General features: G+C 64.2%; 118 protein-coding genes, 1 pseudogene and 1 riboswitch (1 of these 120 only partly in view). Of the genes and pseudogenes, 41 read left to right on the top strand and 78 right to left on the bottom strand.

Features of this window, described 5'->3' with window-relative positions; all coding sequences use genetic code 11:
- Positions 1-237 carry the start of a calcineurin-like phosphoesterase family protein gene (locus HF684_RS08005; RefSeq protein ID WP_169252072.1) on the bottom strand. Its footprint begins 1,689 nt before the window's first position, so the window shows 237 of its 1,926 coding nt (coding positions 1-237); its start codon is at positions 235-237; its stop codon lies beyond the left edge, outside the window.
- A 216-nt stretch (positions 238-453) separates the two neighbouring features.
- Between HF684_RS08005 and HF684_RS08000 the strand changes: the two genes are divergently transcribed.
- The 3 genes from HF684_RS08000 to HF684_RS07990 all read left to right on the top strand — a co-directional run bounded on the left by HF684_RS08000 (position 454) and on the right by HF684_RS07990 (position 3,469).
- Positions 454-1,728 carry a CBS domain-containing protein gene (locus tag HF684_RS08000; protein WP_169252071.1) on the top strand — a complete coding sequence of 425 codons (1,275 nt, stop codon included), beginning with the start codon at positions 454-456 and terminating at the stop codon, positions 1,726-1,728.
- A gap of 2 nt (positions 1,729-1,730) precedes the next feature.
- Positions 1,731-2,279, top strand: coding sequence for a DUF1003 domain-containing protein (locus HF684_RS07995; RefSeq protein ID WP_169252070.1), 549 nt, complete (start codon positions 1,731-1,733; stop codon positions 2,277-2,279).
- A gap of 68 nt (positions 2,280-2,347) precedes the next feature.
- Positions 2,348-3,469 (top strand): Mrp/NBP35 family ATP-binding protein, encoded by a 1,122-nt coding sequence (locus tag HF684_RS07990; RefSeq protein WP_169252069.1) that lies wholly within the window; start codon positions 2,348-2,350, stop codon positions 3,467-3,469.
- 40 nt (positions 3,470-3,509) lie between these two features.
- Here HF684_RS07990 and HF684_RS07985 read toward each other — a convergent pair whose 3' ends face one another.
- Entirely contained in the window at positions 3,510-3,965 is a 456-nt protein-coding gene (locus HF684_RS07985; protein WP_169252068.1) for a twin-arginine translocase TatA/TatE family subunit, read from the bottom strand.
- Between the two features lie 82 nt (positions 3,966-4,047).
- Between HF684_RS07985 and HF684_RS07980 the strand changes: the two genes are divergently transcribed.
- Positions 4,048-4,380 (top strand): MGMT family protein, encoded by a 333-nt coding sequence (locus HF684_RS07980; protein ID WP_169252067.1) that lies wholly within the window; start codon positions 4,048-4,050, stop codon positions 4,378-4,380.
- Positions 4,381-4,416: 36 nt separating this feature from the next.
- Complete coding sequence (locus HF684_RS07975; protein WP_169252066.1) at positions 4,417-5,052, top strand: class I SAM-dependent methyltransferase; 636 nt, start codon at positions 4,417-4,419, stop codon at positions 5,050-5,052.
- 79 nt (positions 5,053-5,131) lie between these two features.
- On the opposite strand, the gene HF684_RS07970 is transcribed toward HF684_RS07975, so the two are convergent.
- The 6 genes from HF684_RS07970 to dapE all read right to left on the bottom strand — a co-directional run bounded on the left by HF684_RS07970 (position 5,132) and on the right by dapE (position 9,912).
- Positions 5,132-5,302, bottom strand: a complete 171-nt coding sequence (locus tag HF684_RS07970; RefSeq protein ID WP_169252065.1) for a DUF3117 domain-containing protein — start codon at positions 5,300-5,302, stop codon at positions 5,132-5,134.
- A 150-nt stretch (positions 5,303-5,452) separates the two neighbouring features.
- Positions 5,453-6,688, bottom strand: a complete 1,236-nt coding sequence (locus HF684_RS07965; protein WP_169252064.1) for a hypothetical protein — start codon at positions 6,686-6,688, stop codon at positions 5,453-5,455.
- A complete protein-coding gene (locus HF684_RS07960; RefSeq protein ID WP_169252063.1) occupies positions 6,685-6,981 on the bottom strand; it encodes a DivIVA domain-containing protein in 297 nt (98 codons plus the stop codon). The genes HF684_RS07965 and HF684_RS07960 overlap by 4 nt, the downstream gene beginning before the upstream one ends.
- A 35-nt stretch (positions 6,982-7,016) precedes the next feature.
- Positions 7,017-7,838, bottom strand: a complete 822-nt coding sequence (gene folP / locus HF684_RS07955) for a dihydropteroate synthase (RefSeq protein WP_169252062.1) — start codon at positions 7,836-7,838, stop codon at positions 7,017-7,019.
- 74 nt (positions 7,839-7,912) lie between these two features.
- Positions 7,913-8,740 carry a TIGR00730 family Rossman fold protein gene (locus HF684_RS07950; RefSeq protein ID WP_169252061.1) on the bottom strand — a complete coding sequence of 276 codons (828 nt, stop codon included), beginning with the start codon at positions 8,738-8,740 and terminating at the stop codon, positions 7,913-7,915.
- A gap of 5 nt (positions 8,741-8,745) precedes the next feature.
- Positions 8,746-9,912: a succinyl-diaminopimelate desuccinylase gene (gene dapE / locus HF684_RS07945; RefSeq protein WP_169252060.1), complete on the bottom strand. Its 1,167-nt coding sequence runs from the start codon at positions 9,910-9,912 to the stop codon at positions 8,746-8,748.
- A gap of 41 nt (positions 9,913-9,953) precedes the next feature.
- Here dapE and dapD point away from each other — a divergent pair, with 41 nt between their 5' ends.
- Positions 9,954-10,898, top strand: a complete 945-nt coding sequence (gene dapD / locus HF684_RS07940) for a 2,3,4,5-tetrahydropyridine-2,6-dicarboxylate N-succinyltransferase (protein WP_169252059.1) — start codon at positions 9,954-9,956, stop codon at positions 10,896-10,898.
- Between the two features lie 570 nt (positions 10,899-11,468).
- Here the strand turns inward: dapD and HF684_RS07935 are convergent.
- From HF684_RS07935 to fdxA, 3 genes are all read right to left on the bottom strand, one after another.
- On the bottom strand, positions 11,469-12,752 hold the full coding sequence (locus HF684_RS07935; RefSeq protein ID WP_101544913.1) for a citrate synthase: 1,284 nt from the start codon (positions 12,750-12,752) through the stop codon (positions 11,469-11,471).
- 234 nt (positions 12,753-12,986) lie between these two features.
- Entirely contained in the window at positions 12,987-14,108 is a 1,122-nt protein-coding gene (gene dapC / locus HF684_RS07930) for a succinyldiaminopimelate transaminase (protein WP_169252058.1), read from the bottom strand.
- Positions 14,109-14,111: 3 nt separating this feature from the next.
- Positions 14,112-14,438, bottom strand: coding sequence for a ferredoxin (fdxA, locus tag HF684_RS07925; protein WP_025776980.1), 327 nt, complete (start codon positions 14,436-14,438; stop codon positions 14,112-14,114).
- A gap of 190 nt (positions 14,439-14,628) precedes the next feature.
- On the opposite strand from fdxA, the gene HF684_RS07920 reads away from it, so the two are divergent.
- Positions 14,629-15,714: a GNAT family N-acetyltransferase gene (locus tag HF684_RS07920; RefSeq protein ID WP_169252057.1), complete on the top strand. Its 1,086-nt coding sequence runs from the start codon at positions 14,629-14,631 to the stop codon at positions 15,712-15,714.
- Between the two features lie 33 nt (positions 15,715-15,747).
- Here the strand turns inward: HF684_RS07920 and HF684_RS07915 are convergent, their stop codons facing one another.
- The 7 genes from HF684_RS07915 to HF684_RS07885 form a co-directional block, all read right to left on the bottom strand.
- Complete coding sequence (locus HF684_RS07915; protein WP_248279171.1) at positions 15,748-17,508, bottom strand: VanW family protein; 1,761 nt, start codon at positions 17,506-17,508, stop codon at positions 15,748-15,750.
- A 48-nt stretch (positions 17,509-17,556) separates the two neighbouring features.
- Positions 17,557-18,879, bottom strand: coding sequence for a PIG-L family deacetylase (locus tag HF684_RS07910; protein ID WP_169252056.1), 1,323 nt, complete (start codon positions 18,877-18,879; stop codon positions 17,557-17,559).
- Between the two features lie 52 nt (positions 18,880-18,931).
- Positions 18,932-20,842: a translational GTPase TypA gene (gene typA / locus HF684_RS07905; RefSeq protein WP_169252055.1), complete on the bottom strand. Its 1,911-nt coding sequence runs from the start codon at positions 20,840-20,842 to the stop codon at positions 18,932-18,934.
- 106 nt (positions 20,843-20,948) lie between these two features.
- Positions 20,949-22,871, bottom strand: coding sequence for an ABC transporter ATP-binding protein (locus HF684_RS07900; protein WP_169252054.1), 1,923 nt, complete (start codon positions 22,869-22,871; stop codon positions 20,949-20,951).
- On the bottom strand, positions 22,871-23,902 hold the full coding sequence (locus HF684_RS07895) for an ABC transporter permease (protein ID WP_101553887.1): 1,032 nt from the start codon (positions 23,900-23,902) through the stop codon (positions 22,871-22,873). The genes HF684_RS07900 and HF684_RS07895 overlap by 1 nt, the downstream gene beginning before the upstream one ends.
- Positions 23,899-25,443 (bottom strand): ABC transporter permease, encoded by a 1,545-nt coding sequence (locus tag HF684_RS07890; RefSeq protein ID WP_169252053.1) that lies wholly within the window; start codon positions 25,441-25,443, stop codon positions 23,899-23,901. Before HF684_RS07890 ends, HF684_RS07895 begins: the two co-directional genes overlap by 4 nt.
- A 104-nt stretch (positions 25,444-25,547) precedes the next feature.
- Complete coding sequence (locus HF684_RS07885; protein WP_169252052.1) at positions 25,548-27,353, bottom strand: ABC transporter family substrate-binding protein; 1,806 nt, start codon at positions 27,351-27,353, stop codon at positions 25,548-25,550.
- A 259-nt stretch (positions 27,354-27,612) separates the two neighbouring features.
- Between HF684_RS07885 and HF684_RS07880 the strand changes: the two genes are divergently transcribed.
- Positions 27,613-28,197, top strand: a complete 585-nt coding sequence (locus tag HF684_RS07880; protein WP_169252051.1) for a hypothetical protein — start codon at positions 27,613-27,615, stop codon at positions 28,195-28,197.
- A gap of 2 nt (positions 28,198-28,199) precedes the next feature.
- On the opposite strand, the gene HF684_RS07875 is transcribed toward HF684_RS07880, so the two are convergent.
- From HF684_RS07875 to HF684_RS07855, 5 genes are all read right to left on the bottom strand, one after another.
- On the bottom strand, positions 28,200-28,853 hold the full coding sequence (locus HF684_RS07875; RefSeq protein WP_169252050.1) for an MBL fold metallo-hydrolase: 654 nt from the start codon (positions 28,851-28,853) through the stop codon (positions 28,200-28,202).
- Positions 28,854-28,901: 48 nt separating this feature from the next.
- Complete coding sequence (locus HF684_RS07870; RefSeq protein WP_169252049.1) at positions 28,902-29,972, bottom strand: NADH:flavin oxidoreductase/NADH oxidase; 1,071 nt, start codon at positions 29,970-29,972, stop codon at positions 28,902-28,904.
- Between the two features lie 28 nt (positions 29,973-30,000).
- A complete protein-coding gene (locus HF684_RS07865; protein ID WP_169252048.1) occupies positions 30,001-31,626 on the bottom strand; it encodes a DASS family sodium-coupled anion symporter in 1,626 nt (541 codons plus the stop codon).
- 128 nt (positions 31,627-31,754) lie between these two features.
- Positions 31,755-32,534 carry an alpha/beta fold hydrolase gene (locus tag HF684_RS07860; RefSeq protein ID WP_169252047.1) on the bottom strand — a complete coding sequence of 260 codons (780 nt, stop codon included), beginning with the start codon at positions 32,532-32,534 and terminating at the stop codon, positions 31,755-31,757.
- A 95-nt stretch (positions 32,535-32,629) separates the two neighbouring features.
- Entirely contained in the window at positions 32,630-33,271 is a 642-nt protein-coding gene (locus tag HF684_RS07855) for a thymidine kinase (protein WP_025776993.1), read from the bottom strand.
- A gap of 157 nt (positions 33,272-33,428) precedes the next feature.
- Here HF684_RS07855 and HF684_RS07850 point away from each other — a divergent pair, with 157 nt between their 5' ends.
- The 3 genes from HF684_RS07850 to HF684_RS07840 all read left to right on the top strand — a co-directional run bounded on the left by HF684_RS07850 (position 33,429) and on the right by HF684_RS07840 (position 36,917).
- Positions 33,429-35,657: an NADP-dependent isocitrate dehydrogenase gene (locus tag HF684_RS07850; protein WP_169252046.1), complete on the top strand. Its 2,229-nt coding sequence runs from the start codon at positions 33,429-33,431 to the stop codon at positions 35,655-35,657.
- Between the two features lie 153 nt (positions 35,658-35,810).
- Positions 35,811-36,269: a lipopolysaccharide assembly protein LapA domain-containing protein gene (locus tag HF684_RS07845; RefSeq protein ID WP_169252045.1), complete on the top strand. Its 459-nt coding sequence runs from the start codon at positions 35,811-35,813 to the stop codon at positions 36,267-36,269.
- 3 nt (positions 36,270-36,272) lie between these two features.
- Positions 36,273-36,917 carry a 4'-phosphopantetheinyl transferase superfamily protein gene (locus HF684_RS07840; protein WP_169252044.1) on the top strand — a complete coding sequence of 215 codons (645 nt, stop codon included), beginning with the start codon at positions 36,273-36,275 and terminating at the stop codon, positions 36,915-36,917.
- Between the two features lie 40 nt (positions 36,918-36,957).
- Here HF684_RS07840 and HF684_RS07835 read toward each other — a convergent pair whose 3' ends face one another.
- Positions 36,958-37,332: a hypothetical protein gene (locus HF684_RS07835; protein ID WP_169252043.1), complete on the bottom strand. Its 375-nt coding sequence runs from the start codon at positions 37,330-37,332 to the stop codon at positions 36,958-36,960.
- A complete protein-coding gene (locus HF684_RS07830; protein WP_169252042.1) occupies positions 37,329-38,723 on the bottom strand; it encodes a PLP-dependent aminotransferase family protein in 1,395 nt (464 codons plus the stop codon). The genes HF684_RS07835 and HF684_RS07830 overlap by 4 nt, the downstream gene beginning before the upstream one ends.
- 219 nt (positions 38,724-38,942) lie before the next feature.
- On the opposite strand from HF684_RS07830, the gene pdxS reads away from it, so the two are divergent.
- From pdxS to HF684_RS07815, 3 genes are read left to right on the top strand one after another with little or no spacing between them, the layout of a single operon-like run.
- Complete coding sequence (gene pdxS, locus HF684_RS07825) at positions 38,943-39,824, top strand: pyridoxal 5'-phosphate synthase lyase subunit PdxS (protein WP_169252041.1); 882 nt, start codon at positions 38,943-38,945, stop codon at positions 39,822-39,824.
- Positions 39,821-40,402: a pyridoxal 5'-phosphate synthase glutaminase subunit PdxT gene (pdxT, locus tag HF684_RS07820; protein ID WP_348981442.1), complete on the top strand. Its 582-nt coding sequence runs from the start codon at positions 39,821-39,823 to the stop codon at positions 40,400-40,402. Before pdxS ends, pdxT begins: the two co-directional genes overlap by 4 nt.
- A gap of 10 nt (positions 40,403-40,412) precedes the next feature.
- On the top strand, positions 40,413-41,975 hold the full coding sequence (locus HF684_RS07815) for a helicase HerA-like domain-containing protein (protein ID WP_169252040.1): 1,563 nt from the start codon (positions 40,413-40,415) through the stop codon (positions 41,973-41,975).
- On the opposite strand, the gene HF684_RS07810 is transcribed toward HF684_RS07815, so the two are convergent.
- The 6 genes from HF684_RS07810 to HF684_RS07785 all read right to left on the bottom strand — a co-directional run bounded on the left by HF684_RS07810 (position 41,958) and on the right by HF684_RS07785 (position 47,187).
- The gene (locus HF684_RS07810; RefSeq protein WP_169252039.1) at positions 41,958-43,025 is read right to left on the bottom strand and encodes a diacylglycerol kinase family protein; all 1,068 of its coding nucleotides are present in this window, start codon (positions 43,023-43,025) and stop codon (positions 41,958-41,960) included. The two genes, HF684_RS07815 and HF684_RS07810, sit on opposite strands and share 18 nt — an antisense overlap.
- 20 nt (positions 43,026-43,045) lie before the next feature.
- Positions 43,046-44,155: a winged helix DNA-binding domain-containing protein gene (locus HF684_RS07805; RefSeq protein WP_169252038.1), complete on the bottom strand. Its 1,110-nt coding sequence runs from the start codon at positions 44,153-44,155 to the stop codon at positions 43,046-43,048.
- Between the two features lie 89 nt (positions 44,156-44,244).
- A complete protein-coding gene (locus tag HF684_RS07800; protein ID WP_169252037.1) occupies positions 44,245-45,546 on the bottom strand; it encodes a carboxylesterase family protein in 1,302 nt (433 codons plus the stop codon).
- A 9-nt stretch (positions 45,547-45,555) separates the two neighbouring features.
- On the bottom strand, positions 45,556-46,059 hold the full coding sequence (locus tag HF684_RS07795; protein ID WP_025778180.1) for a phosphoribosyltransferase: 504 nt from the start codon (positions 46,057-46,059) through the stop codon (positions 45,556-45,558).
- Positions 46,060-46,118: 59 nt separating this feature from the next.
- Positions 46,119-46,610, bottom strand: a complete 492-nt coding sequence (locus HF684_RS07790) for a DUF2087 domain-containing protein (RefSeq protein WP_169252036.1) — start codon at positions 46,608-46,610, stop codon at positions 46,119-46,121.
- A gap of 193 nt (positions 46,611-46,803) precedes the next feature.
- Entirely contained in the window at positions 46,804-47,187 is a 384-nt protein-coding gene (locus tag HF684_RS07785; protein ID WP_248279170.1) for a YchJ family metal-binding protein, read from the bottom strand.
- Positions 47,188-47,240: 53 nt separating this feature from the next.
- Between HF684_RS07785 and HF684_RS07780 the strand changes: the two genes are divergently transcribed.
- The 4 genes from HF684_RS07780 (at position 47,241) to HF684_RS07765 (ending at position 50,829) form a co-directional block, all read left to right on the top strand.
- A complete protein-coding gene (locus HF684_RS07780; protein WP_169252035.1) occupies positions 47,241-47,828 on the top strand; it encodes an HhH-GPD-type base excision DNA repair protein in 588 nt (195 codons plus the stop codon).
- 161 nt (positions 47,829-47,989) lie between these two features.
- A complete protein-coding gene (locus tag HF684_RS07775) occupies positions 47,990-48,628 on the top strand; it encodes a hypothetical protein (protein ID WP_169252034.1) in 639 nt (212 codons plus the stop codon).
- A 323-nt stretch (positions 48,629-48,951) separates the two neighbouring features.
- A complete protein-coding gene (locus HF684_RS07770) occupies positions 48,952-49,503 on the top strand; it encodes a hypothetical protein (RefSeq protein ID WP_169250774.1) in 552 nt (183 codons plus the stop codon).
- A gap of 90 nt (positions 49,504-49,593) precedes the next feature.
- Positions 49,594-50,829, top strand: coding sequence for an NAD(P)-binding domain-containing protein (locus tag HF684_RS07765; RefSeq protein ID WP_169252033.1), 1,236 nt, complete (start codon positions 49,594-49,596; stop codon positions 50,827-50,829).
- Here HF684_RS07765 and HF684_RS07760 read toward each other — a convergent pair.
- Positions 50,799-51,290, bottom strand: coding sequence for a hypothetical protein (locus HF684_RS07760; RefSeq protein ID WP_169252032.1), 492 nt, complete (start codon positions 51,288-51,290; stop codon positions 50,799-50,801). The genes HF684_RS07765 and HF684_RS07760 overlap by 31 nt on opposite strands.
- Before the next feature lie 275 nt (positions 51,291-51,565).
- On the opposite strand from HF684_RS07760, the gene HF684_RS07755 reads away from it, so the two are divergent.
- On the top strand, positions 51,566-52,282 hold the full coding sequence (locus tag HF684_RS07755) for a PIG-L deacetylase family protein (RefSeq protein ID WP_169252031.1): 717 nt from the start codon (positions 51,566-51,568) through the stop codon (positions 52,280-52,282).
- Between the two features lie 164 nt (positions 52,283-52,446).
- On the opposite strand, the gene tpx is transcribed toward HF684_RS07755, so the two are convergent.
- From tpx to HF684_RS07720, 7 genes are all read right to left on the bottom strand, one after another.
- Positions 52,447-52,947, bottom strand: a complete 501-nt coding sequence (tpx, locus tag HF684_RS07750; RefSeq protein WP_169252030.1) for a thiol peroxidase — start codon at positions 52,945-52,947, stop codon at positions 52,447-52,449.
- Between the two features lie 140 nt (positions 52,948-53,087).
- Complete coding sequence (locus HF684_RS07745; RefSeq protein WP_169252029.1) at positions 53,088-55,271, bottom strand: 5'-nucleotidase C-terminal domain-containing protein; 2,184 nt, start codon at positions 55,269-55,271, stop codon at positions 53,088-53,090.
- 115 nt (positions 55,272-55,386) lie between these two features.
- Positions 55,387-56,394 (bottom strand): DUF368 domain-containing protein, encoded by a 1,008-nt coding sequence (locus HF684_RS07740; protein WP_169252028.1) that lies wholly within the window; start codon positions 56,392-56,394, stop codon positions 55,387-55,389.
- Between the two features lie 44 nt (positions 56,395-56,438).
- Positions 56,439-56,957 carry a DinB family protein gene (locus tag HF684_RS07735; RefSeq protein WP_169252027.1) on the bottom strand — a complete coding sequence of 173 codons (519 nt, stop codon included), beginning with the start codon at positions 56,955-56,957 and terminating at the stop codon, positions 56,439-56,441.
- A gap of 55 nt (positions 56,958-57,012) precedes the next feature.
- The gene (locus HF684_RS07730) at positions 57,013-57,384 is read right to left on the bottom strand and encodes a VOC family protein (RefSeq protein ID WP_101544850.1); all 372 of its coding nucleotides are present in this window, start codon (positions 57,382-57,384) and stop codon (positions 57,013-57,015) included.
- A gap of 107 nt (positions 57,385-57,491) precedes the next feature.
- Positions 57,492-58,310, bottom strand: a complete 819-nt coding sequence (locus HF684_RS07725; RefSeq protein WP_169252026.1) for a thioesterase family protein — start codon at positions 58,308-58,310, stop codon at positions 57,492-57,494.
- Positions 58,311-58,352: 42 nt separating this feature from the next.
- Positions 58,353-58,568, bottom strand: a complete 216-nt coding sequence (locus HF684_RS07720; protein WP_169252025.1) for a hypothetical protein — start codon at positions 58,566-58,568, stop codon at positions 58,353-58,355.
- Between the two features lie 82 nt (positions 58,569-58,650).
- Here HF684_RS07720 and HF684_RS18995 point away from each other — a divergent pair, with 82 nt between their 5' ends.
- The 3 genes and pseudogenes from HF684_RS18995 to HF684_RS07710 all read left to right on the top strand — a co-directional run bounded on the left by HF684_RS18995 (position 58,651) and on the right by HF684_RS07710 (position 59,628).
- Complete coding sequence (locus HF684_RS18995) at positions 58,651-58,809, top strand: hypothetical protein (protein ID WP_348981441.1); 159 nt, start codon at positions 58,651-58,653, stop codon at positions 58,807-58,809.
- A 27-nt stretch (positions 58,810-58,836) separates the two neighbouring features.
- Positions 58,837-59,049: pseudogene (locus HF684_RS18990) on the top strand (GNAT family N-acetyltransferase); the annotation flags it as partial.
- Complete coding sequence (locus HF684_RS07710) at positions 59,032-59,628, top strand: GNAT family N-acetyltransferase (protein ID WP_348981447.1); 597 nt, start codon at positions 59,032-59,034, stop codon at positions 59,626-59,628. The pseudogene HF684_RS18990 and the gene HF684_RS07710, both read left to right, overlap by 18 nt.
- Positions 59,629-59,703: 75 nt before the next feature.
- Here HF684_RS07710 and HF684_RS07705 read toward each other — a convergent pair whose 3' ends face one another.
- Both HF684_RS07705 and HF684_RS07700 read right to left on the bottom strand, forming a co-directional pair.
- Positions 59,704-62,037: a trypsin-like serine protease gene (locus HF684_RS07705; RefSeq protein ID WP_169252024.1), complete on the bottom strand. Its 2,334-nt coding sequence runs from the start codon at positions 62,035-62,037 to the stop codon at positions 59,704-59,706.
- 267 nt (positions 62,038-62,304) lie between these two features.
- A complete protein-coding gene (locus tag HF684_RS07700; protein ID WP_169252023.1) occupies positions 62,305-64,266 on the bottom strand; it encodes a S1 family peptidase in 1,962 nt (653 codons plus the stop codon).
- A gap of 246 nt (positions 64,267-64,512) precedes the next feature.
- Here HF684_RS07700 and HF684_RS07695 point away from each other — a divergent pair, with 246 nt between their 5' ends.
- From HF684_RS07695 to HF684_RS07685, 3 genes are read left to right on the top strand one after another with little or no spacing between them, the layout of a single operon-like run.
- Positions 64,513-64,989 (top strand): META domain-containing protein, encoded by a 477-nt coding sequence (locus HF684_RS07695; protein ID WP_169252022.1) that lies wholly within the window; start codon positions 64,513-64,515, stop codon positions 64,987-64,989.
- Positions 64,989-65,309 (top strand): META domain-containing protein, encoded by a 321-nt coding sequence (locus HF684_RS07690; protein ID WP_169252021.1) that lies wholly within the window; start codon positions 64,989-64,991, stop codon positions 65,307-65,309. Before HF684_RS07695 ends, HF684_RS07690 begins: the two co-directional genes overlap by 1 nt.
- A complete protein-coding gene (locus HF684_RS07685; protein WP_169252020.1) occupies positions 65,310-66,278 on the top strand; it encodes a DUF808 domain-containing protein in 969 nt (322 codons plus the stop codon).
- Here HF684_RS07685 and HF684_RS07680 read toward each other — a convergent pair.
- The 7 genes from HF684_RS07680 to HF684_RS07650 form a co-directional block, all read right to left on the bottom strand.
- Positions 66,269-67,096, bottom strand: a complete 828-nt coding sequence (locus HF684_RS07680; protein WP_169252019.1) for an ABC transporter ATP-binding protein — start codon at positions 67,094-67,096, stop codon at positions 66,269-66,271. The genes HF684_RS07685 and HF684_RS07680 overlap by 10 nt on opposite strands.
- Complete coding sequence (locus HF684_RS07675; RefSeq protein ID WP_248279169.1) at positions 67,093-68,196, bottom strand: iron chelate uptake ABC transporter family permease subunit; 1,104 nt, start codon at positions 68,194-68,196, stop codon at positions 67,093-67,095. The genes HF684_RS07680 and HF684_RS07675 overlap by 4 nt, the downstream gene beginning before the upstream one ends.
- Positions 68,193-69,260 (bottom strand): iron chelate uptake ABC transporter family permease subunit, encoded by a 1,068-nt coding sequence (locus tag HF684_RS07670; protein WP_211168093.1) that lies wholly within the window; start codon positions 69,258-69,260, stop codon positions 68,193-68,195. The genes HF684_RS07675 and HF684_RS07670 overlap by 4 nt, the downstream gene beginning before the upstream one ends.
- 96 nt (positions 69,261-69,356) lie before the next feature.
- On the bottom strand, positions 69,357-69,842 hold the full coding sequence (locus HF684_RS07665) for a SufE family protein (protein WP_169252018.1): 486 nt from the start codon (positions 69,840-69,842) through the stop codon (positions 69,357-69,359).
- Positions 69,842-70,750 (bottom strand): sulfurtransferase, encoded by a 909-nt coding sequence (locus HF684_RS07660; protein ID WP_211168092.1) that lies wholly within the window; start codon positions 70,748-70,750, stop codon positions 69,842-69,844. Before HF684_RS07660 ends, HF684_RS07665 begins: the two co-directional genes overlap by 1 nt.
- Before the next feature lie 72 nt (positions 70,751-70,822).
- Complete coding sequence (locus HF684_RS07655; protein ID WP_169252017.1) at positions 70,823-71,611, bottom strand: alpha/beta fold hydrolase; 789 nt, start codon at positions 71,609-71,611, stop codon at positions 70,823-70,825.
- A 9-nt stretch (positions 71,612-71,620) separates the two neighbouring features.
- Complete coding sequence (locus tag HF684_RS07650; protein WP_169252016.1) at positions 71,621-72,109, bottom strand: SRPBCC family protein; 489 nt, start codon at positions 72,107-72,109, stop codon at positions 71,621-71,623.
- Between the two features lie 91 nt (positions 72,110-72,200).
- Between HF684_RS07650 and HF684_RS07645 the strand changes: the two genes are divergently transcribed.
- A complete protein-coding gene (locus tag HF684_RS07645; RefSeq protein ID WP_169252015.1) occupies positions 72,201-72,659 on the top strand; it encodes an NUDIX domain-containing protein in 459 nt (152 codons plus the stop codon).
- Between the two features lie 36 nt (positions 72,660-72,695).
- Here HF684_RS07645 and HF684_RS07640 read toward each other — a convergent pair whose 3' ends face one another.
- The 3 genes from HF684_RS07640 to HF684_RS07630 form a co-directional block, all read right to left on the bottom strand.
- On the bottom strand, positions 72,696-73,649 hold the full coding sequence (locus tag HF684_RS07640) for an ABC transporter substrate-binding protein (protein WP_169252014.1): 954 nt from the start codon (positions 73,647-73,649) through the stop codon (positions 72,696-72,698).
- 100 nt (positions 73,650-73,749) lie between these two features.
- Positions 73,750-75,228: an amino acid permease gene (locus tag HF684_RS07635; RefSeq protein WP_282433924.1), complete on the bottom strand. Its 1,479-nt coding sequence runs from the start codon at positions 75,226-75,228 to the stop codon at positions 73,750-73,752.
- 106 nt (positions 75,229-75,334) lie between these two features.
- Positions 75,335-76,654: an NAD(P)/FAD-dependent oxidoreductase gene (locus HF684_RS07630; RefSeq protein ID WP_169252013.1), complete on the bottom strand. Its 1,320-nt coding sequence runs from the start codon at positions 76,652-76,654 to the stop codon at positions 75,335-75,337.
- A gap of 120 nt (positions 76,655-76,774) precedes the next feature.
- Between HF684_RS07630 and HF684_RS07625 the strand changes: the two genes are divergently transcribed.
- A complete protein-coding gene (locus HF684_RS07625) occupies positions 76,775-77,383 on the top strand; it encodes a TetR/AcrR family transcriptional regulator (protein ID WP_211168091.1) in 609 nt (202 codons plus the stop codon).
- Between the two features lie 7 nt (positions 77,384-77,390).
- On the opposite strand, the gene HF684_RS07620 is transcribed toward HF684_RS07625, so the two are convergent.
- The 3 genes from HF684_RS07620 to HF684_RS07610 are packed head-to-tail and all read right to left on the bottom strand — an operon-like array spanning position 77,391 to position 80,520.
- Entirely contained in the window at positions 77,391-78,644 is a 1,254-nt protein-coding gene (locus tag HF684_RS07620) for an alpha-hydroxy acid oxidase (protein ID WP_169252012.1), read from the bottom strand.
- Positions 78,641-79,300 (bottom strand): response regulator transcription factor, encoded by a 660-nt coding sequence (locus HF684_RS07615; RefSeq protein WP_169253816.1) that lies wholly within the window; start codon positions 79,298-79,300, stop codon positions 78,641-78,643. The genes HF684_RS07620 and HF684_RS07615 overlap by 4 nt, the downstream gene beginning before the upstream one ends.
- Before the next feature lie 29 nt (positions 79,301-79,329).
- The gene (locus tag HF684_RS07610) at positions 79,330-80,520 is read right to left on the bottom strand and encodes a histidine kinase (protein ID WP_169252011.1); all 1,191 of its coding nucleotides are present in this window, start codon (positions 80,518-80,520) and stop codon (positions 79,330-79,332) included.
- 153 nt (positions 80,521-80,673) lie between these two features.
- On the opposite strand from HF684_RS07610, the gene HF684_RS07605 reads away from it, so the two are divergent.
- Positions 80,674-81,933 (top strand): DedA family protein, encoded by a 1,260-nt coding sequence (locus tag HF684_RS07605; RefSeq protein ID WP_169252010.1) that lies wholly within the window; start codon positions 80,674-80,676, stop codon positions 81,931-81,933.
- Here HF684_RS07605 and HF684_RS07600 read toward each other — a convergent pair.
- On the bottom strand, positions 81,887-82,852 hold the full coding sequence (locus HF684_RS07600) for a 2-dehydropantoate 2-reductase (protein WP_169252009.1): 966 nt from the start codon (positions 82,850-82,852) through the stop codon (positions 81,887-81,889). The genes HF684_RS07605 and HF684_RS07600 overlap by 47 nt on opposite strands.
- Positions 82,849-83,532, bottom strand: a complete 684-nt coding sequence (gene thiE / locus HF684_RS07595) for a thiamine phosphate synthase (protein ID WP_248279168.1) — start codon at positions 83,530-83,532, stop codon at positions 82,849-82,851. Before thiE ends, HF684_RS07600 begins: the two co-directional genes overlap by 4 nt.
- An 11-nt stretch (positions 83,533-83,543) precedes the next feature.
- Positions 83,544-83,648, top strand: a riboswitch (TPP riboswitch).
- Between thiE and thiO the strand changes: the two genes are divergently transcribed.
- The 4 genes from thiO to HF684_RS07575 all read left to right on the top strand — a co-directional run bounded on the left by thiO (position 83,637) and on the right by HF684_RS07575 (position 87,034).
- Positions 83,637-84,797 (top strand): glycine oxidase ThiO, encoded by a 1,161-nt coding sequence (gene thiO, locus HF684_RS07590; RefSeq protein ID WP_169252007.1) that lies wholly within the window; start codon positions 83,637-83,639, stop codon positions 84,795-84,797. (Overlaps the previous riboswitch by 12 nt.)
- On the top strand, positions 84,794-85,051 hold the full coding sequence (gene thiS / locus HF684_RS07585) for a sulfur carrier protein ThiS (RefSeq protein WP_169252006.1): 258 nt from the start codon (positions 84,794-84,796) through the stop codon (positions 85,049-85,051). The genes thiO and thiS overlap by 4 nt, the downstream gene beginning before the upstream one ends.
- 1 nt (position 85,052) lies before the next feature.
- Positions 85,053-85,820, top strand: a complete 768-nt coding sequence (locus tag HF684_RS07580) for a thiazole synthase (protein ID WP_169252005.1) — start codon at positions 85,053-85,055, stop codon at positions 85,818-85,820.
- Entirely contained in the window at positions 85,817-87,034 is a 1,218-nt protein-coding gene (locus tag HF684_RS07575) for a ThiF family adenylyltransferase (RefSeq protein ID WP_169252004.1), read from the top strand. Before HF684_RS07580 ends, HF684_RS07575 begins: the two co-directional genes overlap by 4 nt.
- 33 nt (positions 87,035-87,067) lie before the next feature.
- On the opposite strand, the gene HF684_RS07570 is transcribed toward HF684_RS07575, so the two are convergent.
- On the bottom strand, positions 87,068-87,583 hold the full coding sequence (locus HF684_RS07570; RefSeq protein ID WP_169252003.1) for an SRPBCC family protein: 516 nt from the start codon (positions 87,581-87,583) through the stop codon (positions 87,068-87,070).
- Positions 87,584-87,606: 23 nt separating this feature from the next.
- On the opposite strand from HF684_RS07570, the gene HF684_RS07565 reads away from it, so the two are divergent.
- Positions 87,607-88,251: a mismatch-specific DNA-glycosylase gene (locus tag HF684_RS07565; RefSeq protein ID WP_169252002.1), complete on the top strand. Its 645-nt coding sequence runs from the start codon at positions 87,607-87,609 to the stop codon at positions 88,249-88,251.
- Between the two features lie 34 nt (positions 88,252-88,285).
- Here HF684_RS07565 and HF684_RS07560 read toward each other — a convergent pair whose 3' ends face one another.
- The 5 genes from HF684_RS07560 to HF684_RS07540 all read right to left on the bottom strand — a co-directional run bounded on the left by HF684_RS07560 (position 88,286) and on the right by HF684_RS07540 (position 92,947).
- Positions 88,286-90,076, bottom strand: coding sequence for an HNH endonuclease signature motif containing protein (locus HF684_RS07560; RefSeq protein WP_211168090.1), 1,791 nt, complete (start codon positions 90,074-90,076; stop codon positions 88,286-88,288).
- A 102-nt stretch (positions 90,077-90,178) separates the two neighbouring features.
- Positions 90,179-90,838, bottom strand: coding sequence for a thymidine kinase (locus tag HF684_RS07555; RefSeq protein ID WP_169252001.1), 660 nt, complete (start codon positions 90,836-90,838; stop codon positions 90,179-90,181).
- Positions 90,831-91,511 carry a PepSY domain-containing protein gene (locus tag HF684_RS07550; RefSeq protein WP_169252000.1) on the bottom strand — a complete coding sequence of 227 codons (681 nt, stop codon included), beginning with the start codon at positions 91,509-91,511 and terminating at the stop codon, positions 90,831-90,833. Before HF684_RS07550 ends, HF684_RS07555 begins: the two co-directional genes overlap by 8 nt.
- 132 nt (positions 91,512-91,643) lie before the next feature.
- Positions 91,644-92,102, bottom strand: coding sequence for a VOC family protein (locus HF684_RS07545; RefSeq protein WP_169251999.1), 459 nt, complete (start codon positions 92,100-92,102; stop codon positions 91,644-91,646).
- Between the two features lie 125 nt (positions 92,103-92,227).
- Positions 92,228-92,947, bottom strand: coding sequence for a hypothetical protein (locus HF684_RS07540; protein WP_169251998.1), 720 nt, complete (start codon positions 92,945-92,947; stop codon positions 92,228-92,230).
- 180 nt (positions 92,948-93,127) lie between these two features.
- On the opposite strand from HF684_RS07540, the gene HF684_RS07535 reads away from it, so the two are divergent.
- Positions 93,128-93,418, top strand: a complete 291-nt coding sequence (locus HF684_RS07535) for a YrhK family protein (RefSeq protein ID WP_025778133.1) — start codon at positions 93,128-93,130, stop codon at positions 93,416-93,418.
- On the opposite strand, the gene HF684_RS07530 is transcribed toward HF684_RS07535, so the two are convergent.
- The 6 genes from HF684_RS07530 to HF684_RS07505 form a co-directional block, all read right to left on the bottom strand.
- Entirely contained in the window at positions 93,390-93,887 is a 498-nt protein-coding gene (locus HF684_RS07530) for an HXXEE domain-containing protein (RefSeq protein ID WP_169251997.1), read from the bottom strand. The genes HF684_RS07535 and HF684_RS07530 overlap by 29 nt on opposite strands.
- 86 nt (positions 93,888-93,973) lie before the next feature.
- A complete protein-coding gene (locus HF684_RS07525; protein ID WP_169251996.1) occupies positions 93,974-95,503 on the bottom strand; it encodes an ABC transporter ATP-binding protein in 1,530 nt (509 codons plus the stop codon).
- Between the two features lie 10 nt (positions 95,504-95,513).
- The gene (locus tag HF684_RS07520; protein WP_169251995.1) at positions 95,514-96,368 is read right to left on the bottom strand and encodes an energy-coupling factor transporter transmembrane component T; all 855 of its coding nucleotides are present in this window, start codon (positions 96,366-96,368) and stop codon (positions 95,514-95,516) included.
- Positions 96,365-97,246: a histidine kinase gene (locus tag HF684_RS07515; protein ID WP_169251994.1), complete on the bottom strand. Its 882-nt coding sequence runs from the start codon at positions 97,244-97,246 to the stop codon at positions 96,365-96,367. Before HF684_RS07515 ends, HF684_RS07520 begins: the two co-directional genes overlap by 4 nt.
- Complete coding sequence (locus HF684_RS07510; RefSeq protein ID WP_169251993.1) at positions 97,243-98,403, bottom strand: nucleoside hydrolase; 1,161 nt, start codon at positions 98,401-98,403, stop codon at positions 97,243-97,245. Before HF684_RS07510 ends, HF684_RS07515 begins: the two co-directional genes overlap by 4 nt.
- A gap of 26 nt (positions 98,404-98,429) precedes the next feature.
- On the bottom strand, positions 98,430-98,888 hold the full coding sequence (locus tag HF684_RS07505; RefSeq protein ID WP_169251992.1) for a DUF2695 domain-containing protein: 459 nt from the start codon (positions 98,886-98,888) through the stop codon (positions 98,430-98,432).
- Positions 98,889-99,007: 119 nt separating this feature from the next.
- Here HF684_RS07505 and HF684_RS07500 point away from each other — a divergent pair, with 119 nt between their 5' ends.
- A complete protein-coding gene (locus HF684_RS07500; RefSeq protein WP_169251991.1) occupies positions 99,008-99,928 on the top strand; it encodes a carbohydrate kinase in 921 nt (306 codons plus the stop codon).
- Here HF684_RS07500 and HF684_RS07495 read toward each other — a convergent pair.
- From HF684_RS07495 to HF684_RS07485, 3 genes are all read right to left on the bottom strand, one after another.
- Positions 99,918-100,388, bottom strand: coding sequence for an SRPBCC domain-containing protein (locus HF684_RS07495; protein WP_169251990.1), 471 nt, complete (start codon positions 100,386-100,388; stop codon positions 99,918-99,920). The genes HF684_RS07500 and HF684_RS07495 overlap by 11 nt on opposite strands.
- Positions 100,381-100,713: a VOC family protein gene (locus HF684_RS07490; protein ID WP_169251989.1), complete on the bottom strand. Its 333-nt coding sequence runs from the start codon at positions 100,711-100,713 to the stop codon at positions 100,381-100,383. The genes HF684_RS07495 and HF684_RS07490 overlap by 8 nt, the downstream gene beginning before the upstream one ends.
- 103 nt (positions 100,714-100,816) lie before the next feature.
- Entirely contained in the window at positions 100,817-101,203 is a 387-nt protein-coding gene (locus tag HF684_RS07485) for a DoxX family protein (protein WP_169251988.1), read from the bottom strand.
- Positions 101,204-101,283: 80 nt separating this feature from the next.
- On the opposite strand from HF684_RS07485, the gene HF684_RS07480 reads away from it, so the two are divergent.
- Entirely contained in the window at positions 101,284-102,156 is an 873-nt protein-coding gene (locus HF684_RS07480) for a sigma-70 family RNA polymerase sigma factor (protein ID WP_169253815.1), read from the top strand.
- 1 nt (position 102,157) lies between these two features.
- Here HF684_RS07480 and HF684_RS07475 read toward each other — a convergent pair whose 3' ends face one another.
- Positions 102,158-102,649: a helix-turn-helix domain-containing protein gene (locus tag HF684_RS07475; RefSeq protein ID WP_169251987.1), complete on the bottom strand. Its 492-nt coding sequence runs from the start codon at positions 102,647-102,649 to the stop codon at positions 102,158-102,160.
- 120 nt (positions 102,650-102,769) lie between these two features.
- Between HF684_RS07475 and HF684_RS07470 the strand changes: the two genes are divergently transcribed.
- Positions 102,770-103,408 carry a dihydrofolate reductase family protein gene (locus HF684_RS07470; RefSeq protein WP_169251986.1) on the top strand — a complete coding sequence of 213 codons (639 nt, stop codon included), beginning with the start codon at positions 102,770-102,772 and terminating at the stop codon, positions 103,406-103,408.
- A gap of 137 nt (positions 103,409-103,545) precedes the next feature.
- On the opposite strand, the gene HF684_RS07465 is transcribed toward HF684_RS07470, so the two are convergent.
- Positions 103,546-104,232 carry an SDR family oxidoreductase gene (locus tag HF684_RS07465; RefSeq protein WP_169251985.1) on the bottom strand — a complete coding sequence of 229 codons (687 nt, stop codon included), beginning with the start codon at positions 104,230-104,232 and terminating at the stop codon, positions 103,546-103,548.
- Between the two features lie 201 nt (positions 104,233-104,433).
- Between HF684_RS07465 and HF684_RS07460 the strand changes: the two genes are divergently transcribed.
- From HF684_RS07460 to arfB, 3 genes are read left to right on the top strand one after another with little or no spacing between them, the layout of a single operon-like run.
- A complete protein-coding gene (locus tag HF684_RS07460; protein WP_169251984.1) occupies positions 104,434-105,015 on the top strand; it encodes a hypothetical protein in 582 nt (193 codons plus the stop codon).
- Between the two features lie 33 nt (positions 105,016-105,048).
- Entirely contained in the window at positions 105,049-105,654 is a 606-nt protein-coding gene (locus HF684_RS07455) for a 1-acyl-sn-glycerol-3-phosphate acyltransferase (protein ID WP_169251983.1), read from the top strand.
- A gap of 1 nt (position 105,655) precedes the next feature.
- On the top strand, positions 105,656-106,099 hold the full coding sequence (gene arfB / locus HF684_RS07450; RefSeq protein WP_169253814.1) for an alternative ribosome rescue aminoacyl-tRNA hydrolase ArfB: 444 nt from the start codon (positions 105,656-105,658) through the stop codon (positions 106,097-106,099).
- A gap of 41 nt (positions 106,100-106,140) precedes the next feature.
- Here the strand turns inward: arfB and HF684_RS07445 are convergent, their stop codons facing one another.
- Positions 106,141-106,326 (bottom strand): RNA-binding protein, encoded by a 186-nt coding sequence (locus HF684_RS07445; protein ID WP_169251982.1) that lies wholly within the window; start codon positions 106,324-106,326, stop codon positions 106,141-106,143.
- 101 nt (positions 106,327-106,427) lie between these two features.
- On the opposite strand from HF684_RS07445, the gene HF684_RS07440 reads away from it, so the two are divergent.
- Complete coding sequence (locus HF684_RS07440) at positions 106,428-106,925, top strand: DinB family protein (protein ID WP_169251981.1); 498 nt, start codon at positions 106,428-106,430, stop codon at positions 106,923-106,925.
- A gap of 188 nt (positions 106,926-107,113) precedes the next feature.
- Here HF684_RS07440 and HF684_RS07435 read toward each other — a convergent pair whose 3' ends face one another.
- The 4 genes from HF684_RS07435 to HF684_RS07420 form a co-directional block, all read right to left on the bottom strand.
- Complete coding sequence (locus HF684_RS07435; RefSeq protein ID WP_169251980.1) at positions 107,114-107,488, bottom strand: peptidoglycan-binding domain-containing protein; 375 nt, start codon at positions 107,486-107,488, stop codon at positions 107,114-107,116.
- Between the two features lie 334 nt (positions 107,489-107,822).
- Positions 107,823-108,692 (bottom strand): GNAT family N-acetyltransferase, encoded by an 870-nt coding sequence (locus HF684_RS07430; protein WP_169251979.1) that lies wholly within the window; start codon positions 108,690-108,692, stop codon positions 107,823-107,825.
- The gene (locus HF684_RS07425; RefSeq protein WP_248279166.1) at positions 108,689-109,216 is read right to left on the bottom strand and encodes a GNAT family N-acetyltransferase; all 528 of its coding nucleotides are present in this window, start codon (positions 109,214-109,216) and stop codon (positions 108,689-108,691) included. The genes HF684_RS07430 and HF684_RS07425 overlap by 4 nt, the downstream gene beginning before the upstream one ends.
- Before the next feature lie 26 nt (positions 109,217-109,242).
- The gene (locus HF684_RS07420) at positions 109,243-110,223 is read right to left on the bottom strand and encodes an alpha/beta fold hydrolase (RefSeq protein ID WP_169251978.1); all 981 of its coding nucleotides are present in this window, start codon (positions 110,221-110,223) and stop codon (positions 109,243-109,245) included.
- Positions 110,224-110,251: the final 28 nt, after the last annotated feature.

Raw genomic sequence — 110,251 nt, 5'->3', positions numbered from 1 at the left:
CTCCTCATCACCGTCGAGCTTCGAGTTCTCATTGACGTCGTCGAAGACCTGACCGGTGAACTTCTGCGGGTCGGCGGCCTTGCCGCGGTCGACCTGGACGTGGCCTTCGTAGAGCTCGGCCGGAACGTCTGCTGCGATCGCCTCCGTGGGCGAGAGAAACGGGGCGAAGAGCGCGAGTGCGGCGCAGGCTCCCAGGCCTGCGGCAGCGGTGCGCGGGCGGATTCGTCGTGTCTGCATGGATTTCTCCTGTATTCGACTGTGGCGGGTACTGCCGAGAGATGACCCTAGGGAGGCGGGGCGACAACGAGATGAAGCAGACAAGACGGCTTGATGAATAGGAGAAGAGTCCGGGTGGAACCCGACACCCAGTGCGTCCACCCGCGGCGAATGTGATCTGGATTCAATTCCTGGAAGCGACCACTGAAATCTCCACCCACCACGTAGTCTGAGACCATGAGTGGTCCACCGAAAAGAGTCTTCGTCGCTCGACTCGTCTCCGCCCCCGTGTTCGACCCACTCGGCGATCAGGTCGGCCGTGTCCGCGACGCCGTCCTCGTCTACCGTGCGACGATGCGGCAGTCCCCCCGCGTCATCGGCCTCGTCGTCGAGGTGCCCGGCCGGCGCCGTGTCTTCGTGCCGATGGGCCGGGTCACCGCAATCGATTCCGGTCAGGTCATCACCACCGGTCTGGTGAATATGCGGCGCTTCGAGCAGCGCGAGTCCGAGACTTTGGTGATGAATGATCTGCTCGACCGGCGCCTGCGGCTGCGGGAGGACAACTCACCGGTGCTCATCGAAGACGTCGGCATCGAGCAGCAGGTGAACAAGGACTGGGAGGTCACCCGCCTGTTCGTGCGGCGCGTGCCCGAACGCAGCGCCTTCGCCGCGTTCCGCCGCCGTGGTGAGACCAAGCAGATCGATTGGACGGACGCCGACCATCCGGTGGATTCCGAGGTCGACCAGGAAGCCACCCAGCTCATCGCCGCCTATCAGGACACGAAGCCTGCCGACCTCGCCGATGTGCTCTTCGAGATGAACTCGGCCCGGCGCCTTCAGGTGGCCCGAGCCCTCGATGACGAACGTCTCGCCGATGTGGTCGAGGAGCTGCCGGCCGAAACCCAGATCGAGATCCTCACAGGACTCGACACCGAACGTGCCGTGACCGTGCTCGAAGAAATGGCACCCGATGATGCTGCCGACCTCCTCGGCGAGCTCAGTGATGAACAGGCCGAACGGTTCCTGACGCTGATGGAGCCCGACGAGGCCGAAGATGTGCGGACGCTGCTGGCCTACGATGACGACACCGCGGGCGGCCTGATGACGACCGAGCCCGTGATCCTGACCCCGGAGGCCACGGTCGCGGAGGCGCTGGCCCATGTGCGTCGGGAAGACCTGCCGGCTGCCCTGGCCGCTGCGGTCTTCGTCTGCCGCCAGCCGGTGGAGACCCCGACGGGCAAGTATCTGGGTCTCGTCCACATCCAGGAGATGCTGCGCCATCCGCCGCACGAGGCGGTGGGCATCATGCTCGACACCGAGGTCGAACCGCTGTCGCCCGAGACTCCCCTCGGCGAGGTGGCGAAGCTGCTGGCCGCGTACAATCTGGTGTCGGTGCCGATCACCGATGACAACGATCGCCTCGTCGGTGTGGTCACCGTCGATGACGTCCTCGACGAGCTTCTGCCCGAGGACTGGCGAACCACCGGTCGTGACGATCGCAGCAGGGGGTAGAGATGGCCGTCGATGATTTCGAGATCCCGAGGTCGAGCAAACGCCGACTGCCGAGCTTCACCGTCTCCCCCGAGACCTTCGGCCGCGGAGCCGAAGCCTTTGCCCGGTTCATGGGCACTCCGGCGTTCCTCGTCGGGATGACGGTGTTCTGTGCCGTGTGGCTGCTGTGGAACACCCTGCTGCCCGAGTCGTGGCAGTTCGACCCGAGGTCGCTGAACTTCACTCTGCTGACCCTCATCCTCTCCCTGCAGGCCTCCTACGCAGCTCCGCTGATCCTGCTCGCGGAGAACCGCAGCACCGACCGGGACCGCGTCGAGTTCGAACACGATCGGCAGCGCGCCGAACGCAACCTCGCCGACACCGAGTACCTGGCACGGGAGGTCGCGGCGCTGCGCATCGCCATGCGTGAGGTCGCCACCCGCGACTTCATCCGCTCGGAGCTGAAAGATCTGCTCAAGGAGCTGGAAGAAGAGAAGCAGGACGGCCACCGCGCCGAGGATCTCGACTCCCCAGCCTCGGAACAGCGCCGAGGCGGCCCCCGCGGCGGATGACGAGACGACGGCCGAAAGGTAGGGTTGAAGGCCCGGGAGCACGGATCCGGGAAGGAAAGGACGTAGGTATGGCTGATCCCTCTGTGGACGCTGTGATTCAGGCGCTGACCGGGGTCATCGATCCTGAGATCCGCCGCAGCATCGTCGAACTCGATATGGTCGGATCGATCGACATCGACGACGGCAAGGTCACCGTCACCGTTCTCCTCACGATCGCCGGGTGCCCGCTGAAGGACACGATCACCAAGGACACGGAGGCCGCAGTGGCCCGGGTCGACGGGGTCACCGAGGTCGTTGTCGTGCTGGGCACGATGAGCCCCGAGCAGCGCAAGGCGATGAAGGAGAAGCTGCAGGGCTCCGGCACCCGCGACATCCCGTTCAACCGCCCGGAGTCTCTGACCAAGGTCTATGCCGTTGCGTCCGGAAAGGGCGGAGTCGGAAAATCCTCGGTGACGGCGAATCTCGCGGTGTCTCTGGCGGAGAAGGGGCTGCGCGTCGGCGTCGTCGATGCCGATATCTACGGCTTCTCCATCCCCGGCATGCTCGGACTCTCCGGAAAGCCGACCCGAGTCGATGAGATGATCCTGCCGCAGATCTCCCACGGCGTGAAGGTGATGAGCATCGGCATGTTCGTCCCACCGAATCAGGCCGTCGTCTGGCGCGGTCCGATGCTCCATCGCGCCCTGCAGCAGTTCCTCACGGATGTGTTCTGGGGCGACCTCGACGTGCTCCTGCTCGATCTGCCTCCCGGCACAGGAGATATCGCGATCTCCGTGGCACAGCTGCTTCCCGCATCCGAGCTCCTCGTCGTCACCACACCTCAGTCAGCGGCCGCTCAGGTCGCCGAACGCGCTGGATCCATCGCCACACAGACGAAGCAGGCGTTGGCGGGAGTCATCGAGAACATGTCGTGGATGGAGATGCCCGACGGCACTCGAATTGAGGTGTTCGGATCCGGCGGAGGTGCCAGTGTCGCCGAGAACCTCACCGCCACCGTCGAACACGAGGTTCCGCTGCTCGCTCAGATCCCCTTGGACACCCGTCTGCGGGAAGGATCGGATGCCGGCACCCCGGTCGTGCTCGGCAGCCCCGAGTCTCCTGCGGCTCAGGCCTTCGACGCTCTCGCAGAGTCGCTGCGGCGACGCAGTAGGGGCCTGTCCGGCAGATCTCTGGGCCTGAGCCCGGTGTGAGTCGGCGCCGTCGCCTCGGCGCTGTGAGATGACCCCGGGTTCAGGTGGATTCGGGGTCGAACGGCGCCGCAACCCCGCGATCGCGCAGGGTGACCTGGGCCTGGAACCGTTCGATGGGTGACCGCTCCCGGGTGGGGGCCGCCTCGGTGTCGGTCTGAGTCGACGTTGCAGCGCCTGCGGACTCAGTGGGCGACGATTCCTGAGTTGCACGTTCCTGACGTTTGGATTCGCGGATGGCCGCATCCTCTTCGACGAGGGCCTCACGCACGATCCGGCGCGGATCGTACTGACGCGGGTCGAGCTTCTGCCAGTCCACGTCCTTGAAGTCGTCGCCGAAATCGCGTCGGACGCTGTCCTTCGCGCCTTCGGCCATGCGGCGCATCTGTCGCACGAAATCCCGCAGCTTCTGAGCGTATTCGGGCAGGCGTTTGGGTCCGATCACGACCAAGGCCACAACGACCAGAATCACCATTTCGGTGCCGTTGATACCGAACATGATCTCAAGTCTACCGTGGACGGCGGTAGCATCGACTCATGGTCAGCACAGGTTCGACAATCCGATCCCGCCGGGAGGCCCAGTGGACGAGATAGCCGTCGAACGGGTGCTGCGCATCGTCGAACTCGTTCCCGCCGCTCGTGTCGTCGCCTACGGCACGGTCGGTGCCGTCGCCGACTGCTCACCCCGCTACGTCGGTCGGGTGATGCGGGAATTCGGGTCGAACGTCACGTGGTGGCGAGTCGTCAACGCGGCCGGGATCCTGCCGCCGGAGATCTTCGCCCGAGCCCGCATCCACTGGGATGCTGAGGGCACTGCGCACTCACATGCGCGCGTCGAACGCGAAGCGTTCCTCGACGTCGACGAACTCGATCGGCTGTGGCGCACCCACGGAATCGAACCCGAATGCGGTTAGACTTGGGAGAACTCAGCACCAGAAGGGAGGGGCCGGTTGGCACGCGAAAATGCAGGTGATCTCACCTTCTCGGAACAGTTCAACGGTCCCGATCCGCTGCTCGACGCCGCTCGCACCCATTCACATGAGTTCGGGATCGCGCCGGTCTCCCAGACCACGGCGAAGACCCTGACTCTCCTGGCGCGCCTCCTCACTCCGGTCGCAGCTGTCGAAGTCGGCACCGGAGTCGGAACATCGACCCTGTCGCTGCTGCGCGGAATGCCCACCGCCGGGATACTGACGTCGATCGACACGAATTCCACGACCCAGAGCGCCGCGCGGGATCTCGTCGACATGGCCGGGATCAGACCTGGTCGGCTGCGTCTGATGAGCGGCCGCGCCGAAGAGGTGCTCAAGCGACTCGCCCCGTCGGCCTATGACATGGTCTTCATCGACGTGGAGCCGGGCAGCCTGGAGAGGATGATCGAGCCCTCTCTGCGGCTGCTCGACGCTCAGGGGCTGTTGGTCATCCACAAGACTCTGCTCAAGGGCGCCGTCGCCGATCCCGTCGATCGCAGTCCTCGCACTCAGGCTGCCCGCAGCTTGCTCAATCGCATCGCAGAACAGGAAGGCCTCGAACGGGTGCTGCTGCCCATCGGCGAAGGGCTGCTGCTTCTGCAGAAGGCCCGGTGAATTCGACGACAGCAGAGACTTACAGGTAAGTCTCTGCTGTTCGTGAGTCTCCGCTCGGCCGTATGCTGCGGCCGTCGGCTCAGAGCCCCAGTGTCTTGGCGAGGGTGTCGTGGAGTCCGGTGGCTTCGTCTCTGCTGAGTTCGATCACCAGGCGGCCTCCGCCTTCGACTGGAAGCCGCATCACCATGCTTCGGCCTTCTTCGGTCACTTCCAGAGGTCCGTCGCCGGTGCGGGGTTTCTGGGCTGCCATATGGGCTCTTCCTTCCGTTGTCATGCAAAGACGGTTCACACCAGGTGGACCGAATGATGTACTTAAGATTATTCCATGATCCGCGCGTTCCCGGTAACTCTTCGCAACTCTTCCACCCTGCGGGCAGTCACGGCGCAGATCGGCTGACGGTCACGGAGGCAGGTCGGCGGGCGGAGTGAAGTGCCACAGATAGGCGACCCACACGATCTGAAGCAGGATATAGGCGACCAGCAGCACGGCCCGATAGCCTCGTGAGCGTACCAGCGCCAGTGTCAGCGCCAACGGGAACAGCGGCAGCAGCAGACGCAGGGTGGAGGTCTGCGGATTGAAGAAGATGAGCAGGTACAGCCCGTAGCCGAGGCAGAACAGCTGCAGCGTCCGACCCATATGCGCTCCCGCCGGTGAGAAGATCAAGGCGAGCATTCCGGCGACGACGATGACGAGCAGCACCGGACCGAGCGGACCGATGAGGCTGATCGACCGGGCCACCCACTGGACGACGAAGCTGGTCTCGCCGGTGTGCCAAGCCGCCTCGGTGTCGGTATAGGCAGTCAGCGATCCGGTCGCCCACCACGCATGGATCGGGTGGATGAGTGCCGCCGCGCAGGAGGACACGCCCAGCGTCCAGGACCGGACCACCTCGCCGGTCGGATACGGATCGCTGCGGCGGCGAAGGAAGCGGTCGATGAGGTGGAAGAGCATGAAGAACGAGAACGCGACGCCGATCGGCCGCGACAGATCCATGAAGACGACGACCGGGATCGCGGTGAGATAGCGGCGCTCGACGACGAGGAAGAGCGCCGTCGCCTGCAGCAGAAGAGTCAGAGATTCGGCATAGCCGGTGGAGAAGATCGCGGCGGGCGGGAAGAACATGACGAGGGCCAGCCCCATCAGCGCCTGACCGCCATCGACGTACTTGCGGAAGAGGTGGAGGATGACGATCGAAGCCAGCCCCGCGGCGATCGTGGACACGATCGGCGAGATGACCTCGTAGCTCAGCCCCGTGAGGTCCGAGACAGTGGCCACGATCGAGGGATGCAGCGGATAGAACGCCCATTGGTTCTCCGCGACAGATCCGGATTCGTCGACCGGCAGAACGCGAGGATACCCTTCGTCGGCGACACGCCCGTACCAGCCGCCGTCCCAGAAGTTGAGGAAGTCATTGAGCGTCGTCGTCACCGGTGACGATGACCAGTTCGCCGGGTCCTGACGTTTGAGGACCGCGGCGAAGATCGACATGCTCACGACGCGGGAGACGAAGTACACGGAAACCGCCTGCAGCCACACGGGCAGGCTCATGAACAGAGCGCTGAGGCGGCTGCAGCGCGAGGAATCGAAGACTTCGGGGGCGAGGGTGATTCCGGGCAGATCTGCGGGGCGACTCATCGTGGTCCGGCAGCCGTTTCCGGTCCGTCAGAGGCAGCTGCGGATTCGAGTTCGATCAGGCGTGCGCGTAGCATCGCCATGGCCTCGTCGACGTCGTCCATCCGGTAGCCGCGCAGGGCGGGCCGGAACCGCACCGATTCCAGGTCCTCGCCGGTGAACTCCGCAGGCAGCCCGGTCCAGCGCTCTTCGGCCTCGTCGATGGTTTCGGAAGAGAAGACGTTGAAGGTCGCTGCGACGACGAATACGAGGACGAAGACCGCGGCAGCGACACCGATGACAATCCACAGAGGCATGCCCCCATTTTCGCATAGGCGCCTGCGCGGAATGCTCAGCGCAGGCCGCGCACGGTGTGTTTCGGTGCCGCTTCACCGGTGATTGCCACGGTCACGTCGATCGCGTCGGCAGTGGCTCTCACGTCGTGTGTGCGGATCAGCGCCGCTCCCTTCTCGATGGCCAGCGCGGTTGCGGCGATCGTCCCGTACAGTCGATCCTGTGGACCGACCTCGCCGATGGACTCTCCCACGAAATCCTTCCGTGAGATCGCCAGCAGCACCGGGTAGCCCGTGGCGGTGAACCGTTCGAGTTCGCGCAGCAGCCGCAGCGAATGGTACGTGTTCTTCCCGAAGTCCGGAGTGGGGTCGATGATGATCCGGTCTTCACGCACCCCTGCTGCACGGGCCGCCTCGGCGAGCTCGATGACGCCGGAGACGGTGGAGTCGACGACGTCACCGGCCTGCAGACCATAGCGGTTGCGGTGGGCGTCGGTGCGCGGATCCAAACCGCCTGTGTGGGAGCAGACGATGCCGACGTCATTCCGGGCGGCCACCTCGGCGAGCTTCGGGTCGACCCCTGCCCAGGTGTCATTGAGCAGTCCCGCGCCGGCCCTGCAGGCCGCGTCGGCCACCTCATGGCGCCAGGTGTCGACGCTGATGAGCACGTGCGGGTGGGACCCAGCGACGGCTTCGATGGTCGCGCACACGCGGTCGATCTCCTCGGCCACGGAGATCTCCCGACCGCGGCCGGCGCGCACACCTCCGATATCGACGATCTGGGCACCGGCGGAGGCGGCGGCCCCCACCGCAGCGATCGCCTCGTCGAGGGTGGCGGCAGATTCGTAGAAGGAATCGGTTGTGCGGTTGATCACGGCCATGATAGCCGGGGTTCCGGGCCGGGCCCGGGCCAGCTCGAATCGTTCGGCCTCCGGCTGGCCGGCGGCGTCACCCCTCACGGTCGGCCGTTCGCAGATGACGACACCGCGGAGTCCGTGCCGTGTCCCGGTCCGATCGCGGCAACGACTTCGTCGATGTCGTCGGTGAGGGTGAACATGTTCAGATCCGCTTCGCTGATCGTCCCCGCGGCCAGAAGGGTGTTCTGCATCCAACCGACGAGCCCGCGCCAGTAGTCAGTGCCGACGAGCACGATCGGGAATGACGTGATCTTGCCGGTCTGGACCATGGTGAGGGCTTCGAACAGCTCGTCGAGTGTGCCCAGGCCGCCGGGCATGACGACGAATCCGCGCGAGTACTTGAGGAACATGGTCTTGCGGACGAAGAAGTAGCGGAAGTTCACGCCGAGTTCGACGTGCTCGTTGAGCCCGGTTTCGAAGGGCAGCTCGATGCCCAGCCCGATGGACACTCCCCCGCCCTCACAGGCACCGCGGTTACCGGCTTCCATGATTCCGGGTCCCCCGCCGGTGATGATCGCGTTGCCGTTCTCCGCAATGCGGCGAGCGATCTCTCGGGTGTCCGCATACGCCCGGGTGCCGGCTTTCAGACGGGCGGACCCGAAAATCGACACGGCCGGGCCGATCTCGGCCAGCGAGCCGAATCCTTCGACGAACTCGGCTTGGATGCGCATGACGCGCCACGGGTCCTCATGCACCCAGTCGGTGCCGGACTTCGATTCGAGGAGGCGCTGGTCCGTCGTCGTCTCCGGCACCTGGTCACCGCTCAGCCGCAGTGGGCCCTTGCTGTAGTAACCCGGGTCGCCGGTAGGGTCGTCCGTCGAATCGCCTGCCGGGTCGCCGGTCGAATCGTCTGTCGATCTGGTCATCTCATTCACCGGCCCTGAAGGTAGCTGCGCAGAGTTGCGGTGGCCTGGTCCACCTCGGTGACTTTCACATGCTCATCCGACTTATGGGCGTACAGAGGGTTGCCAGGACCGAAATTCACCGCCGGAACTCCCAGTGCGCTGAATCGGGACACATCGGTCCAGCCGAGCTTCGGGGCCGGGGACAGTCCGAGCGTATCGATGAAGTCCTGGGCGATGGCCCTGTCGAGCCCGGGACGCGCACCCTCGGCGGCATCGGTGACGACGACGTCGAATCCGGTGAAGAACTCGCGTAGGAAGGACTCTGCCTCGGCGGCGGATTTGCTCGGAGCGAAGCGGTAGTTCACGGACACGACGCATTCGTCGGGCACGACATTGCCGGCGACTCCCCCGCGGATGTTCACAGCGGACAGGGATTCGCGGTAGTCGAGGCCGTCGACCGTGACGGTGTCGGTCTCGAATTCGGCGAGCCTGGTGAGCACCTCGGCGGCGGAGTGGATGGCGTTGACGCCCATGAATGCACGTGCCGAGTGGGCGCGGACTCCGGTGGTGGTGACGTCGACGCGGATGGTTCCGTTGCAGCCGCCTTCGACGGAGGCGTTCGAAGGTTCGCCGAGGATCGCGAAGTCACCGGTGAGCCAATCGGGTTGATTGCGGGAGACGCGGCCGAGCCCGTTGAGTGAGGCATCGACCTCTTCGTGGTCGTAGAAGACCCAGCTGACGTCGCGATTCGGTGCGGTCAGCGCGGCCGCCGTGGCCAGCTGCATCGCCACTCCGGCCTTCATGTCGCAGGCGCCCCGACCCCAGATGACCTCATCAGCGGGGTAGTTCTCTCCGGTCATATGGGTGCGCACAGGCGGAAGATTGTCTTCGACGGGAACGGTGTCGAGGTGGCCGGCGACGACGATGCGCTCGGCCAGGCCGAGGTTCGTGCGCGCGATGATGGTGTCTCCGTCGCGGAGGATCTCCAGATCCGGGCCCGGCCCTGCGCTGATCCTCTCCAGCACGTCGACGACGGCATCGGCGAGGACGGTTTCGTTCCCCGACACGGATTCGACGGCGCACAGACGACCGGTGAGTTCGGCCGGGTCACCCAGTGCGGCGAACAGGTATTCACCGAAGTCTCCGGTGGGCGCGAATATGGCATCAGTCTCAGCAGATGGATCGACAGTCATGTCTCTTAGCCTAGTACGGCGCCACCGTCTAGGCTTGAGACATGACAGAACGCATTGTTTCCGCACGCGGACTCGCCACGATCCATTCCGACACCGTCCTCTCCGTCTGGTACCCCGCCTTGAGCACCGGTGATACCCACGACACCGCCGAGGCGGCCGCCACCGCCCGCGCCGCCGACGACGGACTCGACGCGCTCGTGGGCGCCGATGAGGCCCGCGGCACCCGGTCAGAAGTCGTCACCACCACAATCGATCTCGACGCCGGTCCCGCCTCGGCGGCCGATGCCTACCTGCGTCTGCACGCACTGTCCCACCGCGTCGTGACCCCCAACGACGTCAACCTCGACGGCATCTTCGGTCATATCGCCAATGTCGTGTGGACCTCCTTCGGCGCCTGCTCGCCCGAGGGCTTCGAGGCCACTCGCGCCAAACTGCTTGCCCGCGGTCCCGTCGCCGTATACGGACTCGACAAGTTCCCGCGGATGACGGACTTCGTCATCCCCTCCGGTGTGCGCATCGCCGATGCCGACCGTGTCCGTCTCGGCGCCCATCTTGCTCCCGGCACCACCGTCATGCACGAAGGCTTCGTGAACTTCAACGCCGGCACCCTCGGTTCGGCCATGGTCGAGGGCCGCATCTCGCAGGGCGTCGTCGTCGGCGACGGATCGGACATCGGCGGCGGAGCTTCGATCATGGGCACGCTCTCCGGCGGCGGCACTCACCGCATCTCCATCGGCTCGGGCAGCCTCCTCGGAGCGAATGCCGGAGTCGGCATCTCCATCGGCGATGACTGCATCGTCGAAGCCGGTCTCTACATCACTGCAGGCACCCGCGTGACGGTCCCCGGCGAAGGCGATGCCGTGGTCAAGGCCGCCGAGCTCAGCGGGAAGAACAACATCCTCTTCCGACGCAATTCGGTCACCGGCGCCGTTGAGGCGATCGCCCGCGACTCCAAGGGCATCGAGCTCAACCCCGACCTGCACTGAGTCACACGCCGCACTGCAGCAGAGGGCGCGTTCACATCATGTGGACGCGCCCTCAGCGCATTCACTCCTCGCCGAGGCCAGGCATCCCACATGCTTCGCAGCGAGTCACCCTGCTGGCGGCAAATCTCCTCGCGAGTGCCATAACGCCCCGTTCCTACAGGGGGTTGCGGAACGAAAGGTGATGGATGCTCAAGCAGCTGTATGAACAGTCGCCAGCGGTGAGAGTTGCTGCCGGCGGCAGAAGCAGCGTGCCTTCGACGGTTCTTCGCCACGACGCCTGACATCCGCCACCCGTACTGGCATACCACCGTGTTCCTGCAGGGGGTTGTGGCACGGAGGATGATGGATACGTCAGTACCTGTAGGACAAGCCTCCTGCGACGCGAAGTGGCACTACCGGTGCGGGATGGGGAAAGAGCGGCTGTACGAGACCGAGCCATGAATGCGCAACGGCGTCGGACAGATGATTCTGCTCCGACGCCATTGCGTGGGCTCGACGACACATGCGCCGAGGTGGGACTCAGTCGTCCGTTGTCACGTCGCTGACGTGCGGCCGGCTGATCCCCGGGACTCAGCGTTCGCTGATGTCCTTGTAGTTCCGGTTGTATTCGCCCGTGTAGATCTGGCGGGGACGGCCGATCTTCGTCTCGGGGTCCTTGATCATCTCGCGCCACTGAGCGATCCAGCCGGGCAGACGACCGACCGAGAACAGCACAGTGAACATATTCGTCGGGAATCCGAGGGCCTTGTAGATGAGACCCGTGTAGAAGTCGACGTTCGGGTAGAGCTTGCGCTCGACGAAGTAGTCGTCGGCCAGCGCGATCTCTTCGAGCTGCTGAGCCAGCTCGAGCAGCGGGTCGCCGCCGGAACGGGCGAGAACCTCGTCGGCCGTCTTCTTGATGATCTTCGCGCGCGGATCGTAGTTCTTGTACACGCGGTGACCGAAGCCCATGAGACGAACGCCGTCTTCCTTGTTCTTCACGCGCTCCATGAACTTCTTCGGTCCGTCATCGGAAGCCGCGATCTGCTCGAGCATCTCGAGCACAGCGGAGTTCGCGCCGCCGTGCAGCGGTCCGGCCAAGGCGTTGACTCCGGCCGAGATCGACTGGAACACGTTGGCCTGCGATGAGCCGACGAGACGAACCGTCGAGGTCGAGCAGTTCTGCTCGTGATCGGCGTGGAGGATGAACAGCTGATCCATGGCCTTGACTGCCAGCGGATCCGGTTCGTATTCCTCAGCGGGAACGCCGAAGTTCACGCGCAGGAAGTTCTCCACCAGGCTCAGCGAGTTGTCCGGGTGGATGACCGGCAGCCCCATGTTCTTCCGATGCGCAAGAGCTGCGATGGTCGGCATCTTCGCGAGCAGACGGAATGACGACGTGTCGATCTGGTCTTCGTCAAAGACATCGAGGTCATCTTGGTAGAACGTCGACAAAGCCGCGACGGCAGCTGCAACCATAGGCATCGGATGAGCGTCGTACGGGAACGCACGGAAGAAGCGTCGCAGGTCCTCGTGGACGATGGTGTGTCCGCGCAGGCGAGCGTCGAAGGCGTCGTACTGTTCCTGAGTCGGCAGCTCACCATAGATGAGGAGGTAGCAGACTTCGACGAAGTTCGACTGTTCCGCGAGCTGTTCGATCGGGTACCCGCGGTACTGCAGCTCACCGTTGTCACCATCGATGTAGGTGATGGACGACGAGGTGGTTGCAGTGTTGGCAAACCCTGGATCGTATGTGACCGCGCCGGTCTCTTTGAGCAGAGAACCGATACGGTATCCGTTGTTGCCCGCTGTTGCTGACACCTCGGGCAGTGTCAGCTCCGTATCAGCGATCCTGAGGTTCGCCTCCGAAGTCATTCGATCTCCTCACCGTTGACCGACCCCAAGAACTTCCTGAGGTGTTTTGCACAGTTCTTTCAAAGACTACCGACAACTGCGGGAATCAGAAAATCACTGCACGCTTCATATACTGGTCGGTAATACGTCTGACCAGGGAAAATAACAGTTTTTTGGCCTGCATGAAGTCTTAGCGGGAACTTAGCGGACGCTCGGAAACCGGTGGTTTCCGAGCACCCTGCCCCACCCCCGCCATCATTTCGAGGCGGCCCGAAGACGCTCGGCCGCGGCCCGGATCCGTTCGTCGGTGGCGGTCAGCGCAATTCGCACATGGTCGGCAGCCGCGGCTCCGTAGAACTCTCCGGGACCTGCGACGATGCCGAGTTCGGCGAGGTCAGCCAGGGACCTCCAGCAGTTCTTGTCTGCTGTCGACCACAGGTAGAGACCCGCGGTCGAATGATCGATGCGGAATCCGAACTCCTCGAGCCCGGTTCGCAGCTGCTCGCGCCGCGCCCGGTAGGTCTCTTTCTGCGCCAGCACGTGTTCCGTGTCGCGCAGCCCGGCGACCATGGCCTCCTGGATCGGGAAGGGCACGATCATGCCTGCGTGTTTGCGCGAGCGGGTGAGATCCGAGATGAGCTCGGCATCGCCGGCGACGAACGCCGCTCGGTAGCCGGCGAGGTTCGACTGCTTCGACATCGAGTACACACTCAGCACGCCGGCGTTCGACTCCCCCGCGGCCTTGAGCACACTCGGCGCCGGCTCATCGGATTCCCAGTTGAGCAGTCCGTAGCATTCGTCCGACGCCACGACGACTCCGGCGGCGCGAGCACGGCGAACCACCTCGGCGAGGGTGCCGACGTCGAGGACCTCTCCCGTCGGATTGCTCGGGGTGTTGATCCACAGCAGACCGACGCCGTCCAACGAGGCTCCGTCGACGACCTGGGCGGCATCGATGCGGCGGCATTCCACCCCGGCAATGGTCGCCCCCATCTCATAGGTCGGGTACGCGGCGGAGGGGCAGGCGACGGTCAGCCCGCGTTCGCGCAGCCCCAACAGAGTGGGCAGCCAGGCGACGAGCTCTTTCGAGCCGACGGTCGGCAGGATTTCGGCAGCGGGGTCGAGGCTGACCGAATGCCAGTTCTCGTACCACCGAGCGATGGCTTCACGCAGCTGCGCCGTTCCGGCGGTCGTCGGGTAGCCGTGGGCATCCCCTGCCTCCGACAGGGCGCGACGGATCACCTCAGGGGTGGGGTCGACGGGCGTACCGATGGAGAGGTCGCAGACTCCGTCGGGATGCTCGGCGGCCCGGTTGCGGTATTCCGTGAGTCGGTCCCAGGGGTAGTCCGGGAGGTTGAGTCCGAATGCGTTCGTCATCGGTCAGTCGTCGTGGTTCTGGGGAGGCAGGGCGGAGATGATCGGGTGGTCCTTGCCGGTGTTGCCGAGCTTCGCGGCGCCGCCGGGCGAACCGAGGTCGTCGAAGAATTCGACGTTGGCCTTGTAGTACTCTTCCCATTCATCGGGCACATCGTCTTCGTAGAAGATGGCTTCGACGGGGCACACGGGTTCGCAGGCACCGCAGTCGACGCATTCGTCGGGGTGGATGTACAGGCTGCGTTCGCCCTCGTAGATGCAGTCGACGGGACATTCGTCGATGCAGGCCTTGTCCTTGAGGTCGACACAGGGCTGGGCAATGATGTACGTCACTGGGCTGACTCCTCGAAAGACTCACAGATGGTGCGCATGTACCTCCCACAATACGCCTCCGCGGGATTCCCGTGCTCACCGGTCCCAGGTGATTCGCATTGCATCTGACATCGCCGCTCCCGCCTGCGCCCGACCGCGGCGTGCGTGTCATAGGGTGGGAGGGCATCAATTTCGCGGAGGAAGGCCAGACGTGGACGATCTGCAGCCCGGCAGACGAGTGGTCGTGCGGTATTCGCTCGACCCCGGTGACACCCATTCGACGTCCGACGCCCTCGGCGTCGTCACAGCCGTCGACGAGGAGGGGCTCGAGATCGATACCAAGCGCGGTCCCCTGCGCATCGCTCGTGCCCAGATCCTCCTCGTCCACGAGGTGCCCCCGGCTCCGACCAAAGCCGGACGCACCCACGAGATCGTCTCCGCCGTGGATCTGCGGCGCATCTCCGCGGCCGCTTGGCTCCCCCGCGATGTGTCCTGGCTGCACGTGGAGAATCTGCGCAACGAAGGCACCGAGGCGGCCGCCGAGGTCAGCCTGCTGCAGAAGGGCTGGCTGCTGCGCCATTCGGAGTCCGCGACCCGCCGAGCCAATTCGTGTCTGCCCATTTCCGACACCGGTCTCGGGTGGGAGCAGGGGCTCGACGCAGTCGAGGAGTGGTATCGGACCCGAGGCGAGCCCGGTCGCGTCCAGATCTATTCCGCCGATGATTCCACCGCGCTTGCTCCAGAATGCGAGGGGCTCGCTCCCCTGCTCTCGGCCCGCGGCTACACCCCCTCAGAGGCCACCCTGCTGCTCACCGGCGCCACGAGCGAGGCAGCCGGCGGCGTGTCTTCCCCCGCCGAGGCGGCCGCTGCCGGTCTGCTCATCGACGTGAACGATGCACCGTCCTCCGAGCACTTCGCGGCGTGGACGTCGCAGCGCAGCCCCGGAGAGGAACCGGGTTCGGCTGAGGCGTTCAAGACACTCATCGAAGCCGATCAGCCGTGTGAGTTCGTCACCGCCTATGCCGAGCATCCCGACGGCTCCCGATCGATGGTAGCGGCATGCAGAGTGGTCGAGCGCAGCAAATGGGGAGTCATCACCAACCTCATCACCCGTCCCGATCTGCGACGTCGCGGTGCCGGGCGTTCGGTGGCCGCAGCTGCGGCGGCGCTGCTCGCTCAGCGCGGGGTTCGGTCCTACCTCGTCGACATCGAGTCGAGCAATGAGGCATCGTTGAACCTCTTCGCCTCTCTCGGCGCGACTGTCCGCCATCGGTCCTGGTACGCCGAAGCCCGCTGACCGGTCAGCCGGCCGGAATCCTGCTGCGAGGGCTCAGCCCTTGCATTCGACCTTGTTCACCGGCCGGTAGACCGTGGTGAATCCGTCCTTCGTGGTCTGACCCGAACTGATGCCCTTCATGGTCCGGGTGATCCGGATCGACCAGCCGCCCTTGGGCGACTGCGGGGTGCACGACGGTCCGCTTTCGGTGATCGAACCCGGTGAGGTGTGGTTGAACCGATCCGAGGCGCTGGCCGACACATCGTACTTCTTGACGCCGAAGACCTTCGCATGGACCTCTCCGTCCTTGAGGTACATATCGAGAACGACCGGGGTCTTCGAGTTGTTCGTGAACTTCATATCGATCGAGGACCAGTCGAGGGTCGACTCGCGGCCCTCCGGATAACGGGAGATATAGCGCGAATGCGCTTGGTGTTCGTCGAGGTCGAAACCGGCGAAGAACGCGGCATTGAACAGTGTCGTCGACACCTGTGAGACTCCGCCGCCGTAGTCTTTCTTCATCTGACCTTCGGAGATCACGCCGGCAGGTTTGTAGCCGTTCGCCGCTGTGCGCTGGCCCAGAGCTTCGTTGAGGGAGAACTGCTCGCCGGGCTGGAGCACGGTGCCGGAGACCTTCTTCGAGGCCACACGCAGATTGGTATCGCGGTTGGGCTCGGAGTTGTAGCCGGTGGAGAAGTGAGACACGGTGTCGGAGACATCGGCCTTCTTCGCATCCTTCGTCGTGAAATCGGGTTTGACGGAGGCCAGGGTGACGCTCGGTTTGTCGTCCTTGCCGTTGATGGCATCGGTGACAGCGCCGGTCAGCTCCTTGGCCTTGATGCCGATGCCATCGCGGGAAGGCACGACCTCGGGCTTGCCGTCCTTGATCTCGAAACTCGCGTCCTCGGCCGGTCGCCCGATGTCCTTGTTCGCGGCCAGCACGGACTTCTGCAGAGCCTCCTGATCGAAGACGGGCGTGAGCTTCGAGTCCTCGGCTTTGAAGGTCAGAGTCTTCGCAATGGTCTTCGGGGACACGGTGAGGTCACCGCCCTTGACCTCGGAGTCCGCATCCTTCCCAGGCTTCGCCGTGATCGTGAGGTCCTTGCTCACTGCGTCTTTCGCGAACCCGTCGGCCATGTCTTCGGCTTCTGCCGTGGTGATATCGGGTTCGACGCTCGTCGGGCTGACCGGCAGAGCATCCTCGGTGCGCAGCCAATGTTCGTCGACGGCGCTGCGCACGGCGGCGGTGTCGACGGTCTGGCCGTTCTTGCCGTCCGTGACCTTCGGGGTGGTCTTGTCGAACTCGAGTTCGGCGTCTTGCGGTTCGGCGGCCAGTGATTCGGTGACCTTCGCCGTTGCCTTGTCGAACTTCTTCTCGTCCACCTTGATGACAGGGTCGACGTCGTCATCACCGAAGAGCCGGTGCCAGATGACGGTGGGATCGAGGCTGAAGCCGGTGACGCGATCGACGGTGGCTCCGGCGTCGAAGGAGATTCCGGCCTTCTCCGGGTCGAGCTCCGCGGTCGGCTCGCCGGCCTTTAAGACGATTCCCTTCTCTGCGTCGTCGCGCAGATCATTGCGCAGGGTGTTCTCGGCCTCCGTCGCGGACTTGCCGCCGATGTCGATTCCGGCCACGGTCGTGCCCGGTGCCAGCACACGTCCGCTGAAGAAGCCGATCACCACGTAGATGGCGGCGAGCACGAGAACGGTCAGGAGAATGAAGGGCCAGATCTTCTTCTTCCGGGCGTCGCTGCGGGACGGGTCGGGCCCGCCTGCGTTCGAGGTTCCATCGGACAAGGTGTTGGTCGGCATCATTCTCCCGAGGGTGTCGATATCGACTGTGTCGGTGCGGTTCGGACGAGTCTAGCGAGTGCGACCGCGCCCGCGCACGCTGATGAAGGAGAAGACAGCGGCCAGGACCATCGGTCCGAGCAGCCACACAACGGAACGCAGCAGACCGGTGACGATCATATCGGCGCCGGGCAGCCACTTCGGCTGGCCGAAGACGAAGGACAGCACGGCGATGATCACGGCGGCCAGAAGCATCGGGGCGCTGCTGCGGTACATCGTCTTCAGATGCCACAGGCTCGCCGCGGCCAGGGCCAGCGCCAACGCGAGTCCCCACGGCACGATGATCGGGGTGTCGCCGAAATTGACGACAGTGACGTTGAGGTGCTGCATGGTGCCGAGGAAGGCGATGAGCAGTCCGAGCACGGCAGCGTGGAGGTAGGCGAAGATTCCGGGCTTCCGCGGCTCGCGACGACGTCGGGCAGGCGCGGCCGCTGCCGCGTTCTCCTGGTTGTCGACCGCTGCGATGTCGAGTCCGGCGAGCACGTGCGGGGCCGGTCCGGCGGTCAGCATCTCGGACGGGATCGGAGTGCCTGCCCCGATGGAGAAAAATTCGCGATCGCCGATCCTCTGACCGACACCGTTCGACAGGGCGAAGAAGCCGCCGGACACGCTCACCTGGGTGCGATGAGCCTCGAGTGCCGCCCGTTTGGCCGGCAGCACCGAGGCGACGTCCTGGTCGACGACGATCTGACCGACCGGTGGTTTGGCCGGGATCGTCTCGGCGGCAGCGAACCCGGTGTCGGCGAACCCGTCCTGGTTGGGGTCGAACGATCGGCGGGCCACCTCGGTGGGGGTGTCGACGTACAGGAGCCGACCGGTCCGCCATTCGGCGAAGTCGAATGCCGCAGTCGTGGCCTCGTGCACCCGCACGTGGTCGGGGTGACCATAGCCCCCGTTGGCGGCATAGGTGATGATCGCATGCGGTTCGAAGGCATCGATGACGGCAGCGATATGCCGGGCCACGGTCGTGATGTCAGCTGCGCACAGAGCATCGTCGGTCATCGATGACGCCGGTCGGGCATGACCGTCCGGTCCCCATTCCATGCCCGAATCCTCGAAGGTGCGCGTGGTCCCGCCGAGGAAGGTGTGCATGCGCACGCCGAGGGCACGCATCGCTTCGGCGATCTCCTGCTCCCGGGCCCGGGCGAGACCGGCCCGGTCGCCCTCGAGCTGCTTCAGCTCTGCGGGGATGACCTCGCCGCCCTCACCGCGGGTGGCGGTGAGCACCATGACCTCGGCACCCTCGGAGACCAATGCGGCGATCGTGCCGCCCGTCGTGATCGTCTCATCGTCGGGATGAGCGTGCACGAGGAGGACGCGTGGCGTAACAGTCATTGGTTCCTGGGTGCTCGAGGTCATTCGGTGCTGCCGGATCAAGGATTCCGGCTCAGGCGTTCTGGCGGCGCATCTTCGCGTAGAGCTTGGCGCGTTCCTTCTGATCGAGTTCGACCTTGCGGATGCGGATGGCACCCGGGGTGACCTCGACGCACTCGTCCTCACGAGCGAACTCGAGGCTCTCCTCGAGGGTCAGCTTGCGCGGCGGAGTGAGGTTCTCGAAGCTGTCAGCCGATGCCGAACGCATGTTCGTCAGCTTCTTCTCCTTCGTGATGTTGACGTCCATGTCGTCGGCGCGGGAGTTCTCGCCCACGATCTGGCCCTCATAGACCTCGGAGGTCGGTTCGACGAAGAAGGTGCCGCGGTCCTGCAGGTTGATCATCGCGTACGGGGTCACCGTTCCGGCGCGGTCGGCCACGAGAGAGCCGTTGATGCGGAACTCGATATTGCCGGCCCACGGTCCGTATCCGGCCGAGATCGTGTTCGCGATTCCGGTGCCGCGGGTCTCGGTGAGGAACCGAGTGCGGAAGCCGATGAGGCCGCGGGCGGGAACCTTGAACTCCATCCGCACCCAGCCGGTGCCGTGGTTCGTCATCGTCGACATGACGCCCTTGCGTGCAGCCAGCAGCTGAGTCACAGCGCCGAGGTAGTCCTCCGGCACGTCGACCGTGAGCTCTTCGAAGGGCTCGTGGACCTTGCCGTCGACCTGCTTGGTCACGACCTGAGGTTTGCCGACCGTGAGTTCGAATCCTTCACGGCGCATCTGCTCGACGAGGATGGCCAGAGCCAGCTCACCGCGACCTTGGACCTCCCAGGCGTCAGGGCGTTCGGTCGGGACGACCTTGAGTGAGACGTTGCCGACGAGCTCCTGGTCGAGGCGGTCCTTGACCATGCGGGCGGTGACCTTCGTGTTCTTCTCACGGCCGGCCAGCGGGGAGGTGTTGATGCCCACAGTCATCGAGATCGCCGGATCGTCGATGACGATCGCCGGCATCGGCTTCGGATTGTTGATGTCGGTGAGCGTGTCACCGATCATGATGTCGGGAATGCCGGCCACCGCGACGATGTCACCGGCCGAAGCCTCCGTGGCGGGCACTCGGTCGAGGCCCTGGGTCTCGAGCAGTTCGGTGATCTTCACCGAGCTGATCTCGTCACCGCGTGCCCAGGCGACCTGCTGGCCCTTCTTCAGCGTGCCGCCGAAGATGCGCAGCAGCGCCAGACGACCGAGGAACGGCGAGGCGTCGAGGTTCGTGACGTGTGCCTGGAGAATGCCGTCGGAGTTGATCTCCGGTGCCGGGATCGTCTCGAGGATCGTCTTGAACAGCGGTTCGAGGTCGGGGTTGTCCGGGACCGCTCCATCGGCGGGCTGTTCGAGGGAGGCGGCACCTGCCTTCGCGGCGGCGAAGACGACAGGAACGTCGAGAACGGAGTCGACATCGAGGTCGGGGACTTCGTCGGCGAGGTCGGAGGCCAGTCCCAGGAGCAGATCCTGGGCTTCCTCGACGACTCCGTCGATGCGGGCATCGGCACGGTCGGTCTTGTTGATCACGAGGATGACGGGCAGCTTCGCGGCCAGCGTCTTGCGCAGGACGAAACGGGTCTGCGGCAGCGGACCCTCCGATGCGTCGACGAGGAGGACGACGCCGTCGACCATGGACAGCCCGCGTTCGACCTCTCCGCCGAAGTCGGCGTGGCCCGGGGTGTCGATGACATTGATGACAATGGGGTCCTCGCCGGCCGAGGGACCGTTGTAGAGGACGGAGGTGTTCTTCGCGAGAATGGTGATGCCCTTCTCACGTTCGAGGTCGCCTGAATCCATGACGCGTTCGGCGAAGTCGCCGTGTTCGCTGAACACACCGGTCTGCCGGAGCATGGCATCGACCAGCGTGGTCTTGCCGTGGTCGACGTGTGCGACGATTGCTACGTTTCGGCGGTTGTCCCGTCGTGTGATGGCTTCAGTCATCAAGAACCTTTTTGAGATAGAGAGATCGGTCCAGCCCGGACCCAAAAGACAATTGTACGGCCACCCGCACGCTCTCGCGTGCAGGTGGCCGTCAGCCGGGGCGAACTCAGGCGTTCATCGTGGCCTCGAGGACCGCGTCGCGGGCCTCGCGGCGCTTGCGCTGCTCCGTCGGATCCGGAACCGGAACCGCCGACAGCAGACGCTGTGTGTACGGGTGGACGGGGTTCGCCACGACCTGCGAGGACTTGCCGATCTCGACGAGGTAGCCGTGGCGCATCACCGCGATGCGCTCGGCGATGCGTTCGACCACGGCCAGGTCGTGGCTGATGAACAGACACGCGAAGCCGTATTCCTTCTGCAGACCTTCGAACAGGTCGAGGACCTTCGCCTGCACGGACACGTCGAGCGCCGACGTCGGCTCATCGGCGATGAGCAGCTTCGGTCGCAGAGTCAGAGCACGGGCGATGCCGATGCGCTGGCGCTGACCGCCGGAGAGCTCATGCGGATAGCGGTTGCGCATCGAGGTCGGCAGTTCGACTGCGGTCAGCAGCCCCTCGACCCGCTTGCTCAGCTCCGGGCCCTTCAACCCCTCATGGAGATAGAGCGGCTCACCGATCGACTCCCCGACCGGCAGTCGCGGATTGAGCGAGGAGCCGGGATCCTGGAATACGATTCCGACTTCCTTGCGCAGAGGCCTCATCTGCTTATTGCTCAGGCCTTTGATGCTCGTGCCGTTGACGACCATATCGCCTTCGACCGTGGGCAGCAGCCCCAGAGCCGCGCGCCCGATCGTGGTCTTGCCCGAACCGGACTCTCCCACCAGGCCCACGACTTCGCCCGGGGCGATCATGAGGTTGATGTGGTGAGCGGCACGGAAGGCCTTCTTCCGACCGATCGCGGGATACTCGATCGCGGCGTCACGCAGCTGCAGTGCCGAAGGCTTCGAGAAGTCCGCCTGCGAACCGGGATGGTAATACGTGTCCGTGGAGTCCATCTCGATGTCGGGGCGATCCGGTTCGGTCGCCTGGGCACGCGCCTCGGCCACGGCCATATCGGCAGCCCCGGCCTCGGAGAGACCATCTCCGCCCGCGCCGGCCTCCGGCCGCCCCACCGGGTCATCCGCGTGCGAGACCTGGTCGGAGCTGATATCGGACAGAGAGGCTCTGACATCGCCGACGCTGCCGCCGAATACTTCGCCTTCGGTACCCGCGCCGAGGTGGGGCACAGCCTCGAGGAGCTGCTTCGTATACGGATGCTGCGGATGATAGAAGATCTCCTCCGCGGTGCCCGACTCGACCACCTTGCCGGCGCGCATGACGATGATGCGGTCGGCCATATCAGCGACCACGCCCATATCGTGCGTGATGAGGATGATCCCGGCATCGAGCTTCGACTTCAGCTCACGCATGAGCTTGAGGATCTCGGCCTGCACCGTGACGTCGAGCGCCGTGGTCGGCTCATCGGCGATGAGCAGCTTCGGCTGACAGGCCAGAGCCTGCGCGATCATGATGCGCTGACGCTGACCGCCGGAGAGCTGGTGCGGGAACGAATGGAACCGGTCTTCGGGATCCGGGATCTCGACGAGCCGCATGAGCTCGAGGGCTCGTTCCTTGGCTTCCTTGGGTCCGATCTCGAGGTGGACGCGCAGCGTCTCCACGATCTGGTACCCGGCGGTGTAGACCGGGTTGAGCGCCGTCATCGGCTCCTGGAAGATCACGGAGATGTCGTTGCCGCGCACGGCCTGCATCCTCTCCGGCGGCATCCCGATGAGCTCACGTCCGTTGAGCTTCGCTGAGCCGGTCGCGCGGCCGTTGCTCGGCAGGAGGCCGAGCAGGGACATGCTCGACTGCGACTTGCCCGAACCGGACTCGCCGACGATCGCGAGCACTTCACCGGCGTTGACGGTGTAGTCGAGGTGCTCGGCGGCCATCCACCATTCGTCGCTGACCCAGAACTGGACTCCGAGGTCATTGACCTCAAGGATCGGGGAGCCCTTCTTCGGTTGGGTATCTGCTGTCTTCCCGGCCATCACTTCGCCTCCTTCTGTGCCATGCGCTCGGCCTTCTTCATCTTTCTCCAGCTCGGGATCGTCTTCATCCGCGGGTCGAACGCGTCGCGCAGACCGTCGCCGATGAAGTTCACGCACAGAGCGATGACGATGATGAACAGGCCGGGCCACCAGAACAGCCACGGGCGTGTGGCGAAGGAGGTCTGGTATTCGCTGATGAGCTGACCGAGCGAGATGCCGGGCGGTTTGATGCCGAAGCCGAGGTAGCTCAGGGAGGCTTCGAGGACGATCGCCTGGCTCATGATCAGTGTCGTGTTGACGATGATGACGCCCATGGCATTGGGCAGCATGTGCTTGAACATGATTCGGAAGTCGCTGGCCCCGGCCACACGGGCCGAGTCGACGAATTCGCGTTCGCGCAGGGACATGAAGTCACCGCGGACGAGTCGCGCGAGGCCGACCCAGAGGATGCAGCCCAGCGCCACACCGAGCAGAGGGCCGTTCGCTCCGCCGACGAGCACACCGAGGATCGAGCCGACCACGATGACCGGCAGGATGACGAAGCCGTCGGTGATGCGCATGAGCACCGAATCGACCCAACCGCGGTAGTAACCGGCGACCGCGCCGACAACTGTGCCGATGATCAGGCACACGATGCCGATGATGAACATGACGACCAGGGAGATCTGCGTTCCCTTCATCACCCTGGCGAAGTTGTCACGACCGATCTCATCCTGTCCGAACGGATGGTCGCCGAGCGAGAAGAAGTTCGCCAATGACCACGTGGGGGCACCCCCGGGGTTGACCACGGGCCCGGAGGCCGTATGGCTGAACTTCCACCAGCCCGGCACAGCACCGAAGCCCTGTGCGCTGAAGGCGAAGATCGCCACCAGCACGAGGACGACGATCGAGATCATCGCGCCTTTGTGGCGAAGGAACTTGCGCAGGACGATCTTGCCCTGGGAGAGACCTTCGGTCTCCTTCGACTCGATCGCATTGTCCCCGACTTCGTCGAGGGCGAGAGCGTTCTGTTTGTCGTTGTTGGTACTCATGCGTTCACTCGGATTCTCGGGTCGAGGACGGCGTAGAGGAAGTCCGCGACCAGGTTGGCGATGATGGCGAGCAGACCGGTGATGAGGATGTAGGCCATGACCGGATCAAGCTCCGCGTTGTGCAGCGAGTCGATGAAGAGCTTGCCCATGCCGTTCCAGCCGAAGATCGTCTCCGTGATGACGGCACCGCCGATCATCGTGATGATGTCGACAGGGATGACCGAGGCCAGCGGCAGCAGCGCATTGCGCAGAGCGTGGCGCATGATCACCGTACGTTCGTTAAGACCTTTGGCGCGTGCCGTGCGGATGTAGTCCTGTCCCATGACCTCGAGCATCGAACCGCGGGTGTAGCGGGTGTAGGAGGCGAAGGAGATGAGGACCAGCGCGATCGACGGGAGCAGCAGGTGAGTGAACGAGTCGAGGTTCGTGATCCAGAAGTCTCCGTCGATGTTCGGCGCCGACGCGCCGATCGTCGCGATCGGACGATTGTTGATGGCCGGGTCGTCGGAATACTCCTGCCAGCCCTGAAACACTTTGTCGGCGAAGATGAGCACGGCCACGATGATGGCGGTGAAGCTCGTTGTGCGTGCGGTGTCCCAGGGATCCGGACCGCGGAACGCCAGACCGATGCCGATCGCGACGGCGATCGCCACGATGAAGAGCCCGAACATCCACAGCCAGTTCATGTCGACGTAGTAGAAGAGGTTCATCAGCGGCCAGTACAGGAGCGCTCCGACGACGACTGTGGTCAGCGAGGCGTAGAGCACCCGGCGGTTCTTCAGCCCCGTCGACAGATACGTCATGACGATGGCTGCGCCGGCTCCGATGACGATCACACCGAGGAGGCCGATCGACGGGTGCTGCATCCAGCCGCTGGCGAGGATGTAGTAGATGGTGGCGAAGGTGATGAGGGCTGCGGCGAGGAAGGTGATGATGCGACGCTTCGCGCTGCCGCCGAGCGCACCCATCCAGAACAGTCCCATGGCCACACAGCCGATGATGATCGGCCACCAGGATTCCAGGGTCGGATCGTTGATGAAGTTGTTGATGTCGATCGCCCCGTACTGCTTGAGCAGCACCGCCACCCAGAAGACGGGCAGCGAGTAGAGGAGGAACGAGACGAAGGTGATGAAGTAGTCGAAGCCCGAGTACTGGCGGATCGCCGAGATCATGCCCACGGCGATGCCGAGGATGATGGCCACGATCGTCGAGGCGGTGATGAGCTTGATCGTGTTGATGATCGCACCCTGGAGCTGGTCGGTGACCTCCTGGCCCGACTTCCAGGCGATGCCGAAGTCACATTGGCCGATGGCGCAGCCGCCGACGCCGGCCAGCCACTTGAAGTAGCGGACGATCGCGGGGGTGTCGAGGTCGAGGAGCCTGCGACGCGACTCGTAGAGGGCCTCGATGTTCGGTGAGGTGCTCGCACGCAGGTCCCAGAAGAAGTCGAGGGCGACGTTGAGGAGCAGGTAGAGGACGAAGGTGACGACGAGGAGCACGAGTGCCGTCGACAGCAATCGTCGGAGGATGAATCTGATCATAATGGGGGTTCCGTTTCAATCTTCCGAAAACGCCGCTGTGGGGATCACACAGTGATCCCCACAGAAGGCTTGGGTGGAGAAGAACCGATCGCGTCAGTCGCGGATCAGTTGACTTCCCACTCCCAGTAGTTCCAGAACATCGTCGGCGACACAGCGGTCGACTTCACGTTCTTGACGCTGTCACGGTAGATCGTCAGTTCGGGGAACTGGAAGATCGGCGCGCCGAAGGCGTCCTCGGTCAGCTGCTTCTCCATGTCGATGAGCAGATCCTGCTGCTCATCCTCCTTGGACACGAGCAGCTTGTCGAGGATCTTGTCCATCTCCTTGTTCGAGTAGCCGCCGTAGTTGTTCTGAGCACCGGTGCGGAAGTTCGCATCGTTCTCGGTCACGCCGGTGCCCTCCGACTGCCAGCCGAACAGCGAGACATCGTAGGTGCCGTCGCCGAGGCGGGTGCCCCAGTTGACGTCGCCGACGTCCTTGATCTTGAAGCCGGCCTTCTCGGCGGATTCCTTGATCAGCTGGAACTCCTGCTGACGACGCGAGTTCGTGTTGTCGTACATGACCCGCACGGTCGGGGAGTCCACTCCGGCCTCCTCCAGAAGCTTCTTCGCAGCCTCGACGTCACCATCGGCAGCGTCGGCAACGCCGTTGACCTCGGTGATCGCGTCATACATCGGCGAGCCGGGCACCTGCGAGTACGAATCACGGGTGACGGCCTTGTCGTTGAGGGGCTTGATGATCTTGTCGACGATGTCCTCACGCGGCATGGCCTTGAGGAAAGCCTGACGGACCTTCTTCGCCTTCTCCTCGTCGCCGCCGTTGGCAGCAGGATCGAAGGGACCCTTGTTGTCGAAGGTGAAGTCGACGTGCTCGTAGGTCGCACCATCGGCGGCATCGACCGTGACACCGTCGATCTTCTCGGCGGCGGAGAGGACGTCGGCGGTCGCCTGCGGCTGAGTCATGTCGACTTCGCCGTTCTCGATGGCCTGGATCATGGCCATCGGATCGCCGTTGTAGCGGACCGTGACGGTCTTGACCTTCGGCTTCACCGGTCCCGTGTACTTGTCATCGAGTTCGAGGGTGACGTACTGCCCCTCTTCGAACTTCGTCATCTTGTACGGACCGTTGTGGACCAGCAGATCCTCGTCCTCCGGCATCGAGGTGAAGTCGAATCCGGTGTTCCAGGTGTTCGAGATCTTCGAGAGCTGCTCGGTGTCCTTGTCCTTGATGGCCTTGAGGATCGCGTCCTTGCCTTCCTGGGCATCGTCGATGCCCAGGGCCTTCTTCGCCACGATGTGGGCGGGCACGCCGACGCCGTCGGCACCGGTGCCGAATTCGGTCTGCCAGTCAGCATAGGGCTTCGAGTATTCGAGCGTGATCTCTTTGCCGTCGTCGGAGATCTCCGGGAACTTCTTCACCAGAGCCGAACCCGCGGTGGAGGAGTCGAAGTAGACGGTCTTCGCGTCGTTCTTCTTCACCGATCCGTCGTCATTGTTGTTGGCTTCGACGGTGTTGAAGTTCGCCGAGGTGCCTGCCCAGGTCAGCGCCAGGTCCGCGGCGTCGACCGGGGTGCCGTCGGACCACTTGGCATCATCGTTGAAGGTGTACTTGACCTTGAGCGGATCTTCGGAGACCTGCTCGACCTTCCCGAGGGCTCCGTCCTGGACTTCGAGGTCGCCGTCGTAGTACCCGAAGTTGTCATTCATCATGTAGGTGAGAATGGCATTCGAGGTCGCATTGCCGTTGGCGGTCAGTGTGTTCATCGACCGGAAGGATTCGTTCCAACCGATGTTGACGGCGGTGTCCTTCGATGCTTCGTCGTCATCGCCTCCGCCAGGGGGTGTGCAGGCGGTGAGCACCATTGCAGCGGCAGCCACAGAGGCACCAGCCGCGAGGAAGCGCTTGTTCACGTTCTCTCCTTGTTGTTCTAGGGCGAGTCACCCTCGTACTTGCACCCCAAGTCCGGAGTGCATTCCGGTCACAGGCAACGGGTCGGCAGGGGCCGAGACGCATGTGACCGCGTTCATGTTCTTCACATGGAATGCATCAAAGTTAATCCACCGGTGACTGTGACGGAGTCCACATAATGAGCAAATTCGTGAATCGTTACCGTTTCGAGACCAAGACAACAGACAACTTTTGTTCAGTCTCAATGGATAGGATGATCAGGTGGCTGACAGTGAGATAGATCGCAATGACACCGACCCGACCGTCGTGCGGACGACGAGTTCGACGGCCCTGTTCTTCATCGTCGGCGGCCTCTGCGCCGTCGGCGTCCTCTCCATCCTCTTCGGTGATTTCACGCTGCGCGGTCTCGCCGCCGCGGGCATCCCGCTGGCCGTCGGCTCCTTGGTCTTCGTCTTCTACCGGTATCCCCGTGTCGAGCTGCACCGAGAGCAGCTCGTCTTGGTCAATCCCCTGCAGACCGTGACGATTCCGTGGAACCTCGTCGACGGCTTCGAAACCCACTTCGGGCTGAGCGTGCGCACCCATGAGAAGAAGTTCGCCTCATGGCCGCTGGCCGGCAGGGGCAAGAAGTGGGAGAAGGACGAGAACGGTATGCGCCGGCTCGTCGAGGATCCGAGTCCGGCCGTCGATTCCGTGCTCGAACGCTATTCGTCGCTCAGCGACGCAGAACTGGCCAACCCCGGCGGTCAGCGTGTCATCGAGACGCGATGGAACATCGGCATCATCGCCGTCGGTCTGTCAGCCATCGCCTGGGCGCTCATCGGCTTCGCGGCGCTGCCGAGCTGAGGTCACCAGCCCCGTTCGCGCCACTCCCCCAGCTTCGGGCGCTCGTCGCCCAGGGTCGTCGAGTCCCCATGCCCGGGCAGCACACGAGTCTCGTCCGGAAGCTCATCGAAGACCCGGTCCTCGAGGTCGTCCATGAGCGAGGTGAAGTCCTCGGCCGACCAGGTCTTACCCGGCCCGCCCGGGAACAGCGAGTCGCCGGAGAACAGGATCGTCTGGCCCCCGTCGCGCAGAAGCAGAGCGATCGAGCCGGGAGTGTGCCCCCGCAGGGCGATGGCTTGGAGGACGAAACCGCCGAAGTCCCCGACATCGAGGTGATCGACGGAATGCGCGATCTCCACTCCTTCCGCCTCGGTGATGGCAGCCGCATCCGCGGCGCCGGCGATGGTCATCGCTTCCGGATATTCCGCCGAGGTGGCCGGCAGTGCCCGAATATGATCCCAATGCCGGTGGGTGGTGATGATCGCCCGCAGCGTGGGTTCGGCCTCGGTGTCCTGTGCGCTCAAGCCGATGAGCTCGGTGATCGCCTCGGCGTCGTCGGCGGCATCGATGAGCACTTGAGAGCCGGTTTCCTTGGCGGTGAGCAGATAGACGTTGTTGGCCATCTCGGAGACCGCGATAGAGCGGATGACAACGTGTTCGGTCTCGATCGTATTCATTTCCACACTCCTCAATCTGGGCTGATGCTTCCGAGGTTCAGGGACAGGTCACCAGGCTCCGCGGGTGTACTGCGGAGGGTAGGGTCCGGGTTCGACTCCGAGGACGTGGGCGGCACGCTGCGGCCACGAGGGTTCGCGCAGAGCGGCTCGGGCCATGAAGATCGCATCGGCCTGTCCCGTGCCGAGGATGGTCTCGGCCTGCTTCGGATCGGTGATGAGTCCGACGGCACCGGTCGGCACCCCTTCGGCACGAATCGCTGCGGCCAGGGACACCTGGTAGCCGGGACCGATGGGGATCCGCACCGGGTAGTTGCCGCCCGAGGAGACGTCGATGAGGTCGACCCCGACCTCCGACAGTGCACGACTGACCTCGGCGGCTTCGGAGACGTCGAATCCGCCCTCGGTCCATTCGCTGGCCGAGAGGCGCACGAACACCGGCACGTCGTCACCGACTTCGGCTCGCACGGCCGCATAGACCTCGTGAAGCAGACGGGACCGGCCGGCAAGGTCGCCGCCGTATTCGTCGCTGCGCTGGTTCGACAGCGGCGACAGGAAGGAATGGAGCAGGTAGCCGTGGGCGGCGTGGAGTTCGACGAGGTCGAATCCGGCGTCGATCGAACGGCGGGCCGCAGCTGTGAAGGCGGCGACCACCTCGGCGATGTCGTCCTTCGTCATCTCCGCGGGCTCGGCCAGCTGCGGATAGGCGATGGGGCTGGCACCGAATGTGGGCCATCCGCCCTCCGACTCGGGGACGCTGCCCTTCGGTTCTCCTGAGAAAGGTCGATAGGTGCTGGCTTTGCGGCCGGCATGGGCGAGCTGGATGCCGATGACAGAACCCTGCGAATGGACGAAGTCGACGACGGCCGACCATGATTCGGCTTGGTCGTCGTTCCAGATCCCGGCGTCCTGCGGTGAGATTCGGCCTTCGGGGACGACGGCGGAGGCTTCGGTGAGGATGAGCCCGAATCCGCCCTGCGCCCGAGCGCCGAGGTGGACGAGATGCCAGGGGCCGGGCATTCCGTCCTCGGCTTCGCAGGAGTACTGGCACATCGGGGCCAGCCAGATGCGATTGGGAATCTCAGTGCCGCGCAGTGTCAGCGGTTCGAACAGCTCAGTCATGCCATCAGTCTGCCAGTTCCGCGCGAGCTCAGACAGTGATCCCGAATACCGGAACGGCGAGCAGATACACGGTCGCGGTGATGAGGACGATGCCGATGACATTGAGCCACAGGCCGCCCTTGACCATCTGCGCCACGGTGACGTACCCAGAGCCGAATGCCACCGCATTGGGCGGTGTCGCGACCGGCAGCATGAACGCGCACGTTGCGGCCAGTGCGACGGGAATCGTCAGCAACAGCGGGTCGAGGTCGAGTCCCATCGCCACTCCCCCGACGACGGGAACGAACGTCGCTGCCGTCGCAGTGTTCGACGTCAGCTCGGTGAGGAACAGGATGATGACTGCGAAGATGGCGACGACGAGGATCGTCGGCAGAACGCCGAGACCGCTCGTGGTCTCACCGATCCATTCGGTCAGCCCCGAGTCAGAGAACTGAGCGGAGAGCGCGAGTCCGCCCCCGAAGAGCAGAAGGACTCCCCAGGGCAGCTTCTCCGCGGTGTCCCAGTCGAGGAGCCGCACGCCGCGGTTCGCCCCACCGGGGATGAGGAAGAGCAGTAGGCCAACGGCCATGGCGATGCCTTCGTCGCTGATCGGCGGTTCCTCGAAGATCAGCGGCAGCGAGATCCAGCTGACGGCTGCGAGAACGAACATCGCGAGCACGAGCTTCTCACCTGTGGACATAGGGCCCAGTTTGGCCAGTTCCTCACGGATCAGTTCACGTCCGCCGGGAATCCTGTCGATCTCCGGTTTGAACAGCACCTTGACCAGCAGGAACCAGGCGATGGCCATCATCACCACCGACAGCGGCACACCGACGATCATCCACTGGCCGAAGCCGATGGAGATGTCGTGGTTGTCCTTGAGGTAGCCGATGAGGAAGAGGTTGGGAGGAGTGCCGATGATGGTGCCCAACGACCCGATCGATGCTGAATAGGCGATGCCGAGCATGAGGGCGGTGCCGAAGTTCGACTTCACGACCGCGCCGATGCCTGTGTCATCGCCGCCGTCGCTCGGGTTCTCGGCTGCGCCGTCGGTTGCTCGCCCGTCCTTGCTTGGTGCGCCTGCGTCGCCGCCCAGGGCTGTGCCGATGACCTTCGACACGATCATGAGCACCGACATTCCGATCGGCAGCATCATCACCGCAGTCGCCGTATTCGAGACCCACATCGAGATGAACCCGGTGGCGATCATGAATCCGGCGATCATCGGTCCCGGCCTGTCGCCCATGATGCTCAGCGTCACGAGTGCGATGCGGCGGTGCAGATTCCATCGCTGCATGGCAAGGGCGATGAGGAAGCCGCCGAGGAAGAGGAAGATGATCGGGTTGCCGTAGGAGGCGCCGACAGTCTCCATCTCGACGTCCGTGCCGAGCACGGGGAACGCCACGAGCGGGACGAGGGACGTCGCCGCGATCGGCAGCGCTTCTGTCATCCACCAGGCTGCCATGAGCACCGCGACTGCCGCAGTCAGTTTGGCTCCATGACCGACGTCGGCAGGCATGATCGCGTAGATCAGGGTGGAGAAGATGAGGCCGAGCAGGAATCCGGTCCAACGGATTCGGAGGGTGGTGCGGCTGATGCCGGGTTCTTGTTCCCCGGGAGAGCGCAGACCGATCTCGGTGGATGTGAACTCAGCGGAATTCGGGCGCGGGGACATTCTCACTCCTCTTCGAGCAGGTGTGCCTGTGCTTTCGCACAGCCTACGCCAGATGTGATCCCGCTACCGGGAGATTCGACCTTGGCCCGTGTGTGCGGCCGCATCTGTACCCGGAGGCGCGGATGTGCCTAGAGCTGGCCGCAGAACTCCTGGATGTGGTCGACGACGATATCGGGGTGTTCGACCATCAGCAGATGAGCTGCGTCCGGGATCGTGACGAAGTGCGAACTTTCGATCTGGTCGGCCATCTCCGACATCGCCTCCGGCGTGCAGCCGGGATCCTGGGCACCGGCCATGACCAGCGTCGGGGTGGTGATCGATCCGAGCTTCCCGCTCAGATCGTAGGTTGTCAGCGCCGAGGCGGCCGCGATATAGGCCTCATCGTCGACGAGCGCGAGGTCGGACAGGATGAGGTGACCGGTGGCGATGTCCTCGCCGAGGAATCCGGCGGCGAACCACCGATCGGCGGTGTCATCGACGAGGCTCTTGGTTCCGTCGGAGCGGACCTCAGCGATGCGTTCGTCCCAGGATTCCGCGGTGCCGAACTTCTCCGCCGTCGCACAGGCGACGAGTCCGGTGAGTGTTTCGGGATGGTTGAGTGCCAGGGTCAGTCCGACGGCTCCGGAGATCGAGACTCCGCAGTAGGTGAAGGACTCCACCCCGAGTTCGGCGAGGGACTCGACGACACCGGAGGCCAACGCTTCGATCGTCAGCGGGGCGGCCGCCTCGGCGAGGGAATCGTCGGCGGGAAGGGTATGTCCGGGCAGGTCGGTGAGGTAGATCTGGAAATCGTCGGCCAGACGCGCGGCCACGGGCGTCCACAAGGGCATTCTGGTGCCCAGAGCGTTGCCGAAGACGAGGACGGGAGAACCGGGATTGTCGTTGAAGGCACGGACGGCGATGCGCATGGAGGCTCCTTGAGAACTTCAGGTGCGAGAGGATTTCGACTGGTGACGATGGGGTCGACGAGCGGGATTCGACGGGGAAGCTGAGTAGGGATCGGTCAGGAGTCTGTCGTTGACAGCCTACCGCCGGAGTACTCGAGATAACAGCTCGGGCACAGTGACTCATAGGTCACGGAATTGCCGTCGATGGCGACCTGATCGCCGTCGAAGATGAACGCTCCGTCGACGAGGCGGCCGTTGAACATGGCCTTGCGTCCGCAGCGGCAGATCGTCTTGAGCTCTTCGAGGGTGTGTGCGATCTCGAGCAGTCGCGCTGAACCGGGGAACGCCTTCGTCTGGAAGTCCGTGCGGATTCCGTAGCACATCACCGGCACCGAGGAGGCGGTCGCGATGCGCATGAGCGAGTCCACTTGGACGGGGCTGAGGAACTGCGCTTCGTCGATGAGCAGGCACGCGACCGGGATCTTCGGGGCGTCGATGGACTCGATGAGGGCGTCGTGGTCGACGTAGTCGGCGTGTTCGGCATAGATCCGTTCGACGTCACCGTCGGCGGGAATGACGAAGTCGACCTCGCGGGTGACGCCCAATCGGGACACGATCTGCGATGCGCCTTTGGTGTCGATCAGCGGCTTGGCCAGCAGGACGCGCTGGCCGCGTTCCTCGTAGTTGAAAGCCGCCTGCAGAAGAGCGGTCGACTTGCCGGAATTCATCGCCCCGTACCGGAAGTAGAGTTTGGCCACTGTCGTCCTCTTTCTGGTGTCCGTGCCGACACAGAAGACTACCGGGTGCCACCGGCAGATGTGAGCACCGTCATCGGATTGGGCCGCCTACCGAAATGGCCCAGAAGGTAGGATGGAGGGCGATAAACCCCAAGAAGATGCGGAGTGGTCCTTAACTATGGCTAAAATCATTTACACGCGCACGGATGAAGCGCCGCTTCTGGCGACGTATTCGCTCAAGCCGATCATCGAAGCCTTCGCCACGTCGGCCGGTGTCGAGGTTGAGACCAGGGACATCTCTCTCGCCGCACGCGTGCTGGCCCAGTTCAGCGACCGCCTGCCCGAAGACCAGCAGGTCGGCGACGCACTCGCGGAGCTGGGTGATCTCGCCAAGACCGCCGATGCCAACATCATCAAACTGCCCAACATCTCGGCATCCGTCCCGCAGCTGAAGGCGACGATCGCCGAGCTGCAGTCCCAGGGCTACGATCTGCCCGCCTACCCGGAAGAGCCTTCGACCGATGAGGAGAAGGACGTTCGGGCACGCTACGACAAGGTCAAGGGTTCGGCCGTCAACCCGGTGCTGCGTGAGGGCAACTCCGACCGTCGCGCTCCGCAGGCCGTGAAGAACTTCGCCAAAGCTCACCCGCATTCGATGGGCGAATGGTCGAAGGATTCGAAGACCCGCGTCGCCACCATGGGATCGGGAGACTTCCGCGACAACGAGAAGTCTGTGATCATCGAGGCCGATGACACCCTGTCGATCCGCCTGCGGACCGCCGCGGGAGAGACGACGGTCCTCAAGGAGTCCCTGCCCGTCCTGGCCGGCGAGATCGTCGATTCGACGAAGATGAACGCCGCCGCCCTCGACGAGTTCGTCAAGGATCAGATCGCCGCGGCCAAGGCCGACGGCGTCCTCTTCTCCGTCCACCTCAAGGCCACGATGATGAAGGTCTCCGACCCCATCCTCTTCGGCAAGGTCATCGAAGCCTTCTTCCCCGATGTCTTCGCCGAATACGGTGACGTCCTCGCCGAGGCTGGGCTGACCTCCGACAACGGGCTGGCCGCCATCCTCGCCGGACTCGACACCCTGCCTGCCGACGCAGCCGCCGGAGTCAAGGCCGGAATCGAGAAGGGCCTGGCAGACGGCCCCGACCTGGCCATGGTCAACTCGCACAAGGGCATCACGAACCTCCATGTGCCCTCCGACGTCATCGTCGATGCCTCCATGCCCGCGATGATCCGTGTCGGCGGCAAGATGTGGAACAAGGACGACCAGACCCAGGACACCCTGGCCGTCATCCCCGACTCCTCCTACGCCGGCGTCTACCAGACCGTCATCGAGGACTGCCAGGACAAGGGCGCCTTCGACCCGCGGACCATGGGCACCGTGCCCAATGTCGGTCTTATGGCGCAGAAGGCCGAAGAGTACGGCAGCCACGACAAGACCTTCGAGATCCCGGAGGCCGGAACCGTCGAGGTCGTCAACTCCGCCGGCGATGTGCTCATGAGCCACGAGGTCGCCGCCGGTGACATCTGGCGTGCCTGCCAGACGAAGGACATCCCCGTCCGCGACTGGGTCAAGCTCGCCGTCACTCGGGCCCGCCTGTCCGAGACCCCGGCCGTGTTCTGGCTCGATGAGACCCGCGCCCACGACCGCAACATCAAGGCGAAGGTCGAGGAGTACCTGCGTGACCACGACACAGAGGGCCTGGACATCCGCATCATGAACCCGGTGGAGGCCACTCAGTTCTCCATCGACCGCATCCGTGAGGGCAAGGACACCATCTCGGTGACCGGCAACGTGCTCCGCGACTACAACACCGACCTGTTCCCGATCCTCGAACTCGGCACCTCGGCGAAGATGCTCTCCGTGGTCCCGCTGATCGCGGGCGGTGGACTGTTCGAGACCGGTGCCGGCGGCTCGGCTCCGAAGCATGTCGAGCAGCTCGTCGAAGAGAACCACCTGCGGTGGGACTCCCTCGGTGAGTTCCTCGCCCTGGCAGAGTCCTTCCGCCACGAGTTCAACGTCCATGGAAACGAGCGGGCCGGTGTGCTGGCCGACACCCTCGACGCCGCGACCGGCAAGTTCCTCGAGGAGAACAAGTCGCCGTCGCGCAAGGTCGGCGAGATCGACAACCGCGGCAGCCACTTCTACCTCACTCTCTACTGGGCCCAGCAGCTGGCCGAGCAGACCTCGGACGAAGCCCTGGCCGAGGCCATCGCTCCCGTGGCGAAGGCACTGACCGAGAAGGAGGACGCCATCGTGGCCGAGCTCCTCGAGGTGCAGGGCAGCCCCGTCGATCTGGGAGGCTACTACTACCCGAACGACGTGAAGACCGAAACCGCCATGCGTCCTTCGGCCACGCTCAACGAGATCATCTCGTCGCTGAGCAAGACCGTCTGATCGACTGGACGAGTCATCGGGTGATCATCTGATCGTCCGAGAGGAACGACAGAAAGAGTCCCGGCAGTCATCTGCCGGGACTCGTTCTCTGTTCCTGAACTCTCCTTCTCTGTTCCTGACCTCACCTCCCTATCAGCAGTTATGATGGGGCGCATGAGTACTCAAGACCCGCGTGGCGATTCGCAGACGCCCGAAGAGCTCCTGGCCGAAACCGATTCAGTCCTCGGCAGCGATACTCCCGCGACGGGCGAGACCGCTGCGGTGGATAAGACTCGGGAGATGTCACCGCACGAGCAGCATGAACAGACGCAGCCTCCGGCGGGACACACCGGTGAGCTGCCGTCGACGAAGGCGGGGTCAGGAATGTCGGCGGGCATGTGGATCTCCCTCATCCTCGGCGCCGTCATCGTCGTCCTGCTGCTCATCTTCATTCTGCAGAACAACGTCCCGGCCGAGTTCAAGTACTTCGGCTGGCAGTTCGAACTGCCCCTGGGCGTGGCCATGCTCTTCGCTGCGATCGGGGGCATCCTCATCGCCGGGATCATCGGTTCGGTGCGGATCTTCGTCCTGGGCCGCAAACTGAAGAAGATCAACAAGGCCTTGGGCCGCTGATCGATGGCGCACCACCCCAGCTTCACCGAACTGCGCACAGACCTTCCCGTCACCCTCGTCCTCGCCGATACCTCGGCGGAGGCGGCGTGGGCGCGCGATGACGATTCCGTGCTCACCGAGCAGGAACGCAACTATGCGAAGGAATTCGACGCCGAGGCGGCCGCCACCTGGTCTGCCGGTCGTGTCGTCCTCCGCCACGTCCTCGGAGCGCATCTGGATCAGGATCCCGCTGCGATCGAGATCCGCCTCGATTCGGCGGGCAAACCGCGCCACGACGAGTGCGAGTTCTCGGTGTCCCGGTCTCGTCGCCTCGTCCTCGTCGCCGTCTCCGACGATCCGGTCGGACTCGACATCGAACCGATCCCCGAGCGCGGGGTCGCCCTTGAGGCGATGCAGCTGCTTCACGAAAGAGAACGGGCTGAGCTCGACGAGCTGCCCGACGACGACTTCGCTGCCGGCTTCGTCCGCGTGTGGGCGCGGACCGAAGCCTTCCTCAAAGCACTGAGCACCGGCCTGGCTCGCGATCCGGGTCTCGACTACATCGGTGCCGGGCCGCACCCGAACTCACCGCACCCTGATGTCGACATCCACGATCTCGAGGACGGCATTCCGGACGGTCATATCGCGGCCATCGCGTTCAACCGCTGAGCTCGTCACCCTTCGCAACTGGCGGTCAGGGGTTCTGCGGCTATTCTTCGCTGAAGGACGGGCCGTTCTCCCCGGTCGTGAAGACCACGGCGATGCCCAATGAGCCCACACCGACCAAGCCGAAGAGGATCCAGGCACCGGCCGGGTTGCTCGCAGCCGCGAGGATGAGGCCGACGACGACAGCGACGATGAGAAGGGCGTCGAAGACCATCGGGAACTTCAGATAGCGCCTCTCTCCCTTGGTCACGGCATAGGAGATCTGGGTGGCGGCGCTGAGGAAGAGCAGCACCAGAGCGGTGATGACCAGCCAGCGTGGGGCGAGGAAGAAGTCCTCGAGTCCGCCGAGGAAGATGAAGCCGGCCACGGCCAGCAGCAGCTTGATGATGCCGTCGACTGCAAATCCGGAATTCCTCATGACTGAATCCTACTCAAGAGGGTCTTCACCTCTCCCAAGGCCTCCCGCAGCACAGTTGCCTCGACATTCGAATGCGCGATGACCAGACCGTGCCTGACTTCATCGCCGCCGGTCCAGCCGCGGGCCAAAGAGGCGACGAGGATGCCGCGCTCGGCCAGCTCACGCAGCAGTGTCGCGGCCTGTTCCTGAGACGTTTCGATGACGAGCGTGCGACCGTCATGGACCAGACCGGGGATCGGACCGATCTCGGACACGACCTCCTCGGCGGCCCGGAGTCGTCGCCGACCGCGGGAGATGCGGCGGCGCAGCCCACCGGAGCCGAGGTAGGAGGCGATGGCCATCTGCAGAATCGGTGAGAACGCAGGCCCGAGAGCCGCACGCATGCTCATGAGCCGCTCCGAGATCGGTCCGCGAGCGATGACGTACCCGGTCGATACGGCCGAGGTCAGCAGAGCGGAGAAGGTGCCTATGTGGACGACCTGCGCGCTGCTGCCGGTCGATGAGGCGAGATCGAAGAGGGTCGGCAGCACGGTGCGGGTGAACCGTGCCTCACTGTCGTAGTCGTCCTCGATGAGGAGCGCATCACCCCGCGCCGCCCAGTCGAGCAGACGCGCACGCTGGTCGACCGGCATCGGCGTTCCGTGCGGGAACTGATGATTCGGTGTCACGACGGCCGCACCCACATCGGCCGGCGCCGGCGAGGAACCGACCATGTCCAGGGGCACGAGATGCTGGTCGGTCATCGCCTGACGCAGACCGGGGAATCCGGGGTTCTCCACGGCGATGGAGCCGGAGACGCCGACGCTCAGCAGCAGACGCAGACCGTCGCGAGACCCGCTGGTGAGGATGATCTCGTCCGGATCGACGGCCATTCCACGCGTCAGCCGCAGGTAGTCAGCGATCGCCCACCGGGCACGGGGCTGGCCCAAGGGATCGATCGGCCCTGGATCGAGGTCGAGCGATTCCCGCCACGCCCGGCGAAATGCCGGCTCACGCAGAGGATCGTCACCGCCGAATCCCGGACGCAGGTCGACATAGTTGCGCAGGCGCCGCCTCGGCGAGTCCGGGATGCTTCTGCGCTGAGGCACAGGTGTCGAAGCGGCCGGCAGCTCGGGATTGATCCGCGTCGCCGAACGCTCGGCGGCGATGAGGAATCCCTCCACGGCGAGCTGCGCGTACGCTGTCTCCACACTGCCGCGGGAGATCCCCAAGTGTGTGGCCAGACGACGGCTCGACAGCACCGTGTCCCCCGGGTGCAGAGTCCCGTCCGAGATGAGACGACGCAGCTCCTGAGTGAGTTGATCCGGCAGTGGAGTCGGCAGTCGCCTGTCGACGTTCACCGGCAGAGCGATGCCCTCGGCCCGGGTGCCGTGCCGCGATTTCGTGACCATCAGTCGATCATAGAACGATCACCACCATCTGGCCTAAAATACTGGCATATTTCTGGCTCTCTGACTGAGCCACTCTTCGGATTAGGCTGGTCGGGAACGGCCGTTCACCCCGAAGAAATACGATCCCTCCGACGTTGGGCAGCAGACCGAGATCGCTCGGTTCTGTTCGCTTTCGTCGACCCGGATCGACTCCGCGACAGTGAATGGACTTGCACCACAATGACCGAAACACAGACCCTGCTCAACACCGGACTGGCTCAGATGCTCAAGGGCGGCGTCATCATGGACGTCGTCAACGCAGAGCAGGCACGCATCGCCGAGGCGGCGGGAGCCTCCGCCGTGATGGCACTCGAACGCGTCCCCGCCGACATCCGCGCACAGGGTGGAGTCGCTCGGATGAGCGACCCCGACCTCATCGACTCGATCATCGGCGCCGTATCCATCCCGGTGATGGCCAAGGCCCGCATCGGACACTTCGTCGAGGCCCAGATCCTCGAGACCCTCGGTGTCGACTACATCGACGAATCCGAGGTCCTCTCCCCCGCCGACTATGTCAACCACATCGACAAGTCCGTCTTCACAGTGCCGTTCGTCTGTGGTGCGACCAACCTCGGTGAGGCACTGCGCCGCATCCAGGAGGGCGCATCGATGATCCGTTCGAAAGGCGAAGCGGGCACCGGCGACGTCTCGGAGGCGATGCGCCACCTGCGCACCATCAACTCCGAGATCCGTGCGCTGGGGGCGAAGAGCGAAGACGAGCTCTACGTCGCAGCCAAGGAGATCGCCGCTCCGTACCATCTGGTCAAGCAGGTCGCCAGCCTCGGCCGTCTGCCGGTCGTGACCTTCGTCGCCGGCGGCATCGCCACCCCGGCAGATGCGGCGATGATGATGCAGCTCGGTGCCGACGGCGTCTTCGTCGGCTCCGGCATCTTCAAGTCCGGCAACCCGGAGGCCCGTGCGAAGGCCATCGTCGAGGCGACCACGCACTTCGACGACTCGGACGCAGTGGCCAGGGCCTCACGCGGGCTCGGCGATGCGATGGTCGGCATCAACGTCGCCGATGTCCCCGCACCGCACCGCCTGGCCGAGCGCGGCTGGTGAGAGTCGGCGTCCTCGCCCTCCAGGGAGCCTTCCGTGAGCATCTGCTCATGCTCGGCTCCCTGGGGGTCGACACCCTCAAGGTCACCAAGTCCGAACACCTCGCCGGCCTCGATGCGCTGATTCTGCCCGGCGGAGAGTCCACGGCCATGGTGCGCATCGCCGCCGGCACGGATCTCTTCGCGAGACTGCGCGAACGCATGTCAGGCGGTCTGCCGGTCTTCGGCACGTGTGCTGGGCTCATTCTCCTGGCCGACCGGCTCAGCGACGATTCGCTGGGCGGATACGACCGCCTCGGCGGCCTGGATGTCACCGTGGCCCGTAACGCCTACGGTCGACAACGCGAGTCCTTCACCGCTCCGCTGGCAGTACGTGGGCTGGACGAACCGGTCGAGGGCACATTCATTCGGGCCCCGCAGATCCTCGAACTCGGGCCCGGCACCGAGGTGCTCGCTCGTCATGACGATGTGCCCGTCCTCGTTCGGCAGGGTTCGGTGTGGGGAGCCAGCTTCCATCCTGAGCTGGGCACGGACCTGCGGATCCATGCAGAATTCCTCCACCACCTCGGTGCTGCTGTGTAAAGATTGACTCATGACTGAGCAGGCACTGCAGACACTCAAAGACGGATACACCTTCGATGGGGCGACCCTCGACCTGGGGGTCGCCCTCGACGGTGAGGACCCCTCGAAGGAGACTCCGATCTCCATCCCGTTGTCCATGCTCAATCGGCACGGACTGGTCGCCGGGGCCACGGGAACCGGAAAGACCGTGACTCTTCAGGTGCTCGCCGAACAGCTGTCCCGGGCGGGGGTGCCGGTCTTCGCCTCCGATATCAAGGGCGACCTGTCGGGCATCGGCGCTGCCGGTGTCGAATCCGACAAGCTGCGCAAGCGCCTCGATGCCGCCGGTCAGGACTGGCAGCCCAAGGACAATCCGACCGAGTTCTACACTCTCGGGGATTCGGGACTGGGCACTCCGCTGCGGGCGACGGTGACCTCGTTCGGTCCGATCCTGCTGGCCAAGGTGCTCGAACTCAACGACACTCAGGAATCCGTCCTCTCTCTGGTCTTCCACTATGCCGATCAGGCAGGATTGGCGCTGCTCGACCTCTCGGACCTCAAAGCCGTCCTCACCTTCCTCACCTCCGACGAGGGCAAGGCCGATCTCGAAGGCATCGGCGGAGCGTCGAAGGCCACCGTCGGCGTCATCCTGCGCAAGATCTCCGAACTCGCCGCTCAGGGCGGCGACGTGTTCTTCGGAGAACCGGAATTCGACACCGCCGATCTGCTGCGCACCGACGACAACGGTGCCGGAATCGTCTCCGTGCTCGAGCTGCAGAAGCTCAGTCAGTCGCCGGCACTGTTCTCCACGTTCCTCATGTGGCTGCTGGCCGACCTGTTCCAGGACCTGCCGGAGGTCGGCGACCCCGACAAGCCCTCCCTCGTGTTCTTCTTCGACGAGGCGCACCTGCTCTTCGCCGACGCGTCGAAGGCCTTCCTCCAGTCGGTGACGCAGACGGTGCGGCTCATCCGGTCGAAGGGTGTCGGCATCTTCTTCGTCACGCAGACGCCGAAGGATGTTCCAGAAGAGGTGCTCGCACAATTGGGTTCGCGCATTCAGCACCAGCTGCGGGCGCACACACCCAACGATGCCAAGGCACTCAAGGCAACTGTGCAGACCTTCCCGAAGTCCGACTACGACCTCGAAGAGCTGCTCACATCACTGGGCATCGGCGAAGCCGTGGTCACCGTCATGGACCCCGACGGCGCTCCGACTCCGGTGGCGCCGACACGGATGCGGGCTCCGGAGTCGAAGATGGGGCCGATGAGCGAAGACGAGATCAAAGCGGCTGTGGCGGCTTCGCCCCAGCGCGAGAAGTACGGCACCGCGATCGACAACGAATCTGCCCGCGAAATCCTCGCCGAACGCCTCGAAGGCGGTTCAGAAGCTCACGCCGAGGAACAGCAGTCCGCGCCGGCGGACAAGATCGACTTCCCGGAGGAGCCCGGTGCCGGCGGCAAGAAGCCGGCGAAGAACGACGACGAGAACCTGTTCACTCAGGTCGTGAAGTCCTCGGCGTTCAAACAGTTCACAAGGACCGCGGCACGCGAGATCGCGCGCGGAATCTTCGGCACGTCACGCCGTCGGCGCTGAGACCAGCAGTGTCTTCTCACCGGCGCTCACCCGCAGATCCAGGCAGTCGCCGATGAGGTCTCCGTCGAGTTGTACCGGTACCGGTGATTCGACCGCGACTGTCGTCTCGGTCGTACGACGATAGTTCATGAGCCGGTGGGCGTCCGGCTTGCCCCGCAGGCATGCTGCGGCGATTCCTGCCCAGGCTCGACACCGCCCGATGGGTGAGAGCGGGAACGGACCGACGGTGAGCATGGAGAAGGTCTGAGCACCGATCCGCGCCTCGGGGAACACAGCGATGGGTCCTGCAGGCCGGGTCACCTTCGAGACCATCACCGACCACACCTGCCCCGAGGCGGTTGCCTCCCCTGCGCCGGCGGTTCTTTCCCGTGTGCTCGCGGTGTCCCTCATGCTTGCGGTGTCTGCCGTACTCGCGGTGAAGTCCGCGGCGAAGAGGGCTCGCGCGGCTCCCCAGGCGTAGCCGAGCAGTCCGGGAGCGGAGCGGTGGTGGGCCACGGCCCGGGCGTCTCCCCCGATGCCGGCGAGGCTGATGAACTCGGTGCGATGTCGAGCGCCATCGGCCGTCTGGAAATCGGCAGTATTGATCGGAACGTTCCGGAGGTTCGGCGGATCGCCGACACGGATGATCGACGCGATAGTACCCACGCACAGGTCGATTGCATGTCGGGAGGATCGGAAGCCGATATGACGGCTGAGCACGTTCGCGGTCCCGGTCGGAATGAGGAATGTGGGAGTCCCTGCCTCGGCGAGCACCGCCGCCGTCGCCCGGATGGTGCCGTCACCACCGAGGATGATGATGGTGTCGGCTCCCCACGCGATGAGCTGTTCGGCCTGCCACCGACCGGAGCGTTCGACGCTGGTGGTCATGCTTCGGTAGTGTGCGCCGACATTGCGCAGTTCCGGCACGAGCTCGGCATACGCCCGCAGGGTCGCCGGGTGTTTGGGGTTGAGGATGATCCCTACGGCGATGCTCTGCGGCGTCGATCCCGGTCGGTCAGCCGCGGTCATCTGGCCGGCCAACGGTGTGCGTGTCGTGTGGAGTTCGTTCATCGTCGGTCGCGATTGCGTTCTCAGACGAAGGCCGGGTGGGTTGCGCTCACCGTTTCGACGGCCTCGAGGTCAACTCTCTCCCCTGGGAAGGTGTCGACAAGGACTCGCGGACCGGTCTTGCGGGGTGATCGCTTCCACGTGGCGCGCGCACGTGTGCCGGTCAGAACTGTGTTCTTGAACATTCCGTTGCCTCCGGGCACAACGAGTCTTTCGTGGGCAGGGTCGAGAGTGGCGCTGCGATCCTTGTACCCGAGGATGATCTCGTCGAATCCCGGCAGCAACATGGTCTCCTGCGCCGCAGTCTCCCATTCGGCCAGCCGGTCCTCCAGATCCGGTGCGTGCACGTATTCGGTGCCGTCGATGTCGGAGCTCACAATCTCACCGGCAACGATTCCGGCCTGAATGGCCTTTCTCATCCTCGTCTTCGGCAGTCCCGTCCAGCGTGTCGCGTCGTCGACCGTGACCGGGCCGTGGCTGGTGACGAAGCGTCTCACCCATTCGTGGTCGGCCGCCTCGGTGTCCAACTCCGTGGGGGCAGGCACCCAATCTGCGGTGAGCACGTATTTCATATCGTCCTTGCCCTCGATCATGGGGGCTTGGACGATGATGTTCTGCAGTGCCAGGGACGTGATGAGGTACCGGGCGTGGCCGTATTCGTCTCCGGCGCCGATGGGAGCGAATGCGTCGAGCAGTTCGAAGCGCGTCAGCGGTCCCCGTTCCCGGATGGCTGCTGTGGCGAGTTCGGCTGCAGTATCGAGCATGGCGTCGGTGATGCCGAAGTGCTCACGCCGCTTGGCCGTGGATTTCATGGTCCGTGCCCCGGTGAGGCCGAGGATCCATCCGATGTCCTTGGCCGTGGTCAGGTGGATGGTGCCGCGTTGGGTCCAGGAACGCACGATCTCTCCGGAATCGATGGCGGCACGGACGGCAGCCACACCGTCAGTGACATCCGGCCCTGAGCGCAGGGCGATGGAGACCAGTGCTCCGCCGAGGGCTTGGGCTTGGACGCAGCCGAGATGCTCGACGACGGCTCCGGCAGGTGAGAGGTCGGATCCTGTCGGTGACTCAGGTGGAGGTCCGATGAGTCCCTGCGAGATCAGCCGGGCTGCCGAGATCTGATGTGCGTCCATGGTCCAACGGTAGTTCACGCCGGTGACATGGCGGTTGTGAAAAGACGACAGACCGGGGACGCAGGACGGTGATCGCGAAGCCGAACAGGTCAGCCCATGATGTCGATGAGTCCGGGCACCCGCACGCGCGGCAGGCTGCCCGAGGTGGCGAACTCTCCCCAGATCCGGCGCAGCTCGGGACCGGCGATATCAGTGGTCGCACCGTAGTCGAGGAAGGAATCGTGCCAGATCTCGCCGGGGAAGATCAGCGGCAGGTCTCCGGAGTGGGCGGCGTCGAAGAAGCTGCCGTCCCCGCGGGAGACGATGAGCAGGCGTGCGCCCTGACCGCCGGACATCCGGTGGCGGTCGTAGAATTCGCGTCCGGCCCGAGTGTAGACCGCCGACGTGATGCCGGAGATGAGGGATTCGAGCATCGGGGAGGTCAGTGTGCGGTCGTGGAGGCGACGCAGCGCGGGAACGAAGCCGGCGAAGAAGGCCATCTCCCGTTCCGTGCGCGTCATGAGCACGTCGAATTTCGGGGCGACTGTGGCCCAGGCTTCGTCTGCCTTCGTTCGTGATGGCAGCGGGTACCGGCCGTAGCGGACTCCGAAGCACATTCCGGCATGCAGGCCTCCGACGAGGGCGGCCTTGTGCACCTCCTCCTGCGCTCTGAGAATGTCATCGATGCTGGCTGCCGGGTCGATCTTCTGGGCGACTTTCCCCATTGCCCAGTTCATTGCGTCCGTGCCGCCGGCCAGTCCCAAGGGAGCTGAGGCCATGAGCACCCGGCGGAAGAGTCCTGCGGTGCCGTCGGCGATCATGAGGTGAGCGCAGGCGTCGGCCCCGGCGCTCTGTCCGGCGACCGTGACATTGTCCGGGTTGCCTCCGAAGGCGGAGATGTTCCTCTGCACCCAGCGCAGGGCGGAGATCTGATCGAGCACTCCGAGGTTGAGGTGTTCGTCTCGCCCGGTTCCGAGGTATCCGAGGACTCCGAGGCGGTAGGTCACGGAGACGACGATGATGTTCTGTTCGGCGGCCAGGGCGTGCGGATCGTAGATCTCCGCGTCTCCGGCACCGGCGACGTAGGCTCCGCCGTGGATCCAGACGAGGACGGGAAGTCCCGCCTCGGTGGCGGAGCCCTTCGGCATGGTCACGCTCACGCGCAGACAGTCTTCGCTGATGGGAAGCCCACCGAGTTGGTCGAAGGTCATTCCGGCGTTCGGGTCGCGGCGCAGCTGCGGGCTGGCCGGGCCCGGTTGACCGCCGTCGATGACGTCCACCGGAGGTTCATCGACGGGAGGGAGGAAACGACCTGCGCGGGCATAGCGGATGCCTCGTGCCCGGATCACATCCTCGCTGACGTAGGCGCGCACGCGTCCGCACGGGGCCGCGATGTCCCGTGTCTCCTCCATACGGTCAGCTTACTTGCTGGGTTCGACGGGAGGCTCGGCCGACCAGGGGAAGACGATCCACTGATCGGTGCGCTTCCACACGAAGTCCGGGTCGATGATCGATGCGGACTTCGCATAGATGACGGCCGACTGGGCTTCCGCACCGTGTTTGCGCAGCAGTTCGAGGACGAGAGCCAGGGTGCGGCCGGAGTCGGCGACGTCGTCGACGACGAGCAGCTTCTTACCCTTGATCGCTTCGATGTCGAGCATCGGGGCGAGCAGGATCGGGTCGGGCAGGGTCTCGTGGACGTCGGTGTAGAACTCGACGTTGATGGCGTCGGAGAGCTTGAGCCCGAGGGCGTAGGCCAGTGCTCCGGCAGGCAGCAGTCCACCGCGGGCCACGGCGATGACGATCTCGGGATCGTAGTCGGAATCCGCGATGGTCTGCGCCATTTCCCGCGCCGACCGGCCGAACATGTCCCAGCTGAGAATCTCTTTTTCGTCGAGATCGGTCGAATCGGCGTGGTAGGCCATGGATGCTCCTCGTGTCTGCCTGTTTGTGGTTCGAGCTTCAAGGATACGCCGTCGCCGGTTCAGCGCAGAAATACCTCGAGCCCGGCCATTTCCTGGGCTTGTGAGCCTGTATGAGTCGGCGGGTTCGGGTTGACCCAGTATTCGCCGGTGTGGGCATTGCGTTCGAGCAGCCGATAGTCGATGAGTTCACGCCGCAGCAGGGCGAAGTCCGGGTGGAAATCACTGAGGATGGCGCCCAGCCGTTTCTCGCTGTAGACCCGGTCTGGTTCTATGGCGGCGAGGACTTCGATGAGGACGAGTACGAGGGCACGGCGTTTCGTCGGAATGGCGACGAGGCGGCCGTCGGGCATGAATGTTCTCAGTGTCTTCGCCCGAAACCGTGCGATCTCCGAGTCGATGGTGGCTCCGCGGCCGGTAGTCGACCGGGGCACTGCACTCTGGTTCGCGTTCTGTTTCGCGGCGATCAGCGCGGTGCGGGCCGTGGTGAAGTTCTCACCGGTTTCGGTCATCCGCGTGCGAACGAGTTTCTTGAAATCGTTGTCCTTGGTCATGGTGTCACTTCCTGTGGCGACCAAGTCTCCCCCAGCACGAAACCTGGTCAGGAAATCACCGTGCCGGTTTCGTCCGAGGATTTTCTCCCCTTCGCCATGCGGTCGGTGTGCTGGGAACACGACCTCGGCTGGGCGTTGGATGCGCCGACCACCAGTATAGGCATAGCCGTCGTCGGATCTCGAAGTGGTTGGGTCAGCTTTCGAGGGCTTCGAGGTACATCCACCGGCCGGCTCTGCGGACGAAGGAGGAGTTCTCTTCGAGAACATGATCGCCGAGGTGGTCCCGGAATCGCGCGCGGAAGTGCACAGTGCCGGTGGAATCGTCGACTCCCCCGCCAGTGGTTGCCTCGATTTCGAGACCGAGCCACGTGGTGGCGTCATCGACGCCGACATCGTCGGGTCGGGTCTTGGCGTGCCAGGTGCGGAAGAGGTGGTCTTCGTTGCCGCAGACGAAGGCGGTGTAGCGGGAGCGCATGAGCGCCTCGGCGGTGGTGGGCCACGTTTCGCCGTCGAGGGCTGGACGGCAGCAGTCGTCGTAGTCGGTACCCGGAGGCATTCCGGAGCAGGGGCAGGTCATCTGTCGATGATACCGGGCGTGGACAGCAGGGGCAGGCGTGCGAAGATGGGGACATGACTTCACTGTTCCTGTCTGGAGACCCGAAGGCCGATGCGCTGTTGGCCGAAGACCGCTTCGCCCTGCTCGTCGGAATGCTGCTTGATCAGCAGGTGACCATGGAGAGTGCCTTCGCGGGTCCGGCCAAGCTCGCTGAACGACTGGGCAATCTCGACATCGACGAGATCGCAGAGATGAATCCGGATGATTTCCTCGACATCTTCGCGCAGACTCCCGCGGTGCACCGGTTTCCGAAGTCGATGGCCGGACGCGTGCAGAAGCTCGCGGCAGCCATCATCGACGACTACGACGGGAATCCCGAGGCGATCTGGACTGAGGGTGATCCCAGCGGCGCTGAGGTGCTCAAACGTCTGAAGAAGCTGCCCGGTTTCGGTGATCAGAAGGCCAAGATCTTCCTGGCCCTGCTCGGCAAGCAGTTCGAACTTCGGGCCGAGGGCTGGCAGAAGGCCGCTGGTGACTACGGAGACCCAGATGCCCGCCGTTCGATCGCCGATGTCCGCGATGACGTCACTCTGCAAGAGGTGCGTGCCTTCAAGAAGCAGCAGAAGGCTGCGGCCAAGGCGGCAAAGGCTGCAAACATATAGTGGGGTAGTCGCCGAAAGACACATGCGTCCACGCACTCGGACGTGAGTTATCCACAGATTCGACTTCGCCTGTTCTAAAAAGCGTGCCTGTCGAATAATGTAGGGAATCCGGGTGTCGACCGACCGGGTCGCGCCGCAGTTGCAGACCACAGAGGCGTGGAATGAGAACTGGATCGTCCCGACCGTATCGTCGACCTGCCCAAGTATTCGTTGCCGTATTCTCCGCGCTGAGTTTGGTCTCGGTCGTCGGCTGCGCCGATAATTCCCCGGTAGCCGCACCGACGTCGACCTTGCCTGCGCAGCAGTCGGACGGAGGGGCGACTGATGACCCCACCGAGGTGGCCATCCCCGACTACGAAACCGACCTCGACCTCGATCAAGAGGAGAAGAAGGCCGTCGAGGGCGCGTTGGTGGCGTTCGTCGGGTACTTTCAGACAGTCAATAAGGCCTATTCAGGGGATTTCGCCGCCGCAGATGAATTTCCAGAATACGCCGATGGTGAAGCGCTGAAATCCGTCAACGGAGATGTTGAGGTCATCAAAGATGGATCGTATAGATTCACCGGCGACGTCACCCCCAGCAATATCGAAATAGAGAAAGTTGAGTCCGAGGCGGGATCTGTTTCACCCACTGCTGTCACAGTCCACTTCTGTTTCGACCTTTCGAAGTGGTCATTGCTGCCAAAGGACGAATCGCAAACACCCAATAGCGATGAGCTGGTGACAATGGAACACAACATCTACAAAGAATCTGGCAACTGGAAAGTCACGGAACAAACCCTTCGAGAACGCAAATGTTGAAGGCGAATGCTCTTTTGGGTGTGTTCCTCGCAGTTGTCCTGGCCCAAGTATTATTTCTGCCGCCACCTGCGTTGGCTTCTCCTACCTGCGATATGCGAAATATCAATAGCTGCTCGGCTGACACCCCAGGCGGCGGGGGCGGCTCTGGCGGTGGCGGTGGCTCTGGCGGTGGCGGTGGCTCCGGAGGTGGCGGCTCTGGCGGAGGCGGCAATGGCGGCGGCTCCGGAGGCGGCGGTAGCGGCGGCGGAGGTGGCGGTAGCGGCGGCGGAGGTGGCGGCGGTGGACTGCCTGACTGTCCGACGGAAGAGGTTGGCTATCTGTGCGTGAGCGAACCCGGCCCCGGCGGTGGAGGCGGTGGCGGAGGCGCTCCGGCTCGGCCCGATCCCCCGACGCACATCCCGGAATCGCAGTTTCAGAACTTCGACATTCCGGCACCCACAATCTACGCCTGGCCAAAGGATTGGGCCGTCGTCGGTAAACCGGCCGCCTTCTGGACGGACACCGATGTCAGCTATATCGACATGACACTGCTGACCTATGCCGTCAAAGTCAAAGTCACCCCAGAGCGCTTCAACTGGGACTTCGGAGACGGATCGGGCACGGCAACCACCGCGAAGGGTGCGAGGCCGCTGCCTGGCGGCGCCCCACAGATCGGACACGAATACCAAGAATCGGGCAAAGTGTCGGCTTCGATGACTGCAACATTCAGCGGAGAATTCTCCGTCGACGGTGGCCCCTGGCTTCCTATCGACGGATTCGCTCACGTCGCCAGCAACGACATCGGCATCGAGGTCTACCGTTATCACCGCTACCTCGTCGACGAAGACTGCTATTCCAATCCCCGCGGGCCAGACTGCGCCAGATCTGCTCGATGATGCCCTAAGAACGTCGGCCGGAATTGATCAGAACATCGCATACGTGTGGGCAGTAAGACCTTGACGACAGTAACCTGGAACAATGGCCACATGGTGTGCCGAATCAACGAGCTCCTGATCGATTCTCATTGGCCGATCGTCATCATCGGCGCGGGCCAAGCCGGACTGTCCGCAGCACATTATCTCTGGCGCGACGGCCTCGCACCGGGCAAAGACTTCATCATCCTCGATGCCGGAGAGGGCCCTGGTGGAGCCTGGCGCGAACGGTGGGACTCCCTGACCTTGGGCACCACCAACCACATCTCCGACCTGCCTGGATTCCCTCTCGGACGTCCCGACCCGAACGTCCCCGCCTCGCAGGTCGTGTCCGACTACTATTCCCGCTTCGAACGCGAGCTCGAACTCTGTGTCATCCGCCCGGCTGAAGTGGAGACCGTTCGGTCCGAAGAACCCGGACAGGGACGGTTCACCATCGTTGCCACCATCGACGGCGGACAGGTGACGCTCTCCACCGACTTTCTCATCAACGCGACCGGCACCTGGACCCAGCCTTACGTCCCCTTCGTCCCTGGCATCGGCGAGTTCGAGGGCCACCAGCTGCATACCGTGAACTTCCGAGACGTCGAAGACTTTCGGGGACTGCGCACACTCGTCGTCGGCGGCGGAATCTCCGCCACCCAGTTTCTTCTCGAACTCGCCGAGGTGACCGACGCTCTCTGGGCCACACGCCGTCCCCCGAACTTCACGTCCAGAGAATTCGACGGCCAGTGGGGCCTCGAAGTCGAACGGGCCGTCCGGGAGCGAACACTGTCCGGTATGGCCCCTGCCAGCGTCGTCCGAACCACCGGACTGCCGATCCGCCGCGAATTCCGAGTCGGAATCGACTCGGGAATTCTGGTCTCTCGCGGCATGTTCGACCGCATCCTTCCGCACGGTGTCCACTTCCCCGGAATCGGCGACTCCGAACCTCCGACCTCGGCGGAGGGTCTCGGTCCTTCAGCCAGCGACCATCTGGCAGTGCCCGAGTCATGGGCTCCATTCGACGAACCACGAGACGAAGAGATCGACGTGATCTTCTGGAATACAGGGTTCCGGGCGGCGCTCAAACACCTTGCACCGCTGCGTCTTCGCACACCGGATGGCGGGATCTCCATGGACACCGAGGTCGCGGTCAAAGACGATCCGCGGCTGTTCCTCGTCGGCTACGGATCAGCCAGTTCTACGGTCGGAGCCACCAGAGCGGGAAGGATTGCGGCCCGGGAACTGCTCAAACGCATGTCCGACGGTCGGCAGGCTCAGCGCAGGTCTGGGGCTTTGAGCACCTGATCGTCGAGGCGAACCGTCGGCAGCATCTGTCTGAACTGGTCCTGCGCCTCGGTGTCATCGGCTTGCGCGAGCATGTCGACGCTGACCTTGAAAAGCCGACCCTCGACGGATATTCCGGCAACGGCACCGAAGATCACGGAATCTTCCTTGTCGACTGCTCGCATATCGTCGGGAGCCAGCGTGCCATGGAAGACCCAGTACTCTCCCCCGCTGAGTGAACCGGTGGACTCGCTGCCCATGGATGATCCCGAAGTGCTGAACATCCGCTCTCGTGCCTTGTCCACCAATGCTTGTGGTGTCGACTCGTCATCATCGAGACAGTTGACCGTGATGATCGCTCCGGAATCGGTTTCATAGAGTCGATATCCGTCGTATCCGGACCCGTCAGCCCAGTCAGCGCTCAAGGCCAAGCTGACTTCGACGGGACACTGTCCACCCAGTTCGACAGTGGTCTCACTCATGCCATCGGGAATCGTCGGACCGGTTGCTGTCGGCGAAGGTGACTGCCCGTCACCGATCCCCACGTTTGCCGGCTTGGATCCCGCATCGTCCGAGCTGCTGACCCGGAACGCCGAACATCCGGTGAGAACCAGCCCCAGGGCCAGAGTCACCGCTACGAGTGGTCTGTTCATCATCGTCTGCCTTCACTCGATCCGTGGGTCATCCATATCGTACCCAATCGCGTACCCGTCCCCGCTCTCTAGCGCAACTGCGAGCTGCCGCCTAGCCTGGAATCATGACTGAGATCCCGCTTTTCGATGACTCTGATATCAACCGTGTGCTCTGCGTGGTCGCGCACCCCGACGATATGGAATACGGCGGTTCGGCGGCAGTGGCAAAATGGACCGATGAAGGCAAGGAGGTCGCCTATCTCTTGCTCACCCGCGGGGAGGCGGGGATCCGGAATATGCCCCCTGAGGAGGTGGCACCGCTGCGCGCGGATGAGCAGCGTCGGGCGTGCAATATGGTCGGCGTCGACGATCTGGAGATCCTCGACTTCCCGGATGGTCTGCTGGAATCCACGCACGAGTTGCGAAAGGCGATTGCGCGGAAAATTCGTGAGTTCCGACCGAACGCGGTCGTCGTGACAACCTTCGACCTCAAGGTTCAGTGGGGACTCAATCATGTCGACCATCGCCATGCCGGCGTCGCCACCGTCGATGCGATCCGCGATGCCGACAATCCCTGGGTCTTCACCGACCTCAAGTACGAGGGACTCGAAGCGTGGAAGGCGGATCGACTGCTCATCAACGGAGGACAGCCCACACACGCCGTGGCGCTCACGGCCGAGCACGTCAATCGTGGTGTGCGCTCCCTCGAGGCGCACAAGGTCTATTTGAACGCGCTCGGCGACCATCCGGCACCGAAGGACATGATTCCCGGAATCACCACGAGCGGTGGAGAACTCGCCGGCGTCGACTATGCCCTGCCGATCACCGTCATCGACATGTGAGCACGTCGGCATGTGCCGGCTATTGGCATGTGCTGCCTGTTGGCAAACAAGGCAACGACTCGTATCGGCACACGTTGCTGACAGAAAGCGAACCGGGCGGGACTCGCGTGAGACCCGCCCGGTTCACTATTCGCAGGGCGAAGTTCCGACCTGCGAAGAGGAGATCAGGCTCCCAGAGCCGCGATTGCCGAATCGTAGTCGGGTTCGGTCGTGATCTCGTCGACGAGCTGCGTGTACGTTACGGTGCCCTTCCCATCGAGGACGACGACGGACCGTGCGAGCAGACCGGCGAGCGGGCCATCGACCATGGTCACGCCGAAGTCCTTGCCGAACGAGCTGCGGAATCCCGATGCCGTGACGACGTTCTCAATGCCTTCGGCACCGCAGAAGCGAGCCTGGGCGAATGGAAGGTCGTTGGACACGCACAGAACGGTGGTGTTCTCCAGACCCGCGGCGAGTTCATTGAATTTGCGCACCGAGGCGGCGCACACGCCCGTATCGAGGCTGGGGAAGATGTTGAGCACGACGCGCTTGCCCGAGTGATCCTGGGAATTCACATCGCCGAGGTCGCTGCCGACGAGGCTGAAGGCCGGAGACTGCTCGCCCTTGGCGGGCAGGTCGCCGACGGTCTTGACCGGAGATCCCTGAAATGCTGTGTTGGCCATGCTTGACTCTCTCCTTCTTCAAAGCTGACTGCTGTCACTCTCACTCTACGTGAGTTGCCGCCGAGGCGAACCCGATCAACATGGACCGGACGCTCGACCGACTTTCTGATCGTTGAGTCCCACCCGCTGCAGCCGGTCGCTCAACGGCGACGGCGGCGTGAGAAGTACACGAGAGCCGTACCGAGTGCGATGATCGCGGCGGCGATGCCGATGCTTGCGGCAAGCTCGAGACCGGTCCGTGGCAGGTCAGCGCCACCGCCTGCGCCGGCTGCCGAGTCGTCAGCTTCGCCGCCTTCAGCATTGCCGTCCGATGCACTGTTCGCCGAGTCGTCGTTCTCGGATGTTGCCTCTCCGGCGTTGTCCTCCCCGTCAGCGCTTCCGGAACTCCCGGAACCCGAGCTGTCGGAGGTCGCACCGGCGTCGGACTCAGCACCATCGGATCCATTCGAATCCGCCTCGGCAGTGACTTCGCCGGAGCTGTCGGAATCTTCGCTGTCAGTGGAATCGTCATCATCTCCGCCGGGTGAACGGCTGCTGGTGACGACCTGCCAGTTCTCGTCGAAGAAGTCGGCAGGGTCGACGATCTGCTTTTCCTCGGCCCAGTCGATGAGGGCCTGGCGCACCTCGACCTGTTCGTTGTAGACCTCCTTGAGTCCGTCGACCGGATAGCCGCCTCCCCCGGACTGTCGGTAGTTGTTGATCGCGAGGATGAACCGGTCGGTGTCTCCGATTTCGCTGCCGTCGGCCTGTTTGAGGTTCTCGATCCTCTCCCCGATCGGTTTGGAGACATTGATGTCGTAGTCGATTCCGGCCAGAGCGTCATAGTTGTAGTCCGGGATCGGAGATTCAGAGACTTCGTCGATCGCGTTGGTGCCGTCGACCGGGTCGAATTCGGCGCCTTCTTCGGTCTGTTTGAAATAGCGTGCCGAGTATTCGAGGTAGTCACGCAGCTGGGCACCGTTGATCTCGACTCCGGCAAGAGTGTTGTCGTAGACGTAGAGTCCGGCCACGTCTCGGATCGTGATGTCGCCGGCCGGGAACTCTGCGGTGCGGCTGAAGGGAGATGCCTGTGAGATGACGGGAAGATCGTCATAGTCCGTTCCTTTCAGTCCTTCTTCCACCGTCTCGGTCTGGACGTGAGAGATGAAGTCGAGGATCGCCGTATCCTCATAGTATGAGGTCTTCGCCGACAGCGTTTCGGTCACCGAGCCGATCTTCGTGTTCACGTAATCGATCGTGGTCCGGTGCTGCTCTTCGACGAGGTCTTTGATCTCCTGATCCTCAGTGACTTCGCCTTGGGCGGCGAGAGCGTCCGCGTGCGGCTCGGCCTCGCCCCAGTCGACGTGGTGGGTGTCGAGGTTGATCGGCAGTCCCACCTCTGAGACCGAACGGGCCCAGTAGTTCGGTTGGGTGATGAGCACCTGGCTGCCGTCGTCGCGGGTCACGACTTGGCTGGGTTCGTTCTGGTGGGTATGGCCGGCGACGAGGACATCGATTCCGGGAACCTGCGCCACTGAAGTGCTGACGTTCTCCTGCAGTCGGTCGGGATCCCAGTTCTGTCCTTTCGGATCTTTGCCGGAGTGGGAGAGCACGACGATGACGTCGGCGCCCTTCTGTTTCATCTCGGGGACATACTTCTGGGCTGTCTCGACGGGATCGTCGAAGTGCACCTTTCCGGACAAGTTGTTCTTGTCCCAGATTCGGCTGCCGGGAGTGGTCACGCCGAGGACGCCGACGGTGATCGTCTCACCATCGACCTGTTTGTCGACCAGCGCGTACGGGTCCAGATGGGTTTGACCGTCTGCGTCGTCGATGACATTGGCGCCGAGAAGCGGGAAGTCGACTTGGTCGCTGTAGGTGGCCAGCAGGTCGAGGCCGTAGTTGAATTCGTGGTTGCCGACCACCTGTGCGTCGTATCCCAGATGGTTGTAGGTCTTGGCCAGCGGGTGTGTTTGGCCGCTGGTCGTGATCGGCTCCTGTTTGGCGTAGTAGTAGGCCAACGGATTGCCTTGGATGGTGTCGCCGTTGTCGACGAGGAGCACGGATTCTGCACCTTTGTCCTCGCGTACTCCCTTGATCAGCGTCGAGGCTCGGGACATGCCCAGCTCCTCCCCTGCCGGGTAGGGCTTGTTCGCAAAGTAGTCCCAGTTGAGGACGTGGCCGTGAACATCCGTCGTCGCCAACAGAGTCAGCTCCCCGGTCTCGGCCACCTGCGAGTCGGTGGGCGCATGGGCACTGCCGAGGCCGGTCGCGGAGGCGGCCGCGGGTCCAGTGATGACCAGAGCGAGGGCGAGCAAGGACGAGGTCAGGGTGCGCAGGCGCATATGTCTCCAGAGAACTGGTCAACGAGGATGGCAGTGATTCAACTCTCTCACCCTAGTGGGCGCTGACCGGTTTCTGAATGGATCTTGAGAGAAATTTGAACAAACTCTATTGCGCTCACGCCACAGAGGAATCAGCGCCGCCGGCCTCATCCTTCGATGATGCAAATTTCGCCTCGACGACGATGAGGATGACGACAACAGCAGCGCCGAGGACGGCGAGCAGAATCGGGCCGAGAACCGGGTCGACGGGAGCCAACAGACCGCCCGCCCCGTGCTCTTCGCCGTCGGCGCCCACCTCGGCAGATGACTGCCAGGGCCAGAGTGCGCGCAGGGACCCGAACATCAGTCCTGCCATGACGATGAGTGTCCACCACCGGTGATTGTGCAGGAAGTATTTGAGGAGATTGACGAAGACCGCCAGGCCGAGGACTGCGCCGAGAAGGAAGATTCCGAGATAACCGAAGTCACGTGAGTCCACGGCGCGAAGTGTGGTCGAGTACATGCCGACTGCCAGCAGGAAGAATGATCCGGACACTCCTGGCACCACAAGTGCGCAGATGGCGATCGAAGCGACGAAGAAGACAGCGATGAGTGGTGGGTTCTCCACGTCTGCCCCGCCGGCCAGACTCGTCATCAAGAATGCGAGAGCGGCAGCGACGATGAAGGCCAGAACGCCGAGGAGCGCCGGTTGCCGCGAGGAACGTGCCGGCAACATGCGCAACGGCACCGCAATGCTGGCGGCGACGAGGCCGAAGAACAGTCCGCGGGAGAGTTCGGGGTTGCCGGTGACGAAGGATTCCAGGACACCGGCGATGGTGAATACGGCCACGGCCATCCCCAACAGAACCGGGATGACGAGGAACCAGTCGGTGCGCCGCAGTTCTGCCAGTGCTCCGCTGACACGCTTGGGGCCGGTCACCAAGGTCTTCGCCGCGGCTACGACGTGCGCTGCGGAATCGATCAGTTGGTCGTAGACTCCGGTGACCAAGGCAATGGTTCCGCCGGAGACCCCGGGGACGAGTTCGGCGCTGCCGATGAGGAATCCGCGGATCAGGTCGAGCGGCAGGAGTGCTTTGGACCGTTTCGGCGCAGTGTCGGTTCCGGTCGATGGGATGTTCGTCATACCTCCCAGCCTATTTGATCCGCCCTCTGCACAGTGCCCACGACTCAGTCGCCGATCTCACCATCGATGTCCTCGCGCAAGATGTCCGCATGGCCCGCGTGCCGGGCATACTCCTCGATGAGATGGATGAGGATCCATCTGACGTTGAATTTCTCGCCGTCACGGTCTCCTCGTGCGGTCAGGGTGTCCAAGTCGGTCACCTCGGCGAGGATTTCGCGGGAGTTCCCACAGGCCTGCTCGTGGTCCGCCAGGAGCTCGTCCGCGGTCATCCCTGACGCAGACTCGAAGTCCCAATCACGGTCGCTGTTCCAGTCGACGCTCGACCACGGCTCCCCCAGTTCTCTGCCCTGCAGCACTTCGACGAACCAGCTCTCTTCGACGAGGGTGAGGTGTCGCAGGATGCCTCCGATCGTCAGCGACGACGACGCCACGGTGTGGTTGAGCTGTTCCGGCGACAGTCCATCGACTTTGCGCCGGACCACCTGTCGGAAATAGTCGAGGAACTCTTCGAGCCCTCGTCGTTCGTTCGGGGAATTGCTCGGATCGGTCAACGTCAGGGTCATGCTGAGCCTCTCTGATCATGCAGACGGCCTGATGTTCGCACCAGGCGTGTGAAGCTCAGTCTAGTTTTCGCCGGCCGATGTCGAAGAGGTTTCCTTCGGGATCTTTCAGTGTCGTCCATTCGATCCCGTACTCGTCGAAGGACGCGAGCTTGTGCGCGCCCAAGGAGACTGCGCGGTCGACGTCCGCCGGATAATGCGGATCGTCGAGGTCGATGTGCAGCGGGTTCTTCCCCTCGGCGCGCTCGTCGACCTTGAGGAAGAGCATTCCCGGAGTCGGTGACTCGCTGTTGTGGACTCCCCCGATGCTCGCAACGAATTCGTTGGCCCCGGGATCGATGTCGGCGCCGAGGAGGTCCGCCCAGAAGATCGATTGAGCTTCCACATCGAGGCAGTCGAAGGTGATGCTCAAAGATGCCAGCGACGCCATGAGCGCGGTCCTTTCGCAGTCGGATAGGTGTTGACCCGACTATAGAGCACCCCACCGACATGGCACATCGAAGGCGTCATCATCGGTTATCCGCCGTCATCGTCACGTCAACCGCGGGGTTGGCGCGCCAACTGCCGCGACTGAGCGACGAGGCGACCGGCCGAGTCCCACAGTTCGCAGTCCTCTTCGAACATGCCGCCGGCAATGTTTCGAGTGGACAGTCGTGCGCTGATCCATCCGGGAGCAGGCAGAGCGCGGACGTGTGCGGTCAGTTCCATCGTCGGCGCCCAGTTGAAACGACCGAGGTCGAACATCACCGGCGGGAACGAGTCGAGGAACGTCAGCAGGGACAGAGGGCCCGGGTCACTCCCGTCGATGAACCGAATCCAGCCTTGGAGCACTCCGCGTCCGCTGGGTTTGCCGACTGCGAATCCTGCGGTGGCCGGGTCGAGTCGCATATCGAACCGTTCGACCAGCGGTGCCGCTTTCTTGAAGTCCTCGCTGGCTTCGGCAACACCGACGCATTCTTCCGGTGGTGGCAGGTGGGGCGGGGTGGCTGTCGTGCCGACATCGTCTGGAAGCTCGCCGAGGTTGCCCATCGTGGCCATCGCAGAGATCGTCGGTGCCCCGTTCTGGACGAGTTCGATGCCGTAGCTAGCCGTCGATCGGCCTTCGCGCAGCGTGCGCGTGGTGATGTCAACCGGCCCCTCTTTGCTGGGCCCGAGGTAGAAGGTCGAGATGACAAGAGGGTCCGGAGTGCTCGGGTTGACGGTGCGTAGGGCTTGTCCGGCGACTCCAAGGAGGTAGCCTCCGTTGACGGCACCGGCGACTTTCCAGCCGGCGTCGAGCTCGGCGGTGAAGTTGTGGTCACCGTGACGGGTGACTGCGATGGCGCGGGAGAATTCACTGACGGTCGATTGACTCATAACGCATACAGTACCAAGAGCTGAACGAACGTCCAGCCAGATTCACTGCCGTCCGGGTTGCCGTTCGTTGCCGTGCCGGTAGTTTCCTGTCGCCCGTGCCAATAGCTGCTGATCGCTCTCGTCGTCTCGGCCGAGCTTGGGGATGAGTGCGGCAGCCTTCTTCCCGCCGAGCTCCATGACGTTTCGGCCGCCTCGGCGGATGAGGAGGACTCCGGATTTGGTGACTTGGTAATCGAATGGATCACCTTCAAGGCTCATGACTGGACTCCTATATCGCGCGCTAAGGCTCTCGAACCACTTCATTGAACCGCGGCGAGAGCGCACCGACTAGTCTATGCGCATGAGTGTGAAGCTGACCCGGGTCGATCCACATGGCTGCGACGATGATCATCTTATTGATTTCTACACCACGGAAGAGTTCCCCTTTCACGCCAAGTTGTCCGTCTGGTCGACGGAAGAAGTGCGTGAACGGATCGCGGATGGCTACTTCATCAGTTAGGAGACCGAATCGTTCTGGCTCGTCCACAGCGAGTTAGGGCGGATCGGCATCGTCCGCCTCGAGGATCTTCACGACGAGACTCCGCTGTTCGACCTCCGATTAGCTTCGCGATTTCGAGGTCGGGGCCTCGGCATTGAAGCGTTGACCGCCATTACCGCTCAAGTCTTCTCCACCACGCGAGCAGTTCGACTGGAGGGTCAGACACGCGAAGACAATCACGCCATGAGGTCGGTTTTCGACCGGGCAGGCTGGACGAAAGAAGCTCACTACCGCCGCTCGTGGCCAGTCATTGGTGGCGATCCGCTGGATTCAGTCGGCTATGCGGTCCTGCGCGAGGAGTGGGAGACAGGCGTCAGGGATGAATTGCACTGGCATGATCGCCGTCATTTTCGTGAGCAGACTCGATCTGGGATCACGTATTCGTCGAATACTCTGCCTTCGCGCAGTGAGCTGCTCAAGCTCTATGACTCGGTGGGTTGGTCTGCCTATACAAGCGACCCGGAACGGCTGGTCTGCAGCGTGCTCAACTCTGCGCACGTCGTCTGTGCTCGCCAGGCAGGGATGCTCGTGGGAATGGCGCGCGTGGTCAGTGACTTCGGAACGCTTGTCTACCTTCAAGACGTCCTCGTCGATCCAGGAAAGCAGCGGCGCGGCATCGGGGGTGAACTCGTCGTTCGCGCCCTCGAACCTTTCGCCGATGTCCGGCAGACCGTCCTGCTCACCGACGCCGATCCCGGACTGACTGTGTTCTACACGTCGCTCGGTTTCAGCGAGGCCGCCCCGTCGGCAGGAGCGACGGTCCGTGCTTTCGTCCGATGAGGTGAAAGTGCCCCTGGCCTTCCGGCCAGGGGCACTTTCTCTCAGTCAGTCAGCGAGTGACTGTCAGAGTGTGTTTCAGTTGTTCTTCTTGCGACGCATGGTCAGAACAACAGCGGCTCCACCGACGAGGAGCAGTCCGGCTCCGGCAGCCAGGCCGGTCAGCTCGGCACCGGTGCGAGGCAGATCAGAACCGCCGTCACCGTTTCCATCATCGTTGCCGTTGTCGTCACCATCGTCGCCGCCGCCGTTGCCGTCTTCGTCGGCAACGACCTGGAAGGAGCCGGTGAGGGCTTCTTCGTCTTCGGTGTCGTTGGCGCCGGTGACCTGGACGTCGTACTTACCGAGGTAGGCCTCGGGGTTCGAGGCGCTGGTGCCGTAGATCGAGAATCCAACGACTCCGTCAGCGTCAGCGGTCTCTTCGAGGGTGATGCCCTCGACGTTTTCAGGACCGCCAACAACTTCGAGGGTCACCTTCTCGCCCTCGTCGAAGCCTTCACCGGTGATCTGAACGCCCTTGTCTTCCTTCACGAAGTCCGAAGCTGCGATCTCCTTCGGCTCGACGGTCAGCTTGCGCTCGGCCTCAGCAGCCTGGACAGTCACCGTGAAGTTCGTGGCCTCCGAGGTCTGTCCGTTGGCGGTAACCGTGGCGGAGTACGCGTATTCGCCAGCCTCAGCAGGAGCCTCGGTGGAGAAGTTTCCGTCAGCATCGGTCGTGACCGTGACGCTGCCCTCAGCCGGTGCGGCCTGAGCCTGAGCGGAACCTGCCTGGGCATCGCCGGCGGCCTTCCAGGTCAGATTCACTTCGGCGTTCGGAGCGGCCTTGCCGGTGATCTTTCCACCTTCGACGACCGTCTGGTCTCCGACCTTGGGAGCGTCAGGCTTCTCGTCACCGTCTGCGTCGGAATCGGCCTTGTCATCCTTGCCGTCTGCAGCGGCGGAAGCGTCTGCGTCGTCGCCGTCGGCAGAAGCGGAGGCGTCTGCATCCTTACCGTCAGCGTCAGCCCCGGCATTCGAATCGGCGCCGTCGGCGTCAGCACCGCCGTCGGAGTCATCCGATGCCTTGACAGTCACTGTGAAGGTGGCGGCTTCTGAAGTCTGACCGTCGACAGTAGCAACGGCCTTCGCATCGTAGTCACCTTCTGCTTCGGGACCCTCGAGAGTGAAGTTTCCGCTGTCATCGGCCTTCGCGGTGGCTTCGCCTTCCGCAGCACCGGTCCAAGTGACCTTCACGTCAGCACCGGCCGCAGCCTTGCCAGTGATCGCGCCCTTGGGCTCGATGGTCTGGTCCTCGACCGTCGGCGCGGCAGGAGCCTCAGGCTCTTCGTTCGGGTCGTCGAAGGAAATCGTCTGTCCGGACTTTTCGAGCGAGTAGTCGAGGTCGGCTACCCAGCTGAAGTCGATCTCTTGGCCGTTCTCGTCCTCTGCAGGACCGCCACCGGAGATGACGCCGACTGCGGTGTCTCCCTGGAAGACGCCGCCACCGGAATCGCCGGGTGCGGAGAACGGCTTGCCGGACGGCGCCTTGACTCCGAAACCGTGGACGAAGCGTCCGCTGACGTTGACGAAGTCGAACTGCTCGTTGTAGGCAGTCCATGTCTCGTTCTCAGTCAGTCCGGTGGTTCGGCCGGCCTTCTGAACGGTACCTTCGCTGTGAGCGCCGACCTTGGTGATATCGGTAGCGAGCTTCGCAGCCAGATCGTCGTCGCCCGCGGTCGACCAGTCAGTCACACCAGTCTTGACGTTGTACTTCGAAGCATCGACATTGATGACCGCGAAGTCGATATCGTCGTCCTTGGGCTGTGCGTCCGAGCCCGGAGGAACCAGTTCTCCGCCGAACTTGTGGTAACCCCAGGTGCCGATGACACCGAGTCCCGTCTGCTTGAATCCTTCTCCGCCGACCGCAGGGGCAGTGGAAGGCTGTTCAGTCTCGTCGACCGTTGTGTCGCCTTCGAACTCCATGGTCTGCTCGTTGATGATCTTCGCGCAGTGACCGGCGGTGAGGACGATCGGCTTTCCATCGGCATCCCAGCCGGAGAATCCGGTCGAGCAGGCTCCGCCACTTTCTCCTGCATTGACAAGGTAGCCCGCGCCGCCGACCAGGTCATTTCCAGCGTAGGCCTTGAGCTCTTTGATTCCCTCAACGACCTTGACGTTTGCGTAATCTTCTTCGAGCTGCTTGGTCTTGTCGTCGGCCTTCTCGACGCCGATGGTCAGCTTGCCGTTCTTGGCGCCGTATGCGTTGACGCCGGACGCCTTGTCCAGAGTCTTCTGCACAGCCGCTTGGCTCTGCACGTTCAGCTTCTGCGGACCGTTGTCTGCGACGGCCGGAGAGGCTGCGAATGCGCCGCCCAGGCCGAGTGCTGTCGCTGCTGCCAGCGCCAGCGAACTCTGCACGAGTTTCTTCTGCATAAGTTGTTGTCTCTCTGTTCTGAGGGATCAATGTCACAAGTTGATGACCTAAGTCACGATAAGGTTACGGGTCGCACTCAGGAACTACCAAAAAAGTACGCCCGAAACTGTGAACTTAATGACCGAAACTTCATCAGATGTACAAAGCGACTTGCCGGTATCATCCACCAGACCCCCACAATGAATACACGACGCCCCCGGTCAGAAGACCGGGGGGCATCGTCTGTGAGTGTTCAGCAGACCGTCAGACGGTCAGTCTCACTGCACTCAGTTGTTGTTCTTGCGACGCATCGTCAGAACGACTGCGGCGCCACCCACGAGGAGCAGTCCGGCTCCGGCAGCGAGGCCGGTCAGCTCGGCACCGGTGCGCGGCAGGTCAGAACCGCCGTCACCGTTTCCGTCATCGTCGTTTCCGTCGCCGGCTCCGCCGTCGGCGTCGCCGTCGTCGTTGTTGCCATCATCGTCGCCGCCGGATCCGCCACCGGAGCCGTCTTCGTCAGCGAGAACCTCGAAGGAACCGGTCAGGGCCGACTCATCCTCGGTGTCGTTGGCACCGATGACCTCGACGTCGTACTTGCCGAGGTAGGCCTCGGGGTTCGACGCACTGGTGCCGTAGATGGAGAATGCGGCAGCACCGTTTTCGTTCGCGGTCTCATCGAGGGTGATGCCCTCGACGCCTTCGGGTCCGTTGGCAACCTCGAGCGTCACCTTCTCGCCCTCGTCGAAGCCCTGGACCGTGATCGTCACGCCCTCGTCTTCTTTCACGAAGTCGGAAGCGGCGATCTGCTTGGGGTCGACGTTGATCTCACGCTCGACGGGAGCGGGAGTCTCGGACTCGTCCTTTTCAACGGTCACGTCGAACTCGGTCGGCTCAGACTTCTCTCCATCGACGATCGCAGTCGCAGTGAAGTGGTAGTCGCCTTCTGCCTTCGGTCCTTCGACGGAGAAGTTTCCGTCCTTGTCAGCCTTGACGGTTTCGGATCCGTCCTCAGCAGCCTGCGCCTTGGCCTTCTGATCGTCAGCAGCGGAAGCGGCTTCCCACTTCACCTCGACCTCAGCGCCGGCCTCGGCCTTGCCCTTGATCTTGCCCTCGGGTTCGATGGTCTGGTCTTCGGCCTTCGGAGCAGCAGGAGCCTCAGGGGTCTCCTCGCCGGGCTTCTCGAGATTGAAGTCCGTGCCGGACTCCTCGAGCGAGTGATCCAGGTCGGCGACCCAAGTGAACGAGGTGTTCGCATCGAGGTCGCCGCCGCCGGAGATGACACCCACAGCGGTATTGCCCTGGTAGACGCCACCGCCGGAATCGCCCGGCTGCGAGAAGGGCTTGTCGATCGGAGCGGTCACGCCGAATCCGTGGACCCAGCGGCCACCGACATTCTGGTAATCGAAGTCGTACGCCTCGCGAGGCAGAACCTTGCCGTCAGTCTTGCCGGTGGTGCGCCCCGACTTGCTGATGGCACCTTCCTTGTGTGCGCCCACCTCGGTGATCTCAGTGGTCGACTTGGCCAGGTCGTCCGAATCGGCGGTCGTCCAGTCGGTGATGCCGTTCTTGACGTTGTACTTCGATTCATCGACATTGATCACGGCGAAGTCGATGTCCGACTCGCTGGGCTCGGGCCACTGGTCCTCATCGGCGCCTTCGAGCAGGTCGCCGCCGAAGTTGTGGAAGCCCCATTTGCCGATGACGCCGCTGCCCGAGGCCTGGAAGCCTTCTCCGCCGTTGGCCTGAGCAATCGAGGGCTTCTCGGTCTGGTCGACAGTGGTGTCGCCGTCGAACTCGTTGGTCTGCTCGTTGATGATCTTCGAGCAGTGTCCGGCGGTGAGGACGACGGGCTTGCCATCTCCATCCCAACCGGAGAAGCCGGTCGAGCAGGCTCCGCCGCTCTCGCCGGCCTTGACGAGGTAGCCGGCACCGCCGACGAGGTCGTTCTTCGCGTAGGGCTTCAGTTCCTTGACGCCCTCGGTGACCTTGATGTTCTGGTACTTCTTTTCGAGCTTCTTGATCTCGTCGGTCTTCTTGGCAACGCCGATGCTGAGCTCGCCGCCGTCGGTGCCGTAGGCGTTGACGCCTTCGATGCCGGACAGTGCCTTCTGGACGTGAGCTTCACTCTGGAGGTCCAGCTTCTGCGGTGCGTTGTCAGCCATCGCCGGCGAGGCGACGAGCGCGCCGCTCAGGCCCAGCGCCGCGGCGGCGCTGATGGCCAGCGAACTCTGCACGAGTTTCTTCTGCATAAGGTTGATTCCCTTGATCGTTGTCGATGCTTCGATTGCCCGACCCCGTCAACAGGCTTCGCCGCGACTCGACGGTTCATGTTTCCGGTGTCAGATTTCCAACCGTGTGAAAGGTTACGGTTTGATCACGACGCAGTGCAAGAACCATCAGAGTCGCAGGTGAACACAACTTACAGAAGTCGGACTACACAAGCTGTCCTGTGTTCTTCCAGGGGCTTCAGAACCGGTGCCGTTATGATCAGGGACATGCCGAACCACACAACCCTTCGCACTCCGGCCCCTGCACGACCCGCTTCGAGGCTCGCGCTCGGACTTGCCGCACTTGCTCTCACTTTGCCCCTGGCAGCGTGCGACACCGGCGTCGACCCACGAAATCCCGATTCCTCCTCCCCCACTGAATCCAGCGAAACTGCGTCGCCCGGCGAAGAAGCCTCTGACCTCGATCCCACCGGCAGGTGGACCTCACCGGAGAAGGGCGACCCGTTCCTCGAATTCGCCGAAGACGGCTCGCTCGAAGGATCGGACGGCTGCAATGCGATCGTCACCAGCTGGAAGGTCGAAGGCGATGAGATCGCCATCGATTCCTTCATGACCACTCAGAAGGCGTGCGCCGGTGTCGACACCTGGCTGAGCAAGGCCTCGACTGCGACCATCGAAGGCGATGTCATGAAGGTCAAGGACAGCAACGGCAAAGTCATCGGCGGACTCGAGAAAGAAGACTAATGACACAGGAACTCGTCGGCCGCTGGGTGGCTGAGTCGAACGAACGGGCCTTCCTCGAGTTCTCCGAGGACGGTTCGCTGCGAGGTAGTGACGGCGCCAACAACCTCGTGACCACTTGGTCGGCCGAACCAGAGGGCCTCATGATCAAGTCCTCGATGACGACGCTCAAGGCCGCTCCCGGAATGCTCACCTGGGTGCCCAAAGCCAGGAGGGTCGAACCCGACGGCGACCGTCTGCGGCTCTTCGACGCTGCGGACAACCACCTCGGCGACCTTCATCGTCAGCCGCCAGGACCCACGCATCAGCTCGGCGGTCGTTAGATGGCCGGGGGCCTGATCGCGCTCCTCGACGACGTCGCCGCACTCGTCAGACTCTCGGCGGCCAGCCTCGACGATGTCGGAGCGGGCGCATCGCGAGCCGGCGCGAAAGCCGCGGGAGTCGTCATCGACGATGCGGCGGTGACCCCGAAGTTCGTCGAGGGGGTGGACCCGAAACGCGAGCTTCCGATCATCCAGCGCATCGCTGTGGGATCGCTGTTCAACAAGCTCATCATCATTCTCCCGATCATTCTGCTGCTCAGCCAGTTCCTGCCCTGGCTCCTCACCCCGCTGCTCATGATCGGCGGCACCTACCTCTGTTATGAGGGCGCCGAGAAGATCTTCGAGAAACTCGGCTGGATCGCCCACCATGAGAAAGAGACCCCGGCCGCCGAACAGTCGACCGATGGCAAGGCGGCAGAGAAGAAGGTCGTCCGGTCGGCCATCACCACCGATTTCGTCCTCAGCTGCGAGATCATGGTCATCGCCCTCAACGAGGTGGCCGCCGAGTCCCTGACCAGCCGTGCCGTCATCCTCGCCATCGTCGGCGTTGCGATCACCCTCGGCGTCTACGGCGTCGTCGCACTCATCGTGAAGATGGATGACATCGGGCTGCATATGGCGAAGAAGGACTCCCCCGGGCAGCAGAAGTTCGGACGGTTCCTCGTCCGGGCCATGCCGAAGCTGCTCGCACTGCTCTCCGTCGTCGGCACCTTCGCCATGCTGTGGGTCGGCGGCCACATCATCCTCGTCGGCACCGACGAGCTCGGGTTCCACGCCCTCTACGGCTTCGTCCACCACCTCGAAGAACCCGTCGCCGCGATCGCAGCCGTCGGCGGCTTCCTGGGCTGGCTGGTCAACACGTTCTTCTCCCTCATCCTCGGCGCGATCTGGGGAGGGACCGTCGTCGCAGTGATCTTCGGCGCCAAGGCCGTGTTCACGGGGAAGAAGAACACGCAGAATCAGCGTTGAGCGAAGGTCTTCTTCGGTGTTCCAGCCACGATCATCGGAGCACCAGTGACCGGATCGTCGATGACCGTGCAGTCGATGCCGAAGACCTCATGGACGAGCTCCGAGGTGATGATCGCCTCCGGCGGCCCCTGAGCGACGATGGCGCCGTTCTTCATGGCGATGATCTCGTCGGCGTACCGACAGGCCTGGTTGAGGTCGTGGAGGACGGCGACCAGCGTATGTCCGTATTCGTGATTGAGCTGCGAGAACAGGTCGAGCAGCTCGATCTGGTAGGCGACGTCGAGGAAGGTCGTCGGTTCGTCGAGCAGCAGGAGGGATGTCTCCTGGGCGAGCACCATGGCCACCCAGACGCGTTGGCGCTGACCACCGGAGAGTTCGTCGACGAGCCGTGAGGACAGCTCTTCGGTGTTCGTCGCCCGCAGCGCCGACAGCACAGCGGCTTCATCGGCGTCGGTCCACTGGCGCAGGAACGACTGGTGAGGGTGCCGTCCACGGGAGACGAGCTCGGCGACCGTGATCCCGTCCGGGGCGATGGATGACTGCGGGAGAAGACCGAGCCGTTGGGCGATCTTCTTCGTCTTCATCTTCTCGATATTGTTCCCGTCGAGAAGCACAGTGCCCTTCGCCGGCGGCAGCAGCCGTGCGAGAGCGCGCAGCAATGTCGACTTGCCGCAGGCATTGGGGCCGACGATGATCGAGAACTTTCCATCGGGAATGCTCACATCGAGATCGCTGACGATCTGGCGCTGGTCATAGGCCAGATCGAGGCTCTCGGCGATCAGCGGGGAGACTGTGCTCGCAGCGTTGGGATTGCTCATGATGCCTTCCGAGCTTCGTGGATGAGGAGCCAGATGAGGTAGATGCCGCCGATGCTCACGGTGATCACGCCGACGGGCAGCTGGATGTCGCCGAACGCATGCTGGGCGACGAGATCGGCGGCGATGAGGAGCAGCGCTCCGACAGCCGCCGACGTCAGCAGGCTGGTGCCTTGTGCCCGAGCGATTCGCCGTCCGATCTGCGGGGCGGCCAGGGCCACGAAGGCGATCGGGCCGGCGGCGGCTGTGACCACGGCGACGAGGGCGACGGCGATGACGATGAGCACGGCACGGATGGGCTCATTGCGCACACCCAATGCCTTCGCCGTATCATCGCCGAGTTCCAAGGTTCCGAGATCTCTGGAGAAGAGTCCGCAGGCCAGTCCGAGGACGATCACGGCCACGGCCGCAGGGACGATCGTCGACCAGCTCATTCCGTTGAGGGTGCCGGCGCCCCAGGTGGCCGCGGCCATCGCGAGCTCGAGATCGGCACGCATGATCAGCCAGGTGTTGAAGGCGTTGAGCATCGCTGTCAGCGCGATTCCGACGATGATGAGCCTGAACCCCTGCACCCCGCCTTTCCAGGTGAGCAGGTAGACGACCACTGCGGTGAGCAGCCCGCCGATGATCGCACCTGCCGCAGTGGAGACGAAGCTCGTGCCGAAGACGATGATCGTGACGATGCCTCCGGTGTAGGCACCTGTGGAGAAGCCGATGATGTCCGGAGAGCCGAGTGGGTTGCGCGTCAGCGATTGGAACACCGCTCCGGAGACTCCGAGTCCGGCGCCCAGGACGATTCCGGCGATGATGCGCGGCGCCCGCCATTCTCCGACGACGGTGTTGACGATGCGCTTGTCTGCTGCACCGAACAGCCCTTGGAAGACTTCGGTCGGAGTCACCGAGAACTTGCCGAGCATGAGACCGGCGAAACCGCAGGCCAGAGCGAGAAGAGTGATGATTCCGGCAGTGATGACGACCCTCATGTCGATGCGGAATCCGAAGACGCGCAGCATGGGACGACCGAAATCGACCCTCTCCCCCGGCAGGGCGTTCGGATGCGCGGTGAGGGTGCGTTCGGGAACCGCGAGGTTGGTGGATCTCACAGACCGCTCGCTTTCTTCCGTCGAACAAGGGCGATGAGCACTGGTGCACCGACGAACGCGGTGACGACTCCGACTTGGAGTTCGCCGGGCTTCATCACGACTCTGCCGATGACGTCCGAGGCCAGGAGCAGAATGGGTGCCAGGACGAGTGAGTAGCCGAGGATCCAGCGCTGGTCGGGACCGACGATCCACCGCGCGATGTGCGGAATCATCAGACCGATGAATCCGATCGGCCCGGCCGCGGCCGTGGCCGCTCCGGCCAGGAGGGTCACGGCGAGGATGGAGAGCACTCGGGTGCGGTTGACCGAGGTGCCGAGACTAGCGGCCAAGTCATCGCCGAGGGCCACGGCGTTGAGTGAGTGGGACAGCGCCAGAGCCAGCACGGTGCCGATGACGATGAACGGCAGGATCGCGGTGATCGTATCGAAATCACGGCCGGCGATCGCACCGACATCCCAGGATCGGAACGCATCGAAGGCGCGTTCGTTGGTCAGCAGGATCGCTTTGGTCAGCCCGGTGAGGACCGCGGCGACGGCGACTCCGGCCAGGGTCAAGCGGATCGGATCGACCGTGCGGCTGCGGCCCGCGGACCCGATGACATAGACCCCGACGGTGGCGACGAGGGCACCGGCGAAGGCGAACCAGATGTATCCGGTGATCGAGGAGATACCGAAGAACGCGACCCCGATCGTGATCGCCAGGGACGCTCCGGCATTGACGCCGAGGATGCCCGGGTCGGCCAGCGGGTTGCGCGTGAGAGCTTGGATGAGTCCACCGGCCAGACCCAGCCCCATGCCGACGAGGATGCCGAGCACTGTGCGCGGCAGGCGCAGTTCGAGGACGACGAGCTGATCGTCGCTGCCGGTGGGGGCGAAGAAGGCTCCGAGGACCTCCGAGATCGGCATGTCCCTGGCGCCGATGGCCAGAGACGCTGCGATCACGAGAATCAGCGCGATGATCGCTGCGACCAGCCCCAGCACTCGCCTGATCCGCAGGCCGCCACCGGCCGGATGACTGGTGTCGGTATGCGGTTTCGCCTCGGCAGAGGTGGCGGAACCGGTCATCGAGGTGGTCCTTTGAGTGAAATGGCGGTCAGGTGACTAAGGGCAGGCTAACCACACTGTAACTCACCGGACCACCTCAGCCAAGCGAGAGAGGTCTCACTCCGCTGTGATCTTGCCGATCCTCTCGGACACCTGTCGCTGGATCCGGGAGAGCATTCCGCTCATTCCGCGCAGCCTCAGCGGGCTGACGACCTCCGACATCGACAGCCGCAGGGGCAGGTCGGCGGGAACCGACAGGATCGCCCCGGCGCTGGCTCCGTCGAGCCCTTCGTGCAGGATTCCGGCGAAGCCTCGTGTCGTCGGCGCTTCCGGAGGAGCGGAGAAGTGCAGGCGAACTTCCGCCTGCTCCCCCGCCTCGGGGTCGGCCACCTCGGTGACGAGGAAGATCGGAGACTGGCACTCGGGCACGGGCTCGAGCAGCTCCGGGTGGTCGGTGTACTTCTCCGGCAGGTCGGGCAGGTCCGTCGCGAACTCCAGCAGCACCTGGAGGCGGTCGTCGGCCGGGGTTTCGGCGAAGTCTGTGACGATCTCTGCCAGCGCCTCCGGCAGGTCGTCGGTCTTGGGTGTCGTCGTCTCCGCCATCAGCGTCCGGGCACCTCTCCGGGTTCGGCTCCGGTGACGATCGGCACGCCGACGACATTGCCCCATTCGGTCCAGGAGCCGTCGTAGTTGCGCACGTTGCTGTATCCGAGGAGGTGCTTGAGGACGAACCAGGTGTGGCTGGAGCGTTCGCCGATCCGGCAGTAGGCGATGACCTCATCGCTGGTGCCCAGTCCCGCCTGTTCGGTGTAGAGCTCCTTGAGTTCGGCTGCGGACTTGAAGGTGCCGTCTTCGTTGGCCGCCTTGCCCCACGGCATCGACTTCGCGCCGGGGATATGGCCGCCGCGCAGTGCGCCTTCCTCCGGGTAGGCGGGCATATGGGTGCGTTCGCCGGTGTATTCCTCCGGGCTGCGCACATCGATGAGCGGCACATCGCCGAGGCTGTTGCGAACCTCGGGCAGGAAGGCCCGGATGACGGAATCGTCGCGGTCGACGACAGGGTATTCGGTGGGTGCGGGCTGCGGCTTCTCCGTGGTCATCTCACGGCCTTCGGCCTGCCATTTCGCACGACCGCCGTCCATGAGCCGGACGTCTTCGTGACCGAAGAGAGTGAAGACCCACAGCGCGTAGGCCGCCCACCAGTTGGACTTGTCGCCGTAGACGACGATGGTGTCATCGCGGGAAATGCCTTTGGCGGACATGAGCGCGGCGAATCCCTCGCCGTCGACGTAGTCACGGGTGACGGGATCGTTGAGTTCCGTGTGCCAATCGACCTTGACCGCTCCCGGAATGTGTCCGGTTTCGTAGAGTAGCACGTCTTCGTCGCTTTCGACGATGACGAGTCCGGGATCGCCTGCATGCTCGGCCACCCAGTCGGTGCTGACCAGTCGGGTTCCGTCCGCGTATTCGGCGAACTTCTGTGCGGGATCGGCCGGGATCGCAGTGCTCACGCATTCCTCCTGAGAATTTGAGTCCAATTGTGCTCGATGTGGCAACGTCGAGCGCGTTCAGCATATTCCTTTTCAGGGTCGGCTGAGGAATGCCGTCAGCGCTGAGACGAACTCCCGCGGTTTCTCCGAATGCACCCAGTGTCCCGAGCCTTTGACCGTGAGGAGTGTGGTGCGTGGGAACAGACTGCGCATCTGCGGCAGGTCGTCACGGTCGACGTAGTCCGATTTCTCACCGGCGACCCAGAGGACGCGATGGTCGAACACGGTCTCGCCCATGTCCGGGAAGTCCCCGATGACATCGAGGCTCGAGTGCAGCAGCGCCAGGTTGGGCTGCCAGGAATACCCCGTCGAGGTGGGGCGCAGGTTCTGCAGCAGGAATCCCCTGATCGCGGCCTCGGGGATCGGGTCCCGAAGTTCCTCATCAGCCTCGGTGCGTGATTCGATCCGGTCGAGATCGAGGGCGGCGAGGCTGGAGAGCAGGTGGTCGAAGACTCCGGTGGACCCGCCGGCGTTGGGGCCGATGTCGACGACGACGAGCCGGTCGACGAGATCCGGGTGTCGCAGGGCGAGCACCATCGCGACCTTTCCGCCCAGGGAATGTCCGACCACGTGCACGGGCTGATCATCGGGGGCGACCGCCTCGGCGATATGGGCCGCCACGGCATCGGCGAGCTCGACGTAGTCGAAGGTCTCGGTCCATTCGGACTCGCCGTGGTTGGGCAGGTCGACCAGCAGGCTGGAGAAATCGGGCTCGATGTCCTTGGCGATGCGGGTGAAGTTCTTGCCTCGGCCGAACAGCCCGTGGAGGAAGACGACCAGGCGCCCGGATTCGCCGACGCGAGTGCTGTTGATGGTGGTCACGATCCCAGCCTAGCCCGTGACGGCACGTTCGAGGCTCTCCAGTGAGGCGTCGAGGAATTCGGCAGGGAACGGAGGGAAGCCGCCGAACTCCTCCCGGGTGGCGTCCGTCGTTGCGGACCAATCATAGGTCAGAGCCACCTCGGTGCCGGAATCGGTCTCGGTGAGGTCGTAGCGCCACCGCCACCCGCCGGGGACGACCCGTCCGGATTCGTCGGCTTGGCCTGGATCCCAGGCGATGGCGTGCGGAGGATCGAAGGCGGTGACGGTGTTGTCGATGCGGTAGGCCCCGCCCACGACGTCGAGATACATGTCCATGGAGAACACCTGACCGATTTCCGTGATGGGGGCGCCGTCGATGGCGCCGCGGACCCAGTCGCCGGGTTCGGTCTCATGGTGGCGTCGCGGATCGGACAGCAGTGTGAAGATCTGGTCGACGGAGGCGGGGATCGTGCGGGTACGGACGAGCCTGTCATTCGGCGTCTGCGGCTGTTCGCTCATATCTTCACACTAAGTATCCGACGTCGGCCGAACAAGACTTCAGTGAGTTCAGCCGACTTCGGCGACCGGCACACGCGGGTAGGGTGAGGTCATGCACTTCTCCGAATACGACACCCGACTTGCCGGTTACGCGGTCATCGTCAATGACGACGACGAAATCCTCCTCAGCTGGTTCAACGGCGGAAAGGACCGCCTGCACGCGATCTGGACGCTGCCCGGAGGCGGAATCGAGTTCGACGAAAGCATCGAAGCGGGCACACTCCGGGAGATCAAAGAGGAGACCGGGTTCGACGCTGAACTGGTCCGCCCCTTGACCACTCATTCCTTCACAGAGCCTCGCCGCAATCCGGCCTTCAGCGATTCGACGGATCGTCCCTTCAAAGGCGTTCGGGTCGTCTACGAGGCGCGGATCATCGGCGGCACCTTGGGCACCCTCGAAGTCGATGGGACGACGGATAGGGCGGAATGGCTGCCGATCACTTCGCTGCCGAACGTCCGGCACGCCCGCATCATCGACATCGGCCTCGATGCGTGGCGTGCCGCCGTGTGAGTTCTGCGCAACGGCGCAGCGGCGTACTGTCGCCGGTCACTTCACCTTGTCGGCGATGAGATCCGGGAGCTTCTCCGCCGTGTACTGTGCCGAGAGGATCGAGTTGAGCGAGAATGCCTTGCGGATGTCGTCGTTCTCGTTGGTCAGAACGAGGTCGTGCCCGTCCTTGACGGCCGGGATGCGCTTGTAGGCGGCATCGCCGGTGACATCGGCGTCCTCGATGTAGATCGGGAATGTCAGAAGCAGGTCCGCGTCGAGCTGATCGAGGTTCTCCTCGGAGATCGGCACGGAGAAGCCCTCGGCCTTCATTCCGGCTATCGTCTCGGACTGCTTGAAGCCGAGCTGCTTCATGACCTGCACGCGACCTGATTCCTCGACGTAGGCGCCCCATCCCTCAGCGGTCTTCGCCGCCACGGTCACGGACTTGTCCTGGAACTCGGGATGAGCTTCGCGCGCATCCGCGTAGGACTTCTCGAGGTCGTCGAGCAGCTTCTTCCCGTCGTCGTCCTTGCCCAGCGCCTGGGAGACGAGTTCGACCTGCTGGTCCATCGTCGTCAGGTAGTTGTCGCCGCCTTCGGGAACTCCGACCGTCGGGGCGATCTCGGAGAGACGGTCGTAGCGCTCCTTCTCACCGGAGCTGTTCGTATCGAGGATGACGTCGGGCTCGAGCGCGGCAATGGCCTCGTAATCGGGTTCCATCGTCGCGATGATCTCCGGCGCCTCATCATAGAGGTCCTCGGCCCACGGACCGACTCCCTTGCCGCCGAATTCGACCCAGTCGGAGGCACCGACGGGCTGGACTCCGAGCGCCAGGGCGGTCTCGGCATCGCCCCACCCGAGAGCCACGACCTTCTGCGGTTCGGCGGGCACCTCGACGGCACCGAACTTCGTGTCAACGGTGGGCCCGGAGGCCTCCTCGGCGGCACCTCCTCCGCCGCAGCCGGCGAGGACGAGGACGGAGGCGATCACTGGGGCGAGAATACGGCGCATGGAATCCTTCTTGAGTAGTTAGGCGAGCCTAGCTTAACTCATTTTCCGGATGTCGTGATCGTCCCCGCGCGGCCGCCTCGGCGAGGGACCGACCATCGAATCAGGAAGCCTTGATCTCGAGCCCCTCGACATCCATCTCATCGAGGGCGACCATGCGTGAGCGCCGACCGGTGACGATGCGGTGGATGAGCCACAGAAGCAGGAACGCCGGAAGCCCGGCATAGGCGCTGGCGACCTGGAGCAGCTGCCCGCCCACGACGGCCTGCACATTCTGGCCGATGATGACGACGATGAGCATAATCAGCGCGACGATCGGGCCGATCGGGAACAGCGGCGCCCGGTACGGCAGGTCCGCGACGGCATGGCCCTGTCGCACATAGGCCCTGCGGAACCGGAAGTGGCACCAGGCGATGCCGACCCAGACGATGAAGCCGGAGAGCCCGGAGACGTTGATCAGCCAGGTATAGGCCCCACCGTCACCCATGATCTCGGTGAGGAATCCGAAGAGTCCGATCATGGCGGTGGCCAGCAGTGCCATGACGGGCACTCCGCGTTCGTTGAGGCGGGCGAACAGCCTCGGCGCGGTCCCCTCTTTCGCCATGGCGTAGAGCATGCGGGTGGAGGCATAGAGGCCGGAGTTGCCGGCGGAGAGGATCGCGGTGAGGATGACGGCATTCATCATTCCGGCGGCCACGGCGATGCCGGCGCGTTCGAAGACGAGAGTGAACGGTGAGGCCGTGATGTCCTCATTGTTCGCCGAGGCCAGCAGGGAGGGGTCGGTATAGGGCAGGAGGAAGCCGATGACGGCGATGGCGCCGATGTAGAAGAGCATGATGCGCCAGAACACGGTGCGGATGGCGCGCGGCATGTCCTTGCGCGGATTCTCCGACTCCCCCGCGGTGACGCCGACGAGTTCCGTGCCCTGGAAGGAGAACCCGGCGATCATGAAGACACTGATGACCGACATCCACCCGCCGACGAACGGAGCCTCACCCGTCGTCCAGTTGCTCACCCCGGGTGCGGTTCCGCCGAGGATGCCGGCGATCATGAGCACACCGAGGACGAGGAAGGCAAGCACGGCGGTGACCTTGATGGCCGCGAACCAGAATTCGCCTTCGCCGAAGGCCTTCGCGGACAGGAAGTTCAGTCCGGCCAGCAGGACGAGGAAGACCGCCGCCCAGATCCACGACGGCACGTCGGGGAACCAGAAGGACATGATGACGCCGGCGGCGACGAGTTCGGCGGCCAGGGTGATCGCCCAGTTGAACCAGTAGTTCCAGCCCATGGCGAAGCCGAATGAGGGACTGACGTATTTGGTGCCGTAGGTGTGGAACGATCCGGCCACGGGCAGGTGGGTCGACATCTCACCGAGGGACTGCATGACGAAGAGGACCATGATGCCGATCGCGGCGTAGGCCAGCAGGGCACCGCCGGGGCCGGCCTGTGAGATCGTGCCGCCGGAGCCGAGGAAGAGCCCGGTGCCGATGGCACCGCCGATGGCGATCATCTGCAGGTGGCGAGACTTCAGTCCCCGTCGGAGTCGGCGTTCGTCATTCGCCGAGGCGGCTGGCATTCCCATGGTCATCCTCGTTCGTGGTTCGGCAGGTCCGCGCACGAGGACCCTGGCCATTCCTACCACAACCGGGGTCGCCCCCGGCCGCTGCAGGCGCCGGGTGGGAGGAGGGTCACATCCGCCGAGGCGGGGATTCGAGCAGCTGCAGTATCGGCTTGAGCGCCGACCGGATGCTGATGACGCGGAACGCCTGGTCGCGGACGAACGCGAAGAGTCGGGACCGGCCGAACATCAGCCGGGCCAGAGACCGCGAGTTATCATGAGCGGCCTCGACACGTGGCCGCTGGCGAGTCTCGAAGCGTTCGAGTGCGGCGGCTGCACTCGTCCCAGTCGCCAGGGAGGAGAGTTCGTCAGCGAGCACCCCGGCCGATTCCATCGCCATTCCGGCACCGATCCCGGCAGTCGGAAGGAACCCTGCGGCCGCATCGCCGAGCAGAACCGTGCGACCATGCCTCCACTTCTGCGCCCGGGAATCCCGCAGCGGCCAGTAGAACGGTGCTTCAGCTTCCTCGACCGCGGTGAGGCAGGCGTCGATCCGCGGAGTCAGTACCGACAGCCGCCTGCGAACCTCCGCTGCGAATCGCCGGGGGCCGAGCGGCTGCCGGGCATCGGGGCAACCGAGGAAGACTCCGACAGCTCCCTTGACCGGGTACATGCCGAGGAAGAATCCATCACCCCAGATCTCATCGACGGCACTCTGATCGCCATCGGCCTCGGCCCAGCAGACCCACCCGCCCCAGGTCGTGTCCATTGACGACACCGGCGAGGTCTCACCGGAGACGGCAGCGGCAGTCGTGCCTGATTCACTCGCGGCGGTTGCGGCGGGCCCACCGGTCACGAGCCGGCGGGAGCGGGAATTCATTCCGTCGGCGATGACGACGGCATCGAATTCGAGTACTTCCTCCTGGCCCAGGCTCCGCGTCCGTCCTCCATGGTGCTGTCCGGATTGGCCCACCTGGGCGAGAGCCACAGTGGCGCCGTCGTCGGACAGTCCGGTCACCGTGGTGCCGAAGGCGATCGGACAGTCGCCGTCGGTGAGCACGTCGAGCAGTGCGGAGCGGGAGATTCCGCGATAGTCGCCGTAGTCGGCCAGAAGATCACCGAGGTGGTCCTGTCGGAGGACTTTCCCGGTACGCGCGTGGGCGATATAGCGATCGATGCCGACGCTGGCTTCGAGGTAGGCCTCCCGACACTCGAGTTCGTCGATGACGGGATCGACCACGGGCATGAGGGCGAGCATGTATCCGGCCCGGTTGTCACCGATCATCCGACCGGAATCGGGCGACCGGTCGATGAGGATCGGGTGCATCCCGCGGCCCCGAAGGAGCTGAGCCAGGGCAATTCCGGCGATTCCGGCTCCGACGATGAGAATACGCGGCTCTTCCGGGCTCACGTGCTTCAGCTGGTCGTCGACCGTTGCCGCGATGATCATGCGTGGACTCCTTCGTCGGGCCGATTCGCCGACCCCCTTGTGGACCGACTGGTCCATAAACAGTAACACCGGGTGGACCGCATGGTCCACAAGCGTGTCGAGCATTGCTACACTGACGTCGTGTCCGAGACTGCGTTGGCGCGTATGCGCCCCGAGAAGCGCGCCGCGCTCATCGATGCCGCCGCGCGAGAATTCGCTGCGCGGACGTTCGAGGAGGCGTCGCTCAATCGCATCATCTCCACCTGCGGGATGAGCAAGAGTTCCTTCTACCATGTCGTCGACTCGAAGGACGACCTCTTCGCCCTCGTCGTCACCGAGCTCGCTGCAACCGCACGGGGGTTCTGGACGCCGCCTGACCCGGGAAGCTTTTCGGACGGGTTCTGGGACCGTGCGCGCTTGGTCTGGGATGACATTGCGCGAACATGGCCGGACTGTCCGGAGCTCATGCTCCTGTGGCACATCGTCTACGCGAATTCGGACAGTCCGGCTGTGCGACGCCTCGCCGACAGCGTCGAAGAATGGGTGGGCGCCGTGCTCATCGTCGGGCGTGAGGCCGAGGCGATCGATGTCGATTGTCCGCTCGAGCTCCAGACTCTGGCGGTGTTCTCACTGCTGCGGACTTTCGACGAATGGGCCCTGCACCTGACGGAAAGCGAGAACGCAGCCGTCGGCCCGGAGGAGAGCTCAGACCATCAGTTCAGGCTGCTCACGCGTCTGCTGCATGCCTGAGACGGGCTCACACGGAGTCGGCCGGCAGATGCCGGTCCGGGGCCGGTGCCTGGGGCAGGCCGCGGACGAGGTCGGGGCCCAGATCGGAGATGCTCCGGGCGCCCATGAGCCCCATGGCGGTGAGGATCTCCTGCTGTATGAGCTCAATCGCCCTCTCGACTCCGCGTTGGCCTCCGGCCATGAGCCCGTACAGGTACGCCCGGCCGATGAGCACGAAGTCGGCTCCGGCGCACAGCGCGGCGACGACATCGGTGCCGGACATGACGCCGGAGTCGAAGATGAGCTCCATCTCAGGACCGACCTCCGCACGGACTTCGGCCAGGGAGGTCAGCGAATCGGGGGCCCGATCGAGCTGGCGGCCGCCGTGGTTGGATACGACGAGTCCATCGGCTCCGACGGATCGGGCGCGCCGGGCATCCTCGGCGGTGAGGATCCCCTTGACGAACAGGCGTCCGTTCCATTGGTCGCGGATCCACCGCAGGTCATCGAGGTCGAGGGTCGGGTCGAACATCGTCTTCGTCATCTCCGCCAGGGACTGGGAGGTGTTCGACAGCGACGCGTACTTCGGCGGTTCGGTGGTGAGGAAGTTGAACCACCAGCCGGGACGATAGGAGGCGTCGAGGATCGTTCCCAGTGTCAGACGGGGCGGGATCGTCAGCCCGTTGCGGTGATCGCGCAGACGCTGACCGGTGATCGGGGTGTCGACGGTGACCAGCAGGGTCTCGTATCCGCTGCCGGCGGCCCGCTGGATCAGGTCGAGGCTGCGCTGCCGGTCCTTCCACAGGTAGAGCTGGAACCATCGGGTGGAATCCGGCGCCGCCTTTGCGACGTCTTCGACCGAAGTCGTGCCCATCGTCGACAGTGAGAACGGGATTCCGGCCTTCGCTGCCGCGCGGACTCCGGCGACCTCGCCGGCGGAGTGCATCATGCGCGTGTAGCCGGTCGGGGCGATGCCGAAGGGCAGCCGGGCTCGGGCGCCGGCGATCGTCGTCGACGTATCCGGCGCATCGACTCCGTGGAGGATGCGGGGAAGGAGCTCGACGTTGCCGAGCGCCTCACGGTTCTTCGCCAAGGTCCGTTCGTCCAGAGCGGCACCGTCGACATAGTCGAACGGCGCGGTCGGTGTCACGCGCTTGGCGATGCGGCGGAGGTCCCAGATGTCTGCGGCCGACTCCAATCGGGCTGCGACCCGGTCGAGTCGGGGCAGGTCGAACTGCAGCAAGGGGGCGAGTTCTCTCACATCGGGCAGTCGGCGCTTCATTTCTCTCCTCGTTCTCGGTTGAGGTAGGCGAGCACGGCCGCGACACGGCGGCTCGTGGTCTCCCCTGCCTGGAGGCCGAGTTTATCGAAGATGGAGCTGATCGCCTTTTCGACGGAGCTGACCGAGACGAAGAGGCGTTCGCCGATGCCTCGATTCGACAGTCCTTCGGCCATCGCCTCGAGCACTTCGCTTTCCCGCGGAGTCAGGGTCGACAGCGTGTTATGCCTCTCCGAGGTGGTCAGCAGCTGCCGGACGACGTCGGGGTCGATGACCGTCCCTCCCTCTGCGATCCGCTGCACCGACTCGAGGAACCGGTCGATGTCAGTCACCCGGTTCTTCAGGAGGTAGCCGACGCCCACTGATTCGGTGCTCAGCAGTTCGGTCGCATATTCGCGCAGCACGTATTGGCTGAGCACGAGCACTCCGATGTCAGGGAAGCGGCGTTTGATCGCCAATGCCGCTTCGAGGCCCTCGGTGGTGTGAGTCGGCGGCATCCGCACGTCGACGATGGCCAGGGTCGGCCGCAGCTCGGCGACCGCCCGCAGCAGCTCCCCTCCGTCGCCGACGGACGCGACGACGCTGATCCCTTCGTCTTCGAGCAGACTGCGCACACCTTCGCGCAGCAGCACCGCGTCGTCGGCGAGGACGACGCGCATCCGTTTCTCGGCCTGGATCTCACTCGTGCTCACTTCTTCTCCTTCGTCGTGCTGCCGTCCTGTGCTTCGGTCCCGAGCGGGATCCGAGCGCTGACTGTGGTGCCTGCGCCCTCACGGGAGTCGACGTCGAGACTCCCGTCGAGAGCTCCGACCCGCCGCGCGAGCCCTTGGAGTCCTCCCCCGCGCGGATCGGCTCCGCCGACACCGTCGTCGGAGACGGTCACGGTCAACGCGGTCCGGGCCTCGGTGACGATGCTCACCGTGATCGCGGCCGCCTCGGCGTGCTTGACGACGTTCGTCACGGCCTCTCGGACGACGAAATATGCTGCAGACTCCGCTGCCGGCGGAAATCTGCCCTCCGGCACGGTCACGAGGGTCAGCGGAATAGGACTGCGACCGGCGATTCTTTCGAGCACGGGTCGCAGTCCATGGTCGTCCAGCGCTGTCGGATAGACCCGCCACGCGACTTCCCGCATCTCGTCGATGAGGTCCTGGGACTGGCCCAGAGCATCGTCGAGCAGCGCTTGGGACTTCACCGGGTCGGACGCGCGTCTGGCTCGGGCGATGAGCACGGACAGGGAGACGACGTTCTGCTGCACGCCGTCGTGCAGGTCGCGCTCGATCCGGCGTCGTTCCTCGTCGATGGCGAGAACGACTCCACGGCGGGTTGTCAGCAGTTCGCTGATGCGGGTGTAGACGGCGAAGGGGCGCTTCACCTCGACGAAACGCGCATCGATGCGACCGTGCGCCCAGCTTGCCGCCTCGGACAGGGCGATGGCGCCGATGAGGTTCGCCGCCCCGTAGAGGACTCCGACGAAGAGTGTGGGCTGGGAGATCGACCACATGTCGAATCCGATGTTCACGGCTCCCCCGATGAAGAATCCTTGGAAGAGCGAGCCGAGAGTCACGACGACGAATCCGCCGAGGAGGTTTGCAGTGGGGATGATTGCCACTGCTGCGATGAGGCCGTTGCCGAGCAGGAACCGGCGGTGGGTCGGTGCGGAAGCGAGGACGAGTCCGAACCCGTGAGAATGCCGGGCGAGCTCCCAGTCTCGCACCTTGGCGGCCACTCGTGATGAGGGTGAGAGCACGGAGGCGGCGAGGAGCGGAAGACACAGCAGACCGCCCCACACCACCGCGAGGACGGAACGTGCCCAGCGCGCGGCGAACATCCGGGCTTCGGGAGGACGACGGGTGGACAGCGCGCTCGGCCAGGGCATGAATCGATCGTAGCAACGCCCAACACCGGCTCACAGGGGTTCGACCGCAGTCTCGGATTCCGGTTTCCCGCAATGGCGGCTGCCGGTCGACCGCACCGACTGTGTGCCCGACCGCGTACCGTCCCTGCCACCCGGTGCCTAGCGTGGATGACTATGGATCTCGCACTCGAGCTGCTCACCGCCACACTCACCTCACCGTGGGTGTACCTGCTCATCGCCGTGGCTGCGGCGCTGGACTCGCTCGTGCCGATCGTGCCGTCGGAGACTCTGCTCATCACCGCTGCGACCTTCGCCGCTGCGGGTCAGCCTCACCCGGCAGGACTCGTCATCGCCGCAGCCGGCGGCGCTCTCCTCGGCGATCTGGCCGCTCACCTCGTCGGCCGCTTGGCCGCTTCGGGTGTCGGCCGGTGGCGGCGGTGGACTCGAATTGCGGAGCTCCTCGACTCCGCCCGCACGGTCTTCTCACGCCGAGGCGGGACCGTGCTCATCGCCGGTCGGTTCGTTCCCGGGGGCCGCAGCTTGGCGACGATCGGATCCGGCCTGCTCGGATCTCCGACCCGCACCTTTCTGCTCTGGGACGGAATCGGGGCTCTGGCCTGGGCGCTCTATTCGACGGGTATCGGACTCATCGGAGGCACGATATTCGATGACCGGCCGCTGCTCGGAGTCGCTTTCGGCATCGGCATCGCCTTGGCCATCACCGGTGCGGCCGAACTCGTCCGACGATTACGCCGGCGCAGACACGGACGTAGCGGACGCGGCGAACGCCGCCGACGCAGCGGACGCAGCCGACGCCGATTCGACGAACTCCGAGCCCGAGATGTCATGATGGAGGGGATGTCTCAAACACATGTGTGGTACGTCAGCTACGGATCGAACATGGCTCGCGATCGGCTCGCCTGCTATCTGCAGGGCGGGCGACCGCCCGGCGCTAAGGTGACTTATCCAGGTGCCAGAGACGCAGCACTGCCCCGTGCCGAAGCCGGGATCGAACTGCCCGGAACGATCTACTTCGCCGGCGAATCGAAGGTCTGGGGCGGCGGAATGGCCTTCTACGATCATTCTGTCCCCGGACCGACCCCGGCCAAGGCCTACCTCATCACCGCCGAACAGTTCGCCGATGTGGCCGCCCAGGAGATGCACCGCCCACCCGAGCCCGACAGTCCGCTGGAACGCCTCGTCTTCGACCTGCCGGCCGGCAGCTCCCATTCTCTGGGCCCGGGCGGCTACGAAACGCTGCTCGTCCTCAATGTCGCCGATGGCGTCCCCATGGTCACATTCACCGCTGCCCACAGTTCGTCCGACATCCAACACACTCAGCCGCAGGAGCCGTATCTGGCGATGCTGCGCACGGGCACAGCCGAGGTCAGAGCCGCTTCTGGGCTTCCCCAGCCCGCAGCTGCACAAGCGTGAGGTCGAGCAGCGGAGTCGCGACTCCCAGCTCCTCTGCCTTGGCCGACAGATCGCCGAGGATGTGCTCCGTTTCGCTCGGCAGCCCTGCCGTCACATCCCGGTAGAGGGATGAGGTGAAGGCAGAGCCGTCCTCGGTGAGCATCTGCAGCGTCATGTCGTGAGAGGCCTCCGACACCGGGTGTCCGGCCGCGGCCGCCACGGCTTCGAGTTCGTCGATGATGGCATGCACGTGCGATCTGCCGCCTGCTGCCATGATCGCCCCGACCGGGGCGCGGAACAGACAGGTGACGACTCCCGCGGCGGCGATGAAGGTCCACTTCTCCCACAGCCCGTCGATGACTCCATCGACGATCTGGAGTTTGAATCCGGGGGCGTCGAGGGCCTCGGAGATTCGCGTGGGTACGGCCGCGCCGTGAAGATCGCCGATGGTCATCACCGCAAGGTCGGTGAGCTGGACGACGGCTCCGTCTCTGATCGTGCCGACGATCTTGACGAACCCGCCGAGCACCTGCCCGGGGTACCTGTTGTGAAGCTTCTCGATCTGGGCCATGCCGTTGAGGAACGGGATGATCGTCGTCTGCTCTCCCACAGCCGGTCCGATATCGTCGATGACCGAGTCGAGTCCACCCGCTTTGACCGCGACGAGGACGAGGTCGAAGGTCCGCGTTGAGGCACTGAGCTCCTCGGCGGTGATGACATCGACCTGGTTCGTCCGATCGGCACCGGGAGCGGTGAAGCGCAGTCCGTCCGCGCGGACCGTCGCCGCCCGAGCCTGCCGGAGCAGGAACGTGACATCGCGCCCGGCTTCCTGCAGATAGGTGCCGAACGCTCCGCCGGTGGCGCCTGCCCCGGCGATGAGAATCGACAGGTCGGCGCCTGCACCGCGTCCGGTGGATGTGCTGTCAGCTGCTGGGGTCATTCCAACTCCTCCGTGAGCACCCGTGCGACCGCAGCGGGGTCGTCTGCCGAGGTTATCGCACGGACGACGACGGCACGGTTCGCGCCCGCCTGCCGGATCGCGTCCAGTCTCTCCCCTGCCGCGATGCCGCCGATCGCGAACCACGGTTTGCTCGCCTTCGCGGCGGCAGCGGTCAGCAGTGCCGTCCCCACTGCGGCACGGCCGGGTTTCGTCGGGGTCTCCCAGACCGGCCCGACGCAGAAGTAGTCGGTTTCCGGGTCCGCCTCGGCGGCGAGCGCCTGCTCGAGGGAATGGGTGGAGCGTCCGAGGATGACGTCGGGGCCGAGCACGGCCCGGGCCTGACTGCTGGTGAGGTCGCCTTGACCGACGTGGAAGACATCTGCGTCGGTCAGCAGCGCGACATCGGCGCGGTCGTTGACGGAGAAGAGTCTGCCGTGGCGTGCGGCGACATCCCTGAGGACTTCCAATGCTGCGATCTCGGCGCGGGCCTCGAGGCTCTTGTCCCTCAGCTGGATGATGTCGACTCCCCCGCGGTAGGCGGCGTCGAGGAACTCGGCGAGGTCGCCTTGAGCGGTCCGGGCATCGGTGCACAGGTAGAGCGACGCTTCGGCCAAACGGGCCTGCCTCCAGGCTCTCTTCGTCTGCCGCGCTGCGGTGCGCGGTGGCATCTGTGTGGTCATGGTCATAGAGTAGAGGAGTTCGCGGGAGCCTCCCAACGAGGCTGAGAGGGCGTAAGAGCCGACCGTCAGACCTGATGCGGATCATGCCGCCGGAGGGAGTAGCTGTGAGAGTCATCATCGTCGGCGCCGGGATCATCGGCCTGTCCACGGCCTGGTATCTGCGCCGTTTCGGTGCCGATGTCACCATCATCGATCCTGCCCCCGCCCAGGGTGCGAGCCATGCCGCCGCGGGGATGATCGCTCCCGCTGCCGAGGTGGTCTGGGGGCAGACTCCCCTGTATCCGCTGATGCGGACCTCGGCTCAGATGTTTCCGGAATTCGCCGCCGAGGTGGCGAGCGCCGCCGGCACCGATCTCGGTTTCACAGATGCCGGGACCTTGGTGTGTGCGGGTGACCGGGCTGATCTGCAGGCTCTGCGGGAACTGCGCGAAGCACAATCGCGATCGGGTTTCGCCACCGAGCTCATCACCGGCAGTGCCGCCCGCCATATCGAACCGTCGCTGTCGCCTGCCGTGGCCGGGGCTGTGCACATTCCCGGTGATCACTCGATCGATCCGCGTCGTGTATCGGCGGGACTGCTGTCTGCTCTTGCGGCTGGCTCAGAATCGCTCCTCATCCGGCAGCGGGTGGCCGAGCTGCTGGGGGATGGTGCGGCGACAACCGGCGTCACACTGGGAGACGGCCGCCGGTTGGAAGCCGACCAGGTGGTCGTCTGCGCCGGCAGCGCCACCACCGAGATCGCCGGTGCCCCGCCGCTGCCGATCCGGGAAGTCTGGGGTGATGTGCTGCGCTTGCGTGCCCCCGCCGAGGCGACTCCCCTGCTGACTCGGACCATCCGCGGGTTGGTCAACGGTCGTCCTGTCTACCTGGTTCCCCGCCCCGACGGTGAGATCGTGCTCGGTGCCAGTTCCCGTGAGGACGGGCTCTCCGGCACCCCTGCCGGGGCGATCCACCGGCTGCTCTCTGACGGGCAGCGATTGGTCCCGGGCATCCTCGACGCGGAGATCACCGACATCACCACCCGTGCTCGTCCTGGTTCTCCCGACGACCTGCCGATGATCGGGCGCATCGATCCCGGCTGCGTTGTGAGCACCGGCTACTTCCGACATGGCATCCTCTTGGCCCCGTTCGGCGGCCGGCTCGGCGCCGAGCTCGCCCTGGGTGCTGCCTCCGACTGGCCTCCTGACGGGACGCTCGAGTCCGTGTCCCCACACCGCTTCACCACAGACCACACCACCGCCTACCCGATGAGGAGCAACTCATGACCGATCGCGACCACCCACCGACCATCGTCCTCAACGGCGACCATCATGAGCTGCCGGGTGCCACCTCGGCGCTCGACCTCATCGCCGAGGTCACCGGACGGGAACTGAATCCCGATGGGACACCGGCCGACGGCGGACGCTTAGGGCTGGCCCTGGCCGTCGACGGCGAGGTCATCCGTCGCGGTGCCTGGTCCGGGTTCGCCCTGGCCGACGGGCACACCGTCGACATCGTCACCGCAGTGCAGGGAGGCTGAGATGAGCTGGATGGTCGATGACGTGGAGATGTCGTCTCGCCTCGTGATGGGCACGGGCGGGGCGAGTTCCCTGAGCATCCTCGAAGACGCCCTCGTGGCCTCGGGAACCGAGCTGACCACAGTGGCGATGCGGCGCTTCGACGCCGAGTCCCGGGACTCGGTGTTCACCATGCTGCAGCGTCTGGGAATCCGGGTGCTGCCGAACACCGCCGGCTGCTATACGGCCCGGGATGCCGTGCTCACCGCCCGACTGGCCAGGGAGGCCCTGGAGACGAACTGGGTGAAGCTCGAGGTCATCGCCGATGAGGACACCCTGCTCCCGGACCCCGTCGAGCTCTTCACCGCCGCCGAGGAGCTCGTCCTCGACGGGTTCACGGTCTTCGCCTACACGAACGATGATCCGGCTCTGGCGAAACGTCTGGAGGATGCCGGGGTGGCCGTGGTGATGCCGGCAGGTGCTCCGATCGGCAGTGGGCTGGGCATCCTCAACCCTCACAACATCGAGACCATCGTCTCCCGTGCACAGGTGCCCGTCATCCTCGACGCCGGTGTCGGCACCGCCTCCGATGCGGCTCTGGCGATGGAGCTCGGGTGCACCGCGGTTCTCCTGGCCTCTGCCGTCACTCGCGCTCACGACGCCCACGCCATGGCTCGGGCGATGGCTCTGGCCGTCGAGGCCGGGCATCTGGCGGCCGGAGCCGGGAGGATCCCCAAACGACCGTTGGCATTGGCATCATCGCCGTTCGATGGAATGGTCGCAGCACAATGACCACCGCTGCCTCCACTCCTCCGTCGCTGCCGCCGCTCGTCGACCCCGTGGACTCCCTGTCCCGGACGGAGCTGGAACGCTACTCCCGGCACCTGAGCCTGCCGGGATTCGGACTTCAGGGACAACGGCGTCTGCGGGCCGCCTCGGTGCTGGTCATCGGCGCCGGAGGACTCGGTTCACCGGTGCTCAGCAATCTCGCCGCTGCCGGCGTCGGACAGCTGACCATCATCGATGACGATGTGGTCGAGTCGTCGAACCTGCAGCGCCAGATCATCCACCGGGATGACGATGTGGGTCGACCGAAGGTCACCTCTGCCGCCGATGCCGTGCACCGGCTCGATCCGAACTTCGAGGTGCGCACGATCGAGGAACGGCTGAGCCCGGAGAATGCGCTCGGTCTCTTCGCTGCACACGATGTCGTCATCGACGGGGCGGACAACTTCGCGACCAGGTACCTGTCCAATGATGCCGCCGAACTCACCGGCACCCCGCTGGTGTGGGGCACGATCTTCCGCTTCGCCGGTCAGGTGAGCACGTTCGTCCCCGGTCACGGGCCGATGCTGCGCGACCTGTTCCCGGATATCCCGGAACCCGATTCGGTGCCCAACTGCGCCGAGGGCGGAGTCCTCGGCGTCCTGTGCGGAACCGTGGGCTCGGCGATGGCGACCGAGGCGATCAAACTCATCTGCGGCATCGGCACCCCTTTCATCGGTCGGCTGCTGCGCTATGAGGCGTTGACCGGGGAGTACACGACCCTGCGGTTCTCCCCCGATCCCGACCGTCCCCCGGTCACTGATCTCACCGAGGTGGCCGCCGCCTGTGCTGTGGACCTTGACGGCGGCGGCATGGCAGAGCCTGCGGCGGATGAGATCGACGTCGCCGAATTCCTGTCCGTCGAAGACGATGTGCTTGTCGTCGATCTGCGGGAGGACTGGGAACGTGAACTGGCGGTCATCCCCGGCTCAGTCCATCTGCCTCTCGGCGGCCTCCGAGACGGCGGGTGGCGGGCCCTGGAGTCGGCGCTCGGTGACTCCGGTCGAGCAGGGTCACCGGTCGATATCGTCATCCACTGCAAGTCCGGGGCCCGGTCGGCCGAAGCCGCCCAGATACTGTCCGGTTCGGTGCCGGCCGGATTCCGTCTGCGCTCCCTTGCCGGCGGCATCGATGCGTGGGAGGCCGCCGCTCGGGCCCCGGCAGACCAAAGGGACCAGTGACCGGCAGCTTCAGCGGCCCAGCGGCCGCTTAGCTCAGGAGCCGGACCGGTCGGCCAGTCGTGATCGCAGTCCCCGCTCACCGGCTCTCATCACTGCTCCGTGCATGAGTCCGGACAGCGGTCGCATCGCTCGGATAGTCGTTCTGCTCGTCGTCACACACCACAGAGAATCGATTGTCGTCACGCCTGCCGAGGCGGTCAGAGTCCATCGGCCCTCGCCCCGCAGATCACCATTCGCCCGGAAACGGATGAGATGGGGCGCATCGACCTCGTCGACTTCGATGGAGAAGCGCAGGGACCACCCGATCGGTGCGTGGACCAGAAGGCGGGCTCGACTGCCTGGGGTCACCGGAAGATCGGCGGCGTCAACGTCAGCCTGTGCTGCTCCGACCTTTTCGGCTGCTGTCAGTCCCGGCCACCACCCCGGCCACTGGTCGACCCGTTCCAGAACAGCCCACACCGATTCGATTCCGGCGTCGACGATCCACCGGTCGTCGAAATGGAAGGGTGCGGACTCTCCGGGCTGTGGGGTCACATGTTCGTGGCTCATGGTACGACGGTAGTGTGAAAGGTGTGAGTGAGGACAACTTCGTCAGCAATCGTCGGCCATCGCCTCTGGGCGGCCGCAAACCGACCAAGGACGATCTCGCGGATTTCGCGACGGATGATCCGAATGCGATCGACGATATTCTGCCGAGCGATTCCTCAGGGCTGAAGCTGCTCATCGTCGGCATCAACCCGGGGCTGTGGACGGCTGCGGTGAATGCGCCGTTCGCGCGTCCCGGCAATCGGTTCTGGCCGTCTCTGCATCAGGCGGGCCTGACCGACCACCAGGTCGATGCCTCTCGTGGGCTCGAGCCTGCGGATGAACAGCAGCTGCTGCGTCGCGGCATCGGCCTGACCAACCTCATCGGGCGAGCCACTGTCCGGGCCGACGAACTCTCCCGGCAGGAGCTGCGCGAGGGGGCGGCCCACCTCATCGGACGTCTTTCCGATGTCCGCCCCCGTGCCGTGGCGATCGCCGGGATCACCGCGTTCAGGACTGGTTTCGCACAGCCGAAGGCTCAGCTCGGTCAGCAGGATACGACGCTGATCGAAGGGTGGCCCGATGAGGTGGCTCTGCATGTGGTGCCGCAGCCCAGCGGGCTCAACGCCCACTACCAGGTCGCCGACCTCGCCCGGATCTGGCGCGAGGTGTGGGAGAGCATCGACGACTGACACGGAAACCCGTTGTCGAGGATGGAGGGCACGTTCATTCGCCTTTGGACTTCCGCCCAGCAGAATTGTGGAAAGAATAGCTGAATGCAGGTTGGCTGCCACCATGGCCTCCAGCCGCTGCCTCGGCTCGCCGGAACCCGACATGCTCCCGGATGCCGGTGAGCAGCAGCTCCTCGACCGGGCTCAGCGGCTCGAAGTCCGCGTCGTAGACATCAACGCTGACGGTGGTGGTCCCGATTCTCAGCGGTGGCGGCTGCTCGGCCCGACGAATGAACCGCCACGGCAGGAAGATCCGCCGCTGCTGGTCGTCGGGACCTTCGTCAGCACCCTCGACCTCTCCTGATGCAGGTGCTTCGCCCGATGCAGACGACTCTCCCGACGCAGGCGCACCAGACCCGAGTGCGGTGTCTGCAGCTACAGGGCCTGCAGCTGTGCTGTCTTCGGCCGTGGCGGCCGGTGGTGTTGGTCCGCCCTCAACAGTTGGTGGGTCGGAACCGACGGCCGGGGTCGGCGGACCGGTTCCCGCGAGAATACCCGGCGGAGCAGTCGTCTCGGCGACGCTCTCGCCGCCGACCAGGCCCGGGTCGGGCTCGCTGATCGGTTTGGTGCGCGAGCGGTAGCGGTGGCCCGTGGGCGTGACCACTTCGAGCGCATCCGGCGTTGCCCTATGCCGCCACCCCGCGAGTTCCTTCGCATAATTGCAGGCCGCGCACAGGCCGGAGGAGTTCTCCCATTCGGTGTCTCCGCCGGCGGCGAAGGAGACCGCGTGATCGGCCTGCTTGATCGGCGCGTCGCACCAGGGCGAGCGGCACACATCATCACGCATAACAATCATGCGCCGGAGCAGTCCGGCAAACTCCCTGCGGCGAGAATCCATCCGCACAAGCTGTCCGTCCTCCGGCCGCGTGTACAGGCGACGTAGGAACACCGCAGCATCATTCTCGGCCACGAAATCCCTGGCAACCTCGGCCGGGATCGGTCCGACTCCGGGGAACCATGCCGATTCCTCCCCCGGTGCGAACAGACTGCTCGCCTGCATGATCAGGTGCACCTCCGTCGGCACGGCCTTGGCCGATTCCTGCCCGGTCAGGCGTTCGACCAGCAGGTCTGCCGCGATCTGACTCTGCGAGCGACCGTCGGCTTCACCCGTGGCGATGACAGACTGTGCCGATTTCGTCAGGTTCGCAAAGGCGGCAACCGCCTGCGGCATCGGCAGCAGCGCGGTCAGGTAGGCCATGTTCCCCGGAGCCGGACGCACACTCACCGAACGCTCTTCGATGCAGCGTTCCAGGTGGTCGACCGCGGCCTGCTGGTCGAGCTTCTGCGCAAGCGCTCGCACCTCGTTGCCGAGTCGCCTGACACCCACCTCGGAAAGGCGTTCGGCCATGCACTCATCGAGCTCATGCTTCTTCTCCCTCGGCAGCCAGTCGGACTCCTTGGCAACAACCCGCGCTTTCTCTTCCGAGATGTCACCGCCCTTCATCGCCGCAAACGTCCTCGGCAGGTCCATGAGCAGAGTCCGGGAGAACTTCAACAGTGCGTCTCCGCGGGAGCGCGAGACCTTCCTCGCCAGGGCCACCTCGGCTCCGAGGCCACGTCCCTGCTTCTTGCTGGCGACACCGTCTTCGGCTTCGCGATTGCGGCGGAGCATGTCGAACGTCAGGGTCTCACGGGCCTGCGCGGCCGCACTCGCCGACGCGAGTTCCTCGAGTGCAGTGATGCGATCGATGGCTTCTTCCTCGGTCTTCGCCGGGGGCAGTTCGGACAGACTGACACGCCACCGACGGATCTCGGTGAGAACGTCTGGAACCTGCTCTGCTTCCATGCCCAAAACACTATCGGTCGCCACTGACATAAGAATCCTGACCGACGTTCTCCCATGTCAGAAGCAACACCCCACCGGCAAAGGCGAGAGTCCTGTCACCGGCTATGTCTGAGAACTGCTGACAGCTGACGTTGTGGCACGCCTCCGATTGAAGTGTTCGCGACAGCGGGCGACATAGGCGTCGAGGCCCCCGACGTGGCTGGCATCGATGGCGGTGGCGACAGGACTCGGTGGGTCCTCATCCGAGGCCGCCTCCGATGCCTCTGCAGCACTCGATCCGCGCTGCGAGTCTTTGAGCCGTTGATGGAAGACGGCATCGCGGCCGCAGATCGTGCAGACCGCGGTGAGCCTGAGCACTTCTTCGGCCACGGCCATGAGACTCGGCAGCGGTTCGAACGGCTCTCCGTCGAAGGTCACGCACAGCCCCTCGACGATGACGTCGAACCCGTCGCGAAGGAGCCCCTCGACTATGGGAATGAGCTCGGGTCCGAAGAACTGAGCCTCATCGATGGCGACGAGATCATAGTCGGCAGAGCGGGCCGCCTCGGCGAGGGAGTCCACGTCCGACAGCGGCACCGCGGGGATGTGTGCTCCGATATGTGAGGTGATCGTCGAGATCGGCGAGCGGGTGTCGAGCGAATGGGACACCACGAGGACAGCCACGCCGGCGATGGTCGCCCTCCTCACCCGGCGCATGAGCTCCTCGGACTTGCCGGAGAACATGGGCCCGGCGATGACGATGAGGCGACCGGTGTCAGTCATCGTCGACGGTGACGCGTTTGGTGTCGGTGTCGACGGTGACTTCCGTCTCCTCCCCGCCATCGGAGAAGTCGAATTGGTATTCCTGCATGCTGTCGTCGTATTCGAGCTTCCAGCCGACGAGCTTGCCGGACGCCTTCTCCTGCGCGAGTTTGAGTGCGTCGTCGAAGGTCATCGGGTCGTTGAGGTCGATGGGCTCTTCCTTGTCGTCGGTCGAATCCTGCTCGTGTTCGACGATATTTCCGGAGTCGGCGTCGATCTCGACGTCGTGGTCGGTGGTGCCGTCGAGGATCGAGACGTCGTACTGCCAGGCCCCGTCCTTCTCGTCCCAGTCGAGTTCGATGCCGTGGACGATTCCGTCTCCGACTTCCTTCTTCGCCGTCTCGATCGCGTCGCCGGCACTGACCGCCGGCGCATCTTTGCTCAGATCTGCATCGGCGGGGAGCCCCTGTCCGGACGAGTCCTGCGTCGAGTCCTGCTCGCTGTCGTCGTCGGCGTTCTCATCCTTGTCGTCCGTGGCCTCATCGGCGTTGTCCGACGACGAGTCGCTGGCGGCGGGACTGTCTTGAGTGTCATCACCGCCGTCCCCGGAGCCGCTTCCGGTACACCCGGCCAAACCGAGAGAAAGAGCCGCGAGTCCTGCCGCTGTGCTCAATGCCATGCGTTTCGTCTTCATGGGGCTCACGCTAGCAGCGAACGCGTCGGGCCACAGAGCTTCTGAGAAAAGTCTCATCTGCGCGAACGCCGATTCTCCATCGAGCTCGGAGCACGCCTCGTCCAGGCGCCGGCGTTCGATGAGTTCGGATCCTCAGTCAAGGCAGAACTCGTTGCCCTCAGGGTCGGCCATGATGATGAAGCCCTGCTCCATCGGCGGATCGGGATCGACACGTCTGAGCCGATGTCCTCCGAACTCTGACAGGCGCACGCATTCGGCTTCCAGCGCCTCCATCCGTTCCTCGCCTTCGAGGCCCGGTGCCGATCGGACGTCGAGATGGATGCGGTTCTTCACCGTTTTGGCTTCGGGGACGGTCTGGAAGAACAGGCGAGGTCCGATGCCCTCGGGGTCTTCGATGGCCGCGCGCATGTTCTCCGGCCCGAGCTCGATCCCGAGTTCGGCGATGAAGGCTTTCCAAGCGTCGAACGGATCGTCGTCGCCGAGTTCGACGCCCGGCGGGCCAGGAATGATGTAGCCGAGTGCCGATGCCCAGAACCTCGCCGTCTTCACCGGGTCATGGCAGTCGAAAGTGACCTGGACTCTTCTGCTCATCTCAGTCTCTCCTCTCTGAGTAAGGGTCGCGCGCCGACCAGCGGTGTCATCACCGACCAGTCACCGGTTTCCGGACCGCACAGGTCCCATCATCCTCCCTGTTCGTCAGAACGACCAGCACCGGATCAGACAGCCAACGGCTCGTCGAGGGAGAACAGACTCGGGATCTCGTGCCTGATCGTCTCCCCGAAGGTGGGCGCCCCGCCGAAGAGTCCTTCGACCGCATCGACGGTGTGCAGCACTCGATCGCGTGAGATCGAGGGCATGAGGTCGCCGTCCTTGAGGTAGCGCTTGAGTGAGCCGGTCGCAGCTGCCCTCAGCCCGAGGCGACCGGCGATGGACCATGTGATGCATTCGGTTTCGAAACGCACCTGGGCCCTGTCGATCCCGGGCTCACTGCCGATGACGCCGAACTTCGGCCGATCGCCACGGTGACCTGCGAAGACGAGGGCCAACTCCTCGATCAGGTGCACGAGCATCACTGTGGGGCTGCGGGTCGTCGGCAGCGTCTCGGGCAGCAGATCCTTTCCGCGCATGGCGGCGATGACCGTGTTGAGGCCGTCCCAGGTCGGGGCACGGTTCGCGGTGTCGGGGCCGGCCGACTCGGTGGACGCCGTCGATCCCGCAGCGGGAGGGACTGAGGGTTCCGCAGCGGGAGGGACCGTCGATCCCGCAGCGGGAGGGACTGACGCTTCCAGGCAGGATCGGGAGACTATCGCCGCATCGAATGCTGTGAGCTGGGGAGACCGGCGGACAACACAGAGCAGCTCGTCCCACGACAGGAGTGAGCTGCGCTCGCGTGGCTCACTGTAGAGGGCGTCGAATGAGTGCGGGTTTACGTCCATACGCTCAATCTAGGACTCGACACTGACATGAGATTCGGCGAGCCCCGGACCTGCACGACATGCCGGTCTGCCAGTAGGCTCGCACTGCAAGGACAGTAGCAGGGCTCCGCCGAGATCCCAGGAATGAGGAACTGAGGAACTGAGCAGGGCGGCGTCCCGGCGACGGAAGAGGAGAGTCACATGGCTGAGAACAACGGCGACATTCATCTGCATATCGGGCCCGAAGAGCTTGTCATCCGCCAGCGCTACCAGGTCATCAGCATCGCCAATGATGTGCTCATCGGCGTGTGGTTCCTCATCGGCAGCTTCATGTTCTTCTCCGACGCTCTGATGACCACCGGCACCTGGCTGTTCGTCATCGGCAGCATCGAAATGCTCATCCGCCCGGTCATCCGACTCATCCGGCACCTGCATCTGCAGAGGTTCCGCGGATCCAGCGGCGTCACCGCCGACTCGGGATACGACTTCTGAACAGGGACGACCAGTCGAACCTGACGAGGACGTGGGCGGCCACCGCCACCGCGCCCATCGTCGGTGCACCGCGGGCCCAGTCGCCGGCGGTCAGCGGTCTGCCGAGTACGGCGAGTTCCCGTCGGGCATAAGCGGCGCCCGGCCACATGATCGGCAGAGCCGTGATCACTCCCGCGGTGTATCGTCGAGCTGCGACTGCCGAGAGCAGGTGGGTGAACACGTGAGCTTCGAGGCCTGCGACCGACGCCCGATAGAAGCGTGAGGCTCCCCCTGTCCGAACCCCTCGGATGCCGGCAGCGGCGAGCCCGGCCCCGACCACTCCGATCGCGGCCACGCTCTGCTTCGTCGACATCCGCACAGCGTCGATTCCAGTGAGATCGGCGATGTAGTCGGTCGTCGCGGGGAACGTCAATGCCTCCTCCGCGTCGTGGAGAGCCCAAGCGGCGAACAGCATGATCGGTCCGCGCATTGCGTTCCCTTCAGACGACAGAACTCACAGACTCATTGCACCACACAATCGGTTCGGAGGTCCGTTGTCGCAGGGGCCGTGCCGCTTCAGGACAGGTTCCCTCGTCCATCAGCGAGGTGGAATCGACGGTGAGAGGATTCCTGGGCCCACCGGTGGTCATGGGTTGTTGCGAGGACGGCGCCGCCTCGGGCCAGGAAGCCATCGATGATCGCGCTCAACCGGTCCATTCCCGCTCGGTCGCGACCGATCGTGGGTTCGTCGAGAAGCAGGACTTCTGCGCCTGTGACAAGGGCCGAGGCGATGACGAGGTCTTTGCGCCGGGGTGTGTCGAGGTCGAATGGATGCTCCTCACACACGGCAGCCAGATCGGCCTCGTCCAACGCCGTGTCGACGACGCGGCGACGCTGTTCGATCATTTCCGGCCGATCGCGCCGCCGGTGGCGCGGCAGCGGAGCCGCACGCATGAGTTCGGATCGCACGGTCGCCGCCGAGAGCTGAACGCCGGGATCCTGTCCGACCCATCCCAGATGAGCGCTGCGGACGTGGGCGGGCAGGTCCAGCAGATTCGTCCTTTCGCCGAGGCGGCTCGCCGTGACCGTGCCCGCGCAGTCAGCCGACCGATCGAGGAGTCCGATGAGCCCGCGCAGCAGAGTCGACTTCCCCGCTCCGTTGGCGCCGGTGAGGGTGATCAGCTCACCGGGGTGAAGTTCGAAGTCGACGCACTTGAGCACAACTGTGCCTGCGCGGTCCACGCCGAAGTCCCTCACCTTAAGCACGGGTTCCGTTCTCACGGGTGCGGTCGGAATGACCGGTCCGGGCGGGTCAACGGGACGGGTGTCCCAGACTCCCTGCCGCAGTGCGGAACGGCCCAGTTCGTCACCTGTACCTGCGTCAGCGTCGGTGTCCGCGCCAGCGTCGGTGTCGGCGCCAGCGTCGGCATCGGTGTCGGCGTCGGTGTCGGATTCAGTGTCGACCCCGGAATCCCCGGGCGCGACGTGCGCTGGCCTCAGCCTGCCCGCGTCGAGGAAACGCACCTCGTGGCAGGAGAGAGCGAGCTCGTCGATCTGGTGTCCGGTGATGAGCACCGACCGCCCACGATCACAGGTCTGCCGCAGGGCCGCCGCCAGACCTCGACGCATATCGGGGTCGAGTGACTGCGAGGGCTGGTCCAGAATGAGCAGATCGGGATCGAGTGCGGTGATCCTCGACAACGCCACCAATTGGCGCTGACCGCCGGAGAGCGTATCGAGACGGCGGGCCCACAGGTCGTCGATCCCCAACCGTGCCAGCGCAGCCCGCGCCCGCTCCTCTGACTCGGCTCCCGCAATGCCGCGCAATCTGCACGCCAACTGGACCTCATCCTCGACGTGGCTGGTCATTCCGCTCAATTGGGCTTCCGGATCATCGCCGAGGAGGCCGACAGTCCCAGCGACATCGACGTGCCCGGTCGATGTTCCTCTGGCTCCGAGCAGACCGGCCAACGCCCGAGCAAGGGTCGAAGTTCCCGATCCGACGGGACCGAGAACCGCGGTCATCGATCCTGCCGGCAGCGACAGGGTGACATCGGTCAGAGCCTGGGTCTCTTCACCGGCGTAGGTCAATCCGAAACCTGTCATCGCCGTCACCTCAGCGGACACCGATCAGTTGAGAGGAGTCCGGCAGCGGCAGCACACCGGCCACCGAGGCGGCGACGAGACCGACCGCGAGGACAGCGATGGTGAGACGCAGCAGTCCCTGTCCGCGACCGGTGTGGTAGTCGTGCAGTTCGACACGGCGACTGTTCGCTCCGAGGCCGCTCTGTTCGAGCACCTCGTGGCGCTGTTCGACCTCGATGAGCACCGAGGTGAACAGGCCCGTGACGATGCCCGGCAACAGCCGCATTCGCACGCGCCAGTGCTGCGTCGCCCAGCCTCGGGCCTTGCGGGCTTCGATGACGTGGCGGGTTCGGGCGCCGATGAGAGGGATGAGTCCGATTGCGGAGGCGCACACATAGGCGATGCTGTCGGGCAGTCGGAGCATGCGCAGACCATCGAAGAGTCGAGCCGAATCGGTGCCGAGGCCGAAGAGGGCACACAGGCCGATGAGTGCGGCCACACGCAGCCAGATCTGGATTGCAATGCTCAGTCCTTCGACGCTGAGATGCGCCGGTCCTGCCTCCCAGAGGACATGCACCTCGGCGCCCGGGTAGAAGAATCCCTGCACAATGACGAGCACGAACAGCGTCGGCAGGCACAGCACGGCGACACCGAGGGCCCACGACCGCAGACGCAGCGCCGGTGAGACGACGACTGTGAGCACGGTGGCGACGATGACGGCCATGGGCGCCACGGGTGAGGGCACCCCGAAGACGAGCAGGAGGCTGCTGAAGAGGATGACGATCTCGGTCGCCGGATGCAGCCGGCGACCGAGGTCAGTGCGACCGTCATCTGGAGGCGCGGCGGCGCTTCCGGTACTGGAGGACTTGGGACCGGCGGCGATCATTCCGCCGCAGGCGCCGACTCGACTGTCGCTCCGGCAGACGCTGTGCTCTCATTCGACGCAGACTTCTGGCGGCTGTGCAGGGCGAAGGGGTAGCGACCGATGATGCGTTTGGGCAGCGACCGGATGACGACATAGGCGAGGGCGAAGATGAGCGCCTTATCGACGATGTCGGAGACCATGCTCTGAGCGAAGGTGGCGTTGAACATCTCGAGGCCCGCGGCTTGGAGGATGGCCACGACTCCCCCGGTTCCGGCTCCGAGTCCGCCGCCGAAGACGTAGGCGGCTACGGGTGCTCCGATGGCACCGGCGGGAACCCCGGCGACGGCGCCGACGATGACCGCCGTCCAGGGTGTGCGGAAGACCCCGAGTCGTGCTGCCCAGCCGGCGGCAGCTCCGATGAAGGCGGCCCCGGAGCTGAAGGCGATGACGCTGGGGCTCAGGGTCACGCCCCAGACGAGGTTCGAGATGATTCCCGTGAAGGCACCTGCGGCGGGCCCTGCCAGGACGCCGATGAGCACCGTTCCGATGGAGTCGAGGTAGAGGGGTACGGGGGTGTAGTTGCCAATGACCTGCCCGATGACGATGTTGAGGGCGATGGCGACCGGAATGAGGGCGAGAACGCTGCGGGGAATCAGCGGGAGAGTGCCGGCGGCGAGCAGAATGCCTCCGACCAGATAGCCGAGCATGACCCACAGAGTGGTATGGCCGAGGTCGACACCGAGGTTGGCCGGTTGGGTCAGCAGCACGGCGACGTAGGTGCCGATGACGATGAGGGTGCCGAGCAGAGTGAGGGCGAGAGCTAGGGTGCGGTTGCGGTTTTGTCCGGGACCGACCGTGGTGGTCGGCCCCTGCCCAGACTGTCTGGAGTGTGCGGTCATGCTGGTGGTCCTTTCATCAGGGTGGAGCTGAGGTGGTCGAGGAAGGCAGGAGCGTCGATGGTGCGGATGATCTCTGCATTCACGGGGCGGCTCCACCGCCCCAGCCAATCGGCGACGGTTTCGCCTCGTGTGAGTGTACCCGTGAGTTCGACATCGACTGGTGCCCACAGCGTCGACGCCCACGGCAGCTCCCCCGCAGATCCTCGTACGGGCACCGGAGCCGCCGCCTCCGAGACGTTGGTGTTCGGATCTTTGGGCGCTGTCCCGAGCGACGCAACGGTGTTCTGTCGCGCCCAGGACAGGGCGCAGGCGAGGACGAAAGGGTCGTGGATGTGGGCGAGATAACCGAGTCCGTCGGATTCGTGAAACTCGAAGTAGAAGCGCAGAGCTTCGGAAAGCTGTTCGAGGACCGACTGCCAGTGGTCATCGGCACCGTTGGCAGAGGCTCCGTCGAGGATCGTGGTGAGGCGCTCGGGTGTCATCTCAACGGCTTCGGTCGCTTCGATGGGGGCGATGACCGGCAGGTGTCCGAGGTGACTGTTCGCATGCGCTGTGCCGAATGCCTCGAGCACTCGGGCCGTGGACTCGGGATCGAAGGTGACGTTCCATTCCGTCGTCGGGTGGGTGTTGCCGCGGTAATTGAATGCTCCGCCCATGATGAAGAGGCGCTTGAACAGACTCGGCAGATCCGGGTCGATCTCGAGGGCCAAGGCGAGATTCGTGGCCGGACCGATGACGACGCCGAGGAGCTGGCCGGGATGGGCGTGAGCAGCATCGACCCACGCTTGAGCAGCCGATACCGAACTCGCCGGGGCGCTCGGGTCCGGCACCCGCGCGTATCCGCGTCCGGTCTCGCCATGGGTGAGGTCGGCGTATTCCAGGACTTCGCCCGTTGCCGTCTCCGATGCCTGCGATTCCGCCTGCAGGGCCTGCCGTGCCAGTGGAAGACTGTGGCCGGCGTGGACGGGAACGTCGCTGCGCCCGGCCAGCGTCAGCCAACCGCGGGTGTTCTCGACGACCTGGGCGGTGGCCACGTTGCCTCCGGATGCGGCAATGCCGACGACGTCGACGTCGTCTTGGCAGCACAGGTAGGCCAGCGCAATGGCATCGTCGATTCCGGGGTCGCAGTCGAGGAAGAGCGGCAGAGTGGAAGACATGGTCTCATTCTGCCGGACGCGTGCGCTCACCAACGTCGGACGCGAGCCCAATTTCCGCAGGCTTGCGTGGACCCCCTTCTCACCAATCGACAGCAGAGGTAGAGCCTCGTCGAAGGAGGTTCGTCGATTCCGAACCTCTCTCTCATGTCGATGGCTTCCTCACTGCCGAAGGGAGTGCCGATGAGCTCGCCGAACGGCATGCTGGTGATCCACGGTTTGGCGGCGAAGGTGAAGGCGTTGAGGAACATCTCACAGTCGCAGCAGCAGGCACCCATGCTGCTCAGCCGCGCGAGCAGCGCCGTGGCACGTGGAGCCGTACGGTCGCGGAAGCCTTCTGCGAACCGGTGTGTGCCATTGCAGCCGAATTCCCCGAGCTGGCGGAACACATAGCAGGCCAGGCATTCGCCGGGGCGCGGTGCGAAGACGCGGGCGGTTTCCTCATCGATGATCGTTCTGACGTCGTTGTCAATGGTGTTCTTGTCCATGACCACACAGTTGCAGACGGCACTGACATGAAATGAAGTCGATTCCTACCATTCACCTATTTTTGTCCTATTTATGCTGGTCACGGCCGTGGAAAGATTTTCAGCTTAGAATCGTGTCCATGAGCATTCTCGTCATCGGTGAAGCCCTCATCGACATCGTCAGTTCGCCCGGTGTTCCCGACCGCTATGCACCGGGTGGAGCGCCGGCCAATGTCGCTCTCGGTTTGGGCCGCCTCGGCGACGAGGTCCAGTTCCTCACCGATGTCGGTGATGACTTCCACGGCGGATTCCTTCTCGCTCACCTGCGGGAGTCCCAGGTTGACGTGCTCGCCACCCCTCGAGGCGGCACCTCCACAGCGCTGGCCCGCCTGGCCGATGACGGTTCGGCCGAGTACGAGTTCCAGCTGCGGTGGGATCCCGATTCGTCGCTGCTCGGAAGCAGCGCCCATTCGGTCTTGCATTTCGCGTCGATCGCAGCTTTCCTCGAGCCGGGCTCCGCCGTGATCGACCGACTCCTCGACGCTGTCCCGGAACAGTCAGATCCGCAGACGGCAGGCCTGCAGAGAGCAGGGACGCTCATCTCCTTCGACCCGAACATCCGGCCGTCGATCGTCGGTTCCCACGAGGATGTGCTGCCACGATTCGAGGAGTTGGCGCGTCGGGTCGACGTCCTCAAACTCAGCGATGTCGATGCCGATTGGCTCTATCCCGATCTCTCTGAAGAAGAACAGGTCGATCGTCTGCTCGATCTTGGTCCGGGCGTGGTGGCGATGACTCGCGGAGGTGACGGCGCGATCTTGGCGACCGCCTCGGCGCGGGTGACGGTGGATTCGGCTCGGGTCGACGTGACGGATACGATCGGAGCCGGAGACACGTTCATGGTCTCCCTCATCCACGATCTGCATGCCTCGACATCACCGGTGGCCTCCCTCGGTGCGGCTGAGCTCATGGCCCTGGGGGATCGTGCATCTGCGCTGGCCGGGATCACCGTCGGCCGCAGCGGCGCAGATCTTCCGTGGGCCGCGGATCTCACGAACTGAGGAACTCGCCGAGCTGTCGCAGGCAGATGCCGTGGCCGTTGCGGTGTCCGTCGATCATTCCCTCACCGACGAAGGACACGACTTGGTCGACGAGCCCGACCCGGGTACCTGTCGGGATGGCGGTCAGGGTCCAGGTGATGATGGCCGTCGAGAGGATCCCATCGTCTTTGGTGAGAGTCTCGGTGGTCACGATATGACGCTCCGGTTCCAATGAGCAGTACTGACCGGTGGAAACGAATTCCAGCGCTCCTCGTGATCCACAGCGGGCACGGATCGCTCCGCCCGGACGGAATTCGTCGATGTCACAGACCATCTCCTCACCTTCGGGGACTCCCCACTGCACGCGCTGCCCGGTATCGGCGAAAGCGCTCCACACCACCGAGATCGGGTGCTCGAAATCAGCGCCGAGGCGGATCGTCGCGGTCACCGGCAGGCGCTGATCGGATGCTGTTTCACTCACCGAAGAACACCACCAGATTGCCGTCCGGGTCGCTGACCGGAAGGATGCGCTGTCCGCCTCCGGGGCTCGGCTCGTCGTGGTCGATTCCGACCGCTCGCAGACGCTCGGCCATCTTGTCGAGGTCGTCCACGTCGAGAACCACGTTGGAGCGTCCGGCTCGCTGCGGGTCCTCCCAGATCTGGATTCCGAACCTCTCGTCGAAGAGCCATTGGGCCAGCCCCGCCATCGGCTTGTCATCCGGCTGTCTTTCGAAGAGTCGGGAATACCATTCGGTCGCCGCCTTCTCGCCGGTGACAACGATATTGGCCATGAGCCCTGTGATCATGATCGCTCCTTCGGGATCAGCCTTGAGGGTGAGTGATTGCATTCTGCAATCACCTATTCCATGGAAGCACACATCGAACCCAGGAACAAGAGCGATGCTCAGCTCAGCCCCCGAACGGGGCCAACGCAAACCGGCCCCATGCGAGGAACGCAAACACCAACAGGTAGGTGGTGTCCCCTGCCATCAGACCCCATTCGCTGCGACGAAATCGGGTCGTCGCCGCCCCTGTCATGACCAGCATGAGTCCACACGCCGCGATCGGCGAGAGAATCGGAAGGATCCCCACCAGCGGCGGCACGATCAGTCCGATCACCCCGAGGAGTTTGATTGTTCCGATGGCCTTGATATGACCCGAACTGAAATCGTCCACCCAGTGCTGGCTGCGAGCCAGCGACCGATACTTCTCCTTGGACAGGACGACCTGCGAAGCTCCGCCGATGCCGAAAGCCACTGCCATTGCGGCGGCGACGACCCATAGTACGATATCCATCATTGCAATTCTCCCTTGCCGAAAGAGCCCGGTCGGACTCTCATACCGATGACGCACCGCCGCCAGGAAAGGTAACAGCCATCGCGCAGTCATCGTCGACTTCGGAGTTCGAAGCTCATCGCCCTCGCCTCACTGCGTTGGCCACGAGAGTGCTCGGCTCGCATTCGGACGCCGAGGATGCCGTTCAGGAGACATGGCTCCGCTGGGAGAGGAACGGGCCGGAGTCCATCGACAATCTCGGCGGGTGGCTGACCCGGGTCGTCGGACGCATCTGCCTCGATGCGCTCCGCCGACGCACCACGCGGGGAGAATCGTCGCTTGATGCCTGGGTCGAAGAAGCCATCGTCGACGAGGATGACCCGACGCCAGAGCAGAACGCAACGTTGTCGGATTCGCTCGGCCCGGCCATGCTCATCGTGCTCGACTCACTGCGCCCGGAGGAGCGAGTCGCCTTCGTCCTCCATGACATGTTCTCGGTGCCCTTTGCTGAGATCGCGGCCGTCATCGGATCCTCGGAAGCGGCGGCGAAGATGGCCGCCAGTCGGGCCCGGCGCAAGGTCAAGGACACGCCGAGTCCCTCAGGTGAGCTTTCACAACGTCGTGCTGTCGTCGACGCATTCCTCACCGCCGCACGGAACGGTGACTTCGACGCTCTGCTCCACATTCTCGACCCGGGACTGTCGTGGCACCGCAGCAACGCCCGGGGCCACATGGTCCGGATGGGTGCGAACGAGGTGCTCGCAGCGATTCGGCGAGGCGATCCGGACAGGATCGAAGTTCGCAAGGTCAACGTCAACGGCGAGCCGGGTCTTCTCGTTTCGACCGCAAGCGGTCACCGATTGGGACTCATGGCATGCACCGTGGCAGACGGCAGAATGGTCGGTATCGTCTCGATCACATCAAGGAGGCTGTTGGAGGAGCTGAGACTGCCGGGGCAGCAGCCCTCACCTTGATTCAACTTCCGGAGATCTCCGCCTCGTAGGCGGCCCGCAGCCGCTCTGAGGAACGCGGAGCTTCCGGGTCGGGACGCGGCACGCCGAGGTGGATCTCCCGGAGTTCATCCATGAGGCCATCCACGAGCTGTGGATCTTCGGCCATGAGGCGGGACCGGATCGTCAACTCCGGGGAGGTCTCCCGGTGCGTCATCCCCCAGGTACCGAGGGCCACCATGACCGGCAGGGTCTGGATACCCGCCTCGGTGAGGGAGTATTCGGCTCGCTGCCCGCGCGTGGCTTCCGCCCTTGTCAGCAGCCCTTCATCGACGAGCTTCTTCAGCCGGCTGGAGAGCATGTTCGACGCGATGCCCTCGTCATTGCGGGTGAGCAGCTCACGAAAGTGGCGGCGATCGCCGAAGATGATGTCGCGCAGGACGATGAGCGACCAGTTGTCCCCGAGCACCTCGACCGCGGCATTGATGGCACATCCCGAGCGCGGCTGTGCAGACATCATTCCACCTCCAGTGATTGCATTCTACAACTACCCGATCGTACACTGGGTCCACTTCCCCGGAACCAACGCCATCCGTCGGACTGAATACATCAGCCGAACCACCACATCGGAGTGCTCATGGCCAAAGCGTGTGTCAACAATCTCTTCGTCTCCCTCGACGGCTTCGCTGCCGGCGAGTTCGTCACCTTCGATCAGCCGATCGGCGAAGCCGAAGCACTGTTCTCCTTCTTCGACGGCCGCGGCATCGAGGGTGTGGACAAGGTCGACGCCCCGGTGACCGCAGATCGCGCTCTGTTCGCGATGTGGGGGCAGGGCATCGGAGCCGAGATCATGGGCAGGAAGAAGTTCGGTCCGCAGACGGGACCATGGCCCGACGACGGCTGGCGGGGCTGGTGGGGTGAGGAACCGCCGTTCAAGACCCCGTGCTTCGTCCTCACCCATCATCCGCGGGAGCCCATGGAGTTCGACAACGGGACGAGCTTCCATTTCGTCGATGCGGCCCCGGACGAAGTCCTCGCCGAGGCGACCGAAGCAGCCGGAGGACTCAATGTCCGCATCGGAGGCGGACCCTCGACCGTCAGGCAGTTCCTCACAGCCGGTCTCATCGACTTCATGCACATCGTCGTCGTACCCATCACTCTGGGCCGGGGCGTCTCGCTCTGGGAGGGCCTCGAGGGACTTGAGAAGGATTTCACGATCGAGAGCCTCACCACGGACAGTGGTCTGACCCATCAGCTGTGGAATCGCCGAGGCTGATCTGCCCGAGGACTCCGGGGTCCGGTCCCTGCCGGTGCGACAATGCCGATGGCCCGCCGTTCCCTATCGGAACGGCGGGCCATCGGGTCAGTGGGCCGCTCGGACCCGGGTGACGGCTCGGAGTGGTCGGACTCAGCTCAGCTGATGGCTTCGGCGATGGGGGTCTGTCCGTCGTAGAAATTCACGGTCTCACGCACGGCCGCCGATTCGGCGATGACGTGCGTGATGACGTCGGCGACGAGTTCGCGGGAGGTCACACGCACCTCGTCTGCAGGGCGCTCCCCTTCAAGGTCACCGGCGGCATCGGCGATGAGGACCTTCCCGCTGGAGGGTTCGAGGGTCAGACCGCCCGGGCCGAGAATCGTGAAGTCGAGATCGCTGCCGCGCAGGTGGTCATCGGCACCGCTCTTGGCCTCGACGTAGGGGTAGAAGGAGCTCTCCGGGTCGACGCGATCACGGTCGACGCTCGCGCTGGCGTAGGAGACCATGACGAAGCGCTTGACTCCCGCCTGTCCTGCCGCGTCGACCGAGCGCTTGGCGGCCTCGAGGTCGACGGCCCTGGTCCGGTCCGGGTTGCCGCCTCCGGCTCCGGCGGAGAACACGACGGCCTGGGCGCCGGCGAACAGATCGGCGAGCGCCTGGGTGTCGGCGGTTTCGATGTCGAGGACGACTGGGTTGGCCTCAGCGGCCTCGATATCGGCCGACTGCTCGGGATTTCGGATCACCGAGTCGACGGTGAAGCCTGCAGCCTTGAGCTTGGGCGCAGCCAGGAGGGCGATCTTTCCATGGCCGCCGAGAATAACGACACGAGCTGACTCAGACATATCTTCCTCTGCTGTTGGTGATGGTCGTACCTCGCACAGCAATCATTCGGCCGCGCGTATTCCCGACGGTCTCACTCACCGCCCGAGAAGTGTTGGACTCAGCGCCTGACCACCGTCGACGACGGGGATTCGCTGAAGCCTGCCCGTGGGGTTTGTGTCCGAATGCTCAGGTCGGTCACAGCGGCCGGTACGCTGAAGCCTATGCCCGAGGACTATTCGCCTGCCGCCGTCGTGCACCGGTTGGAGCGCGGACGCCCCGTATCGATCCCCTCGTCGACGCGACACATCGTCCTCACCTTGGTCCTCGCTCTCATCATCGGATTCGGGCTGCTCGCCGCCTTCGTGTGGATCGTCACCGCCACGATCAGCGACGGCCGCAGCTGGTGGCTCATCATCGCCAATCTGCGCATGTGGGCCTTCGTCGTCGGCATCATCGGCTGCCTCGTCGTCGCTCCGATCGGCGTGTTCCTGCGACTGCACCGACGAGAATCCCTCGTCCTCTCTCCTGCAGGAGTCTCCCTGGCCCGAAACGGCCGGATCCTGCCCGCAACGTTCTTGCCGTGGCATGACATCAAGATGGTCGTGTTCGAACGTGCCGTCTCCCGCGGCCCGAAGATGCTCGCCTACATCCTCACCGAGGAAGCGACCCGCCGATTGCGCAGACGGGGGCTCAAACCCCGCATCCTTGTCCGCAGCGGATTCGTCCTCAGCCACCGCCGACTGCATCCGGTGCTGGCGGCCGCTCATGCCCGGTTCTCGGCACAGTCCCAGGGACGCTGGTAGGTTCGCCCACTCGCGTGCTCTACCGTTGAGTTCATGATCCGACGCCTCCTCGCCCGCGCCTTCTGGACCTTCAGCAGGTGGAACCTCGTCACCGAGCCCGCTCCGAACCGTCCGACCATCCTCGTCGGAGCTCCGCACACCTCGAACTGGGACTTCGTCGTGATGCTCGCAATCGCGTGGCGCATGCGCGTCGACGTCCATTGGCTGGGCAAGCATTCCCTGTTCACCGGATGGCGTGGACCGATCATGCGCGGGCTCGGCGGGATTCCCGTTGACCGCTCGGATCCGAGCAAGATCGTCGACGAGGTGGTTGGCCGCATGCGTGACGGTGAGGTCTTCGCGCTCGTCATCACCCCGGACGGCACCCGCGGCGGACACACGCACTGGAAATCCGGGTTCCATCGCATCGCGATGTCCACGGGCATGCCGGTGACGTTGGGCTACCTGGATACCGCGACCGGGACCACGGGGCTGGGCCCGACCGTGGAGATGACCGGCGACATCGCCGCAGACATGAATCGGATCCGCGAATTCTACGCCGACAAGCGTGGAATCCGCCCGCACCTGCAGATCACGCCGAGACTGCGCGAGGAAGACTCCGCCGGTGACGATCGCGAAGGCGAAGTGGAGCCGAGCTGAGATGGACGGTGATCTGCGTGTTCCCGCCGGTCCGGGGATTCCTGCCGGACTGGTCGTCCCCGCATCCGAACTGTCCGAACAGTTCTCTCGGTCGTCCGGTCCAGGCGGCCAACACGTCAACACCTCTGATTCCCGAGTGCAGCTGAGCCTCGACCTGGCTGCGGCGAGCTTCCTCGCTGAGGTTCAACGTGATCGGGTGCTCTCTCGTTTGGCGCCACGCCTGTCAGGCACCGTGGTCACCGTGACTTCGGAGAGGCAGCGGTCGCAGCTGAAGAATCGTCAGGATGCGCGCTTGCGTCTGGCGCAGCTGCTGCGTGAAGCGTTGGCTCCGCCGGTGCAGCGGCGCGCAACGAAGCCGTCCCGCAATTCCCGCCGCCGGCGAGTGAAGTCCGAACAGCGGCGGTCGGAGATCAAACGCAACCGCCGCAGGCCCCGTCTCGACTGATTGCATCAACTCTCGGGCACGGGTCGTTGACTCTCCGCTGCTCAGACCCTCCGAATGTTCTTCGCCAGAGTCTTGAACCTCTCACCTGATGCTTGAATGACTGTGATCGTCACTGCACCGGTCGCGCTAGTCTTCAGATCAGCGACCGTCCCCGATTTCCCCTTATGGGTGCCGCCCTCGACCACACAAACATCACCATTTCTCAGATCCGGTTCGGTATCACTCATATCCGGTTCTCCTGACCTCATTCGTTGCTGACAATCGTATCCGCCGGACTGCCTTCGATGCGATGGTGACAGCAGCGGTGTCGAAGAGCAGAATGGGCGACATGAACAGCATCGACATTCTCACCGACCTGTCCCAGCGTCCCCTCCATGCGGCACAGGCGCTGCCCGACCTCTCCCCTGAACAACTCAACGACCACCTCGGCGGGCATCCGAATTCCGTCGCCTGGCTGCTGTGGCACAGCGGCCGCGAAATCGATGTGCAACTCTTCGACCTCACGGGTCAGCAGGAACAGTGGGAGGACTTCCGGGACAGATTCGCCCTCGGCGAGGCCGGCGATGGCTTCGGCCTCGGACATACTCCGGAGCAGGCATCGGAGATCCGTGTCGCCGATCAGCAGCTGCTCGTCGACTATCTCGCAGCCACACTGAATGCGTTCACCACCTACTTGGGGACACTGACCGAGGACGATCTCGACGAGATCATCGACGAGAACTGGACACCGGTAGTCACCCGCGGCGTCCGCATGGTCTCGATCATCGACGATGCGATCCAACATGTCGCACAGGCGGCTTTCATTGCCGGTGCACTCACACGCTGAATCGCAACACCGAGTCTTCGTCATATTGAAGGTCTGAGGCACCTTCTCAACGAAGGGCCTGGTCCGGAAGCTGGACGCGCTCGTCGCCTTCTCCCGGCATGTCACCCGGGCCCCGAAGTGACTCGGTTCGCTCCTGTCACCTGGCCGCAGTAAGCGGTTCCCGACGTCCATTACGCGCTCAGTTACGTTCAGATCACCCGCGAGGCAGCGGCCTGGAACGACGCCCATGTCTTGCTATCGACTTCACCGTCCGTGCGACCGATCCAGGGGTGGCGCTTCTGCCAGTCCTTGACTGCACTCAAGGTCGATCTATCAAACTTCCCAGTAACATCAATGCCCTCATATCCAAGATCCAGCAGATAGCATTGTGCCTGAGCAACACCCCGAAGCTCCGGCGGATCATCGCGCTCACCATATTTGATCGGATATCGATAGGCGGTATCGAATGTAGTGCAGATATCGAATGCCTGCGCCTGCGGCGCGACTGCTGCAACTCCCGCTAACGACAACATCGCGCAAGCAAGAGCACCGATCGAGCTGCGAATCACAATCGACCCTGACATGGCTTGTCCCTCCGTTTTCAAGAAGCAAATGGAAGCGATTTAGTGCGGGTCACGATACCAAATACAAGCCGCCTTGGCTGAGGGCCGAATCTGTGCCAAACGATGGTGTCGTCCGTGGAGTTCTCAGCGCTCGACCCAGATGCTCGGTACAGAGCCTACGCATGAGCGGCTCGTTGCCTCACTTCATCCCTTCACGGCTGATCAGAAGGCCAAGCCATTTGCGAGGGAATTTCCTCTATTCGACCTACATTCAAGAATCCAAGGAACGCTGAAGAATTGATTGCCCGAGGCTGTTCCAGCAGCGAGACAGCTTCCGGGATATTTTCGGTTTCGATCAGGGCCGGCAGAAGTCTCTGACTTCGCCGAGGATGCTCATCCCGGCAGACCGGTAGGTGGCGACGGCGGCGGTGTTCGACGAAGGAGTGGCCACGGTGATGCTCGAGGCTCCCGTCCCGCGCAGCGCCATGGCCGCGGCCAGTGTCATCTCAACCGCGAATCCGTGACCCCGGTGGTCGCTGTGGACGCCGAGTGGTTCGATGACGCCGGGGCGCCCGGGGCCCGCCGACCAGACGGTTGTGGCACCGGCTGGAGCGCCGTCGGCGTTATAGCCGACAAGGCATTTGGCCTGCTTGTAAGCGTGACCGCCGGCCATGGACCGCCAACGATCCGCGGTCAATGAGGACCCGGGAAAAGCCGAGGATTCGACCGCGATACGGTCGGCGATACGGTTATCTGCTCTGTCGGGGTCGACAATTTCGATCCGCAGGGTAACGGGTGGGATCGGTTCGCTCAGGTCTCGGCGAAGAGTGGTCCACGGTTCATCGGATCCCCATCCCGCCTCGATGAGGGTATTTTGCAGGGCGGAACCGAATCGAGCTTCGACGATACCCTTCCCTGCAGGAAGCAGTTCGGAGAGACCTCCGGTGAAGTCGGCCAAGACCGCCTCAGCGAGCGCTCGGTCATCGGCGTGATCGGGTGAGATGGCCATTCGGATGAGTTCGGACTCGTCGAGGAATCCGACAGCCGCGGGTTCGTCACCGACCCACCACACACGCAGGGCCGAGGCGAGCGCTTCGGCTCCGAAACGCTGATACCAGCCGAGGTCGCCGGGATGAACCTGGAGAGGCAGACCTTCTCGCTGCCAGGACGTGACCGTATCGATGATGTCCGGCAGGTCCATTGCGGTCGGAGTCAACATGGTCATTCGTCTGTCCACGCATCTGCGCGCCAGATACCTTCACCGTCGTCGATCTCGTCGGTCCGGTGAAGTCCGAGACGATCAGCGATTCTGGCGGAGGCGGCGTTGTCAGGACGGATGGCCGCACTCAGCGCGGTCACGTGGCGATCCGCCAGCCATTCGACCATGGCTCGGGCCGCCTCGGTGGCGAATCCCTGCCCTTGGCTGTCGACGCCGATAACCCACGCGATATCGGCTTGATAACCGGCTTCGGCTCTCGTCACTGTGGCCTGGACATATCCGACCGCAGTGAACTCAGCCGTTTCGCGAACGATCCAATTCAGCCAGCCGGCGTCACCGGTCGGTGAGGCACCTGCGGATTGGAGTGCATAGAGTCGTTCAAGTTCGGACAGGCTCGGGCTCGTCCCACCGGTATGGGTGTATAGGTCGGGTGAGGACAGTGTCTCCACCATCTCCGACGCGTGGTGGACTTCGAGCGGCTCAAGCTGCAACCTGTCGGTGACGGTGGGTGTCGCCTGTGGCCAATTCACGCTGCCGTTCGAGCTTTCTGCCGGGTTCACAGATTCGGCCCTCGTTCGTTTGAACGGGCCCTCGTCCGATTGCTGATGCGGGAGGCGAAATCGACGATTTCGGCTTCCGCCTCGGCGCGGGTGGACGGTTCATTGTGGACTTCGTGCCGGACTCCGGTGAAGACACGTGCTCGCACATCTTCGTGTCCGGTCTCGCGGAGACGATTGGCCACGTGATAGGCGCCTTCGCCGTAGTTCGCGACCGGGTCCTGGTCTCCGGCGAGGATGAGCACAGGCAGATCGGACGGGATTGTCGCATACCAGGAATCGGCGTTGGCTTCGTCATAAAGGTCGACGAATCCCTGTAGGAATCGTGCACTCATCGCAGCCCCGAAGTTATTGAAAGGGTCGCGCCCGTGGTCGGCGACGACAGCCTCATCGAGGGCGACCCAGGCGGTGGGGCCCGCGTCCGGACCGAAGCGTTCGATGAACCCGTCGAAGAGCTGACCTACCAGGTGCTCGGATGCGGGCTCGGCGCGCCGGTCGCCGGTGGATGCCTCGGCGAGTTCGGCGCGGTCGATGGTCTTCTCGATACCGCGCATCTGCGCGGCGATTCCGCACAGAGCCAGCCCGGCGAGGTCAGCTGTCGAATCGGAGGCCATCGCGCGTGCAATCATCGATCCCCAACTGTGGCCGAACACGATGTAGGGCAGGTTCGGAAGGATCTCACGGGTCTTGCGCTGCAGAGTAAGCTCATCGGCGACAACAACTCGAGCTGCGTCGTCACCGGAGTCGACCCAGATTCCCGACTGCATGGCCGTCCGACCGTGACCGGAATGGTCATCGGCGACGACTGCGAACCCTGCGTCGAGCAGAGTCGTGATGAGATGGAGATAGCGCCGAGAATGTTCGCCGAGACCGTGGATGATGTGCACGATGGCGCTCGGGGCTGCCGTCGGAGTGTAGAGCCAAGCATGGATCGTGTCGCGGTCGTTGCTCGAGGTGAAATCGATTTCGTGCAGGGCCAAGGCGAGACTCCTTCGTCGATGCCTATCT

This window comes from Brevibacterium sp. 'Marine', from assembly GCF_012844365.1.
Taxonomy (GTDB): domain Bacteria; phylum Actinomycetota; class Actinomycetes; order Actinomycetales; family Brevibacteriaceae; genus Brevibacterium.
Note: the sequence above shows the minus strand (reverse complement) of the source record. Positions and strands in the feature narration are given on the sequence as shown.

Bases quoted from the DNA above. Each gene is read 5' to 3' on its own strand.
- HF684_RS07935 (WP_101544913.1), bottom strand. From the start codon at position 12,752: ATGACTTCGGAGGCGAACCTCAGGATCGCTGATACGGAGCTGACACTG.
- HF684_RS07550 (WP_169252000.1), bottom strand. From the start codon at position 91,511: ATGAAGACGAAACGCATGGCATTGAGCACAGCGGCAGGACTCGCGGCT.
- dapD (WP_169252059.1), top strand. From the start codon at position 9,954: ATGACAGAACGCATTGTTTCCGCACGCGGACTCGCCACGATCCATTCC.
- tpx (WP_169252030.1), bottom strand. From the start codon at position 52,947: ATGGCCAACACAGCATTTCAGGGATCTCCGGTCAAGACCGTCGGCGAC.
- HF684_RS07870 (WP_169252049.1), bottom strand. From the start codon at position 29,972: ATGACTGAGCTGTTCGAACCGCTGACACTGCGCGGCACTGAGATTCCC.
- HF684_RS07700 (WP_169252023.1), bottom strand. From the start codon at position 64,266: ATGCAGAAGAAACTCGTGCAGAGTTCGCTGGCCATCAGCGCCGCCGCG.
- HF684_RS07745 (WP_169252029.1), bottom strand. From the start codon at position 55,271: ATGCGCCTGCGCACCCTGACCTCGTCCTTGCTCGCCCTCGCTCTGGTC.
- HF684_RS07845 (WP_169252045.1), top strand. From the start codon at position 35,811: ATGAGTACTCAAGACCCGCGTGGCGATTCGCAGACGCCCGAAGAGCTC.
- HF684_RS07680 (WP_169252019.1), bottom strand. From the start codon at position 67,096: ATGAGCAATCCCAACGCTGCGAGCACAGTCTCCCCGCTGATCGCCGAG.
- HF684_RS07615 (WP_169253816.1), bottom strand. From the start codon at position 79,300: ATGCGCGTCGTCCTCGCCGACGACGCGGTGCTGCTGCGCGAAGGTGTG.
- HF684_RS07950 (WP_169252061.1), bottom strand. From the start codon at position 8,740: ATGACCAGATCGACAGACGATTCGACCGGCGACCCGGCAGGCGATTCG.
- HF684_RS07830 (WP_169252042.1), bottom strand. From the start codon at position 38,723: ATGGTCACGAAATCGCGGCACGGCACCCGGGCCGAGGGCATCGCTCTG.
- HF684_RS07740 (WP_169252028.1), bottom strand. From the start codon at position 56,394: ATGACGAACATCCCATCGACCGGAACCGACACTGCGCCGAAACGGTCC.
- HF684_RS07645 (WP_169252015.1), top strand. From the start codon at position 72,201: ATGCACTTCTCCGAATACGACACCCGACTTGCCGGTTACGCGGTCATC.
- HF684_RS07515 (WP_169251994.1), bottom strand. From the start codon at position 97,246: ATGACCGCACACTCCAGACAGTCTGGGCAGGGGCCGACCACCACGGTC.
- HF684_RS07435 (WP_169251980.1), bottom strand. From the start codon at position 107,488: ATGTCAGGGTCGATTGTGATTCGCAGCTCGATCGGTGCTCTTGCTTGC.
- HF684_RS07470 (WP_169251986.1), top strand. From the start codon at position 102,770: ATGGCCAAAGCGTGTGTCAACAATCTCTTCGTCTCCCTCGACGGCTTC.
- HF684_RS07665 (WP_169252018.1), bottom strand. From the start codon at position 69,842: ATGGCGGAGACGACGACACCCAAGACCGACGACCTGCCGGAGGCGCTG.
- HF684_RS07600 (WP_169252009.1), bottom strand. From the start codon at position 82,852: ATGACCCCAGCAGCTGACAGCACATCCACCGGACGCGGTGCAGGCGCC.
- HF684_RS07460 (WP_169251984.1), top strand. From the start codon at position 104,434: ATGCCCGAGGACTATTCGCCTGCCGCCGTCGTGCACCGGTTGGAGCGC.
- dapC (WP_169252058.1), bottom strand. From the start codon at position 14,108: ATGACGAACGCATTCGGACTCAACCTCCCGGACTACCCCTGGGACCGA.
- HF684_RS07705 (WP_169252024.1), bottom strand. From the start codon at position 62,037: ATGCAGAAGAAACTCGTGCAGAGTTCGCTGGCGCTGGCAGCAGCGACA.
- HF684_RS08000 (WP_169252071.1), top strand. From the start codon at position 454: ATGAGTGGTCCACCGAAAAGAGTCTTCGTCGCTCGACTCGTCTCCGCC.
- HF684_RS18995 (WP_348981441.1), top strand. From the start codon at position 58,651: ATGAGTGTGAAGCTGACCCGGGTCGATCCACATGGCTGCGACGATGAT.
- HF684_RS07895 (WP_101553887.1), bottom strand. From the start codon at position 23,902: ATGAGTACCAACAACGACAAACAGAACGCTCTCGCCCTCGACGAAGTC.
- HF684_RS07455 (WP_169251983.1), top strand. From the start codon at position 105,049: ATGATCCGACGCCTCCTCGCCCGCGCCTTCTGGACCTTCAGCAGGTGG.
- folP (WP_169252062.1), bottom strand. From the start codon at position 7,838: ATGGCCGTGATCAACCGCACAACCGATTCCTTCTACGAATCTGCCGCC.
- HF684_RS07630 (WP_169252013.1), bottom strand. From the start codon at position 76,654: ATGATCATCGCGGCAACGGTCGACGACCAGCTGAAGCACGTGAGCCCG.
- thiE (WP_248279168.1), bottom strand. From the start codon at position 83,532: ATGACCACACAGATGCCACCGCGCACCGCAGCGCGGCAGACGAAGAGA.
- HF684_RS07840 (WP_169252044.1), top strand. From the start codon at position 36,273: ATGGCGCACCACCCCAGCTTCACCGAACTGCGCACAGACCTTCCCGTC.
- HF684_RS07710 (WP_348981447.1), top strand. From the start codon at position 59,032: ATGAGGTCGGTTTTCGACCGGGCAGGCTGGACGAAAGAAGCTCACTAC.
- thiS (WP_169252006.1), top strand. From the start codon at position 84,794: ATGACCGATCGCGACCACCCACCGACCATCGTCCTCAACGGCGACCAT.
- HF684_RS07910 (WP_169252056.1), bottom strand. From the start codon at position 18,879: ATGACTGTTACGCCACGCGTCCTCCTCGTGCACGCTCATCCCGACGAT.
- HF684_RS07445 (WP_169251982.1), bottom strand. From the start codon at position 106,326: ATGAGTGATACCGAACCGGATCTGAGAAATGGTGATGTTTGTGTGGTC.
- HF684_RS07695 (WP_169252022.1), top strand. From the start codon at position 64,513: ATGCCGAACCACACAACCCTTCGCACTCCGGCCCCTGCACGACCCGCT.
- HF684_RS07685 (WP_169252020.1), top strand. From the start codon at position 65,310: ATGGCCGGGGGCCTGATCGCGCTCCTCGACGACGTCGCCGCACTCGTC.
- HF684_RS07800 (WP_169252037.1), bottom strand. From the start codon at position 45,546: ATGGAGGAGACACGGGACATCGCGGCCCCGTGCGGACGCGTGCGCGCC.
- HF684_RS07670 (WP_211168093.1), bottom strand. From the start codon at position 69,260: ATGACCGGTTCCGCCACCTCTGCCGAGGCGAAACCGCATACCGACACC.
- HF684_RS07850 (WP_169252046.1), top strand. From the start codon at position 33,429: ATGGCTAAAATCATTTACACGCGCACGGATGAAGCGCCGCTTCTGGCG.
- HF684_RS07485 (WP_169251988.1), bottom strand. From the start codon at position 101,203: ATGGATATCGTACTATGGGTCGTCGCCGCCGCAATGGCAGTGGCTTTC.
- HF684_RS07605 (WP_169252010.1), top strand. From the start codon at position 80,674: ATGGATCTCGCACTCGAGCTGCTCACCGCCACACTCACCTCACCGTGG.
- HF684_RS07915 (WP_248279171.1), bottom strand. From the start codon at position 17,508: ATGATGCCGACCAACACCTTGTCCGATGGAACCTCGAACGCAGGCGGG.
- HF684_RS07535 (WP_025778133.1), top strand. From the start codon at position 93,128: ATGGCTGAGAACAACGGCGACATTCATCTGCATATCGGGCCCGAAGAG.
- HF684_RS07810 (WP_169252039.1), bottom strand. From the start codon at position 43,025: ATGAACGAACTCCACACGACACGCACACCGTTGGCCGGCCAGATGACC.
- HF684_RS07690 (WP_169252021.1), top strand. From the start codon at position 64,989: ATGACACAGGAACTCGTCGGCCGCTGGGTGGCTGAGTCGAACGAACGG.
- HF684_RS07970 (WP_169252065.1), bottom strand. From the start codon at position 5,302: ATGGCAGCCCAGAAACCCCGCACCGGCGACGGACCTCTGGAAGTGACC.
- HF684_RS07500 (WP_169251991.1), top strand. From the start codon at position 99,008: ATGAGCATTCTCGTCATCGGTGAAGCCCTCATCGACATCGTCAGTTCG.
- HF684_RS07795 (WP_025778180.1), bottom strand. From the start codon at position 46,059: ATGGCCTACCACGCCGATTCGACCGATCTCGACGAAAAAGAGATTCTC.
- HF684_RS07620 (WP_169252012.1), bottom strand. From the start codon at position 78,644: ATGAAGCGCCGACTGCCCGATGTGAGAGAACTCGCCCCCTTGCTGCAG.
- HF684_RS07900 (WP_169252054.1), bottom strand. From the start codon at position 22,871: ATGGCCGGGAAGACAGCAGATACCCAACCGAAGAAGGGCTCCCCGATC.
- HF684_RS07760 (WP_169252032.1), bottom strand. From the start codon at position 51,290: ATGAGTGAGACCACTGTCGAACTGGGTGGACAGTGTCCCGTCGAAGTC.
- HF684_RS07960 (WP_169252063.1), bottom strand. From the start codon at position 6,981: ATGCCTCTGTGGATTGTCATCGGTGTCGCTGCCGCGGTCTTCGTCCTC.
- HF684_RS07755 (WP_169252031.1), top strand. From the start codon at position 51,566: ATGACTGAGATCCCGCTTTTCGATGACTCTGATATCAACCGTGTGCTC.
- HF684_RS07835 (WP_169252043.1), bottom strand. From the start codon at position 37,332: ATGAGGAATTCCGGATTTGCAGTCGACGGCATCATCAAGCTGCTGCTG.
- HF684_RS07815 (WP_169252040.1), top strand. From the start codon at position 40,413: ATGACTGAGCAGGCACTGCAGACACTCAAAGACGGATACACCTTCGAT.
- HF684_RS07490 (WP_169251989.1), bottom strand. From the start codon at position 100,713: ATGATCACAGGGCTCATGGCCAATATCGTTGTCACCGGCGAGAAGGCG.
- dapE (WP_169252060.1), bottom strand. From the start codon at position 9,912: ATGACTGTCGATCCATCTGCTGAGACTGATGCCATATTCGCGCCCACC.
- HF684_RS07545 (WP_169251999.1), bottom strand. From the start codon at position 92,102: ATGAGCAGAAGAGTCCAGGTCACTTTCGACTGCCATGACCCGGTGAAG.
- HF684_RS07430 (WP_169251979.1), bottom strand. From the start codon at position 108,692: ATGACCATGTTGACTCCGACCGCAATGGACCTGCCGGACATCATCGAT.
- HF684_RS07730 (WP_101544850.1), bottom strand. From the start codon at position 57,384: ATGGCGTCGCTGGCATCTTTGAGCATCACCTTCGACTGCCTCGATGTG.
- HF684_RS07990 (WP_169252069.1), top strand. From the start codon at position 2,348: ATGGCTGATCCCTCTGTGGACGCTGTGATTCAGGCGCTGACCGGGGTC.
- HF684_RS07785 (WP_248279170.1), bottom strand. From the start codon at position 47,187: ATGACCTGCCCCTGCTCCGGAATGCCTCCGGGTACCGACTACGACGAC.
- HF684_RS07475 (WP_169251987.1), bottom strand. From the start codon at position 102,649: ATGTCTGCACAGCCGCGCTCGGGATGTGCCATCAATGCCGCGGTCGAG.
- HF684_RS07805 (WP_169252038.1), bottom strand. From the start codon at position 44,155: ATGGACGCACATCAGATCTCGGCAGCCCGGCTGATCTCGCAGGGACTC.
- HF684_RS07440 (WP_169251981.1), top strand. From the start codon at position 106,428: ATGAACAGCATCGACATTCTCACCGACCTGTCCCAGCGTCCCCTCCAT.
- HF684_RS07520 (WP_169251995.1), bottom strand. From the start codon at position 96,368: ATGATCGCCGCCGGTCCCAAGTCCTCCAGTACCGGAAGCGCCGCCGCG.
- HF684_RS07525 (WP_169251996.1), bottom strand. From the start codon at position 95,503: ATGACAGGTTTCGGATTGACCTACGCCGGTGAAGAGACCCAGGCTCTG.
- HF684_RS07650 (WP_169252016.1), bottom strand. From the start codon at position 72,109: ATGAGCGAACAGCCGCAGACGCCGAATGACAGGCTCGTCCGTACCCGC.
- HF684_RS07560 (WP_211168090.1), bottom strand. From the start codon at position 90,076: ATGGAAGCAGAGCAGGTTCCAGACGTTCTCACCGAGATCCGTCGGTGG.
- arfB (WP_169253814.1), top strand. From the start codon at position 105,656: ATGGACGGTGATCTGCGTGTTCCCGCCGGTCCGGGGATTCCTGCCGGA.
- HF684_RS07530 (WP_169251997.1), bottom strand. From the start codon at position 93,887: ATGCGCGGACCGATCATGCTGTTCGCCGCTTGGGCTCTCCACGACGCG.
- HF684_RS07610 (WP_169252011.1), bottom strand. From the start codon at position 80,520: ATGCCCTGGCCGAGCGCGCTGTCCACCCGTCGTCCTCCCGAAGCCCGG.
- pdxS (WP_169252041.1), top strand. From the start codon at position 38,943: ATGACCGAAACACAGACCCTGCTCAACACCGGACTGGCTCAGATGCTC.
- HF684_RS07575 (WP_169252004.1), top strand. From the start codon at position 85,817: ATGACCACCGCTGCCTCCACTCCTCCGTCGCTGCCGCCGCTCGTCGAC.
- HF684_RS07995 (WP_169252070.1), top strand. From the start codon at position 1,731: ATGGCCGTCGATGATTTCGAGATCCCGAGGTCGAGCAAACGCCGACTG.
- HF684_RS07505 (WP_169251992.1), bottom strand. From the start codon at position 98,888: ATGGACAAGAACACCATTGACAACGACGTCAGAACGATCATCGATGAG.
- HF684_RS07860 (WP_169252047.1), bottom strand. From the start codon at position 32,534: ATGCGCATCGCCGTCCGTGCCTTCAACGACAATCCCGGTTCTCCCGTC.
- HF684_RS07865 (WP_169252048.1), bottom strand. From the start codon at position 31,626: ATGTCCCCGCGCCCGAATTCCGCTGAGTTCACATCCACCGAGATCGGT.
- HF684_RS07635 (WP_282433924.1), bottom strand. From the start codon at position 75,228: ATGGGAATGCCAGCCGCCTCGGCGAATGACGAACGCCGACTCCGACGG.
- HF684_RS07510 (WP_169251993.1), bottom strand. From the start codon at position 98,403: ATGTCTTCCACTCTGCCGCTCTTCCTCGACTGCGACCCCGGAATCGAC.
- HF684_RS07720 (WP_169252025.1), bottom strand. From the start codon at position 58,568: ATGAGCCTTGAAGGTGATCCATTCGATTACCAAGTCACCAAATCCGGA.
- HF684_RS07555 (WP_169252001.1), bottom strand. From the start codon at position 90,838: ATGACTGACACCGGTCGCCTCATCGTCATCGCCGGGCCCATGTTCTCC.
- HF684_RS07465 (WP_169251985.1), bottom strand. From the start codon at position 104,232: ATGTCTGAGTCAGCTCGTGTCGTTATTCTCGGCGGCCATGGAAAGATC.
- HF684_RS07875 (WP_169252050.1), bottom strand. From the start codon at position 28,853: ATGAATACGATCGAGACCGAACACGTTGTCATCCGCTCTATCGCGGTC.
- typA (WP_169252055.1), bottom strand. From the start codon at position 20,842: ATGACTGAAGCCATCACACGACGGGACAACCGCCGAAACGTAGCAATC.
- HF684_RS07570 (WP_169252003.1), bottom strand. From the start codon at position 87,583: ATGAGCCACGAACATGTGACCCCACAGCCCGGAGAGTCCGCACCCTTC.
- HF684_RS07640 (WP_169252014.1), bottom strand. From the start codon at position 73,649: ATGCGCCGTATTCTCGCCCCAGTGATCGCCTCCGTCCTCGTCCTCGCC.
- HF684_RS07965 (WP_169252064.1), bottom strand. From the start codon at position 6,688: ATGAGTCGCCCCGCAGATCTGCCCGGAATCACCCTCGCCCCCGAAGTC.
- HF684_RS07775 (WP_169252034.1), top strand. From the start codon at position 47,990: ATGAGAACTGGATCGTCCCGACCGTATCGTCGACCTGCCCAAGTATTC.
- HF684_RS07540 (WP_169251998.1), bottom strand. From the start codon at position 92,947: ATGGACGTAAACCCGCACTCATTCGACGCCCTCTACAGTGAGCCACGC.
- HF684_RS07790 (WP_169252036.1), bottom strand. From the start codon at position 46,610: ATGACCAAGGACAACGATTTCAAGAAACTCGTTCGCACGCGGATGACC.
- HF684_RS07735 (WP_169252027.1), bottom strand. From the start codon at position 56,957: ATGACCCTGACGTTGACCGATCCGAGCAATTCCCCGAACGAACGACGA.
- HF684_RS07765 (WP_169252033.1), top strand. From the start codon at position 49,594: ATGGTGTGCCGAATCAACGAGCTCCTGATCGATTCTCATTGGCCGATC.
- HF684_RS07890 (WP_169252053.1), bottom strand. From the start codon at position 25,443: ATGATCAGATTCATCCTCCGACGATTGCTGTCGACGGCACTCGTGCTC.
- HF684_RS07780 (WP_169252035.1), top strand. From the start codon at position 47,241: ATGACTTCACTGTTCCTGTCTGGAGACCCGAAGGCCGATGCGCTGTTG.
- HF684_RS07580 (WP_169252005.1), top strand. From the start codon at position 85,053: ATGAGCTGGATGGTCGATGACGTGGAGATGTCGTCTCGCCTCGTGATG.
- HF684_RS07725 (WP_169252026.1), bottom strand. From the start codon at position 58,310: ATGAGTCAATCGACCGTCAGTGAATTCTCCCGCGCCATCGCAGTCACC.
- HF684_RS07985 (WP_169252068.1), bottom strand. From the start codon at position 3,965: ATGTTCGGTATCAACGGCACCGAAATGGTGATTCTGGTCGTTGTGGCC.